Origin of the sequence: Methylobacterium sp. WCS2018Hpa-22 (assembly GCF_031843785.1) — a bacterium.
In the GTDB taxonomy this organism is placed as follows: Bacteria; Pseudomonadota; Alphaproteobacteria; order Rhizobiales; family Beijerinckiaceae; genus Methylobacterium.
In genome coordinates this window covers 113,592-224,538 of sequence record NZ_JAVTJA010000003.1, presented here as the reverse complement: position 1 = coordinate 224,538, position 110,947 = coordinate 113,592, and the positions used below count along the sequence as shown (strand labels likewise).

Sequence of the window (110,947 nt, the reverse complement as noted above, 5' to 3'; positions counted from 1 at the left end):
CGCTGCTCGCCCGCCTGCGGGCCCGCCATCCCGGCATCGTCGTCGGGCTGATTCTCGGCAACGCCGCCGATACCCGCGAGGCCCTGCTGTCGGAGCGGGCGAGCGTCGCCGTGCTCACCGAGGCCGAGGCGCATCCGGACCTCCACCTCGCGGAGATCGCGGTCTCGCGCATCTGCGCCGTGGTCCCGCGCGACCATCCCCTGGCGGGTCGCGCGGCGCTGGATCTGGCCGAACTCGACGGCGCCGCCATGGTGCTGCGCGAGCCCACCTCCGTGACCCGGCGAACCTTCGATCGTGCCTGCCGGCGCATCGGCATCACGCCCGCCGTGCTGATGGAACTCGACAGCCGTGAGGCGGTGATCGAGGCCGCCGCTGCTGGCATCGGCATCGGCATCGTCTCGTCCCTGGAATGCGGGGAGGACGCCCGGATCGCCGCGATCCCGATCGACGGGCCGGACCTCGTCAATCGCCACGCGATCGCCTGTCTGGCGCGACGCCGGAACCTGCGCCTGATCCGTGTCGTGTTCGAACTGGCGGTCGATGCGGCGGAGGCGACGCGATGAGCCGGAAGCCCTCCGCACCGGAGAGCCGGGCGCTGGCCGCCTCCCGCCACGACGCGATTCTGGCACGGCTCGGCCAGGACGGCAGCGTCAGCGTCGAGGCGATGGCGGACCGTTTCGGCGTCTCCCGCGAGACGATCCGGCGCGACCTGAAGGCCCTGGCCGAGCAGGGCCGGCTCGCCATCGTGCACGGAGGCGCGACCCGGCGCGCGGACGAGCCCGTCCTGGCCATCCGCGAGCGCGACAATCCGGCGGGCAAGGCTGCGATCGGACGGGTCGCAGCGGGGCTCGTCGAGGACGGCATGGTGGTGGTGCTCGATTCCGGCGCCACCACCCTGGCGGTGGCGAACGCGCTGGCCGGCCGCGACCCGCTCTTTTCCCGCCCCATACCCAAGGGGCTGACGATCTGCACAAACAGCCTGCCGGTGGGGCTCCTGCTCTGCCGTGTCGCCGGCGTGCGGGTCCATTTCCTCGGGGGCGAGATCGAGGGCGCAGACGAGGCGGCTTTCGGCACCGAGGCGCTCACCGCCCTGGCGCGCTTTCGCGCCGACCTCGCCTTCGTGGGTGCCGGCGGCATTTCACCAAGCGGCGAGATCACCGACTTCGCGCCGCTCCCCACCGAGTTGCGCACCCACATGCTGGCGGCGGCGGAGCAGGGCTATGTGGTGGCCGACAGCACCAAGTTCGGTCGCCTGACCCCGATCCGCCTCGCGCCGATCCCGGCGGCGACCGGTCTCATCGTCGATGTCGAGCCCCCGCCCCTTCTCCGGGACGCCCTGACCCGACGCGGCCTCTACCTGATCGTCGCGCCCTGATGTGGTTTTTTGTGGCTTTTTGATTTCTTTTGCAGCGGGCCTGCATTAGGAACGAACGACGTTTTCGGCCGCTCGTCGGCGTGACGCTGCCCTCACCGGACGCGAGATCTCATGATGGCCACCGGCATGAGCCTGCCCGTCTTCTGCGCGGTGCTTGCCGCCGCCTTCATGCATGCGGGCTGGAACGCGGTGGCGAAGCTGCGCCTCGAGCCGATTCTCACCATGGCGCTGATCTCGGCCTCGGCCGGGCTGTTCGCGCTTCCGGCCTCGATCTGGTTCGGATGGCCCCAAGCCGCCGCCTGGCCCTGGCTGGCGGGTTCGATCCTGCTGCATCTCGGCTACTACATCGCCCTGGCCGAGGCCTACCGGCACGGGGATATGGGGCAGGTCTACCCGATCGCGCGCGGCAGCGCCCCGCTGCTGACGGCCTGCGCCTCGCTCCTGGTGCTGCAGGAGGCGCTGGCCCCCCTCGCCGCCCTCGGGATCGGCATCCTCTGCGCCGGGGTCGCCCTGATGGCGTTCGCGAAAGCCGGCGGCCAGCGCCTGAGCCGGGCGGCCCTGGCACACGCGCTCCTCACCGGCGCCCTGATCTCCGGCTACACGCTGGTGGACGGGCTCGGCGCGCGGGCGGCGGGCGACCCCCACGCCTATGCCGCCGCACTTTTCGTGATCGACGCGATCCCGCTGCCGGTTTTCGTGCTCTGGACGCGGGGCCGCGACGTGCTGCGCTCCGTGCGGGGCCTCATGGTGCCGGGACTCGGGGGTGGAGCCCTGGCCCTCGGCTCCTATTGGATCGCGATCTGGGCGATGACGGTCGCGCCCATTCCCCTGGTCGCGGCGACGCGCGAGACCAGCGTCCTGTTCGCGATGCTGATCTCCGTCATCGTGCTGAAGGAGCCGCTTCTCCTGTCGCGAACGGCGGCGGTGGTCATCATCGTGGCGGGGGTCGTGGCCATGCGCCTGGCCTAGAGGCTCGATTTCGCGGCGCGCTCCGACGATCGAGCACCATGCCGCGAGGGATACGCGAAGCGCGGCAAAGCGGAGCTCCCGATGCGAGGGAATGGATCGTCGGAGCCGCCGGGCCGGGCGACCGTCTCTGACGACGAGCACTTGATTGCGTGCAGGCTGCGAATACCCACTCATGAAGCAAAGCCGGTCCCCGCGACGATGACGCGAAAGTACCGCTCCGGGCGTGTTCCTGCGCGTTTGCTTACGCCGGCAGGATGACCACCTTGGTTTTGACCGGTGTCCGCGAATACAGGTGGATCATGTCCTGGCTGAGCAGACCGACACAGCCGCTCGTGATGCCCGTGCCGATCGTGTCGGGCTCGCTGCTGGCATAGATCGTATAGAGCGTATAGGCGCCGTTCTGGTAGAGATGAAGGGTGCGGGCGCCGAGCGGATTGTCCAGGCCGCCCGGCATGCCGCGGGCATATTTGGCGGCCTCCGGCTGACGCCGGATCATCTCCTTCGGCGGTGTCCAGGTCGCCCATTCGGACTTGCGGCCGACATAGGCGTCGCCGCTCCAGAGGAAGCCATCGCGGCCGACATTCGCGCCGTAGCGGGTGGCGGAGCCGTCGCCCTCGATGCGGTAGACGTAGAAATTGCCGGGATCGACGACGATCGTGCCGGGAGCTTCCTTGGTGTCGTAGCGAACCGTCCGGCGATAATATTTCGGGTCGACCTTGCTGATATCGGCGGCCGGGATCGGGAATTTCTCGTCCGGCATCGGCCCGTAGATCTTCGCCGCCTCGGCGAGGATCAGGCCGTCGGATGTCGCGCAGCCGGCGAGCCCCAAGGCACTCAATCCAGCGGCCGAGCCGGCCAGGAAAGACCGGCGGGTGAGCGGCCGCGTTCCATGCCCGAGCGGATCGATAATCCCACCGTCCATGATCATGATCCCGGACCTTCCCTGCCCTGCGGACCGAAGAACGCGTGCTCCGGTCGCGCCTCAATGGCCAGCTAAGACTGGCAAGCTCGGCTTTTGCGTCGAGAGTATGGCGAAACTCTCTCGTTGCCGGGGATGGGGGGACGACAACGGCCTTTGAGCGTCTTCGGTGAGGACGATGACTTGCGATGCGAACGACCGGTGCCGCGCCGTCGCGCGAAGAGGCCTCGACGGATCAGGCTCAGCGACGCCCGATATCGGGTCGGCGCCAGCGAGGTGTCGCACCGGTCTTCGCCAAAGCTGGCCGTACGGGTTTCTTTACAGAATTCATCGATGACATGGAGCGATGTTGCAGGGGCTGTCGCCATGCTCCCGATCGATCTCAAGATCGGGAACGGCTCAGTCCGCCAGACGTGCGGGTGATGGGTCGATACAATGGCGACGGGCGTTCAGAATTCTCAGGTCCTCATCCCTCTCTACACCTCGGTCGGGAAGCTGGCCTACAGCCCGCTGGACTCTGCCGGCCTGCAGAGCGGCATGTACGCGCATGTCTCCGTGGTCGGCATCGCCGGGGCCGACGGAAAGCCCGTTCCCGCGTCGCTGAGCCAGACCCTGCCCGCGGCACATTCGACCCCCGGTGCGACCCCCGAGGCGAACCACGGGACGGGGGTCGACGTGTCGCCCGCCACCGGCATCTTCCAGGTGGATACCGGATCCTGGGCGACCGTCCTTCCGCAAGAGCTCGTCGAGGCCGCGGTCGGGCCGATCGATTGGACGCAGTATCCAGAATATCAAGAGGGGAGCCTGACATACAGCAGCGACGGCATCGTCGAAACCGGGCACTGGGTTCCGCTGATCCTCGCCTTCCCCGACGCGACCCTGCCGGATGGCAGCGTGCCGACGACCACGGTGACGGCTCTCGTCCGCGGCGAGGGCACCAAGACGCATATGCTCGGCGTCGGGTTCAACACCGGCTTCGCCACGGATGTGAAGGGGACCACGCTCACCTCCGCGAACAATGCCGTCCTGAACCTCGCCGAGATGAAGAGCGGGGAGATGGCCCATAGCTACATGATCGATCGCGAGGGCATGCATCTCGGCTGGTCCGGCGCCGACGAGGGGGCGGGCTGGACCGTGCAGAAGCTCGACGAGGCCCTTTCGGCGCCGTTGCCGGGCAGTCCGCAGGATTGGCTCTGGCCGACCGGCTCCGTCGTCATCGACGGCACGGTCCATAGTGGAATGGACCTGCTCTTCGACACCGGCACGCCGGAAGCCTTCGTCCATTACCCCGGCATCACGAAGCCGGGCCATTTGATGCCGGATGGCAGCGCATTCACCGTGACCGTTCCCGGCTCGAACGGTGCGGCGACCAGTTACGGCTTCGTCCTCGGCGACGAGAGAGGGGATACGCCCTCGAACGTCTGGGAGAGCCGCGCCACCCACGGCTCGGCCTCGTTCATGAATACGGGAGCCCATTTCTTCCGCGACCACACCTACGTCTACGATGCGGATAAAGGCCTGATCGGGTTCAAGACCAACGGCGCGCCGGTCTCTCCGACGATGGCCGAGGAGGTTTCGTTCATCAACGGGCTCTCGCCCGACGGAACGCTGACGGAGGCGAGCTTCGCCGGCTGGGAGGGTAGGACAGCGCATAAATGGGGGGCGCCCACCGCCGGAACCGGAGCGACCATCACCTATGCCTTCGATCCGGACTCGTCGTTCTCCGCGAACGAGCAGGCCACCGTCCTGCGGGCCTTCGCGACCTGGTCGGGCGTGGCGGATGTCCGTTTCGTGGCGGCTTCGTCGAGCACGGCCGCCGACGTCCTGATCCATCGCGGGAACGATGGCCGGGCCGACACGAGCAACACGAGTTCACGCGGCAGCGGAAGCACCCTGGGCACGCCTCAGAGTCAGGTCGTGGTCTCGATCGATACGAGCAAGCATGGGTTCGACCTGTCGGGCTCCCTCCACAAGGCCGCCGGATACGGGTTCGGGACCATCGTGCACGAGATCGGCCATGTGCTGGGTCTCGGACATGATGGCCGCTACAACGGCAAGGTCGATCCGGCGACCCAGCAATTCAGTGCCTATGACGACCGCGAATGGTCGGTCATGTCCTATATCGACTGGACCAAGGCGCATGACGCCAAGTACCGCGCGAGCGATCCGGTCGCCGGCACGGATTGGGGCCATGCCGATGGCGAAACCCGCAAATCCAGCCAATCGCTGATGCAGCTCGACATCCTTGCGATCCAGCAGCTCTATGGCGCCGCGTCGCCGGCCGGCACGCCGTTCTCGGGCGGGCAGACCTACGGCTTCAACAGCTCGATCACCGGTCCCCTGGAGAAGATCTACGATTTCGGCCTCAACACGCAGCCGGTTCTGACCCTCTTCAACGAAGGCCGCCACAATATCCTGGACCTGTCGGGTTTCGCGAAGGCCGCCTTCGTCGATCTCCGCGCGGGGGCCTTCAGCAGCGTCGCCGGCCTGACGAACAACATCGCCATCGCGCAGGGCACGGTGATCGAGACCGCCATCGGTGGAAGCGGGCGCGACACCATCGTCGGCAACGATACCGCCAACCTTCTCGACGGCGGCGGCCGGTCCGACTTCCTCTACGGCCTGAAGGGCGGCGACACCTACATCGTCGATAGCAAAGCCGATCGCGTCTACGAACTCGCGCATCAGGGCTACGACCGGGTTCTCACGGATGTCGGCTACGCCCTCGGCACCGGCCAGTCCGTCGAGTTTCTGGCCGCCAGGGACGCCGCCGCCACGGACGCCTTCAAGCTCGTGGGCAACGAGATCAACCAGGTGCTGCGCGGCAATGCCGGCGACAACGTCCTGAACGGCAAGGGCGGTACGGACAGCCTTTACGGCGGTGCCGGCAACGACACCTACATCGTCGACCGCCTCGCCGACCGTGTCTTCGAGACGGGCGACGAGGGCCGCGATACGGTCGTGGCGTCGACGAGCTATGCCCTGGCCGCCGGCCAGGAGATCGAGATACTGAAACTGGCGATCGCCACCGGAACGTCGCGTCTGCACCTCGTCGGAAACGAGTTCGACAACCTGTTGCGCGGCAACGAGGGCGCCAACACCCTCGATGGGGGATTGGGTTCCGATATCATGAGGGGACTCGCCGGACGCGACGTCTTCGCGTTCTCGACCACACTCGGGGCCAACAATATCGATCGCCTTACCGATTTTACCGTGGGCGAGGATCGCATCCGGCTCGACGACGCCATCTTCACGGCGCTGGCCCCCGGTCGCCTCGCCGCCGACGCGTTCAAGGATGTGAGCGTGGCCAGGACCGATGCCGACGATCGCATCCTCTACGATCACGACACCGGAAACCTGTTCTATGACGCGGATGGCAGCGGTGCGGGGCAGGCCATCCGGTTCGCCATCCTGAACGACGGGGTCGATCTCAGTCACCACGACCTCTTCGTGGTGTGAGACCGAGCCGCGCCGGCTCTGCCGGATGGGGTTCTGTCACGCGCGATCAGGGCGCCAGTGACCGTCCATACCTCAGCAAGGCGTCGATGAAGTTCTGGATTTCCGTCTGGCGCCGCTCGGGGTCGGTGACTTGATCGTCGAGTCCCAGCCGCCAGGCGAGGTCGCGCCGGTCCGGCTCGCGATGGAGGTTCTCGACCAGGGCGGCCTGCGCCTCGACCTCGGCGGGGGACAGGGCGAGCCCGCTCTCCACGAGATCGTCGGCCTGGCGGCGCAGGGCGCCCGCAACCTCATCGAGGCCGATTTCGGGGTGGTACTGCACGCCCCAGAAGACACCCCCGTCATGGCGGATCTCGGCGGCCTGGACCGTGGTACCCCGGTTGCTCGCCAGGAGGGACGCGCCCGCCGGCAGAGTCTCCACCTCGTCGGTATGAATGCTCGGAGCGTCATAGGCGGCGGGTCGGCCGGCCAGCATGGGATGGGCACGGCCACTCTCGGTGGCGGTGATGCGGCGGGCAAAGCCAGCCTCCGGGCCGTGAAGGTTGCGTCGCACGGTTCCGCCGGCTGCGACAGTGGCGAGTTGCAGGCCGGCGCAGGAGCCGAAGGCGGGGGTGCCCGATGCGAAAGTGGCCCGCATGAAGGCGACCGCGCGCCGAACTTCCGGTGTCTCCTCGTAGAGGGCGAGCGGCGAGCCGCTGAAGAAGACGGCATCGTAGCCGCCCGGCGTTTCACCCGGCGGCAGGGCGCTGTCCGCGTCGGCCGGCGTGACCCGGTGACAGGTCGCGCCGGGTGCGAGCCGAGCCAGGAGATCGAGATAGGTTTCTCCGGATGACCGCCCGACGCTTTTCCGGCGTTCGTCGCGCGCTTCGGGAGGCTCGCTTTCGGCGATCAGGAAGCGCAACCCGGCTGTGGTGACCTTCAAGGAAACGCGTGCTCCGGAGAGTTATTCTCCGGTACCCGAACCGGTGGCGGCGATCCGCGTTCCAGCCTCGGCGAACCTGCCGCAGGGGGCTCTACGGTCCGCGCCACCAGCGTCGCGCTCATGACGCGTGGGGGGATCTGCGCATCATGGCTACGGTTCCGAAGTCCAGTCCCGGATGTTCCGCCGAGACGGAGAGTCGGCTTCGTTTAAGATTTTCTCCGGGTCCGACACATCCAAAACGAAGGTCCGGGAGTTTTCAGGGCAAGCCGTCTTCGGGCGGCGTGTCTCGTGACTGAAGGAGAAGACGATGAGACTGCTCGCCTTGGGCGCACTCTCTGCGCTGACCCTGGGAGCTTGCTTGAGCGTCGGTTCGGTGACTGCACAGGCCGGCGATTACGGCTATGGCGGCTACGATGAGCCCGCGACCGTGGTCACTCGGCGCACGGTTGTCGAGCGCCAGGTCGTTCGCCCGCAACGGTTCGTGCGTGAGGAGATCATCGAGCGACCGCCGGTCTATGCGCCGCGCCGCGTCGTCCGCGAGGTGATCGAGGAAAGGCCGGCCGTCTATCGGCCGCGTCCGGTGGTTCGGGAGGTCATCGTGGACCGGGAGCGCGTCTACGACCATCGCCCTTATGGTCCTCGTCCGGTCGGGTTTCGGCACTCTGGGCCCGATTTCGAGCCTTACGATTGACAGTGGCCGACAGGGTGTAAGCCCGTGGGACAGTGCGAGGGGCCTGTGAGGCCCCTCGTCACGCTCAGACGGGGCCTCGCTGAGGCTGACACTATCGAGGCTGACTTGCCGAGACCTTGCCGCTTCAGGCCTTCCCACTTCAAGCCTTCCCACTTCAAGCTTTGCCGCCCTCGCCTTCCCTGACCGCCGCATCATATCCGGCGATCCATTCCGCATGCGCCTCGGTGCCCTCGGCATAGGGGCAATCCTCGCGCCTCAATCCCTTGCCGGGGGCGTAGTAGCCGAGGGCGCGGTGGTCGAGGTTGTCGTCTGGAGGCTGTGTCATTGCCGCAAGGTAGGGCGCCATGAGCCCGGTCCAAGAGGGCGAAGCCCGATGAAGGGCTGCGGCGGAAAGCTTGAGCGCAACAATCGCTGTATCAGGCTATTTGATCCGGGACCCCAAATATCGTGCGATGATTGATATTTGCTATAAACCTTCTATAATTGACGCGATGTCGCCATTTATTCTTGGAACATTGCTTGATCAGCATGGTTTTTGGCTGAGCACCTAAAGCTAAGCTACATCGGCGAGGTGCCCCCTCAAGCACTCGGAGCACTGCAATGCATCGTCGCGCCTTCGTACTTGGCATGCTCACGGCCACCGCTTCCCTTGCCGTCACCCGCACCGCGGCGGCCCAGCCTGTTCCCGGTGGTGGCATGCCCGCCCCGGTCTACCTCAACATGGCGACCAAGGGCGGCTTGTTTCTCGAGAACTCGGCGCGTGATGCGTTCGACAAGACGACGAACCCTCGGGTGAAGAAGTTCTCCCGCGCGGAGGTGGTCGAGCAGGTAAACCTGTCCCGCAAATTGGCTCCCTATTCGGAGGGGTTGGCCTCCGCGGCGGCAGGCGGCCCTCCCGGCCCCGGAGGTCTCATCGGGGGACTCGTCGCGGCGCCTCTGGCTGTCGCGGGTGGGGTGGCCGGCGCCGCTGTCGGTGTCGCCGGCGGTGCGCTGGGGGCCCCTCCGCCTGGCGGCATGACCACGGACGAGCAGAAGGCTCAGCTCCTCTCGCAGCTTGCCGCGACCCAGCCGGGCCCGCAATATGATGCGGCCTTCGTGAGCGCCTCGCTGCAAGGCCACCAGGAAGCCTATGCCATTCATGGCTCCTACGCCGAGAGCGGCGAAGATCCCCAGCTCCGCCGCATTGCCCAGGGCGCCATCCCGCTCATCCGGCTCCACATTTCCCAGCTGACCAAGATGCAGGCGATGATGGGCGGTCAACGCGGCTGACCGTCCCGGCGTTGCAGCGCGTGAAGGGCTCGGCGGGGTTCCGCCGGGCCCTCTCCGTTTCAGGAACGGCGGCGCCCTCGTCTGACCCACGCAACGAGCGCGGCGACGCCGACAAGGGCCGCGCCGGCGAGGACGGCCCGGGGCCATGGAGCGACGGAAGATGGGCCGCTCGGCCGGGACAGAAGTCGCCCGCTGCCGCTGTCGGGTCCCAGAAGCCATGAGAGCGAGCGGCGCAGTTTCGCGGCCGCGTCACGGTCGAACCATTCGCCGTGCGTGAAGATCACTCTCTCCGGCTCGAATCCCACCAGACGTTCGGCCGCTCGCGCGACCTCGCTACGGTTCGCGCGCAGAAGAAGCCTGAGATAGAGCGGCGCCTTTCCGTCGGGGGAGACGATCCCGAGCATGCGGGCCAGGGACCGCGGCACGGCGGACAGATCATCCGCCCGCAGGTTGATGATGAGGTCGGTGAGGAGAAGCGTGCCGCTCGGTCGGTGAAAGAGGCAGACCTCTTTGAACACGGGGCCGGCGACAAGCACCTGGTCGATCTCGTCGGCCCAGAGGCGGGGCGGTCTGTTCCCGAGCTCGGCGTCGATCCGGACACCGGAGCGGCGAACCTGGCCACGATCCTCGAGTCCCGGGACCGCCCAGGTGATCGCGTTCGGACAGGCCGCCTGCCAATCCCGGAGGAACATCCAATGGCCGACGCTCGGGGCCACGAGATGACCGATGCGGCCGAGTTCCTCCAAGCCGCGCTGAAGGCTTGGATTGTACGGGATGGGCGAGTGCAGGAGCAGTTCGCCGCCCGCCAACCGTAGAACCGTCATGCGGATCGGCAACGGTATCCCGCCCGCAGGGATGGGGGCCGCGTCCACGATCCAGACGCCATCGGCAACCTGTTTCAGGGTATTCAGAGGTGGATAGCCGGTTTCGTGCGCCACGCCATGGATCTCCGGGTTCGCTGTCCATTAGAGGGTGAAACGTAGGAACCGGGCGCGAGGGTCCCATCTTGGGCGTTACTCGACGCTCGAAGGCTCTGTCCTCGAACCTGCGGCACGAGATGCCTTCTGTAGCGTCGGGAGTACCGGCTATAGCCGGTGGCCGGGGAAGCGGGCCACTAAGTCGCACACGAAAAGCCCCCGAAACCCGTCGGGCGCCGGGGCTTTTCCGCGCATTGATGCGTTGGCCGCTGCCGAACAAGGAGACCCTCATGGCAGCGAATGACAAGGCCACGACCTACACCCTGAAACAGGCCCTCGCGGCGAAGGTTGGCGACCACGTCGAGATCGCAGTGGAAGCCGAGGACGGGACCAAGTTCAAGATCGTGGCGACCGCCGAGCAGCTGGACGCGCTCACCGGCGATCTGGAAAGCATCCTCGACGAGGACGACGCAAAGGTCGAGGCCGCGGAGTAACCGCGATCCGGCACGGTGATCATTGATTATTAACTATATTGCCCCCATCTAGGGGACATACCGATCGCGACCTCGTCGCTTCATCGGAGACGGCCACGATGCCGGGACAGGGTGACGCCGGATGTACGCGCACTTTGACCCGGCCTTCGTGGCTGTTGGCTTTGACAGGAGCCGGGAACTCTTCGCTGAGCTTCCAACGCTACGTTTCTTCTGTCCGACATCATGTCATCCATGGGCGGGAAAGCATGCGCCGCACGGTCGACCGACCCGTGAGCGAGGTGGAGTGACGGGCGGCCCATCCGCCCGCCTCGGTCTTTCCCATCGCTGATGTCTTCTCTTCGCGACTCTGTTCGAGACTGTTCGCGATGATGTGTTTCGTGAGATGTCGAATGAATGCAAAAGCTGCCGGCATCGTGTTGCCCGCGATCCACCCCCGTTCTAATCCATCGCTTTGAGAAGGATCGCGACTTGGATCGATCGACGGATGTTTCCGACGTCATACACGCCGAGCCGAACGATGCCGTCGAGACTGGGCCGGACGCTGTCCTGGAACCGTTGGCGGACTTCCCCCATATCGATCTCCGCACCGGGGTAGAGCCCTGGGAGAAGCGTCGGGCCGCCGGCAAGACCTTGCGGGGGAAAGTGCCTCACGCGGTCCATGCCTCTCTCGACATCGGCTCCGACCGTCCCGATCCGGTCTCGCTGATCGAGGGCGCTCATGATGGCAGGCAGGCCCATCTGATCCCGCTCAGGGTCGCCCGCATGGCGAGCTCCCCGTTCGCCTTCCTGCGCGGCGCAGCGCATGTGATGGCCTGGGACCTGGCGCAAGGACCGCACGGGACGATCGACGTCGTGATGAACGGCGACGCCCACATCTCGAATTTCGGATTGTTCGGGACACCGCAGGGCGAGGTGGTGTTCGATCTCAACGATTTCGACGAGGTGACGATCGGGCCCTGGGAATGGGACCTGAAACGGCTCTGCGCCAGCATCGAGGTGGCGGCGCGCGACGATGGCGTACGGGCCGTGGAGCGGCGAGCGGCCGTGCTCGCGGCCGTTGCCGGGTATCAGCATACCATGGACGATCTGGCGCCCCGTGGTTCCCTCGACGTGTGGCAGCGGGCGGCGCGGGCCGACCAGCTCGAATTTTCCGGTATCGAGATCGACGCGCAATCCCAGACGGTGGTGCGCAAGGCCGTCGAGAAGGCGCGCCGCAAGAACAACAAGAGCCTGCTCGACCGGGTCGGCGAGCGACGCACGGATGGCAGTTGGCGCTTCAGCGAGGAGCCGCCGATCCTCATGCGCGTCGACGACGAGACGCGCCAGAAGGTGACCTCGGGCCTCGAACGCTATGCCGAGACCTTGCCGCGCGAGCGCCGCTTCATGCTCAACCGCTATCACGTGGTCGATGTGGCCCACCGGGTGGTCGGTGTCGGAAGTGTCGGAACCCGCGCCTACGTCGCCCTGCTCTGCGGCAATTCCGATCAGGACGCGCTCTTCCTTCAGGTCAAGGAGGCCGTTCGCCCGGCCCATGCGCCCTATCTGACCGGCATGCCCGAACCCTATGCGAGCCACGAGGGCGAGCGCGTCATCTACGGGCAGAAGCTCCTGCAGGCGGTGGGAGACCCCCTGCTCGGTTGGACGTCGATCGACGACCGGCCGTTCTATGTCCGCCAGATGAAGAACATGAAGGGGGAGATTCCCATCGCCAGGATGGCAGGGCAGCCCTTGCTGTACTTCTCCCACGCCTACGGCGCCCTCCTCGCTCGGGCGCATGCCCGTACGGGTGATGCGGCCGCCATCGCCGGCTATTGCGGTCATGACGGGCGGGCGGATCTGCGCGAGGCCTTCGCGGACTGGGCGCACGCCTACGGAGATCAGAACGAGGCGGATTACCGGGCGTTCCTGTCCGCGATTTCTGATGGCAGGCTCGAGGCCGCGCCGGATTCCTGCCTCTGATCGGGGAGGCGGGAGGGATGGGCGCCTCGGCCCATTGCCCTATCTCGCCATGGTCGCCGAGCAGGGAACCGATCATGAGTACCGAACGCGCCGAGGGCTACCACGAGGCATTGTCGAGCGTCAGAACCACGATCCAGCGACGCGTGAAGGCCGCCGACATATCGCATGAGGGGAAGCTGGAACTCCTCGACCTCCTGTCGATGCTGGACGATATGCTGAATTCGGGCAAGCGGGACGAGGATGCCGACCGGTCCCCACCCGTGCCCCTGAGCGGCAGCTTCTGACCACCCGTCGTCACCGCGGGGAGGTTTGATAGCGAACGCGGTCCGATCCTCCGGACGGTGCCGAGCAGGCATCGTCGAGACGGCATCGATTCCCTGCTAAGGGTGCCCATCCTTCTTCTCGGGGAGCGAAAGGGGGACGGCGTCCCCCTGCAGGGTCCGGCTGGTGAGGGGCATCGCCATACGGTAGCGTAAGCCGTCGGGCGTGAAGGTGAAGCTCGCCTCGGCCTTCAGGTTGTGCGCTAGCATCTCGCCCAGAACCACCGTGCCAAAGCCCTTGCGGCGGGGCTCGCGCTCGTCCAGCGGCACGCCACGCTCCACCCAGTCGAACACGAGGTAGGGGCCGCCATCCCGCTCCTCGATTTTCCGCTCCTCGATCCGCCATGTCACGGCCAGGCCGCCCCCTGGCGTAGACAGGGCCCCGAACTTGAGGGCGTTCGTCGAAAGCTCATGCAGCGCGAGCGCGAGGGGTTCGGCCGCGCGCAGATGCAGCCGCAGGTCCGGTCCGTCGACCTGCGTGCGTCCATCCTGGTAGGCGAGCGCGCTGGTGAGTTCGTCAGTGACGAGGCGGTCGAGATCGACCCCGGCCAAGGGGTTCTGGATGATGACGTTCTGCACCCGGGCCATGGCGGCCAACCGCCCGTCGAGATGCGCGGTGTAATCCTCCAGGCTCTCGCTGAATTCGGCCGAACGCCGCGCGATCATGCGCATCGTCGCCAGCGTGTTGCGCACTCGGTGCTGCAATTCGGCCAGCAGCACCACCTGCTCTTCTGTGTCCCTCGGGTTGGATCCCATCGTCATCGCAGCTCCACGGCATGCTTGAGGCAGAACCGGTTCAGGATCACATCGATCCGTTGGCATCGAAATGATGGCCTTCGTGGTCGAGGTGAAGATAACTCGGATTGAACAAGGATGCCCTCTGCAGGGCAAGAAAGTCGGGAATGGTCAGGCGCCCACCCTTCAGCACGATCAGGCCGGCGCGTCGCAATTCCTGCAGCGTGCGGTTGATGTGCACGTTCGAGAGCCCGAGCGCATCCGCCAGTTCCACCTGCGTCAGCGGCAGGTCACAGGTGGTGCCCTCCGTCAGGCCGACGCTCTGCAAGCGCAGGAAGAGTTCGCAGAGGAGATGACCGACGCGCTCGAAGGCCGTGCGCTGGCCGAGATTGACCGTCCATTCGCGCTGGACCGCGACCGTCACCAGGGTGTCCCACCAGAGTGCCTTGGTGAGCCGCACATTGTCGTTGGCGATCTGTTCCAGCGCGGCGCGCGAGATCTCCGCCAGTTTGACGGGGGTGAGGGCAACGATGGAATGGTCCATCTCGCGCAGGAGATAGACGTGGCTGTCGCAGAGATCGCCGGGCACGAAGAAGGAGATGATCTGACGCCGGCCATCGTCGAGCTGCTTGTAGCGACAGGCCCACCCTTCCAAGATCAGGTTGACGTGATGAGGATCGTCACCTTCGCTGATGATATCGGAGTGTTTTGCAAAAATCCGCTGCTTGCTGGCCGCGATTTCCAAGGCCTGCCGGTCGTCATGCGAGAGCTTGGTGAAGTGCTCAAGCTTGCGAAGGAGATGTTGCGGCATGCTTTCCTCGTCGTGCGCAGAGCACGAATAGAGAATTGCCCACACACAATAATTTACTTGTGTTAAGTTTTCGGGGAGCTTCTCATTGACCCCCCTGGAAATGAAAGCAAGACCTTGCACGGGTGCCGCCGTCAAGCCTTGAGGAGCGTCCCGATCGCGGCAAGCACCGTTTCGGGCTCGACCGGCTTTTCCAGGCGGAGAACATGGGCGTAGGCGTCCGGGATGACGCCTTGGTCGTAGCCCGTCGTGAAGACGAACGGCACGGATCGGGCGATCAGAACGTCCGCGAGCGGGTAGACGCACTCGCCCCCGAGATTCACGTCCAGACTTGCTGCATCCGGCTTCGTACGTGCCTCCAGGATCTGGAGGCCGCTCCGCACGGAGGCGACCGGGCCCAGCATTTCAGCTCCGGCATCCTGCAATTCGCGCCGCAACTCGTCCGCCAGAAAATACTCATCCTCCGCGACGAGGATGCGTCGGCCTTGGAATATGCTGTGCGGCATCGGTGTCCTTCTGGCGGATCGTGCGTTCCGATACGGGAAGTGCAATGGTGCAGTGAATGCCGTCGGCTTCCATCACGTAGGTTGTTCTGGCCCCGAGTTGGTAGGGCAATGCCCGTTCGATTAGTTCGCGGCCGGAGCCGCCTCCCTGCGGCTGATCATCCCGCGATGGCATCCGCACGCCGTGCTCACGCCAGTCCACATGCAGCCATGGGCCATCTTCCGGTCTGGGATACTCCACGTGCCAGCGAATTTCGAGGCGTGCCTGCCGCTGCGCGAGCGCCCCGTATTTCAGCGCATTCGTCGCCAGTTCGTGCAGGGCCAGGGCGAAGATCTGGACCGTCGAGGAGCGCAGCGCGATCGCCGCCGGCCCGATCATGCTGACGCGGGAGGCCCCGCCGTCGAGCGCGGCCACTTCGCTCCGGATCAACTCGTCGAAACTGACTCTCTCACCCTCGGCGAGGCGGGACAGTAATCCCTGCACACGGGCGAGGGCCGCCAGGCGCGGGCCGTAGCGCGCCCGGAAATCGGCGAGATCCGTGCTGTTGCGCAGGGTCTTGTCGACGGTGGCGCGCACCACGCCCATGAGATTGCGGGTGCGGTGCTGCAACTCCGCCACGAGCACGCTCATATGCTCGGCCGTCTCCTTCTCCTCGGTGATGTCCCGGCCGACGCCGCCGATCCAGCACACGGCACCGGCCGCGTCGCGCATGGGAAAATCGGTGTCCCGCAGCCAGCGGATGCCGCCGTCACTGGGCCGCCTGACGCGATACTCGAAGGTGACGCTCTCGCCCGTCCGGACCCGTTGCAGGCTCTCGACCGCACGCTCGCGGTCTTCCGGCACGATCAGCTCGACCCAGCTGGTCATGTGGTCGCCGGCGACTGCCGTCGCACGGTCGAGACCGTAGATCGTCTCGAAGGCAGGCGTGAGATAGACCCACTGGAAGGTCGAGGCGTCGCGCATCCAGAGCACGTTGGAAGAGGCTTCGCCGAATTGGCTGAGGCGCTCCTCGCTCTCGCGCAACGCCGTCTCGGCTTTCCTGCGCGCCGTCACATCGCTGGCCGTTCCCAGCCATTCCTTGATCTCGCCCCACTCCGTGAGCGTCGGCACGGCACGGGACAGGCTCCAGCCGAGCGACCCGTCGCTGCGGATCACCGCATGTTCCAGCTCGAAGATTGATCGCGTCGCGATTGCCCGGTCGATGGCGGCGCGGACCTCCGCTTGGTCGCCGAGGCGGATGTAGCGGTCGAGCCAGGTCTTGTTCGGCTGGTCCGTGGCGCTCCGGAAGGCGCGTCCCTCCAGCCGTTGCAACTCGGACCAGTCCGGGCTCATCCGGTAGACGACGTCCGAACTGGCGGTGACGAAGGCACGGAAGCGCTCCTCGCTCTCCCGCAGGGCCGCCTCGGTGCGCTTGCGAGGTTGGATGTCCTTGAACAGGATGGCGACCCGCTGCTGTTCGGTGGTGCCGACGCGAAAGGCATAGACGTCGTACCAGCGCCCGATGGCGCTCGACCGGCGTTCGAACCGTTCCGCCACGCCGTTCAGGGCGATCCGGCCGAACGTCTCGAACCAGTTCGCCTCGAGCCCGGGGAGCAACTCCCGCATCGTCCGGCCGACGGCGTCGCCGAGCCCGGTCTGGTGACCGAATGCAGGATTGACGGAGAGGAACCGGTAATCGACCGGACGCTGCCGGTCGTCGAAGATCATCTCGACGATGCAGAAGCCCTCGTCGATGGAGTTGAACAGATGGCGGTACATCGCCTCGCTCTCCTCCAGTTTCGTTTGCGCGACCTCGTCTTGCAGCCGCAGGATCTCCTCCTGAGCCGCCTTCCAGGCGGTGATCTCCTTGGCGGTGGTCGCCACGCCGTCGCCGAGTTTCACCACCGATTGGTAGAGCCAGCCGTCTCCCCGCTCGTGTGCGTAGCGGCGTTCGGCGACCGAGGACCGGCCTGTCTGCACGACCTGCCGAAAAGCCTCGAAGGTCCCTTCCTGAACCACGCCCGGACTGCGTTCGAGGAGGCTTTGTCCCCTCACCTCGCCGAGGTGCCGTTCCGACGTGTGGTTGTTCAACCGCCAGCGGAAATCGACGATCTCGCCCGAAGCGTCCCGGACAGCCTCGAAGACCTGGATCATGTCCATGGAACTGTCCAGCGTAGCCTGCAGCAGGTCACGGCTCAGCTTCAGCTCGGCCGTGTGCTCCCTCACCTCCCGTTCCAGTTCGGCACGATGCCACGCTTCGGTTTTGCGGAGTGCGTCATGGGCTTCCGTCAGGGCGCGGGTACGGTCCATGACCCGCTGCTCCAGTTCGCTCCTGCCGGCCCGTGCCTCATCGAGGGCGCCGGTCATGGCGTAAGCGGCGGAGGCGAAGTGCGTCAGCCGAGTGAGGAGCCTGAGATCCTCGCCGTCGAAGCCGCGATCGGGGTCATGGATACCGGCCCAGAGCGTACCGACCGGCTCATCGCCGGCACGGAACGGCACCAGCAGGAGTTCCCGGATCAGCGGCTCGACACGGGCGGCCGGGAAGCGGGTATGGGGGCGGGAAAGCAGCAGGGGAATATTGCGGCTCACCACGAGTCCGCAGGGGCTCTCGTCGAAGGAGATCGAGCCGCCCATATGGGCGGCCCATGGTCCTGCGATTGCCGGCCAGTGGAAGGTTTTCGTCGGCTCTCCCGACCCGAGAATGCTGATGCCGGCCGACTCGGCCATGCCCATCTCGACGACGAGATCCGCCAGGCGCTGCAGGACCGTGTCCGGCCGGACGGCCAGCGCCTGGGCCAGTTCGGCCAGCGCATGGGCTTCCGCCTCGTAGTCGGGAGGCCGTACGGGACGCCTCAGCAACGCGTCGGTGATCAGGACCTCTTCGAGGCCGGCCAACGCATCCGGTGACTCCGTGAGGGTCATCTCTCTTGGGTGCTCGTCGTTCGTTCGAGGTCGAAGCAGCCAGGAACACCGACAGCGTACTCAATTTCGCTCGCCAGCGCGAATGTCATCAATCTTTCCGCGACAGGGCTCGCTGAATCAATTTATACTTGTGTCGAACGCCGAATACGCATCGTTCCGATCTCCAGGGCACCGCTTTCTCTCGAGACGGACCGATCGACGTCGAGGGGACGAGCCGGCGGTGCGCGGCCTATCCGTCCGCGTCCGGCCGGGATGCCCGGTCGCCGAGGATGAGGTCGAGCTCCCGAAAGACCGCCGCATTGCTCACCGGTTTCTCCAGCCGCCGGGCGGATGCGTATCGGTTCGGGATCGTCGCCAGATCGTAGCCGGTGGTGAACAGGAACGGTACGTCGAGGGCACGGAGGGCGTCGGCCACCGGGTAAACCTCGTCACCCCCGAGATTCACGTCCAGGATGGCGGCGTCGGGCGGCATCGGGCCTTTGAGGAGGGCGAGGGCGCCCTCGAGGGTGGCGATGGGACCGAGCACCTCGGCGCCGGCATCGGACAAACCGCGCGACAGTTCGTCGGCCAGGAAGTACTCGTCCTCCACCACCAGGATACGCCGGCTGCAGAGCGTCCGCTTCGGCATCATGTCTACTCCCTTCCCCCGTTGTGAAACGGATGGAACCATGATGCCGTCAACGTCATCTTCTTCCATCACGTAGATTGCTTATGCGTCGAACCAGTCGGGCGGGGGGCGATTACTCAGCCCACCGGCCGGATCATCCCGTTTATAACGATGCGCTCCTGCGTGGGAGCGGACCCTGCGGGCGGACGAAACACGTCATGCGTCTTGAAACCGGTTCGGTTCGATGGCTCGCCGGCAAAGGCCGGATCCTCGTCGCCGGTTGACCCGAGGGCTGAAAATCGCGAGGAACAAAGGCCGAACGCGTTGCCTGCCTGCTGCCCCGTGCACCGATGTGACAGCCCGATCCGATGTCGAGCCCTGCCGACACTGCCCCCGTCCGCAAGATCATCCATATCGACATGGATGCGTTCTACGCATCCGTCGAGCAGCGCGACGATCCGGCTCTGCGAGGGCGGCCCCTGGCGGTCGGCGGGTCGCGCGAGCGCGGCGTGGTGGCGGCTGCCAGCTATGAGGCGCGAGCCTTCGGTGTGCGCTCGGCCATGCCCTCCGTCACGGCCCGGCGCCTGTGCCCCGACCTCGTCTTCGTCAAGCCGCGCTTCGAGGTCTATCGGGCGATCTCCGAAGAGATCCGCGCGGTCTTTGCCCAGCATACCGCGATCATCGAACCGGTGGCCCTCGACGAGGCCTATCTCGACGTCACCGAGAACCTGCAGGGGCTGGCCACCGCCACCGAGGTGGCGCGGGTGATCCGGGCGGAGATCCTCGCGCGGACCGGTCTCGTGGCATCGGCCGGCGTCTCCTACAACAAGTTCCTCGCGAAGGTCGCCTCGGACTTCCGCAAACCCGACGCGCTGTTCGTGATCACGCCCGTGATGGGCCCTAGCTTCGTCGAGGATCTGGCCATCGGCCGGTTCCACGGCGTCGGCCCCGTCACCGAGGCGAAGATGAAGCGCCTCGGCATCCTCACCGGCCGCGACCTGAAGGCCCGCTCCCTGGAAGAGCTGCAGGCGGCCTTCGGCAGCTCGGCGGCCTATTATCATTCGGTGGCGCGCGGCATCGACGAGCGGCAGGTGCGTGCCCATCGGATTCGGAAGTCGGTGGGGGCGGAGACCACCTTCTCGGAGGACCTCACCGAGTTCGATGCCATGGAGGCGCGACTGGCGCCGCTCATCGACAAGGTCTGGGCGTCCTGTAGCGCCAAGGGCGTCGCCGGCCGCACCGTCACGCTGAAGGTGAAATTCTCGGATTTCGTCCAGATCACTCGGGCGCAGTCCTTCGAGGCCCCGGTCGCCGGCCGCGATACGATGATGCACACGGCGCTGGGATTGCTGCGCACGGTGTTCCCGCTCCGCCGCAGCGTTCGCCTGCTCGGCGTCTCCCTGTCGGGCCTGCAGCAGGGCAAGACGGAGGGACCGCGCCAGCTCGGGCTCGCGATCTGATCCCGGCAGCGGGCAACGGCGGATGACGATTGCCGCGCGACACCGGCGCACTATCTGAATTGTGCAGCTCATGGATCGATCGGGTCCGGACCAGGACGTGCGGATAAGAGGGAATGCATGAGCAGCCGGAATGACAAGGGACTCCTGCTCCTCCTCGGCGACGCCATCGGCGAAACCCAGATCCTGGTCTCCAAGCAACTCGCCCTGTTCCAGGCCGAGATCGGGTCGGCGGTCAATCAGGTGGCGCGTCCGCTTGCCCTGTTCCTGATGGCGGCACTCTTCGTCCTGATCGGATTGTTCGTGCTCCTGGTCGCCTTCGTCAAAGGGCTGGCGCTCCTGATCGGTTCGGAGGCGATCGCGTCGCTGATCGTCGGCGGTGCCTTTGCCGCCGTGACGCTCGGTCTCTTCGCCTTCGGGTATCGGTTGATGTCCCTCTCGAACCTGGAGCCGATGCGGACGCGGCGCCAACTCGCACGGGACCGGGACGCCCTGAGAGCCCGCTGACGCCGAGCCAGCAGCCGCCTTCCGGTCTCCTCGCCGATCGACCTCCGGGCTCAGGCGGGGATTTCCTGTTTGTCGACCACCCTGCCCCGCTCGTCGAAGCGGTAGGCCAGCATCTGGGCCGTGGCGAGATGCACGTCGGCCACCTCGGCGGCGCTGATCCCGTCGAGATGCATGATCAGCGCCCGCAGCGAATTGCCATGCGCCACGAGAAGAACCCGCCTGCCCTCCCGGACCCGGGATTCGATCTCGTCCCGGTAATACGGCAGCATCCGGTCGGCGGTCATCGCCAGGCTCTCGCCGCCCGGCGGTATCGCATCGAAGGACTTGCGCCAGGCACGGACCTGCTCCACGCCCCAGCGTTCCTGGGATTCGCGCTTGTTCAACCCGGCGAGCTCGCCGTAATCGCGCTCGTTCAGCGCGGCGCTCCGGTGGACAGTGAGGTCGGGTTGCCCGAGGCCTGCCAGGATGAGAGCCATCGTGCGCCGGGCCCGCGTCAACTCGCTAATGAAGGCGAGATCGACGGCGAATCCGAGCTCTTTCAGCCGGCGCCCGGCGCTCTGCGCCTCGCTGACGCCGCGTTCCGTCAGATCGGGATCTCGGATGCCGGAGAAGAGGTCACGCTCGTTGTCGTGGCTCTGCCCGTGGCGGACGATGACGAGGGTTCGTTCGGGAAGGAGCATTCGGGGAGGGGCGTCCGCAGGAGGTCGGGCGAAGTCGGGGTGTGCGAAGTCAGGCGGCGGGTCAACGCCTGCGGCTGCCGGTCAACGCCTACGGCTGCCGCGCGGGCCGGTGACCACCGGGGTGTTGGCCCGGTTCTCGTCGAGGAGCTTGCGCCACCGGGTCAGACGTTCGGGATCGAGCGTGCCCTCCGCGACGGCGGCCTGCACGGCGCAGCCCGGCTCGTGGGCATGGGTGCAGTCCCGGAAGCGGCAGGAGGGGGCCAGCTCGACGATCTCGGCGAACAGCGTATCGATGCCCTCCGCGGCGTCGCTCACATGCAGCGTGCGCATCCCCGGCGTATCGATGACCCAGCCGCCGCCCGCGATGGCATGGAGGGAACGCGACGTGGTGGTGTGGCGCCCCTTGGCGTCGTGTTCGCGGATCCCGCCGGTCTCCTGGGGGAGGTCCTGGTCCGGGCCGGCGAGCGTGTTGACCAGGGTCGATTTCCCCACCCCCGATGAGCCGACGACCGCTACGGTCAGACCTTCGCCGCACCAGGGGGCGAGGAGCGTCACGGCGTCCGGAAGGCGCGGATTGACCGTGACGACGGCGAGGTCGCGCTGCAGGCCGGCGGCCTGCCGCCGGTAGCTCTCGGCATCGGGCGCCATATCGGCCTTGGTGAGGACGATCACCGGGTTCGTCCCGCCCTGATTGGCGAGCGCCAGGTAGCGCTCCAGCCGGGCGATGTTGAAATCGGCGTTGCACGACGTGACGACGAAGAGGGTATCGACATTGGCCGCCGCCAGCTGCAGCGGGCCTCCGCCTTCGTTGCGCCTTTGCAGCACGCTCCTGCGTGACAGACGGCGCTGCATCGTCCCGGTCTCGGGCTCGACCAGCACCCAATCGCCCACGGCGAAATCGCCGGTCTGGGTATGGACCGGAAGCACGAGCCCCACCGGCCCCGTGAGGGATAGGGCGGTCAGCCGGGAGCGGTGGACCGTCGCGATCCGCATGGGCACGAGACCGGCCTCGGCCGGTTCACGTTGCTCCTCGAAGAAGTCGGACCATCCGAGACGGGAGGGCCGCAGGGGATGGGAGTTGCTGAGATCATCGGTCACCGGTCAGCCATGACAGGGCCTTGGCGGATTGACCAGCGCCCCACCCGTCTTCCGGCGCCCTCCCCTTGCTCCGCGGCGGCAAGGTGACCGATCATCGAGGCAACGGATTCGGGAGAATGGATTCCAGGGATGGGTCAGACGATGTCGAAGCTCGAGGAGAAGCGCGAGGAGATCGCGGCCCTGATCGCATCGGAACTCGGTCTCGGCGATCTGACCGGATTGAGCGAGGCCGACCGCGCGGCCGTCGATCGCCAGACCTCGGAGGTGATCGAGGGCTGCGCCCTCGACACGGATGAGCCGGCCGATTGCGAGGAGGCGGGCACGCAGCTTCAGCAGCGGCTGCGAGAGTACCGCGCCCTGCTGGAGTTGCGGACGGACGAGGCGGATGCCCGGCTGGCCGAAGAGGGCGAGGTGTTCGGCCGCGAAGATGATGCGTGAATCCGGCCCCGCCGGCCCCGGCGGAATCGGAAGACTGCCCTTCGCCTATGTCCTTGAGGGAAGTCCGTTCGCGACGGCCCCGCCCGACGTGTCGAGCTTGGCCCGACACCCGACCGCGTAGACATTGGGCGGCCGGCTGCTGACCTCACGCTGCCAGCGGCAGGTTTGCGTGAGCCTCACATAGACATCCAGAACCGAGGCGTGATCGCCGAATTGCTGGCGGAGGCGGGCGACCCGGTAGACGCCCCGGCGCTCGCAGGGGCCGCAGGCGATGACAAGGTGCGAGGCCCTCACGTCGCAGAGGCGCTCCATGTCAGGCCACCGAACCGGGAGATAAGCCCCGGATCCTGCTCTGCGCCGGTGCGACGTTGCTGGTAGCTGCCTCCCCGCCGGCCATGTTCGTCGCTTCGGACGTAGCTAGGGCCGCAAGCCGCAGCAAAGGATCGGCCAGCATGGTGGACACTCCGCGCATAAGAACATATAGAGAACATAGAGTTCAAGCGCGGAGGTCAAGATGCGGACGGCCGACCTGTGGATATCGGGAAATCTCTCTCCCGCCGGCCTGCCCTCGGGCATGGCGAAGCGTGCGAATGCCGGTTCGGCGGCACGCGTGCCGTCACCCCGCACGAGCGGAGACCGGGCCATGCATTTCGACGTGCTGGAGGAGCGGGTCGGGCGCTGGGGCTGGTCACTGCGTGACGTTTACGGCCAGGAGGTCGCCCATTCTCCGATGCCGTATCCGAGCCGTGTCCAGGCCTCGGCGGCGGCCTTGGCCTTTTCCCAGCTCGTGGCTTACGCCGGCAAGCAGATGCGCCGGCCCTGAGGCCGGACGGCGAGTGTCTGCCGGGTGTGGATTCCCTCGCGCCTCGTGCGAGCGAATGACGGATCGACCCGTTCCCCTAACGGATACTGCCGCAGGGGAGCGAACCGATCCTGCCGGGGATCTCGAAAATCGTCCCGGATTGTAGTCCGGGACGACGTGTTACGAATTTATCAGTATATTGGCGGAGCCCACGATGGTCGCGGCCAGCATCACCGATGCAACGCCGACCATGATGTAGGAAAAGACTTTCAGCATCGATGCCAATGAACTGTCCTGACTGGGTTAGCAGCGGCTTCCGCCGGACGTCTGGCCGTATTGCATGACGTCGCGGGTCTGCTGGTTTGCGTTGCCCTCCGCGGCCGAACTCATCGGACAACCGAAGGACGCGGTGGCTCGACGATCGGCTCGGATCGCGTTGGTGGTCTCGACGTCGTAGGGAGCGAACGCCGTGTAACGCGAGGGACGCTCCATCGCCATCGTAGGCGAGATCGATGTCAGTCCCACGACGAGAGCAGTCGAGAGGGCGGCGATGTAAGACTTCATATGGGCAACGGCTTTCTTTTCTTGTGAAGCCTCCGTATCCCGGCTGCTTCTTCTGTGTGAAGCCAATATGAAGTAATAATTTCCTTTGTGGCGTGTCGGCACGCACGTGGTGCAGCGGATTAAAGATCCTGATCAAGCCTATGTGATCGATGTATGTGGCATTCCAGCATCGAATTATTTGATGGGACAATCAAATACAAAAGTGTTGGTTATATAATCCCTGAATAGTTTGGGAATGAGTGTCGCAGGGCCTGCGATGGCGGAAGTGGCTGTGACCAGGGCCTGATTTCGAGAATGGCCGTTCCGGTCTCGTCCATGCGAGTGCCATTCGGACGAGTTGTGCCGACGGCGTGTGGGCGGCTCTCTTCCCCCTCACGCCATCGTCCGCATCGGTTCGCGCGCCGGATCATCCCCGGTCGATCATCGGCGAAGAGCATCGCCTCGCTCGTCGATGATCCTCTGCCGGCCTGTGTCAGGTCGAGGGTGCGATACGGTCGAGCGCCGCCATCGTGTTGTCGGACAGGTCGAGTTCCACCGCGGCCATGTTCTCGCGCAGGTGCTCGACCGACGACGTGCCGGGGATCAGCAGGATGTTGGGAGAGCGGCGCAGGAGCCAGGCCAGCGCGACCTGCATGGGCGTCGCGCCGAGCCCCTCGGCAATCTCGTTCAGGGCCGCCGACTGGATCGGGCTGAAGCCGCCGAGCGGGAAGAACGGGACATAGGCGGTGCCGGATGCGGCGAGATCGTCGATCAGTGCGTCATCGGCTCGATGGACCAGATTGTACTGGTTCTGGACGCAGACGATCGTCGCGAGGGATCGGCTCTCCGCCACCTGCCGCGCCGTTACGTTGCTCAGCCCAATCCGGCGGACGAGGCCCTGTCGTTGGAGATCGGCGAGGATGGAGAGCGGCGCCTCGATGGAGCCTTCGGCCGGTCCATGCACGTCGAGCATGATGCGCAGGTTGACCACGTCGAGGGCGTCGACGCCGAGGTTGCGCAGGTTGTCATGGACGGCGCTCGTGAGCTCCGCTGCGGAGAAAGCGGGATTCCAGGAGGCGTCCGCACCGCGCCTGGCTCCGATCTTGGTGACGATCATGAGGTCGTCCGGATAGGGGTGGAGCGCTTCGCGGATGATCTGGTTGGTGACGTGCGGTCCGTAGAAATCGCTGGTGTCGATGTGGTTGACGCCGCGCTCGACCGCTTCGCGCAGCACTGCGATGGCGGCGGCCCGGTCCTTCGGAGGACCGAAAACGCCCGGCCCCGCCAATTGCATCGCGCCGTAGCCCAGGCGCTTCACGGTGCGGTCTCCGAGGGCGTAGGTCCCAGCCTGTCCGATCTTGGTCATGCGACTCTCCTGTAGGATGACCAGGACTGTAATGCCTCATGGATTGCGTGATAATGCGCCCTTATCCGCACGGGATGTGCGAAAAGGCGAACAATGGCGACCGATCTCGGGGATTTGGCGGCGTTCGTCGCCGTTGCGGAAGCCGGCGGGTTTCGCGACGGCGCACGGGCGAGCGGCGCGAGCGCATCCGGCTTGAGCGAGGCGGTCCGCCGGCTGGAAGCCAGGCTGGGCGTCCGGCTCCTCAACCGGACGACCCGCAGCGTCGCGCCGACCGAAGCGGGCGCACGCCTCCTCGAACGATTGATGCCGGCCTTAAACGAGTTGGATGCCGCGCTGGACGTCGTCAACGGCTTTCGCGATCGTCCGGCCGGCACGCTCAGGCTCAACGTGCCGGTCAGCGCCGCGCGGCTCGTGTTGCCGCGGATCGTGCCGCCCTTCCTGGCGGCCTATCCCGATATCAGGCTCGACATCGTGGCCGAGGACGGTTTCGTGGATGTGCTGGCCGCTGGATGTGACGCCGGGATCCGCTACGACGAGCGGCTCGAACAGGACATGATCGCGGTTCCGATCGGGCCGCGCCGGCAGCGCTTCGCCACGGCCGCCTCCCCGTCCTATCTCGATCGTCACGGGCGTCCCGCCCATCCGAGAGACCTGCTGAGTCACGCCTGCCTCGGCGGCCGTTTCGCGAGTGGCGCGACGACGGCGTGGGAATTCGAGCGTGAGGGTGAGGTCGTTCGCATCGACCCCAGCGGTCCCCTCATCGTCCGGGTCGGGGCCGCCACCGACCTCGCGGTGGATGCCGCCATTGCGGGGACCGGGATCATTACCCTGTTCGAGGATTGGCTACGCCCGCATCTCGAGAGCGGGGTTCTGGAGCCCGTGCTGGAGCCATGGTGGCAATCGTTCTCCGGCCCGTTCCTGTATTATCCGGGCCGGCGCTACCTTCCCGCGCCGCTGAGGGCCTTCGTCGACTTCATCGGCGCGCATCGCGATCCTCGCTGATCTCGCCGCGCGACCGAGCGCCTCGTCGTCTGCTCAGAGGCCGAAGTTTCGGCTCAGGACGATCATCAGTTCCGTCTGGCTCGCCGTATCCGTCTTGACGAAGATCTTCTTCAGATGGGTCCGGGTGGTATGGATCGACATGCCGAGCCTGTCCGCGCATTCGCCGGTGCTGTGGCCGGCCAGCAGGCTGTGGCAGAGCTCGGCTTCCCGTGGCGTCAGCCCGTACAACGTTTTCAGGATGTCACCGGCGAGTTCCCGGCTGTCATCGAGGTCCGTGATCGTCAGAATGGCGCGGCAGCCGTCGAAATACTCCAGCCCCGCCTTGCGCAGGGGCTGAACCCGGAGAGTGAGAGGCCGCTTGGCCTCCCGGTGGATGACGATCGGCGCGGAGGCGAGTGAGACAGCTTGCGGATCGGACCAGATGGCGGCGGTGATATGCGCGCGAAGCCGGGCCGTGGCCTGAGCATCGGAGGGAACGACGAGTTCCCCGAGCCGCACAGCCAGATCGGGGCCGAACAGGCGTTCCGCGCCGCTGCTCACCCGCAGAACCCGTCCCGTCCTGTCGAGGAGCACGCTAGGATTGCGGACCGTTTCCAGGGCGTCGGCGATGCCCGTGAGACGCGCCTCGCCGAGGCTGTGGGCCAGTTGGGCGGCCCGGTTGAGGGGGGCAATGAGGCGCCGCAAGGCGATCTGCTCATCCAAGGTGTAGGGCCCCTGTTGGATGGTCCGCTGCATCATCATCACCCAAGCATCATCGCCCGCCTGGACCATCAGTCCGGCGGACCATTGAAAGCCGTGGCTGCGCAAGTAGTCGGCGTAGAACGCTTCGGATCGCATTGCCTCCGGCGTCGCGTAGTCCTGATCGACGAACATGCCTGTCTTGAGAAGCTTGGGGACGCCTCTCACGCGGTAATCGTTCTTCGACCAGCCGTCGCGAAAATAGCCGTCGGCCACCGCTTCGAGACTGGCGCTCATCGGCAGGCCGGGTACGCGTCCCTTCAACGGGATGGCGACGACCCCTCTCGCGCCCGTGGAAGTCGCGATTTTGGCGACTGCTTTGTCCCAGTCATGAGACTGAAGCGCGGATGTGACGAGCGAGTTTTCGATGTCCTGCAAAGTCTCGTCGTCGAGGAACATCTTGATCCTTCAGCGGCGTCGAACGCTCCCGCGTAAAGCGATGCACTCTCGGCTGAGGAAAAATAACTCGGCTGAACTAAATTGAAAAGACCTTGATATGTTTTTGTTGGATGAGGTGCCTATTTTATAAATAAGCCTTACTGTGATTGCGCTTTCTAGAAATATTATAATATTTTCTAATATTTATAAATATATAGAGCGTTTGCAGAGCTATCGGTTGGTCACAGATTCTGTCCTGCATAGAACAATCGGCGGTCAATAGTTGCAAGCACGCTGCAAGGCGGGGGAGCTGGATCCCTTCGATCATCGCCACGCCGCTCGCTTCGCCGCGCCTGGGCTTGCCGCTCCATCGCCGGCATCAGGCCGGCTCGTAGGCAGGCGCCGACAATCGAGTGCTGTCCGAAGCCGTTTCCTGTGAAAGCGCACCCAGAGGGCCGGCATGAAGCCGGGTGATCAGCCGTGCCATGTCCTCAGGCAGGTCGGCAGCGCTTTCGAGGCCGAAGGCGAGATCGAGGCCGGGTATCATGCTGCGTAGGAAGGCCTGGGACGTCTCCGCGCCGGGGCGGGGAAGCTCCGCCCCCCTGGGCGGGATGTGCAGGACGGGCGTGCCGAGGGTCGTTGTGGGGAGAGCGAGCATGGCTTCCACGGGGTGCGCGACGCGCCTTGCGCAATCCCGCCGCCACCGGACCGGGGCGGCCTATCTCGTAAGGCTGCCCAAGCTAGACCATACTGGTTGAACCGTAGCTGAAGGGAGCCGGTGGCCTTGCCGCTCCATCGTGGTTCTGCCGTCCAACGAGGGCGAGCGGCTGAGATGAGGGGATGCCATTCCGGAATTCCGGGAACAGGACGACGGATTCCGCGAAGCTGCCGCCGATCCGGGATCAGGATCAGATGTAGTGGCGGAAGACGACCTGGCTCTGAGAGTCCTTCGCCTTGCCGCGTTCACATCCGTCGACCGGAGGCCGAGCCTGGATCAGCGATGCCGGCAGGACCAGCGTGACGAGCGCGAGCAGCCAGCGGAAGGGACGTGCAACTGTCATGTCGGATTCCTGGGACTGGGTCGCGGTCGGATCGTCACCTTGAGATCATGCGCCTGTGGCGGCTGAATGGTTCATGGCTGGCCGCGATCCGTTTCGCTGTGCCGGCGCGCACATCGGCTTGGCCGTTCTAAGACAGAAACGGCTTCAGCAGCGGTGCGGTCGCCGCGCCCAAGGCGCCGAGCGCGATGAAGAGCCGCCAGACGTGAAGATCCGTGATCATGGAAGCCTCGATCTTGCCGCCGTTCGGCGCGTGAATGCCACATCATGGCGGCGATACGTTGCGGCGTGGTTTCGAGACAGGGTGAACGATGTCTTCTACCCTTCCGAGGCCATGGCGCCTCGGTCCCCGCCTCCCCGGGGAGCCCAGGGCGATCCCCAGACCGGGCGGTTTCATGCCGCCGGGTGTCGGCGCGTGACTTTTATGAAATCGGGCTCCCGCCCCGTTCCGCGTGATCCTGATCGTCAGCGGGAGGCCCGTCAGGTGTCCTAGACCACGAGGATATCTTGGAATGTCAGGACTGGACGCGAGGTGAGGAGGGCGAACTGGAGGGCGTCGGCCGATCCGCTGCCGTCCGCGTCGTAGGAGACGGCGCCCGTCCGCGAATCGTAGAGGATCCGGTCGTCCGCATCGAGGATGGCACCGGCCGCGCCGAGATCCTTGAAGGCACCCGCCGCCAGGGTTCCGGTCTTGGTCAGTGCCGTGAAGATTCCGTTCTCGAGTCGGAGCGTGTCGTCGATGGTGGCGAAGTCGACGATGCTGTCGACATTGCCCGAGCCGAGCGCCGTTTTGAAGAAGAAGATGTCGGCACCGGCTCCGCCCTTCAGGATGTCGTCGCCCAGACCGCCATTGAGCATGTTGGCACCGCTATTGCTGGTGAGCGTGTTGGCGAGGGCGTTGCCGTTGCCGTTGATGTCCGCGCTGCCGGTGAGGAGAAGGTTCTCGAGCTCGTTGCCGAGGCTGAACGCCACCGAACTCCGCACGAGATCGATGCCGCCCCCCGCCACCTCGAAGATCTTGTCGCCACCATCGGTGATGTAGGTGTCGTTGCCCAATCCACCGGTGAGCCTGTCGGTACCGGTCCCGCCATTGAGGACGTTGGCGGCATCGTTGCCCAGGAGCACGTTGTCGAGGGCGTTGCCCGTCGCCTTGATCGCCCCCGTTCCGGTGAGGGTGAGGTTCTCCAGATTTCCGCCAAGGGTCAGGGTCGCCGAACTCCGGACGAGGTCGGTTCCGGCGCCGAGCGCCTCGACGATCGTGTCGCCGCCATCGGTGACGTAGGTGTCGTTGCCGAGGCCGCCGATGAGGGTGTCGTTCCTGGCCGATCCGATGATGGTGACACCAGCGGTCAGGCCGGCATTGGAAACCAGCACCGAATCCGTGCCGGTGACGCGGCTGGTGAAGTCGATCGTACCGCCCGCACCCCGTAGGGAGATTTCGAGCCGTGTGGTGGTCGCCGTGCTGTCGATGAGGCTGGCGAAGGACGAAAGCTGGGCTGTCGTGGCGAAGACTGACGTGGTGTCCAGTGTCTCGACCCCTGTGAAGCTGGCATCTCCCAGGTCGAAGGCGTCTGTCACAATGTCCGTTCCGATGCCTCCTTCAACGGTCACGCCGCCGCCATAACCGGTCATGAGCCGGAACGTGTCGTTACCGGCTCCGCCATCGAGTCTGTCCACGCTGCCGTTATCATAAAGTGTGATCGTATCGTCACCCTTACCGCCGGAGACGATATCATTGCCCTCGCCGCCGTCGAGGATGTCGTTGCCGGCTCCGCCACTGAGGGTGTCGTCGCCCGAACCGCCGGTGAGAGTGTTGGCGCCGGTATTGCCGATGAGGATCTCGTTACCTGCAGTCCCTGAAATCGAGATCGGCGATGCGCCGAGGGCGGTGATCTTCGTGGTCACCCCGTCTGCGAGGAGGGTGATGCCGGTAACGCTGGAGGGGGAGCTGAAACGAAGGTCGTCGACCGTCACGGTAGCCGTCTCATTCCCGCCATATGCAGCGGAGGCCGCGATCGTATCTCCGGGATCCGAAGCCGCGATGGCATCGGCGATCGTTGCGTAGGTGCCCGGAACGTTGCGCGTCGCCGTGATGGTCATCTTCCCCTGGAAAGGCGTCGTGACCGTCTCGAATCTCGAACATCACGGCGGTCATTCGTTTGCCCGGCGCGGTTAGAGCACCTGATTGCATGCCGCACATCCCCCAAACGGAGTATGTCGAGTCAACGATTCGCTTGTGGACTGTGCTGGTGGGCTCAAGCCATGATAAGCCATGCCTTAAAATCAAGCATTTCGGCATTCATGCGGAGTCCGCCGCGGCCGGCCCATCGATGCGGACTACATAATGATGTCGATCTTCGTCATAACGTGTGCTGGATCTGGTTTAGACGATGCCAATGACCGTCAGTTCCGAAGTCCTGATCGACCATATCTACGAAGCCGCCGTCATTCCGGAGATGTGGCCCAGTGTACTGGCCGAACTGGTGCGGGTCGGTGAGGGGCAAGGCGCGCTTTTGTTCACGACGGTGGGCAGCGAGTTCCGCTACGTCACGTCCCCGGGCTTCGAGGCGGGGATCGCCGAATATGTCGCCGGGGGCTGGCCGGCGCGGACCGACAGGCCGGCGCGGTTGTTCGCCAGGGAACATGCCGGCTTCCTCACCGACTTCGACGTCTACACCGCCGCCGAGATGGAGGCGGAGCCGGTCTTCCGGGACTTTCTGCGGCCGAGGGGCCTGGGTTGGGGCGTCGCCAGCGCCATCGCGGTGCCGAGCGGGGATCGGCTCATCTTCAACGTAGAGCGGGAATTCGCGCGCGGTCCCGTCCCCGGCGAGATCGTCGCCCGCCTCGATGCCCTGCGCCCTCACCTCGCCCGGGCCGCCACCATGTCGGCGCGGCTGCGGCTGCAGACCGTCAGGGTGGCGGCGCAGGTGCTCGATGTCGTCGACATTCCCGCCGCGATCCTCGGCAGGCACTCCCAGATCCTGGCCATCAATGCCGGCTGCGCGGCGTTCCTCGGAAGCACCATCCGGGAGGCGCATCGCCTGACCCTGTCCAACCCGGAGGCGGACCGCCTGCTGGAGCGGGCCCTCGAAGGACTGGCAACGGAGCGGCGGACCTCGATCCGGTCCATCCCGATCCCGGCCACGGACGAGCGCGGCCCGGTGATCCTGCATCTCCTGCCGATCCGACGGGCGGCGGCGGACCTGTTCAACGCCGCCTCCGCCATCGCGATCTTCACGCCCGTGGCGCAAGGCGCCGCGCCCGACCTCACTGTTTTGTCCGGCCTGTTCGACCTGACCGTGGCCGAAGCGCGGGTGGCGCGCGAGATCGCCCTATGCAGGACGGTGGAGGACATCGCCCTGCGGACCGGCGTCGCCACCAGCACGGTCCGGACGCAGCTGCGATCCGTCCTGTCCAAGACCGGAACCAACCGCCAAGCCGAACTCGTCGGGCTCCTCGCGGGAACGACCCCGCGGGACTGGCGGACATCGTAAGACGATCGGACGAGCCGATCCGTGTCCTGTTGTCCCGTGGAGTTGCCTGTATGAAAAGCGCCGCCCGCTCGGGTTCGTCGGATCGCCATGACCAATCCTGACCCGCTGCGTCTCGTCGATGCCTGCTACGCGGCCGCCCTCGATGCCTCGCTTTGGCCGGGAGTTCTCGAGCAGGTAAGCGCCTGTCTCGGAGCGCGGGGGACGGTGATCGTCTCCTACGATCCTCGCCGGACGGCGGACACACTCCATTCGGACAGCCTGCGGGAGGTGCACGACGCGTATAGCGGCGGGTGGTGGGAGCATGACAGCCGTATAGCCCGCGCGCGGGGGCTCGGGATGCGGCCCGGCCTCGTGGTGGCGGATGCGATGCTGTTCACGCCGGAGGACAAGCGCAAGGATCCCTTCTTTCAGGATTTCTGCGCCAAGCACGGGCTCGACGAACTCGTGGCCTTCTTCGCCCCCGATCCCGGCGGCGGACTGATGACGGTGAGCGCCCTGCGCGAGGCCGGCAAAGGCTACTTCGAAGCCGGGGAGATCGGCCTGCTCACGCTGTTGGGGCCGCATGTCGCGCGGGCCTTCGACCTCACGGCGCGGCTCGGCGTCGCCCACCGGCAGGCGGCCGATCTCGGCTCGGCCCTGGCGCGGGCGGAGATCGGCGTCGTCCTGCTCGATCGGGGTGGCGCCGTGCGGTTCGTCAATCCCGGCTCCGAGAGGATGGTTGCCGGTTGCCTGAAGATCGCCCTGGGCCAGCCCGTGAGGACCGTTGTGGCGGCCGATGGCCCGCGACTCGACCGTCTCGTCGCCTCCGCCCTGGCCGAGGGCAGGTTCTGCGCCGCCGAGCCCATCATCCTGCGTTCGTCGGACGGGTCCCCCTGGCTGCTGGCGGAGGCGATGCCCCTGCGCACCGGTGAACCCGGTCTCGAATTGATCAGCTCGGCCAAGGGCGGGGTCCTGCTCCTGCTCCATCCCGTCACGCCGCCAGTGTTGGTTTCCGTCGCCCCGCAGCTCGAGCAACTGGGCCTGACGCGGATGCAGGCTCTTGTGGCGATGGAGATCGGCCGGGGAAGCTCGCCCCGGGAGGCGGCGGAATTGCTCGCGGTCCGGGAGGGCACGGTGCGGGTTCACCTGAAAGCGATCTTCGGCAAGCTCGGCGTCAGGCGTCAGAGCGAACTCGCCATCATCGTCGCGCGCCTCGATGCCATCCTGAGCCGACGGCGCGAGCGCGAAGCCGATACCAAACCCTGAACGGTGCAGGCGTCACCCAGTATCATGAACGCAAAAAGCCGCCCGAAGGCGGCTTCTCGCGGAGACCTTGGTCTCGCTCTATCGGTGGGAAGCGTAGACGCTTCCGGCCGACTTAGTTGAAGGTGTCGATCTCAGCCGACTCGTAGCTGGTGACTTCCATGCCGACACACACTTCCTGAACGACGGGGGCAGTCCAAGCCATGATATTTCTCCTGCGTTGCAAGTCTTCTTTAGAAGACATCTCAGATGCGCGGCACGACCGCGCTTGAGCAATACCTATTGTCCGCCCTGCCCCATAGCAAGCAGAAAGACGGAAATATTCTGCAGGATTCCCTTAGTTTTCTCTCATGGAAAAGAGGGGGAAGCCGCATGCGGACGGACCGCTTCCGTCATGTCCGGGCGAAGGCCGCGGCCTCTTTCACCTGATTCTCGTCGGGAGTTCGGCCCGTATAGAGAACGAACTGCTCGAGAGCCTGCAGTACCACCACGTCGTGGCCGGTGATGACGCGCTTTCCCATGCTTTCGGCCGCCCGTAGGAAGGGCGTCGCCGAAGGCAGCGCCACCACGTCGAAGGCGACGATGCAGGCAGCGATCTGAGGGGGCGGAAAGGCGAGGGTTTCGGCCTCCGGCCCTTCCATACCGAGGGGTGTGACGTTGATGAGGAGCGGGGCCTGCGCCTCGCCGATCTCGGGGCGCCAGCCATAGCCATGGCTTTCCGCCAGGGCGCGCCCGGCCGGTTCATTACGGGCGACGACCGTACCATCCACGAAGCCCGCATCGCGCAGGGCTGAGACGACGGCCTTGGCCATCCCGCCGGACCCGCGCAGGAGGAACGGTGTCTGCGGATCGATGCCGTGCTTCTCGATGAGCAGGCGGACCGCGATGTAATCGGTATTGTAGCCGGTGAGGCAGCCGGCCTCGTTCACCACCGTGTTGACGCTGTCGATGGCCGCGGCCGAAGCTTCGAGGCGATCGAGAAGCGGGATCACGGTCTCCTTGAACGGCATCGAGACGGCGCAGCCACGAATGCCCAGAGCCCGTATGCCGCCGATCGCAGCCGGCAGGTCGGTCGTGGTGAAGGCCTTGTAGACGTAGTCGAGCCCCATGAGCTCGTAGAGCCGGTTGTGGAAACGCGACCCGAAATGACCCGGCCGTCCCGACAGGGACATGCAGAGCGTGGTCTCGCGTCCGATCGGGGGCTTCATCGCGGTCTCCGGTCGCTCGGAGACGCGGCATGCCCCGCACTCCGGCACCGGAGCGATATCACGTCCCGCGATACGTCGCGCCCGTCAGGCCTTGCGGTTGCGCCCGTCGTCCAGGATCGCCTCGGCGTGGTACCAGCCGTCGCAGAAATCCATCCTCGGCAGTTCCATGGGGCGCGAGATGCGTGAAGCGAGGTCCACCACGGCGTTGCTGCCCATGCGTGTGCCTGTCGAATGGGCACGCGCCGATGCTGCAACCTTCCTGGGCACGAAAGCAAAGATTTCGGCTGAATTCCGAGGTGAGCTCAAAGTCATGATCCAACGTCTCCAAAAGCTGCTGGGCCTTCATGCCCCCGACGTCTCGTTATGATATGAGCGGTATCTGATATTTGCACTGGCTAAACGTGAGAAAGGCACGCTATGCCGGTAATTCGAGCATGCCTGAATTTGTTTCATGCGTGAATGTATGGTGCGCTGCCGCCGCCGGACTCCTCTTTCGCTCCTGCTCATGCCGATGACGGACGGCTTTGTGGCGATTGTGCTTCGTCATCGGCGCGCTGCCCTCGAGCAGCCGAGCGTATCGTCTTGCTCCCATGTGAGGGCGGATCAAATCCAGACCTCCCGCGCATCAGGTCGTTCGGAACCATGACGGCGTAAATATCTTGATCAAGCCTAGCAAGCGCACGCCGATATCATCGCTTAACTTGGGTCAAGCTTTGCCGTGTGCGCATGGATGCGGGAGAACGATCCGGTCCATATTGTGTCCGCCGGATCGATCCCGTTTGGCCTGTCACGACGTCATTCAAACAAGGAGGAACGAGCCATGGGTCTTTTCAGCAAGGACATCCAGACTCTCGACGATCTGTTCGTCCATACCCTGCAGGACATTTATTACGCCGAGAACCAGATCACCAAGGCGCTGCCGAAGATGATCGCCAAGGCGACCGATCCCGAACTCAAGAGTGGGTTCGAGAAGCACCTTTCGGAAACTGAGGGTCAGATCAAGCGGCTGGAGCAGGTGTTTCAGATGCATGGTCATACGCCGAAGGCAGTGACTTGCCCGGCCATCGACGGGATTATCAAGGAGACCAACGAGGTCTCCGGAGAGATCGGCGACAAGCAGGTCCTCGATGCCGCCCTCATCGCCTCCGCACAGGCGGTGGAGCATTACGAGATCACGCGCTACGGCACCCTCGTCGCCTGGGCCAAGCAGCTCGGCCGGGACGATTGCGCCAGCGTGCTGCAGCAGACCCTGAACGAGGAGCGCGCCACCGACGAACGCCTGACGCGGATGGCCGAGAGCCAGGTCAACCGCCGCGCCGCCTGACCCGAGAACGCCGCCCTCCCCGGTCGGAGGGCGGCCCGTCCGTCAGGTTGGGAAGAATTGGTTGGCTGGGCGCGGCAGGCCGAGATGGTCGCGCAGGGTCGTGCCTTCGTATTCGGTGCGGAACAGGCCCCGGCGCTGGAGTTCGGGCACCAGGGTATCGACCACGTCGTCAAGGCCTTCCGGCACGAAGGGGAACATGACGTTGAACCCGTCGCAGGCCCGCGTCACGAGCCATTCCTCCATCTGGTCGGCCACCTCGGCCGGCGTCCCCACCATGGTGAGCCCGCCATAGCCGCCGACACGCTGGGCGAGTTCGCGCACCGTGGCCCCGGTCTTCCGGGCATAGCCGACGATCTGGGCTTGGGCGCTCTTGCTGGCATTGGTCTCCGGGAGATCGGGCAGGGGCGCGTCGAGGTCGAACTCCGAAGCATCGACGCCGAGGCGCACCGAGAGGTTGGCGATGCCGCTGTCCGTGGGCACGAGCGCATCGAGCTGGGCCTTCTTGGCCTCGGCTTCGTCGCGCGTCTCGCCGAGGACGATGAAGGCGCCGGGCAGGATCTTGAGATGGTCGGGATCGCGGCCGGCGGCGGGCATCCTGCCTTTCACGTCGGCGTAGAATTCCTGGGCGGCGGCGAGTTTCGAACCGGCGCCGAACACCATTTCGGCGGTCTCGGCGGCGATCTGGCGGCCGGCTTCCGATGCCCCCGCTTGCACGATCACCGGCCAGCCCTGGACGGGGCGGGCGATGTTGAGCGGCCCCTTCACTTTCAGGAACTCGCCGGCATGGTCGAGGACATGGAGCTTGTCGGGATCGAAATAGACCCCCTCCTCCACGTCGCGGATGAAGGCGTCGTCGGCCCAGGAATCCCACAGGCCGGTGACCACATCGAAGAATTCCCGCGCGCGGGCATACCGGACCGCGTGGTCGAGATGGGCGTCCCGGCCGAAATTCAGGGCCTCGTCCGGGTTGCCGGAGGTGACGAGGTTCCAGCCGGCGCGGCCATTCGAGATATGGTCGAGGGAGGCGAACTTCCGGGCCACATGGTACGGCTCGTTATAGGTCGTGGAGGCCGTGGCGATGAGCCCGATCCGCTCGGTGACGGCAGCGAGCGCCGGCAGCAGGGTCATCGGGTCGAAGGACGTCACGGTGGCGCTGCGCTTCAGCGCGGCCATGGGCATGTTCATCACCGCCAGATGGTCGGCCATGAAGAACGCATCGAACTTGGCTGCCTCCAGGCGCTGGGCGAAGCGCTTGAGATGGGGAAAGCTGAAATTCGCGTCCGGATATCCACCGGGATAGCGCCACCAGGCGGTGTGGATGCCGATCGGCCGCATGAAGGCGCCGAGATGGAGGCGACGAGGCTGGGTCATCCGAGGCTATCTCCGTCCGGTGCGTGAAAGCACGACTTCGGAATAGAGCAGCGGAGAGAGAAAAGGCTCCCGGATTTCGAGGGAAATGGCCGGGAAAATCTCAGCGCCGGTTCGCCGTCACGGGCGTCGTTCCCGCCACAGGATGGCGGCCCGGCGGGCGACGTCCCGCATCCGCCGGTCGAGGGCGGGATAGCGGCGGAGGGTCGAGACCAGCCGTGCCCGCGCCGCGCTCTTCAGGCCACGCCAGCCGAGGGAAACGGTGAAATCGACCAGCGGCAGGGGCTCGACGTTGAAACGGCGCTTGTAATCGTAATCGCCGATGCTGAAGTCGAACGAGCGGCAACCCTCTTGATGGAGCGCTTCCATGGTCTTGTCGATGACGAGGCGCCCGGGCGAGCAATGGGACCATTCCCCCCCGGCATTGCTGATGCGGATCATGACGTAGGTGTCGGCATTGCGGATGCCGAGCAACGCCGCGACGACCTCGTCGCCCGATGTCAAGGCGCTGACGACGGCGTAGCCGTAGCCGAGGCCCCGTCCGACGAGGCGACGGTAGAAGGCGTCGAACTCGGCCTCGTCGAGGCGGTAATCGGCGCCGATGCTGCGCATGCGCGCCTCCTGCTGGCGCGCCATCACCTCGAGAACCCGCTGGGCCTCGCCCTGGTCGGTGACGATGCGGAAGGCCGTCTCGGGCTCGCGGGAAAACACCCTCCAGCTTCGCTCCAGCTCCTTGCGTACGGTCTTGGCGAGGCTGCGATGATAGGCCTCCCAATCCTCGCCCGTCCTGACCTCGTTGCCGTTGAGCGGGCACGGGAACACACCCCTGAGGAGGGACAGCGGATTGGGCCCGTCGGCGAAGGTCGCCGGCATCTTGCGGAGGGAGAGAAGGTCGGCGCGGGGCAGCGCAGAGCGGATCGCCTGCCATAGCTCCAGGGCGCCGGCATGGTCCCTCGGAGCCGCTGGGCCGAGGAGCGGCGCGTTGTAATCGGTGAGGCCGAGATCGGCGAAGGCGATGATGCGGCGGGGCCCCGTCTCGTCGATCACGAGGGGAAGATGCAGCGCGAGCGCGCCCGTCGCCCTGTCCCGCGCCGTCACCAGGAGGGGCGTCAGCCCCGCGCGGGCTTGGAGCGATTCATACCAGGTCTCGATCCAGACCGGATCCTGAAACGGCGTTGGCGCACCCGTCCATCCAGACACGCACTCCGTCCAGTCGGATGCGATCGCCACATCATAGCTCCGCGCTCCGGAGGCGCCGGTTCCCGATGGCGCGATGCTCCGGCGATGGGCCGGCAGCGCCGTCCCGCTCACGCCGGAGCGGAGAGTTCGAGGATCTGGCCCGGTCGGGCCGCATCGAGGCGGAAATCGACGGCACGGCGGGCCGCGCGCTCCTTCTTCACCCAATCACTGTTGCGCAGCAGCTTCTGCATCACCGCCTTGGACCAGTAGCCCGGCCCGGTGATGGCGTGGCTCGCCGGCTCGCGGCCGAAGCGATGGCGCAGCATGCCGTTGGCGAGGTTGACGATCTGCTTGCGGCGGATCGGCTCGTCCACGAAGGAGACCGTCATCGACACGTTGAGGCAGTCGAGATTCTCGACCCGGTGCGGGGCATTGAGCGGCCAGCTCAGCATCTGGCCGGGCGACAGCTCCATCACCTGGGCATGAGAATCGTACCAGGGCGCATAGGGCATATCGACCTCCACATCGAAGAGGGCGATGTCCTCAAGATGCTTCGGCGTCACGAAGGGCGGGGTCGAGGGATAGACGTAGACTCGCTTGGCGCCGATGATCTGCCACAGGTGCTGCCCCGGCAGGTCGGCATGATAATAGACCTGGGCGTTGGGCGACGAGATCAGGATGCCGCAGGTGGATTTCGCCGGAGAGAAGCCGGATACTCGCTGGGCCAACTCCTCGAACATGGCGTCGAGCGTGTCGCGGTAGCGCCGGTCCACGGTCTCGACATTGCGCAGGTTGAGCCACATCCGCCCCTGGGCGATGGACTCGATCACCTGCGCGCCGGGAAGTCCCCCGGTCTCGCCCTCACGCCAGAACTTGCGCTGTCCGGCGGCTCCCATATGGACGAGGCTGTACTGGCCGCTTGGATAGGTGTCGATCAGATCGGCCAAGGCCTCCCGCGAGAACAGGGGAGACTGGTGCAGCCGATGCTCGAGCCGCAGCGGCTGATGCCCCCAAAGGGCGCTGTGGGGCTCGTCCCAGGAGGTGAAGATCGGGTCGTTCATGGCTACGGTCAATCCGTATCGTGTCCCGCTGTTCTTCAGATGAGGTGGGTCGGTCCCCCTGCGGGACAGGGCCGATCCATTTCCGGACATCATATCCGACGTTGATGAAATCTTTGCATTCTCGGTGCCGACGGAAAAAGATTCCTGCGTGGGCCGCGTGAATACGGTGTCATGCTCTTCGTAGAAGGGCCGTCGGCGGGTGGATCGAACGTTTCAAACTGCTCGGCCGAAAGTCTTTCGCAAGCGACGGCCTGCTAGGACAGGCCGGTCACGTCCTTCTCCGGAACCTCACCGCATGACGCAACGCCCTGGACCGGGAGAGACGAAGGCGCCCTCCCCCTGGCTGCATCTCGTCGGTACGGGGCATCCGCCCTGCGGGGTCGGCGATTTCGCCGGACAGTTGATCGAGGCCCTCAGGCGTCAGGGTCAGCCACAGGAGACCCTCCCCTTGGAGCCGGGCCGCGTGCCGCTCGGCGAAATCTGGCGCGCCGTGGGGAATGCCCGCGCCGTCATCGCCAATCTGCCGCTGGTGCCCTGGAAGCGGGCGCTGATCGGCCCCCCTTCGGCCTTCGCCATCGCGTTCCTGCGGCGTCGGCGACGGGTCGCGATCCTGCATGAATGGGGTAGCATGCACCGCCTGCGCCGGCTCGTCCTCCGGCCGCTTCTCCTCTTCGCGGACACGATCGTCCTCCTGTCGCCCCAGGTCCGGGACGAGCTCGCCGCCGATCCTGTGATCGGCCGTCTCGCGCGGCGGGCGGTGATGATGCCCCTGCCCCCGAACATCACGCGGCCCGAAACCACCGTGCCGAGCGCCCTGTCCGCGCGGATGCGCGCCGCCCGGGAGGGAGGGCGTCTGGTGGTCGGTCATTTCGGCTCGATCTATCCGGGCAAGCAGCCGGAGGCGATCCTCGACATTGCCGCCACCCTGAAGGCGCGCGGCGCCGACCCGCTCGTCGTCTTCATCGGTTCGTTCATCCGCGCCTCCGACGGGATCGAAGAGATATTCCGGGCCAAGGTCGCGGCGCTCGACCTCTCCGAGACGGTGGTGGTCTCCGGCTATGTCGCCTCGCCGGAGGAGCTGTTCGGCCTGTTCCACGAAGTGGACGCCTTCGTCTACGTCCTCCCCGAGGGGCTCACCGCGCGCCGCGCCAGCATCCTGGCCTGCGTCCAGGCCGGCCGGCCGGTCATCGTTACCGAGCCGGTGCGCGCGGACGAATTCGATCACCATCCGCGCTTCCAGGCGCTCCTGTCCGGTGGGGCCATCGTCCTCGCCCCGGGCGGAGCCGGACCCGAGGCCTATGTCGACCTCGCCCTTGCAGCGTCGACACGGCCGACGCTGCCCCCCGCCATCGATCGCCAAGTCTGGTTCGCCGATGCCGCCGGCAGCCTGAGGGACGCCCTCGGCCGAGGCGCGACCAAGCTTGGGAGGTGTGAATCTTGGGAGGTGTGAACTTTGCCCTCTCCCTGGGATCGACGGGCTGAAGAGGCATGCCATGACCCAATCTGATCCAGGCACCGTGCCGTATGAGAACAAGACCGGCTGGTCCGCGCATTGGGCGGTCGGAGGGCTGGTCGTCGGCTGCGTCGCGACCCTGCTCTGGTTCGGCGCGCTGATGACTCTCGGCGGCTGGGCCGTCGGCATCATCGAGTTCTGAGACTGCCGGACAGGGCGTCCCACTTTCGGGATGAGACGCCCCCGGGCGTTTCACGCGCTGCGGAAACGGGCGAGGTAGCGCAGACCGAAGACGGAGATCAGGAAGGTGACCCAGACCGGGTCTCCTCCATCGAAGAAGAAGCTCTCCATGCAGGAGAGCAGCAGGCCGAAGAGCCAGACCTGCACGAACATCGTCACCAGCGGGTCGGCCCGGCCGTTCGCCTCGATCCTCATCACGTCCCGCAGGGGGGCGGCGACGAAGATCGCGAGTACCAGGACCAGCCCGGGCAGGCCAAGGGTGACGGCGGTGTCGAGGTAGCTGTTGTGGCTGTGCGAGGCGTATCCGGCCCAGCTCGACCCGTCATCGGACGCGGCGCGCACGGTGACGTTGTTCCAGAATGCCGAGAAGCCGTAGCCGGTGAGCGGACGTGCCGTGAGGGCCTCGATGGCGAACTGCCACACATCGGTCCGGCCGGTGAAGGTGGAATCCACGGGCAGAGCCCGCACGATGGCGGCCAGGGGCTCGCTCACCACCGTGCCGACGCTGAATAGGTTGATCGTGAAGAGCGGAACCAGCGTGAGGAGGATTCGGCCCGCGAGCGAACGGATGACGCCGAACAGGCCCGTGATCGCCAGCGAAGCCACCAGGAGCGCCGTCGCGCTCTTGCCTTCCGAGCCGAGGAGGAACAGCCCCGACAGGGCGACGATGACGAGGCCCACCGTCACGAGCCCCGAACGCGCCACGGCGATGCCGATGAAGACCAGCATGGCCATGACCGCCGCCGCACTGTTCTTATGGCCGAACACGCCGCGCCAATTGCCCGCGAGCATGGGCTCGCCCACGTCCTTCGCCTGATGGATGGCAAGGTCCGGCGCGAGCAGCATGCCGAGATAGCAGGCGCCCAGCAGCAGCAGGGAGGCGATGGCGAGGAGGTTGCGCAGATCGTTCCGCGACCGCGCCAGCAAGGGCAGGCAGGCGGCCGCCAGCATCACGGAGCCCGCCAGGGTCAGGCGCTTGACCGACGTCATGGGATCCTGTGACAGAACGACATTGACGGCGAGCCAAGCTCCGAGCGCCAGGAACCAGGGCGAGGCGAAGCCGCGCAAGGCTTTGGCGTGAGCCGGGAGAGTCAGGGCGAGGCACAGCAGCGCGAAAAGGCCGAAGCTCGCATAGGTGAGCCCCTCCCGCCCCGTGGCGAGTTCCAGAACGTCCGGATTGCTGAGATCCTGGAACGGTTTGAGAGAGATCCAGCTGAGGAGCAGGACAGCGAGGAAGACGACCTTCCGCGCGATGAGGATGGCGGGCGTGTCAGCGAGTACCGCCTGCAGGCGGCGCCATCCCCCGGGCGCTGCCTCCGATGCCGGCACTCCGATCGCCCCCGTCTTCATCGACGCGCCTCCTTCATCTCCCGCGAGTCCGCAGGCGCGGGGTGCTGGCGCGGTAGGGCTGCGGTTCGATGCCCAGGGCCGCGAAGCAGCGCCCGAGGGCCACGAGGATCGGGTGCAGGGCGATGGTGGGTTCCCGTGTCCGGACCAGATTGAGGATGGCGCGTCCGAACGAGACCCCGAGGATGGCGAAGGATTTGCCGGCCAGGGTCACGAGACCAAGACTGCCCTGCGCATGCTTGCGCTCGATCCGGTAATTGACGGCCCCGATCCGCAGGCCGCGTGCGGCGAGCCATCCCGTCCGCGTGCGGGCGAGAGGCACCGTCTCGGTGATGACCGCATCCGCCTCCCAGTAGAAGGTCACACCGGAGCGGCGGGCACGGGTGAAGAAGTCGGTGTCGCCGCCGCCGAGGAAATTGTAGCTCGTGTCGAAGGGTGGAGCTCCCATCAGCGCGAAGGTGCGCCGCGTAATCAGGCAATTGCCGCTGCCGTAGATCACCGGAACCGGCCCGCTTTTGTCATAGGCGGGGGCGAAGGCGGGGTGGTTGTCGAGGCCGGGCCGTGTTCCCGGTTCGAAGCGCGGGATCACCGGGCCGCCGACGATGCCGACCCCCGTGCGCTGCGCCGTGGCCACCATGCGCTCCAGCCAGTCGGGCTGTGCCAGCTCGTCGTCGTCGATCATCAGGAAATAACGGGTGTCGGGATAGGCCGCGAGGGCAGTGGTGAAGGCCCGATTGATCGCCGAGCAATTGCCCTGGCGCTGCTCGACCACGCATTGGCCCTGGAGCGGTCCCTTCGCGAACACCGCCTCGGCGGCCACCAAGCCGGCCTGCGACGCGCTGTCGTTGTCCACCACCACGACGGCGAAGCGGAGGCCGGTCCGCTGGCGCGCCAGGGAGGCGAGGGTCTGGACGAGGTGCTCCGGCCGTTTGAAGGTCGGGACGCAGACCACCGCGTCGAAAGGATTGGCGCGCGCTTTCACGACGCGCTTCCGGTGAAGCGCTCAATCACGGTCATCAGCGGCTTGGGCCTCAGGTCGGAATCCAGGGGGAGCGGCCGGTTCGCCGTGCCGTCGGGTCGGGTGAAGTATATCGGTACCCAGGTATAACGATCCGTAATACCCCAGGTAAGGACCGCGCTCGGCGGCGTCACCTCGTCCACCGCGTGGAGGAAATCGGCCGCCTTGCGCGCGATCATCGCATCTCGGGTGGCGGCGTCGGTCGGCAGTCCCACGTCGATCACATCGAGTTCGGTGACCAGAACGTCGAGCTTCAGCGCCTTGATCTCCCGCAGGAAAGCCTGGAGGCCGTCGCGGTCGATCTCCCGATCCGCGAACAGATGGGCCTGCAATCCGATGGCATGAATCGGGATACCTCGATCGACGAGGGAGCGTGCGATGGCGAGGATGCCGGCTCGGCGCATGGCGAAGCGCGGTCCGACGAATTCGATGTCGTATTCGTTGAGGACGAGCTGGGCGGCCGGATCGGCGGCATGAGCCGCCTTGAAGGCGATGGGGATGTACTCGGCGCCGAGGGTTTTCGTCCAAACGAAGGAGCGCAAGTCCCGTGGCGAGACCGGATTTTCGGGCATCGGCTCGTTCACCACATCCCAGGATCCGATGAAGCCGCGATAGCGGGAGACCACCGCTTCGATATGGCTGGTCAGAACCCATTCGGCCTCGACGGGGCTCGTGATCGCCTCCGCCCAGGCGGGCATGCCGCCGTACCAGGCCAGGGTGTGACCCCGCAGGCCGAGTCCGTTGCTACGGGCGAAGGCGGCGATCGTGTCGGCATCCCCGAAATCGAACGTTTCCCGGTTGGGCCGCAGGACCGGCCATTTCAGGCTGCCCTCCGGGACCAGCAAGCGGCACCTCTCCGCCAGGGCGGCGCGATAGCTCGCATCCGCCGCGAGAGCGTCCCCGCGAACCGCCGCCCCGAATGGGATCTTGCGCGGAGAGGCGACGGCGGCGCGATGGGCGAGCGCGCCTTCCAGCCCAAGGATGCTGCCCAGCGCTCCCTTGAGGACGGACCGGCGATGGGGAGGGCCCTGTTTCATGCCGAGATCCTGGGAAGAGTGAGAAGTCGCCCAAAACGGCACATCCCGCCGGGAGATGGTGGGGAGTTCTGCAAGTTCAGGTCCGTACACAGGTTCTGAGCCGAACAGGGAATGGTATCCGTCACGGATGACCCTGCGATGCATCCATCCTTGTGGGATGCCACCCGTGATCGGACAGCCGAGACCTATGGGTCCATCAGGACGTCGTGTTCACCAGGACTTGTGCCCTCGGCAGGAATACGCCGATCACCAGGGCATGACGGCGCCCCGTTCTCGAGGATAGGACATCGCTCCGACCCGACCGCTCCGGACGGAGCCTGCCCTTCTCTTTCCCGCGCCATGGCACGGGCCCTGCGGAAGCCTCGGCCATGACCGCCCAACTGTCCCGAAATCCGACGCCCGTCGCGCCGGCGCTCCCTGCCGGGCGACCCGGTGTGGGACGTCGCATCGGAGAGTTGCATCGCACGCCCATGCGTCTCGTCGCCGGGGCGTGGGCGACCCACCGCACCGTGCTGATCGGTTACGGCCAGCTTCTGGCCGGGGCGGGTGGGCGCCTCGTGCTTCAGATGGTCTATTTCCTGGTTCTCGCCAACACCTTGAGCCTCGCCGAAATGGGGGTCTTCGCCTCCGTCTCGGCGGCGGGCGTGATGATCGGCTGTCTGGCGGGGTTCGGCTTCCAATCCTTCGTGATGCGGTCGGCGGCCGGAAGGCGTTCGTCGATGGGGGGATATCTCGCCGTCTACTATGCCTGTTTCGGACTCGCCCTGCCGATCATGTTCGGCCTCTCGCTGGCTCTCTACGCGTTTCTGTTCCGGGACGTGATCGCCCTGCCCGGCTACCTGGCGATCATCGTGGTCGAGGTGGCGCTCTGGCGCCAGATCGAGCTCCTGGTCCAGGTCAATAACGGGCTCGGCCGCTACGCCGCGGCGGCGACGGTGATGTCGCTTCCCATCGGCTTCCGCGCCGCCGCCGCCTTGGCGTTCTGGGCTGCGGGCGGCGGCAACGCCGAAACCTGGGCCATCTACTATCTCGTCGGTAACGCGGTCTCGGTCGTCGTCCTCGCCATCCGCTTCCATCCGCGCACGCGGATGCGGTTCCGCGCGGCGCTGCTCAAGGGCCGGCTGCGCGACGGACTGCTCTTTGCCGCCTCCTATTTCATGTTCCTCGCTCAGGGCGAGATCGACAAACTCATCGTCCTGACGCTGGCCGGCGAGCGCATGGCGGGTATCTACGCGATCTCGATGCGGCTCATCGATTTCACCGGTGTGCCATTGCGGCCGATGTTCATGATGTATTCGCGTAAGCTCATCCAGGCCGGCCGCGCTACCCGGGCGAGCCTGCGCGAATCTCTGAAGGTGGAAGCGATGGTGGCGGTCGTCTCGACCGGCGCCCTCGTCTTCATGGTCGCGGTCCTGCACATCCGCCCCGACCTTCTCGGTCCTAACGTATCGGCGGCCTACGGCATGCTCGCCGTCATCGTCGCCGTGCCGGCGGTGCGCAATCTTCTGGAATTTCATGGCGAGTTGTTCTTCGCCTTCGGTCGGATGGGGTTGCGCGCGGGCGTCACCGCGACCCTCATCGCCCTCAAGGCCCTGGGCTTCGCCCTGCTTCTCACGGCACTTCCCGATCCGGCGCAGTGGAGCCTGTGGCTGAACGCGATCTATGTCGCGATCTACGCGTTCTCCTTCTTTACCCTCTACGGTCTTTTGTGGCGGAACACGGCACCGTGATCGCGACATCGCATGACAGGCGCGGTCCGATGACGGAAGCCTTCACCCTTCCCGGCGCAGGGTCCCCCCGATGAAGGGCGGCGGATCGGAGGAGGTGCGCATGAAGGCCGAGACCGGAGATCGTGCCTTCGCAGCCGCGGAGCAGGGCCGGGCCGAGCAGGACCGAGCCGAGACGGTGGGCCTGATCACCCTCAGCCACCGGGGCGATCTGGAACGATGCGCCCTGCTGTTCGAGAGCATCGATCGGCACGCGGCGTCGCGCGGCTGCCATTACGTCCTCGTCGACGACAGGGACGTGGCGCTGTTTGCGCACTTTGCCCGTCCCGACCGGCGGATACTGCCGCAGTCGCAGTTCCTGCCCTGGTGGATCAGGCCGATCCCGTTCCTGCGTCGGCGCCGGCTCCGCTACTGGCTCACGCCGTTCGGCAAGCCGGTCAGCGGCTGGCACATCCAGCAGTTCGTCAAGATCGAGGCCACGCGCAGGCTGCCGGAGGCACGCTACTGCCTGATCGATTCCGACGTCTGCTTCTTCCGGGACTTCGACCTCGCCGCCTTGGCCGAGCCCAATCCGACGCCGTTCCACGTCCATCCCGGCGGTGTCGTAGCCAACCGGCCACGCCACATCCAATGGCTCGGCACCGCGAGCCGGCTTCTCGCCACCAAGCCGCAAAGCGTACCCGCCGACGATTACATCGACCAGATCATCATCTGGGACCAGGCAACGACACGGGCGATGACCGACCGGATCGAGGCGGTGACCGGCCGTGGCTGGGTCGCCGCCCTGTGCCGGGACCGCCACTTTTCAGAATACATGATCTACGGCACCTTCGTCACCAACACGCCCTCGGTCATGGCGCGGCATGCGGTGACGACGCAGAGCTTCTGCCGGACCCATTGGGACGACGACGCCCTGAGCGAGGCCGATATCCTGGCGATGCTGGACGTCGCCACGCCGACGGAGCGAGCCTTCTGCATCCAGTCCTTCGGATCGACGCCGCTCTCCACCATCCGCGCCAGTATCGACGCGTTCCGTGCCGAGGGTGGAGAAGAGCGTTCCAAGCTGCGGACGGAAGCGGCCTGAGGCCTCATTCCGCCTGCGCCTCGACTTGCTGAGGCATATCGCACGCCGAGGCAAATCCCTCGCGGGTGATGAATGATGAAAGGGACCGACAGGCGCGCGAACACGTTTCCCCGCGCCCGGTACTTGGAAAAGTAAGATTTGCCGTGTCATGTGCGAGAGCACGGTCGACGCACTTTCCGGAAGGCGGATTCTCTCCCATGCCCTCGCAGAAGTCTTCGCTTCCGTCTCGCCCCATCACGACGGAATAGAGACGGAGCATGAAGGCCACGGCAGAGGACGACACCGCCTCCATGGCGGGGCAGGTCGGGCGGGAGGACCTCCACCAGGACACGGAGATGCCGGCGGGCGAGGCCGGGTTCAGCCTCGCGAAGGTCCACGAAATTCTCGAGGAACTGCTTCCGGCGGGCGAGGTCTCGGTCTACGAGGCCGGCGGCGGAGCATCCTCCTATCTTCCGGTCTCGGTGCTGCGCCGCTCCCGCGTGACCGTGGTCGATATCGACCCGACCCAGGTGAGCAACAACGGCTATGCCGATACGGTGATCTGCGGCGACGTCCAGACCCACCGTTTCACGCCCCTGACCTTCGACCTCGTGACGAGCTACAACGTCATCGAGCATCTGCCCGATGTCGGCGCGGCGATGGAGCGCTTCGCCGAATGCCTGAAGCCCGGCGGTCTCCTGCTGATCGGCGCACCGCATCCGCGGTCGCTCTCCGGCCTCGTGACGAAATATTCGCCGCATTGGTTCCACGTCTGGTTTTATCGCCATATCCGCGGCCACGAGCGGGCGGGCGAGCCGGGCGAACCTCCATTTCCAGTCCATTATCACCCGCTCGTCCTGCCGGCCCGGCTGAAGCCGTTCCTCGATCGCCTCGGGCTCGAGCCGATCTACGAACATATCTACGAGAGCCCGCGCTATGCGGAGATGCGGATATGCCGTCCGCGCCTCGCCGCCTTCACCGACGGCGTGACCGATGTGGTGAACAGGGTGACGGGGCGGCGCTTCAACCTGCAGCGCGGTGATTATCACCTGGTGCTGCGCAAGCGGTCCGGGCATCCGACACCGCAATGACCCCCGACGCCATCCTCGATCGCGACGTGACCGAACTCAAGGCGCAGCTCTCCTTCCGGGCGCGGCTCTCGCATCGTCTGTCGCGGCATATCCCGTCCGCGCCCTTACTTCCCCGCCTGTTTGGCCCGATGGTAAGCGTCACGTTCGACGATGTGCCGGACAGTGCCTGCGAGACGGGCGCTGCCCTCCTCGACGCGCATGGCGTGAAAGGCACGTTCTACGTCTCCCGCACCCTCCTCGGCACCGCCACCGAGCATTGGCGGGTCGCAGGCGTCGAGGCCTTGGCGGAGATCCATCGCCGCGGGCACGAGATCGGCTGCCATACCCATGATCACCGCCTCGTGCCCACCCTCGACGCAAAGCGATTCGCCGCGGATCTCCAGCGTAACCGGGATGCGCTCGCTTCCCTCGTGCCGGGACTGGTGCTGGAGAATTTCGCCTTTCCCTACGGCTATGCGTCACTGGCCGCAAAGCGCGTGCTGAGTCGGACCTATGGATCCGGCCGCAGCATCATGCCGGGCCTGAATGCCGGACGCATCGACCACTATTTCCTGCGCGCCAACCCGCTCTTCGACCGCTGCCTCGACGCCGTTCTCCTCGCGCGTCTGATGGACGAGGCGGTGGCCCGTAACGGCTGGGTGATCTTTTTCGGCCATGACGTGACCGAGGGGGCAAGCCCCTACGGCTGCTCCCCCGCCTTGCTCGAGGCCACTCTCCTGGCCGCGAACCGGCGCGGCATCCCGGTGGTCTCGATGGCGGAGGGGATGGCGCGGGCCCTTGGCGTCGCTGGGGAACGGCGCCCCGTGGAAGAGGCATCCCGCCTTTCGGGCTAGACCTCGATGCAGCTCTCGAAGAACGGCCCACGCGACGCGTGAGCCCGCCCGCATCCGAGGCTTCTTGTCCTGTCCGGTGCCATGACGAAGGCGTGTCTTCAGGCGTCCCATCCAATTCCGGCGGGAGGTGTAAAGACGTGATTCATCATCGTTCCGCGTTGTTGCGCATTCGTTGAGGGCCGCCTGAGAATTTAATCTAATTTGGACTCGCAGTTGCTATTCCCTCGTGCATTCGGCCGCGCGCTCTACGGACTGTGCCGGCTCGGGACACGAACGGACCGAAGCGGGATCGTCACACCAGCAATCCCGGGGCGCGCCGGGGCTCGTGTCTTCTCGGAACTCCGTGATGGTGGGAGGCGATTGATGTTGGTCTACGACGATCCCCCTGCATCCGGCAGGCCCGGCCCGGCCGAGCCGGTACGCGACGGCTATCGCCTCTCCGTCGGGGGTGCCTTCTCGGCCTTGCGCCGACGCATCGTCTGGATCTTCGCCTGCGCGCTCGTCCTGGCCGGGATCGGCCTCGTCGTGGGAAAGCTGCTGAGCCCGCGCTACACCGCCGAGGCGCAGATCTATATCGACCCGCGCGACCTGAACCTCGTCTCCCGCGAACTGACCACCGGCGGCCAGGATTCCAACGCCTATCAGAGCGTGGTGGAGAGCCAGACCCGTCTCATCACCTCGAGCAGCGTGCTGCGCCGGGTCGTCGATGCCACCGGCCTCACCAGGGACGACGAATTCACGGCCGCGTCGGGCGGGATGGTCTCGAAGGTCGTCGCTGCCCTGGGGTTCGGAAGTCAGGATGCGCCTTCGGATGACGAGGGCGACGCGAATGCGGCGGTCGGGCTCCTGCAGCAGCGCATCTCCGTGCGCCGAACCGGGCGAACCTACGTGATCGACGTCTCGGTCTGGGCGCGGGATGCGGCGAAGGCTGCGCGCCTCGCCAACGCGGTGGTGGCCGCCTATCTCGCCGAGGATGCCGCCGCCCGGACGGAGGCCGCCAACCGCGCCAATTCCGGACTCACGGCGCGGCTCGGCGAATTGCGCACCGCGCTCAACGCCGCGGAGAATCGGGTTCAGGCCTATCGTGCCGAGACCGGGCTCGTCGGCACCCGCGACGCCCTCGTGAGCGATCAGCAGCTGACGCAGATCAACGCGCAACTCGCCGCCGCCCGCGCTCGGGTGGTCGAGGCGCAGGCCCGCGTCGAACAGAGCCAGCGCATTGCCCGCGCCGGGCTGGATGCCGGGGCGACGGACGATATCCTCTCCTCGCAGACCGTGGCTGCCCTGCGCAGCCAATACGCGGACCTCACCCGGCGTCAGGCCGAGCTCACCAACGAGCTCGGGCCGCGCCATCCTTCCGTCTCCTCCATGGTCAAGCAGGTCGCCCAGGCACGCCGCTCCATCGATCAGGAGGTCTCCCGTTTCGCGCAGGCGGCGCAGACCGACCTGGCCAAGGCGCGCGCCACCGCATCGGCCCTGGAGAAGAACTTCGATCAGGCCAAGGGCCGAACGGTCGGTCTCGCCCAGGCGTCGATCCGCCTGCGTGAACTCGAACGGGAGGCCGAGGCCAGCCGCTCGGTCTACGAAGCCTTCCTCACCCGCTCGCGCGAGACCGGCCAGCAGGCCTATCTCGACATGGGCAATGCCCGGGTCGTCTCCCCGGCGACGAAGCCGATCATGCGCAGCTTCCCGCCCCCGGCGCGGACGCTGATGGCGATGGGACTCCTGGCGGGGCTCGGCCTCGGCATTCTCCTCGCCCTGCTCGACGATTGGGCCCGGTTCGGCCGGTCGGACCCTGTCCGTGGGCCCAGGGTCGCTGAGTCCCCCATGGCGGTGAAGGCCGCCACTCCGGCACGAGAGCCGGAGCCGTCTCCCAAGATGGCCCAGGCTTTCAAGCGGGCTCCCGTGTCGGAGCCGGTCCAAGCCTTCAATCCGGCGCAGGTTGCGGGGCCAGCCCCCGCTCCCATTCCCGCCCGGCCGCCCGAGCCGCGCCGCGAAACCGAGCCGCGCCGCGAATCCAAGCCGGTCGAGATGCCCCGTTCGGCCGAGGCACCGGTTCCGGCGGGTATTCCGAAGGATAGACGCATCCCGGTGAGCCCGCCCGCCTTCCGCGCGCCCGATCTGCCAGATCCGCGGCGGTCGGCGATGGCTTTCATCCGTGGCAACGCCAAGGACCCGGAGACCAGGCCGGCCATCGAGCCCCCCGTCCGAGTGGAGCCAAGGCGTCCGTCGGAGCCGGTACACGTGCCTAGAGCCGTCTCCCGTCCCGAGCCCGAGCAGGCCCCGAAGAAGCCTTTCGACAAACCCGATCCGGGACAGCGTTCATCGGTCAAGCGTGCCTCTGCCGCATCGTTCAGCGTGTCCGGCGCTGCCGCGCTGATCGGAGGGGCACGATGACGACACCGTCTCCGGTTCTGCCCGAACCGGTTCCCCTGACCTCTCTCGGCGGCGTATCGATCGCGGCTCTGGGAATGCGGGAGACCGTGAATCTGATGACCGAGGCCGTGCGCCGTCATCCGCGCCCCGGAACGCCCCTCTACTTCACCTCGGCCAATGGCGAGGTGATGTCACGGCACGCACGCGACATTGAGTTCGCCCGGCTGATGGACATGGCGGATGTCATCAGCGCCGACGGACAGCCGATGGTGACCATGTCCCGCTTCGTCGGGGACCGGGCCCTGCCCGAACGGGTCGCCACCACCGACCTCTATCACGAGGTCGCCCGCAAGGCCCTGGCGGAAGGCGTGACCTTCTATCTCTATGGCGCCACCGAGAACGAGAACCGCGCGGCGGTGGCGACGACACAGCGCCTGTATCCAGGGCTGCGCATCGTCGGTCACCACCATGGCTACCTCGTGGGCGACGCATTGGCCGCAAAGGTCGCCGAAATCGACGCCCTGGCGCCGGACATTCTCTGGATCGCCCTGGGGGTGCCGCGCGAGCAGGCCTTCGTGCGCGATCACGGTCCGCTCCTGCGGAACGTCGCCCTCATCAAGACGTCGGGCGGCCTGTTCAACTTTCTCTCCGGAAGCCGCAGCCGGGCGCCGGCCTGGGTCCAGCGGATCGGTTTCGAATGGCTCTGGCGGCTGCTGCAGGAGCCCCGGCGCCTGTTCTGGCGCTACTTCCTCACCAATCCGCACTCGCTCTACCTCATGCTCACACGCAGCGGCGACCGCTGGCGGACGCGTCGAGACAAGGCACGAGACAGCCGGGCGAGTGATGGCCAAGTCGATCACGGCCAGACGATCGTCCGGACTGCGACCGATGACGGCGATCGTGTCGCGACACGGGTGAAGGGGTCCTGACCCCCTTCGAGGTTCACTGCTGGGCGAAGCCCGCGGCCATGTTCACCGCCAGAGCCAGGACGCTGGTGTTGAACAGGTAGGCGTAAATCGTCTGCGCCGTCACGATCCGGCGGAATGCCTTGCTGGTGATGTCGGTATCGGAGGTCTGTGAGGTCGCCCCGATGGTGACGGAGAAGTAGAGGAAGTCCCAGAAATCCGGCTCCTCTCCGCCGGGAAAGTCGATTCCGCCACGGTTCCGACCCTCGTCGACCTCACCGTAATAGAGATGGGCGTAATGCACGGTGAAGATCACCTGCACGAAGACCCAGGCGCAGAGCATCGTCATGATCGCCAGGGCAAGGTGGGCAAGGCGCGGAGCGTCTGGCTCCCGTCCTCCGATCACCAGCATCGCCACGGCGCCGCAACTCGCGAGCCCTGCCAGGATGGCGAAGAGCGAGATCACCGGTGCGCTGTCGTCGAGCCGCGACGCTTCCCGGCGCAGGGCGTCCCGCGACAGGGACGAGGTCCGCCAGATGACGAGGGCGGTGTAGACGACGACGCCGACGCACCAACCGACGAGGAGGCGCGTCCAGAGCGACGCGAAGGGCAGGGCCACCGACAGCACCACTGCGAACACGATCGCCCCGAGAAGCCGCGGGCGCAGCAGGAAGGCCTGGAAGGGGTTCTGCATCGATGGGACTCGCGCTCCGGCACCCGGCTATAACGCCGGATCGCGCCAAGCGGTCATCGCATCCCCGTGAAGAGAGTTGCGCTCACCGAGGCCCGGCGGACGGCCGGGTATCACGCCTTGGGTGGGCGGCAGGCGGTGTCGCAGGAGGTCCCCGAGAACCGGGAGAACAGCTTGGCGAGACGAGGGCGCAGGGGCAGGAACCCGCGATAGGCGGCCTCGGCCAGGATCGGCATGCCGGGCAGACTCGCGAAGGCTGCGAGCCAGCCCCAGCCGGGCAACTCGCGCCAGAGCCGGATGAAGCCCGACGCCCCGGAGGCGAGACGCCCCTGATCGTCCCGGACGTGGAAACGTGCTTGCGCGGCTTCGCGGCTGAGATCGGGGCCGAGCGTGGCGGGGGCGTCGTCGCCGCTGACATCGACGAAGGCGAGGCGTTCGGCCCCGCGACTACGCCGGTAGGTCCGGATCTCGGCGGAACAGAGCGGACAGGCCCCGTCGTAATAGACGGTCAGTGCGGCGGGTGGGGTCATGGTGGGCGGTTATGTCCCTCTTCATCGGCTCCGGAGAGGGAGGCCGTGTCCGGGGACAACGCCGATACAAGCGAAACGGCCACACCCTCGATGGAAGCGGAGGTGTGGCCGTCTTTCAATGTGAGGACGGAGGAGCACCCGTGTTGCGGGACGCCCCCTGCGCGTCAGCGGGCGGCGAAGGCCTTGAGGGCGGCCTTGCCGGCGTAGCGGCCCTGAGCGCCGAGGCCTTCCTCGATGCGGATGAGCTGGTTGTACTTGGCCAATCTGTCCGAGCGGGCGAGCGAGCCGGTCTTGATCTGCCCGCAATTGGTGGCGACGGCGAGATCCGCGATGGTGGAATCCTCGGTCTCGCCTGAACGATGCGACATCACGGCGGTGTAGCCGGCGCGTTGCGCCATATCGACGGCGGCCAGCGTCTCGGTGAGGGTGCCGATCTGGTTGACCTTCACGAGGATCGAGTTGGCGGTGTTCTCGGCGATGCCGCGCGACAGGCGGGTGACGTTGGTGACGAAGAGATCGTCGCCGACGAGCTGGCAGCGGTTGCCGACCTTCTCGGTCAGAAGCTTCCAGCCGGCCCAGTCGTCCTCCGACATCCCGTCCTCGATGGAGAGGATCGGATAGGAATCCACGAGCTTGGCGAGGTAATCGACCTGGGCCTCGATCGAGCGGGTCTGGCCCTCGCCCTCGTAATGGTAGGCGCCGTCCTTGAAGAACTCCGTGGCGGCGCAGTCCAGGGCGAGCACGATGTCGGTGCCGGGCTTGAAGCCCGCCGCGGCGATCGATTCCATCACGAAGTCGAGCCCGGCCTCGGCCGAGGGGAGGTTGGGGGCAAAACCGCCCTCGTCGCCGACATTGGTGTTGTGACCGGCCTTCTTCAGGGCGCTCTTGAGGGTATGGAACACTTCGGCGCCCATGCGCACCGCCTCGGCCAGCGAGGACGCACCCACCGGCATGATCATGAATTCCTGGAAGTCGATCGGGTTGTCGGCATGCGCGCCGCCGTTGATGATGTTCATCATCGGCACCGGCAGCACCCGCCCCTGGGTTCCGCCGACATAGCGGTAGAGCGGCAGGCCGGCGGTCTCGGCCGCTGCCTTGGCGACCGCCAGGGATACGCCGAGGATGGCGTTGGCACCCAGCCGCGCCTTGTTGGGGGTACCGTCGAGCTCGATCATCGCCTCGTCGACGGCGATCTGATCCTCGGCATCCATGCCGCCGATGGCGTCGAGGATATCGCCACGGACCGCGGCCACCGCCTTGCGCACGCCCTTGCCGCTGTAGCGACCCTTGTCACCGTCACGCAGCTCCACCGCCTCGTGGGCACCGGTGGAGGCGCCGGACGGCACGGCGGCTCTGCCGAAGGAGCCGTCTTCGAGGAGGACGTCCACTTCGACGGTCGGGTTGCCCCGGCTATCGAGGATCTCGCGGGCGGCGATGTTGGTGATCGCGGTCATGCGTGCCCCTGCTCTCAAGATGTTGCGGCCGGTATCCGGCCATGTCGTCATCGTCCCGCGGGCGTGCGCCGTCGGCGAGCGCGCCCTATGGACCGGTCTGATACAGGGCAGGCTTATCCGTCAACGTGCCGCATCCGGCAAGCGCCCCTCGCCGATGAAGCTCGCCGGTCGGTCAGAAATCTTTGCTTAGGTTACGAGACGTTCCGCTTCACGGGTTGTGGTCCCCCACCCCGCTTCTCTCGCCGAGATCGGGGCGGACCCTGCAGCCAGGAGACTAGGCCGTTGATTTCATGAAGCATTCCGGGGTGGAGGTTTCCCTGGCACGCAGCCTGCGCTATAGCGGCGGACATGACCAACCCACCCTCCTCCGACGAATCTCTTCAGCTCGGCCAGCCGACCCCCCTGCCCGCCTCCCCCGAGACGGCGCGCCTGGACCGGGTGCCGAACCCTCATCCGGGAACGGATTATCTGGCACGGTTCACCGCCCCCGAATTCACCTCGATCTGTCCCGTGACCGGCCAGCCCGATTTCGGCATCCTGATGATCGACTACGTGCCGGATCTTTGGCTCGTGGAATCCAAATCTCTGAAGCTCTATCTCGGCTCGTTTCGCAATCACGGCGCATTCCATGAGGATTGCACGGTCGGGATCGGCATGACGCTCGTCGATCTCCTCAAGCCCCGGTATTTCCGCATCGGTGGCTATTGGAATGCGCGGGGCGGTATCCCCATCGACGTGTTCTGGCAGACCGGCGAGCCGCCGAAATCGCTTTGGCTTCCGGACCAGGGGATCGCGCCCTATCGCGGGCGCGGCTGATCAGCCCGTGCCCGTTTCGACGATCTTCCGGCTCTAGCTTGAGCATCGAGGCAGCTTCTCACGCTGGCGTGGCATCGTAGCGGCCAAGAAAAAAGGCGGCCGGTCAAAACCGGCCGCCCTTCGAGAACGCGTGACTTAGCTCGGTTCAGTAGCCGTAGCCGTAAGCGGGTCGCCCATAGGCCGGACGGCCATAGCCATTGTTGTAGTAGGAATCGCGGGCGGCGCCGGCTGCGATGGCGCCAGCCGCCAAGCCAGCGATGCCAAGGCCGACGGCAGCGCCGGTCCCGATGCCACGGCGATGCCCGCCACCGTAGGCGTAGCCGCGATTGCCGTATCCACGGTTTCCGTATCCACGATGACCGTAGCCGCCGTGGGCATAACCGCCATGGCCGCCGCGACCGTAGCCGTGACCATGTCCGGGGCGGGCTTCCGCTGCCGTCCCGGCAGCCATGGCGCCGAGGGAAAGGGTGACGGCTGTGATCAGTGCGAACTTGCGCATGGAGCTCCTCAAATCGTCGCTGTGCTTAAGCCAAAACAACGAAGTGTGGGCGGGTCGGTTCCATTGTCACGTCTGGTCGAACGATTCCGAGGGGCGTGCCTCGGTCAGCCGCTCGACTTTGCCAAGCGATCGAAAGCCTGCAGGGTTTCCAGTAATGCCGGCATCGCCCGGAGAGGGACCATGTTGGGACCGTCCGACGGGGCATGGTCCGGATCGGGATGGGTCTCGATGAACAGGCCGGCGACCCCCACCGCCACGGCGGCACGGGCCAGCACCGCCACGAACTCGCGCTGCCCACCGGAGGTGGCGCCCTGCCCGCCCGGCTGCTGCACCGAATGGGTCGCGTCGAACACCACCGGCGCACCGTGCGTCACCTGGGCCATGATCGGCAGGCTGCGCATGTCGGAAACGAGGGTGTTGTAGCCGAACGAGGCTCCCCGTTCGGTGACCAGCACGTTGGGATTACCGGCATTCGTGACCTTGGCGGCGACATGAGCCATGTCCCAGGGGGCGAGGAACTGGCCCTTCTTCACGTTCACCACGCGGCCGGTGGCGGCGGCCGCCAGGAGCAGGTCGGTCTGCCGGCACAGGAAGGCCGGGATCTGGAGGACGTCGATGATCTCCGCAGCCGGTGCGCATTGCGACGCTTCGTGGACGTCGGTGAGGACCGGGAGACCGAACCTTTCCTTGATGTCGGCGAAGATCGGCAATGCCCCGGCAAGGCCAAGGCCGCGCGCGGTGGAGCCGGAGGTCCGGTTGGCCTTGTCGAACGAGCCCTTGAAGACGAGGCCGATCCCGAGACGGTCGGTCATGCCCTTGAGCGCGTCGGCAATTTCGATGGCGTGGTCGCGGCTCTCGAGCTGGCATGGGCCGGCAATGAGCGCGAAGGGCAGGTGGTTGGCGAAGGCGGTGGACCCCGCCATCACGACGGGACCGGCGGGTGAGCGAGCAGGTTCGGACATGGCGACCGGTCTAGCCCAACTGAGCCCCGTCGAAAAGGCCTGCGCGACGGCGAAGGATCGTCCGACGATGCCGGGTGAGCATGCAGCGCGTGAGGTCGGGCGCCGGGCCGCCCAGGCCGAGGGTATCGGCGAGCCCCTGTCCGCTCGTCTCACATCGCAGGGCCGCATTCCCCGCCTGTCCCGCCTGCGGCACCCCCGTGAGGCGGGCGTCCCGATGGAGGGTGCGGGCCAGGGCCTCGACCTTGCCGGCCTTCGTACCCACCAGCCCTTCCGCCGCCAGGCCGATCAGGACGAAAAAGGCTCCGGCCGGCGCCTGATCCCGTGCCCCGAACGCCATCCGCGTCGGCGCCCTGCAATCGAGGCTCATGCGATCGGCATCCTCGGCGCGGAACACGGTGAGAGACGCCTCGCGCCCGGCCAGAGACGCGCCGGTGGCCCGGATCATCCGCGCGGCGAGTCGATCGCAGGAATCGCCCGCTGTCGCCGGATCCGGTGTCGAGGACAAGGCGATGGCGGTCAGGAGGCAGGCGATGGATGGGAAGGATCGGGCTTTCATGGGCCCGATCCTAAAGCAGGCCGCCGCTCGAGCCCAACGATCTCAGCGTGGCGTTCCGATCGATCCCGTGACATCGGCGGGACAGGGCTCGTGGGCGTGCGAGCGAAGGACCCGGCGCAGACGCAACGGATAGGCGCCGGTCTCGTCTTCCACCGTGCCCACCAGCGCATCCGTTGCCAGGGTTCCGTGGAAGGCGACATGGCCTCGTTCGCCACCGACCAGGAACGACAAGCCCTTGGTGTCGTCATCGAGGGTGAGGCTTTCGGCCTGCGCCGATTGGAATGGGGTTTCGTAAACCAGCACGTTGCCGGTGGGAGAACGCTTGAGCGTGATCCGCCGCCCTGCCCGCTCGCCACTTTCGGGCGTCGTGCAGAGATCCGCAAAAACGAAGGTGCCCGTGGCCCAGACCGGCTTCGCCGCCACCGACTTGGCATGGGCAGGCCCTGTCGGAGCGATCGTCGAGGAGAGAGCGACGAGGGGCAGGCCAGCCACCAGGATCCGCTTCAGAACAGGCATCGGATTCTCCCCCCTTCCATGTTTGCAACAGCAGACCCGTAGCTTCGCTTCGTCATGTCTCTGGATTGCGACAGGATCCGGCATCGGCGTGCGCGAAGGCACCTTCGTGACCGAGGCAAGATTCGGTCCTGTCGGCTGAGGGGACAGTCACGCGAAGAGCCGGCCCGAAGGAACGGGCCGGCTCTGGTCGAGACCTCGTCTGCGAAGAGGCCGGGGGCTCATCGCGCCCCCGGCTGGGTGTTCAGCCGGCCTTGTTGAGGGCCACGGCGACGAACCGGGTCACGCCCTTGGTGCTCTTGACCCGCATCAGCACCGCCTTGCGGCCACTAGCCTCGGCCGCCTTGATGCGCTCGGCGATCTCCGAGGGCTTCGAGACGCTGGAGCCGGCCACATCGAGGATGATGTCTCCCTGCTCGATGCCCTTGGCGGCGGCCGGACCATCGGGATCGACATCCATCACCGCGACGCCCTCATCACCGGCACCGACCTGCGAGGCCGGGGCGAGGCTGAGGCCGAGGCGCGGCTGGCCGTCGCTCGTCGAGCTGCTGCGGTTGTCGTTGCCTGCCTTCGGGTCGTTCGGCAGGGCGCCGAGCTCCACCGTGGCGGTGTCGGACTTGCCGCCGCGCAGATAGGCGAGCTCCACCTTGGCGCCGGGCTTCAGGCCGGCGATGCGGCGGGACAATTCGCGGGCATCGTTCACCGGCGCGCCATTGACCGATTCGATCACGTCGCCGGATTTGAGGCCGGCCTTGGCAGCCGGGGTGCCGGGTTCGGCGTGGTCGACGAGGGCGCCCTTGGCCTTGTCGAGGCCGAGGCCGTCGGCGATGTCCTTCGTCACCGGCTGGACCTGCACGCCAAGATAGCCGCGGGCCACCTTGCCGTCCGCCCGGAGCTGGTCGACCACCGCCTGCACGGTCTCGGCCGGGATAGCGAAGGCCAGGCCCACGCTGCCGCCCGAGGGGGAGGCGATGGCGGTGTTCACGCCCACCACTTCGCCGCCGACATTGAAGGTCGGGCCGCCGGAATTGCCCTTGTTGATGGGCGCATCGATCTGCAGGAAGTCGTCATAGGGGCCGGCGCCGATATCGCGGCCACGGGCCGAGACGATGCCGGCCGTCACCGTGCCGCCGAGGCCGAACGGGTTGCCGATGGCCACCACCCAATCGCCGACACGGGGTGCGGTCTTGCCCAGCGAGACGTAGGGGAAAGTGCCGCCTTCGGTGATTTTGAGCAGCGCCAGATCGGTCTTGGGGTCCTTGCCGATGACCTTGGCGTCGAGGGTGCGGTTGTCGTCGAGCGTGACCTGCACGGTCTTGGCCTTGTCGACCACGTGATTGTTGGTGACGACGTAGCCATCGGCCGAGATGATGAAGCCCGAACCCATGGCGCCACGCTGGCCCTGGCGCTTGGGCGACGGGCCGCCGAAGCCCTGGCCCTGCCCCGGGCCGCCCTGGCCGAAGCGCTTGAAGAACTCGCGCAGCTGCGGCGGAACCTGCTGGCCCTGGCCCTGCCCGGGGCCGTCATCGTCGTCCATGCCGGCGCTGTCGTCGAGCTTCACCTTCACGGCGACCACGCCGGGCTTCACCTTGTCGACCACGCTGGCGAAGGAGCCGGGCGGATGGTCCGGCACGTCGATGGGGTTCTTGGACAAGGCCTGGGCATAGGCCGGGGTGGAGGGCTGAGTCAGGCTGATGCCCGCGGCTCCCGTCGCAGCGATGGCGATGGCGGCGACGGAGGCGAGGGCGTTGCGGCGCAGGCGAGAGGTGGACGACGTCATGGACAGGTCTCTCCGGAAAGGTCGTGTCCCCGCTGAGCGGGGCCATGACCCTCCATGTAGAGACCTCAGCCTGACCCGGCCGTGTCGCCGAGATTACGGTTTGGACAGGTTGGGAGCCGGGAGCGCCCTCACCCCCGCCCGCCATCTCAGATCCAGCAGCAATCCCGCCGGGTGCGTGTCGAGGACGGGCGTGATCGGCAGGCCGGCGGCGTGGAGGAGGCGGGCGGCCCAGTGGTTGCAGACGTTGGCGGCGCTGAAGCGGCCCTGCCCTTCGTAGAACAGGCTCGGCCCGTAGAGGCCGGGACCGCCCTCGATGGGGACGTTGTCGGCGAGGCGGAAGCTCGCGTCGAGGCGGGCGAGCAGACGGGCGAGGCCGGCCTTCGAGACCCGGATGGGGACGATGTCCGAATGCGGGAAGCTCGTCCGGGTATCGTCTTCGAGGCCCACCACCTGGACGACGCCGTCGCGGCCGCCGGGGGTGAACAGGGCTTCGAGGGCGAGGCGCAGGTCGAACTGAGCCAGTGTCGGCGTCGCCCGGTAGAAGCGGGCCTCGCCCCAGCCGAACTCGATCCCCGGATAGGCCCGAAAGCGCGTGGCGATGCTCCGCAAAGCCGTGCCGGCGCCCTCCCCGGTGAGGGCCTCGCGTGGGATCACCAGCCCCGAATGCCAGCCGTGGCTGACGAGTTCGATGTTTTGTGAGTCGTCGTCCGGAGCGGGGTAGAGCGCCGGGTCGCCGGACCTCGCCGTGACGATCGCGGCGAGGACGAGGAGGGCCAACAGGCCGGCGAGGCCCTGGCCCAGCCGGCGCAGGATCACGCGTCGGACAACCGCGCCAGGGCTTCCCGGATCTTCTCCAGACGTGCCGCTTCCGCGTCGCGGCGCTCGCGCTGCTCGTCCACCACCTCGTCGGGCGCGCGGGCGAGGAAGTCGGCATTGCCGAGCTTGGCCTCGATCTTTCCGATCTCGGAGGCCGCCTTCACCGCCTCCTTGTTCAGGCGGGCGACCTCGGCCTTGAGGTCGACGATGCCCTCCAGGGGCAGCGCCGCCACCGAGCCGCGCACCAGCAGCTGGACCGCGTTCTTCGGCGCGGTCTCGGCGAAGGAAATCTCCGACAGGCGGGCGAGGCGCAGGAGCGTGTCCTGCCACTGCGCTGCCCGCGCCAGCAGGGCCTCGTCGGCGCCGACGATGACCAGGGGAATCTGGGCACCGGCCGGCACGTTGGTCTCCGAACGGGCGGAGCGGATCTCGGAGACGAGGTCCACCACCCAGCCGATCTCGGCTTCGGCCCGAGCATCCGCCAGCCCCGACAGGTCGGGCCACGGCGCCAGCGCCAGGAGCCCACGCTCGGCGATGCCCTCGCCCTTGATCGCCCAGAGTTCCTCGGTGAGGAACGGCATGAACGGGTGCAGCAGCTTGGCGATCTGGTCGATCAGGAACGCCACCGTGGCCTGCGTCTCGGCCTTGAGGCCGGCATCGACGCTCTCGCCCTGAAGCACCGGCTTGGCGAGTTCGAGATACCAATCACAAAAAATATTCCAGACGAAGCGGTAGGCGGCCGCCGCCGCGTCGTTGAAGCGGTAGGCGTCGAGCGCCGTCGACACCTCGGCCACGGCGCGCGCGGCCTCGCCCAGCGCCCAGCGGTTCAGGGTCTCGGTGGCGGCTTCCGGGCGGTAATCGGCGCGGAGCACGCAGCCGTTCATCTCGGCGAAGCGCGAGGCGTTCCAGAGCTTGGTCGCGAAGTTGCGGTAGCCTTCGACGCGGTTCACCGCGAGCTTGATGTCCCTGCCCTGCGCGGCCATGGCGGCCAGGGTGAAGCGGAGGGCATCGGCGCCGTACTGGTCGATGAGGCCGAGCGGATCGACGACATTGCCCTTCGACTTCGACATCTTGGCGCCCGAGGCGTCGCGCACCAGGGTGTGGAGATAGACCGTATCGAACGGCACCCTGTCGGTGACGTGGAGGCCGAGCATCATCATCCGAGCGACCCAGAAGAAGATGATGTCCTTGCCGGTGACCAGGGTGTTGGTCGGATAGTAGCGGTCGAGCTCCGGCGTCGCGTCGGGCCAGCCGAGCGTCGAGAACGGCCACAGGGCTGAGGAGAACCACGTGTCGAGGACATCCTCGTCGCGACGCAGGGCCACGGCGCGGCCCTGCTTGGCCGTCGCCTGCTCCAGGGCTTCCGTCTCGCTGGAGGCCACGAAGATGCCGCCCTCGTCATCGTACCAGACCGGGATCTGGTGGCCCCACCAGAGCTGGCGCGAGATGCACCAGGGCTCGATATTCTCAAGCCACTGGAAGAAGGTCCGCTCGTAATTCTCCGGAACGAAACGGGTTTTCCCATCGCGCACGGCCTGTAGCGCACGCTCGGCCAGAGGCTTCACGTTCACGTACCATTGGTCGGTGAGGTAGGGCTCGATGACCACGTTCGAACGGTCGCCATGCGGGACCGCATGGGTGTTGGGCTCGGTGAGCCGCAGGCGCTCGCGCGCCTCCATCAGGGCGACGACGCGCTTCCGCGCCTCGAACCGGTCGAGGCCGTGCAGAGCCAAAGCCTCGGGCTCAGGGTTCGAGTCCTTCAGGAAAGCCGCGTTTCCGTCGAGGGTTATGCGCGCTTCCGGATCCAGGATGTTAATCGGCGTGCAGCCGGCTCGCTTGCCCACCTCGAAATCGTTGAAGTCGTGCGCCGGGGTAATCTTGACGGCGCCGGTGCCCTTCTCCGGGTCCGAATAGGTATCGGCGACGATGGGGATCAGACGGCCGACCAGCGGCAGGCGCACATGCTTGCCGACCAGATGCGTATAGCGCTCGTCGTCGGGATGAACCGCGACCGCCGTGTCGCCGAGCATGGTCTCGGGGCGGGTGGTGGCCACGGTGATGACCTCGCCGGTCTCGGCGCCTGCCTCATCGACGATGGGATAATCGAAGTGCCAGAGATGGCCCTTCACCTCGACCTGCAGGACTTCGAGATCCGAGATCGCGGTCTGGAACTTCGGATCCCAGTTCACGAGGCGCTTGTCGCGGTAGATCAGCCCCTGAGCGTGGAGATCGACGAAGGTCTTGGTGACGGCGCGGACCATCTGGTCGTCGGGCTGGCCGGACAGGCCCATGGTGAAGCGCTCGCGCGACCAGTCGCAGGAGGCGCCCAGCCGCTTCAGCTGGTTGACGATGGCCCCGCCGGACTCGGCCTTCCAGGCCCAGACCTTCTCGACGAAGGCCTCGCGGCCGAGCTCCCGCCGGCCCGGCTGCTTCGCCTCGGCGAGGCGGCGCTCCACCACCATCTGGGTCGCGATGCCGGCATGGTCCGTGCCCGGCTGCCACAGCACGTCGCGCCCGCGCATGCGTTCGAAGCGGCAGAGGATGTCCTGCAGAGTGTTGTTGAGGGCGTGACCCATATGCAGGCTGCCGGTGACGTTCGGCGGCGGGATCACCATGGTGAAGGGCTTGGCGCCCGCGCGCTCCGGCCGTCCGGCCTTGAATGCGTCACCCGCCTCCCAGGCGGACGCGATGCGCGCCTCGACGGCGGCGGGATCGAAGGTCTTGTCCATCATGGGCTTGCGTCGGGCCAGTTCGTGCGAGGCGGCCGTCAGACCGCGTATTGGCCCGCTTTCACCCCGTCACGTCCTCCGCGTCAACATCGGAGGGCGGTCAGCGGCCCCGCGCCACGCGCTCGATCTCGGCGCGGACGAGGCGTTCGACCATGCCCGGCAGGTTGTCGTCGAGCCAGGATTGCAGCATCGGCCGGAGCATGTCCTGCACCATGTCCTCGATGGTCCGGGCATTCTGGCTCACCCTCGTGCCGGCAAGAAGCTGGAACGCATGGCCGACGCTGGCATCGGTCAGGTCGGAAACGAGGCGCTGCTTCAGGCTCTCGCGCGGGGCCTCCACCGGTTCCTGGCGGGGGGCGGCGCGGGGCGGCTCGGGCTGACGCACCACCGGTGGCGGCAGGGGCTCCGGTTCGGGCTCGTCGTCGTCGAAGGAAATCGAGTCGAAGTCGATCTGCCCGCTCTCGGCGAAGTCGATCTCCGGCTCCTCCATGGGGGCGGGCTGGGGCTTGCGGGGCTGCGCGACCTCGGCGAGGTCGAGCACGTCGTCGTTCTCCGGCAGCGGCGGAGTGGAGCGAACCGGCGAGACCACCTCCGCCTTGGCGTTCTGGTCGTCGGCGATGATCCGGCGAATGGACGCCAGGATCTCCTCCATGGAGGGTTCCTGGCCCTTTTCCGGCGTCTTGGGGCTCGCTGCACTCATCCGGACGACGCTCGGGTCACATGGTTAAAGAAGTATTTCGATCACTCTGAGTATTTCACCACGGGCGCCGGAAACAAGGACCGGCAGGGCGCAAGGCACAGGATAACACCGGCGCCCTGCGAGTTCCTCGCGACCCTCAGCGTCCGTCAGGCGTACGCACGCCGTACCAGAGATCCTTGATCTGGTCGAAATGCTCCTTCGGGCTGTAAGCCACCACCGGGATCGACGTGAAGCGCACGGTGAGGCGGCCTACCGCCTGGACCACGCCGTAGGAATTCACCACGCGGTCGCGCTGGGCGAGAATGAGGTTCACACGCGAGTTCAGCAGTTCCTGCTGAGCGTTCAGCACGTCGAGCGTGGTGCGCTGGCCGACACGGGCCTCCTCGCGCACGCCGTTCAGCGCCACTTCGTTGGCCTGCACCTGCGCCTGCGATGCGATGACCTGGGCCTTCGCTGCTTCGAGACGACCCCAGGCCGTGACGATGGCCGACCGGACCTGGTCGCGGATATCCTCGACGTTGATCCTGGCCTGACCCACCAGTTCCTTGGCCTGGCGGATCTGCGAATAGGTCTGGCCGCCCTCGTAGAGCGGGACCGAGATGCGGCCGACGATGGAGGCGGTCACGCCGTTATCGCCCGGGAACTGCGTATCGTAACGCTGCTGGACGCTGCCCTGCAGGGCGGCAGTCGGATAGAGCGCACCTTCGAAAATCTTCACCTGCGCTTCGGCCACATCCACCGCGTGAAGCGAGGACATGATCTGCGGATGCTCTTTCAGGCCGATGGAGATGGCGTTGTCGAGGTTCGGCGGCACGAACCGGTCGAGGGGACGTCCCGGCGCCAGCTGCCGCGGCTCGACGCCGATGATGCGCCGGTACGTGCCGATGCTGGCGCGCAGGTTCGCCTCCGCGCCGCTGACGTCGGAGCGCGCACCGGCGAGACGGGCTTCGGCCTGGGCGACGTCGGTCCGGGTGACCTCGCCGACATTGAAGCGGTCGCGGGTCTGGCGCAGCTGCTCCTCGAGCACCTCGACGTTGTTGCGGCGCAGTTCCAGGGTCGCCGTGTCGCTGAGGACCGACATGTAGATCTGGGCGGCGTTGAACAGGGTCGTCATCTCGGTGGCGCGCAGCGATTCGCGCGTGCCGAGCACGTCCGACTGGGCCCGACGGGTCTGGTTGTCGGTCTGAAAGCCGTTGAACAGGGTCTGGTTGATCGTCAGCCCGGCGCCGCCGGGCTTCGTCACCTGATTGAGAGAGATGCCGCTCACACGGCCCTGACTCTGGGTCAGGCCGATATCGGCGTCGAGACTCACGGTGGGGCGGTAGCCGGACTTGGCCTGCGCGACGTTCTCATCGGTAGCGCGCAATCCCGCACGCGAGGCGTTCAGCGCCGGGTTGGCGCCATAGGCACGGGCCAGCGCGCTATCCAGCGTCTCGGCCACGGCCGGAGAGGCGGCGGCGAGCGTCAGCGCGGCGAAGCCACCCAGCCGTAGCCGGAAGCTTTTCGCAAGTTTGCGTTGTCTCACGTCCATCTGCCCTTGCGGTTTCTCGATGAACCGGTCGGCTGTTCGTCACAGCCATAGCGCCTAGGGTGCCATCCGGATTGCCCGCCTCACAGGTCAGCTTAGCGGAGGTTGTGCTTCAGGGCATCGGCGGAGAGGGATTAGGCGCGAGATTGATGGCGCAGTGCCGCATAAAAGCGACACCTGCTCCCGCGGCTAGAACGAAAAATGGGAATCCGCGCTGAACGCTGAGAGGGCCGGAAGCGAGGCGTCGAAGAGCGGCCGCGCTCCGAAAGCATCCCCGGTCCTGATGAACAGGGTGGCCTTCGCGGCCCTGTCGCGACCCATCACGCAGACGAGGCGTCCGCCATCCTTCAACTGATCGAGGAGGGATTGAGGCCTCGTCTCGACGCGGCCGTTCACGAGGATCGCGTCGAACGGCCCCGCCTTCGCCGCCCCCTCCTGCAAAGGCCCGTGAACGATCTCGATACCGTCCGTGCCCGACAGGCGGCTCTCGGCCTCGGCGGCGAGGGTCTCGTCGGATTCGAGGGCGACGACCCGCACTCCGAGCTGCCGCATGATGGCGGCGGCGTAACCGTAGCCGGCGGCGACATCGAGGGCGACCTGGCCCGGCGCGAGCTGCAGCGCCTGGATCATGCGGGCCAGAATCATCGGGGCCGGGACGGCGCGATCCGATGTCGCCGGATCCTGTCCGGTGATGCGGAGGGATTGGTCGATATAGGCGAAGTCCTCACGGCCCTGCGGCACGAAGCGCTCGCGCGGCACGGCTTCGAAAGCGTCGAGGACGGGGATGTCGTTGACATCGAAAGTCCGCAACTGACAATCCACCATGAGGCGTCGCGCCTGCGCGTAATCGAGCATGGGTTTCGTCTTCCCTCGCCGCATCGACCGTAGGCGCCCCTCCGCCTCATCCGGATATTCGGAAGGGGCCGGACGCCAGCGCCGAAGCTTGCCGGGTTGTCGTGGATCGGCCCTCAAAACGCAAGGTTCGAGGCGTGGTCGGGTCGACGGAAGACGGCTCCGCTTCCGGCCTGATGGAATGGGCGGAGGTTTCAGCAGCCGGTGGCGTCGAGCAGCGTCTCGACCATGGAGCGGTAACCCGATCCGAACAGGCGCAGATGCACCAGCGCCGGCCACAACTGATAGATCGCCCGACGCTCGGGCATGCCCGATTCGGCCGCACCATACGCCTCCCGGAAGGCGGGACCGGGCGCACCGAACAGCGACAGCATCGCGAGGTCCACTTCGGCATGGCCGTAGTAGCAGGCGGGGTCGATGAGCCCGGAGATGCGGTCGCCGTCGATCAGGACGTTGCCCCTCCACGGGTCGCCATGCAGCAGGGACGGACGCGGACGGGCCGGAAGACGCTCGGGGAGCGCCCTCGCCAGAGCCTCGATCCTTCGCCTGAGCGTGGGGGCGAGATGAAGAGCGTGGCAGAGCAGCCGGTGCTCGCTCCAGAAGTCGGGCCAATTCTCGCTCCGGCGATTGTCGATCCGCACCGTCCCGAAGGCGTAATCACGGGTCCAGCCGTAATTGTCGCCGGTCACGGCATGGAGGAGCGCCACCACGTGGCCGAGATCCGCATCCGCGTTGCCGCCGCGGGCCGGCAGGGGCTCGATCACGAGGGTCCGGGCATCGGCCGCGAACACCTCCGGCGCAGGAATTCCGGCGGCGCGGATCGCGCGGAGCATCCCGGCTTCCGCCAGTGGATCGGGTCCATCCTTGACGATCGCCGCGCTGCCGTCGTCGAGCAGGATCCGCACGAGGCCGGAGAGGTTGCCGCCGCTCATGGGCTCGACCCGCACGAGACGGCGCCCGAGCAGCGCCGCTCCACGCTCTGCCAGAGGCGTCATGCCATGAGCGCGCGCACGAGGTGACGGGCGCCGAGGGTCACGTCGGCCCAGGTGGCGTCGAACCCCGTATCGGCGCCGTAATAGGGGTCGGCGACCGCCTCTCCCCTGCGCCCGGGTACATGGTCGAGGAGAAGCGACAATGCGGCGCCCTCTTTCGGTCGAAGCCGACGCAGCACGGCGAGATTGTCGCCATCGAGGGCGACGATGTGGCTGAAGCGGGCAAAATCCGCCGGCTCGACCTGACGGGCGCGGTAGCCGGAGATGTCGACGCCGTTGCGCCGGGCGACGGCCAGGGCACGCGGGTCGGGCGGTTCGCCCGCATGCCAGCCGCCGGTGCCGGCCGAATCGACCTCCACGTCGAGACCCGCCCGCTCGGCCTCGACGCGGAACGCCGCCTCCGCCAGGGGCGAACGACAGATGTTGCCCAGGCACACGAACAGGACGGCTGGCTTGCCTGCGGACATAACGGCTCCTCGAATGTCGGTGTCAGCGGTCGCGCGACGGCCCGGTCGTCCGATCCTTGCCGGAGCCTTCCGCTTCTTCCATCGCGACCCGCCTCGCCTCCTGCCGACGGCCGAGCCAGAGGCTGTTCAGGAGCCAGGCGACCGAGAGCGGAACCGCTGCGATGGCCACGGCCGTCGAACCGAGGCCCAGCGCTCCGATTCCCTGGAAGGACCAAGCGCCAATCTGGTCGCCGGTGCGGTAGACCACGGTGTCGATGAAGTTCTTCGCCTTGTAGCGGTCCTCGCGCGGCACGACCGTGAACAGCACCTCGCGGATCGGCCGGGCGATGGCGAAGTTGCCGGCCCGCCGGAAAACCTGGAACGCCACGATGGCCGTGATCGTGGGAGAGAGGGCGAGCGCCGCGAATCCCAGGATGCTGGCCGCCGGCAGAAGCGCGAGGGCGGGGCCGACCCCGATGCGCCGCACGATCCGGCCGGTGAGGAAGAATTGCACGCCGAGGGTAAGCAGGTTCACCAGCAGATCGACGCTGGCGAAGAAGGCCGTCTGCGAGCCGCGATCGGGGAAGCTGCGCTTGGCGATGCCCGCCTGCTCGAAATACAGGAAGGTCGAGGTCACCGAGAACAGCAGCAGGAACAGCCCGATATTGAGCAGGTAGGGCGACTGGAACGTGCGGGTGATGCCCGCGAAGGCACTGCCGCCGATGGCCTCCGACGGGGCGGCGTCGCCCGTGGCGGGAGCCCGGTTCAGGCGGTCGGACAGGCGCGCGAGGCCGCGCATGCTGAACACCGCCACCTCGAGGAGCAGGGCCGCGCCGATGAGGAGCACCCAGGTCGGCACGTCGCGGGCGAGGATCGCCGTCGTCGCCGATCCGGCGATCGCCCCGAGAGTCGCGCCGGCGGCGATGAAGCCGAACAGGCGCTTGCCCTGCTCGGTGGAGAACACATCGACGATGGTGGCCCAGAACACCGAGACCACGAACAGGTTGAAGATCGAGAGCCAGACGAAGAAGGCCCGGCCGATCCAGACGTCGCCCTCCGGCCCGGCGAAATAGAGCGCCCCGGCGAAGAGCAGGATGTTGGCGGCGAAGAACCGATAGGTCAGCGGCACGAACCGGGCGCGCGGCAACGTCTTCACCAGCCAGGCGAAGGGGACGTTGAGGGCCAGCATGCCCACGAGGGTGCCGGTGAACAACCAGGGCAGGTTCTCGATCCCGCCGGCGACACCCATCTGGTCGCGGATCGGCCGGAGGACGTAATAGGCCGCCAGGATCGAGAAGATGTAGGCCCAGGACCATGCAAGGGCCGGCACCTCCTCCGCCCGCACGTCGATGAGCCGCCGCAGCCAGGGCGGGACGGAGCCGCCGCTACCGGCGGTCAGCGGCTTTGCCAGCCCTGGCCCGTCGCTCAACGGGTGACCCCGAAGCGCGCCCGCGATTCCTCCGCATTCAGGTCGAGGCCGAAGCCGGGGGAGCCCATGGCGAAGCTGTCCGCCTTGGCCAGCGGCCCGACCTCCACCGGATCGAAGCCCGCATCCTTGACGAGTTGGGAAGCGATCGCGAGCGCCGCGGGATCGTCGCCGGCGATGGGGATCGCCATGCGTCCGCCTTGGCGATGGGCGTTCTTGGCGAAGATCTTGTAATTGGCCGCGTTGAAGGCCCGGACGATCTTCGCCCCGTTCAGATATTTGGCCGAGACCGCCGCGATGCCGTTGGCCTGGACCTCGCCATAGACCTCGCCGTCACGGGCCTGGGTCGCGTTGCCGGCATCGATCACCACCTTGCCCTTGAGCGCTGCGGCATGGTCCTGCGCCAGCTGCGGATAAGCCTTGTAGGGCACCGCGATGAGGATGACGTCGCCGAAGGCGATGGCCTCGGCCGGGCTGCCCGCCCTCGCCTTCGGTCCGAGCGCCTCGACGAGACCCTTCAGCTCCTCGGGGTGGCGCGACGACAGCATCACCTCGTGGCCGGCTTTCGCCCAGAGGCCACCGATCGTGCCGCCGATATTGCCGGCCCCGACAATGCCGATGCGGTCCGGCTGCGGTGCAGCCTGGGCCGAGGCGGGACAGGGTGATGCCAGCAGGCCCGAAGCGGCGATGAGCCCACCGGCCAGCATGATGACGGCACGGCGGTTGAAGAAATCAGAGCGCGTCGACATAGGCCTCCATTCGGGTTCGCTGGGCGGCATCGGGCAACCGGCCGCGTGCCGCGCCGAGATTGTCCTCGACATAGGCCGTCTTGGCCATGCCGGGGATCGGGCAGGTGACGGCCTCGTGGGCGAGAACGTATTTCAGGAAGAATTGCGGCCAGCTCGCGCAGTCGAACTCCGCCGTCCAGGGCGGCAGGTCGCGTCCCTGCACGGCCTTGAACAGGCGGTCGCGCCCGAAGGGCACGTTCACCATCACCGCCATGCCGCGCTCTTTCGCCAGCGGCAGGATGCGCTCGGCGGCGCGGCGGTCGTCGAGGGCGTAATTGACCTGGATGAAATCCATCGTCTCGCGCCGCATCACCGCCTCGAGATCGGCGAACTGGCTGTCTCGCCAGACCGTGACGCCGATGTAGCGGATCTTCTTTTCGGCCTTGAGCTCACGCAACGAGGCGAGGTTCGTTGCCGTATCGCTGAGGTTGTGGACCGCCACGAGGTCGATCCTGTCGGTCGCCATGCGGCGGAAGGAGCGTGCGATCTCGGCCGCGCCGGCCTCGCGGCCCGGTGTCCCGACCTTGCTGCAGAGGAACACCTTCTCGCGCAGACCGTCCTGGGACAGGATCTTGCCGAGGACGTCCTCGGCCGTGCCGTAGCTCGGCGCCGTGTCGATGACCGATCCGCCGAGCGCCACGAACCGCTGCACCGCCTCACGCAGGGGCGCGATCTTTTCGGGGACCGGCTCGACCTCGTAGCGGCGCGAGGTGCCGATCCCCATGGCGGGGAGCGTTTCGCCGGAGGACGGGATGGCGCGGCGGATGAGACCGCCCTCCTCCGCATGGGCCGGGGACGTGGCGCGCTGCAGCAGCGGCACGATCAGGGGAGCCAGGCCGGCACCGGCCAGGAACGCACGTCGGGATGGATGCATGCGGGCTCGGTCCTCATCCGGGGAACGGGGAGGGTCAACTCCGCTGCGCCGCCAAGGTGCCAACGGATCAGGAAACAGCCGTCAGCTTGTCGGCCATGGACTGTTCCTTGTCCCGCCGCGACGAGAAGGCCATGGTAAAGAAGACCCGCTGAACGCCGAGCTGGCTCAGCTTCTCTTCGCAGAGTTCGATGAGCCGGCAGATGTCGGCGAGCTCGCCCTCGATATTCGTGCCGTTGGCATGCATCTCGGCGTTGAGGTGGCTGGTCTCGAGGATGGTCTTGATCTCCTTCACGTAGGAGGAGACCGAGGGTCCGACCCCCATGGGGACGATGCACAGATCCGCGACGACTTTCATGACGGTTCTCCTTGGCAATGCGGGCAAACGGGATGGCCGATCCCAATGGTCCTAGAGGCGTCTCGACGGCCTGCGTCGCCAGCGCCCAGGGGGCGATGGGAACGGCCGGGCGCCCGGTCCGTTGATGGGCATACCTCACAACAGGATGTTTCGAATGCGCAAGCTCGCACTCCTCTCGGCCGCGGCCGTCAGCCTCGGTGCCCTCCTCGCGGCGGCACCTGCGGAAGCCCGTGGCTGGGGCCATGGCGGCGGATACGGTCATGGTGGCTTCGGCGGCCACGGTGGATACGGTCATCGCGGCGGTTATGGCCGTTACAGCGGTGGTTACGGTCGCTACGGCGGCGGCTACGGTCGTGGTTACGGATATGGCCGTCGCGGCATCGGTCCTGGTGCCGCCATCGGCCTCGGCGTCGCTGGCTTGGCTGCCGGAGCCATCGCAGCCGGAGCCTATAATGGTGGTTACGGCTACGACGGTTACGGTTATGGCCGCCCCGTCGGCTATTACGGCGGTTACGCTCCCGCGCCGGCCTATGGCTACGGATACGGTGGTTACTACGGCTACTGAGCCGAAACCGTATGAGGAAACGAAGGGGTCGCCGCGAGGCGGCCCTTTTTGCATGCGCTTATCGCTGTCGCCTGTTCCGAGCCATTCCGGCTCATGAAACAGCGACGGATCTGAAGCACACCGTCTCCGCCCCGATGCGGCGCGATCAGGGTGGTGCGAAGATCGTGATGTTGCTGTTGATCTGGTAGGCCGCCGTCGGCGGCGTATTGACGAAGCGCAGGCGGATGGGGCTTTCGCCCAGGATGGCTCCGAAGGACGGCGTCACCGTCATGGGAAAACAACGGTTCACGGCATCCCTCGCTGCCTCCTCGAACCGTTTTCTGGCGTCCTGATCGCCCTGGAGGCGGCGCGCCGTGACGAGAGGTGCACCACGTAGCTCACCCGTCTTGCTGATGCCGAACAGGAACGCGATCAGCGATCCCCTGGTATCCGGCGGGACCGACCAGCAGGACGCAAGCGTCGCGCGAAGGTCCGCCCAGTTGTTTACCGCAACTGCCGGTGACGGAGACTAAGCGAAGACGGTGGTCGTCATCGTCATGGACAATCCGCCGAGCATCGCCGCGCCGAAACGGCACGCGATGACAAACCGGCGGATCGGTTCATGTTTCATGGTGGTCAGTCTAACCGCCACTTCGGCCCGGAGCAAAACGGCGCCCATCTGCCCGCTTTGCGACTACCGGGCTCGCCCTTTCGTTGGCGCGTTCGGCCTCGGCTTCACCGCCTCTTCGAGACGTGGAAGATGGCAAAGCCCGCCAGTGCCGCGAGGCCCAGCGCGAGCGGCCGGTTGTCGTGGAAGGCGCCGAGCGCACGTGAGCCCGCATCGCGAAGATCGCCGACCACGGGGTTGCCCTGAAGGATGTTCTGAGCGCGCTCCAGATTCTCAGTCCTCGTGCTGATGGACACTTCGAATTCGTCGCCGTGGCGTTCGATATCCACGCTGTTGCGGGCGAACCCGGCACGTGCCAACCGCTCCCTTGCCGAGCGAGCCGCCCGGAGAGACGGGACGATAACCGAAGCTAAAGCGCTGTCAGACATTCATTTCCTCCAATTTGGATGGACGAACATCTTTGAAGGCTCATCGGTTCCTTGACGAAGACCGCATTCGTTTTGCGCTCCCGGCGTACGACGTCAGTGCACTGCTTGACCCGAGGGCAAGTTCAGGCTGCGTCCGTCGTGCCGGCACAGATTCCGAGGCCGTGGGCGAAGCCGGACACAGGGGCCCGGCTCGCTGTGGACGGCGTCAGGCCATAGTCCAAGTGAGGAGCATGATCCCACTGAGAAAGATTCCGTAGGTGATCGCGATGGCGGCGATCTCGCGGTGTTCGTTGACGATGTTGCGGGAAGCGAGGATCATGGCAATGACCGGCAAGGGTTGGATGCCGGCTCTATAGTCGAAGGATTTCTAACGTGTGGTCGTCATGAATGGTTAATATGATTTTAACCATTCGGTGTCGCCCGCCGGACACACCCTTCGATGTGCCGGTTCGCATCGATGACTTAGATCGGCCATGCAGGACGCATCGCCCCGGTTACGACGGGATCGACGGCTTCACCGGAGCCAGCCGGAGCAGAGCCTCCTTGTCGACCAGAAGGGCGGCGGCGATTTCATCGAGAGCGATGTGCTCGACGTCGCTGATCCCCTCGTGATCGGCGGCATCGGCCGCGATCAGGAACACCCCGTTTCGTTGATCGATGGACCTGTCGGCGATGGCGGCCACGCGGCTCAGATTGTCCGCCCGCCCGACGCGGGTCCGGGCCCGCGCGATCCCGTCGAACAGTTCCGCCTCCAGCATCAGCGTATCGTATCCCTTCTCGATGATGGGATTCGCCCGCATGGCCGCGAGTGCGACCTCGACCTCCGCCTCGTCCACCTCACTGTCGGCCACGATGACGTTCGAGGCTGCGGATACGGCCGCATACATCAGCGTCTTGTCGCCGACATAGGCGGTGACGCGTTCGAGCAGGTTCTGAAAAATGCCCATCAGGGACTCCTTGGGGCGGTCCGGCCGAGGGCCGCGAACGGGCAACGCTCGAACCTGCCATTCGGAATCGTATGCAAAGTTCGCACGCCGAACGCACGAGCTTTCTTAGGCCGGCAGGCGGTGACGTCACCGCATGGCAGAGCCTGTGTCATCGGTGCCGCCACTCATCGTCGGTGTCGTGGCACGGCAATGCGAGCGGTCGAGGGAATTCGCGACGCCGGTCGGTCTCGCCGAACCGGGCCCTCAGCCTCGACACGCCATGTCGGGCGATCCACGGCGTCGCCCGCTGCTGAGGTTTAGGCGAGGTTCGATCGACGGATGGGGATGATGCGGAACCGGAACTAACCTCCATCCGACCTCCGAACCGGCGGAGGCCATCCCCTTCGGTGAACGGCGCTCTACATTCCGCATCGCCGGCTCGGAACGCGCGGGAAGGCAAGGGCGGGACTCCGGGCATTTGGCCCTGGGCACCACGGCTTCGATATGTGCTCGCAGAACCGTCGAAGAAACGGATGGAGAAGAGATGAGTTTACAAGGCCAAGCGATCGCTGATCTCTGGGATCAGACCTTCAATAAGGGCGACACCGCCGCATTGGGAAAGCTCTACAGCGACGAGGGAAAGGTGATCCCGGCGGGGGGCTCGCCCGTCCAGGGAGCGGACAAGATTTCCGCTTTCTTCGCCGACCTGCAGGCGAAGGGATTCAAGGACCATAAGATCACGGTCCAGGACACCACGCAGAGGGGCGAGACCGTCATCCTCACCGGGCTCTGGCAGCTGACCGGACCGGGAGAGGGAGGTCAGTCCCAGAGCTATGGGGGCAATTGGGTGAACGTTCTGGAGCCTCATGGCGATGGTTGGCGTACTCTGCTCCACACTTGGAACTGAGTGACACCTGGAACTGAGCGACATCTGGAACTGAACCATCCTCGGTTCGCCGGGCCAGCATCCCGGCCCGGCCCACATCCCGTTTCGAGGGATGAGCCTATCCGGACCCGCCGGGTCATAACCGGTCCCATCGCCTCTATCGGGGCAAAACGGAGGAACACGTCATGGACGAGGATCGCTTCAACATCGAACTGCGCAAGTTCCTGAAGGAAGTCGGAGTGACGTCGCAGCGTGAGATTGAGCGTGTGGCCCGTGAGGGTCAGGTGCCGGGCGGGTCTTTGAAGCTTCGCATGACTCTCACGGCCGAGAACGCGCCGCTGGAGCACGTGGTCGAGCGCACGATCTCACTGGGCGAAGATCCGGGCACGACACGCTGACCTGTCACGATCAGCGGCCTGCCTCCTTCGACACCTCCATGAACAGGCGGGTCGCGAGGTAGAGCCGCGGCGTGATGCTGGCGAGGACCGCGAACTCGTCCGTGCTGTGATAGCGGCCCCCGACGATGCCGAGGGATTCGAGGATAGCGGGTTTCGCCGGGCTGTCCGGCTGGAAGGCGTAGCCCGCATCCGTCCCCCCGCCGATCTCCGCCAGCATGAGCTCGGCACCCATTTCGGCATAGATGGCGCGCGCGCGTTCCCCGAGGGCCTTCGTCCCCGGATTGCTCGGCAGCGGCGGGCGGCCTTTGGCGAGATCGAAGGTCACCTGCGTATCGGGAACGCGATGCGATTCGGCGATCTTCCGTCCCTCGGACAGGACGCGGTCGTACTCGCTCGGCACGAAGTAGCGCATGTCGCCCTCCGCCTTGGCGTCATCGGGAATGATGTTCGGCTTGGTGCCGCCGTGGACCACGGTCCAGTGCAGGCTCGTCCCCTTGGCTGGGTCTCCGAGATCCTGAAGCTGGAGGATCTGGTGGGAGAGTTCGACCACCGCGTTGCGTCCGGCTTCCGGCGCGCCGCCGGCATGGGAGGCACGGCCTTTCACGGTGAGGCTCGCGTAGTTGATGCCCTTCGTCGCCACGGTGACGGCATCGACGCCGGCTTCGGCGAAGGAGGGTTCGAACGACAGGACCACGTCCTGATCGCGGGCGATCCTGGCGATCTCGTCGCGCGACCCACGCGAGCCGCGCTCCTCATCGGGATTGAAGACCACCGTGAGGGTACCATAACCGTCGAACCGCAAGGTCTCCAAGATGGAAAGGAGGTGCAGGATCATCGCGATGCCGCCCTTCGCATCGGCGACACCCGGTCCATAAGCGCGGCCTTCGCGCTCGGTATAGGGGCGCTTGGCAGCGTCGCCCGTGCCGAACACGGTGTCGTAATGCACCAGCAGCATGATCTTGCGCGTGCCGCTGCCCGATCGCGTACCGATCACCGTGTTTCCGCCGAAGACGGGGGCGTTGCGGGTGCTGACTGCGAGTCCCGAGGCTTCGAGGCGAGCCTTCAGGAGCGCCTCGACCTTGGACAGGCCGGACACGTCGCCGGTGCCGCTATCGAGATCGACCAACCCCTTCAGCGTCTCGCGATACGGGCCGTCCTGCGCCTTCACCGCTGCGAGCACGGTGTCGTCCGGAGCGGACCGGGCGGCGAGCGGCGCCAGCGCCATGAGGACGGCGAGGGCCAGAGACGCGGTCGTACGCATGGAAATCCTTCTCGTCGTAGGCCGACGCAGCGAGCCACGATCTATCCGGCTCGTAGGCTGCCCGTCCCGGAGTTTCTCGCATCGATCGTCACAGAACCGTAGAGACCGCTCCGACGCAAGGATCGCGCGGCTTGCGGGCGAACCGGCCGGGTTTGGGCCGGGTCGCCAGGCGTGCCCCTTGTTCGGACCGTCGTCGCGCTCCGGCTGATATGGCCTATGCGGGCGGCACGTGAGCGATGCGGACGTTGTTCGTCGTACCCGCCACCGCGAAAGGGATGCCGGCGGTGATGACGACGAGATCCGCGGGCTTGGCGAAGCCTTCTTTCACGGCTTGGTCGATGGCGCCCGCCACCATCTCCTCGTAGGTGGTGACCTCCGCGGCTTGGACGCTGTGCGAGCCCCAGAGCAGGCAGAGCCGGCGCGAGGTCTCGAGGTCCGGCGTGAGCGCCAGGATCGGCACCTCCGGGCGCCGGCGTGCGATGCGCGCGGCGGTGGTTCCGCTGAGCGTGTAGGCCACGATGGCGGCGGCGTTCACCGCATCGGCGAGGCTGGCCGTCGCGGAGGCGATGGCGTGCGGTGGCGTTTCCTCCTCGTCGGGGTCCGAGGCGGTGATGAGCGAGCGGTAGAGCTTGTGCGTCTCGGTGCGATGGATGATCCGGGCCATCATTTCCACGGTCTCCACGGGAAATTTTCCCGTAGCGGATTCCGCCGAGAGCATCACCGCATCCGCCCCGTCATAGATCGCGGTGGCGACGTCCGAGGCTTCGGCCCGGGTCGGTGTCGGGGCCGAGACCATCGAATCGAGCATCTGGGTCGCCACCACCACGGGCTTCACCGCGAGGCGGCAGGCGCGGATCAGCTCCTTCTGGCGCCCCGGAACGTCCTCCTGCGGGATCTCCACGCCGAGGTCGCCGCGCGCCACCATCACGGCGTCCGAGAGGCGGATGATGTCGTCGATGCGCTCCAGGGCCTGGGGCTTCTCCACCTTGGTCATGATGCCGGCCCGGTCGCCGATCAGCCCGCGCGCTTCGATCACGTCGGAGGGCTTCTGCACGAAGGAGAGCGCGACCCAGTCGACGCCGAGCTCCAGCCCGAAGGCGAGGTCGGCCCGGTCCTTGGCGGTGAGCGGCGAGACGTCCAGCAACGTGCCGGGGAGGTTGACGCCCTTGCGGTTCGAGAGGGTGCCGCCGATCACCACCTCGGCGATGATGCTGTCGCGGGTGAGGCCGGTGACACGCACCCGCACGCGACCGTCGTCGATGAGCAGGTCCTGCCCCGGCGCGACGGCGGCGAAGATCTCCGGGTGCGGAAGGGGGATGGCGTCGCGCCCGCCTTCGGCGCCATCGAGGACGAAGCGGAGGCTCTCACCCGGGACCACGTCGAGGCGGCCGCCGGCGAGTGTTCCCAGACGGATCTTGGGGCCCTGGAGATCCTGCAGAATGCCGATGGGCCGGCCCACCTCGTGCTCGAGCGCGCGGATCGCGGCATGGACCACCGCGTGGTCGGCCTGCGTGCCGTGGCTGAAATTGAGGCGGAAGGTGTCGACGCCCGCCAGGAACAGCCGGCGCAGCATCTCGGGCGACGCGCTGGCGGGGCCGACGGTGGCGACGATCTTGGCGTGACGGAAGCGGCGCATGAACGATTCGGCCGCGAGCGACCGCCTTCTCGGAACGGGGTTCGGACGCTCAGGATCGCATGGAAACCGCCTGGGTCGAGAGTGGGGCCGGGCCATTGCCTCGGCGGACGGTGGACCTCATGCGGCCAGCCCCATGAAGGCGCGCATCGGCGAGGGGGCGCGGCGAAGGTCGTCCGCCGATCCTTCATAGACGACGTGTCCGTTGTTGAAGCCGTAGACCCGCTGGGCGAAGCTGAGCACCGCGGCCACGTTCTGCTCCACCACGACGATCGTCCGGCCCTCCTGGGCGAGGCGGCGCGTGAGGGCGATCAGGTCCTGCACGATCAGCGGCGCGAGGCCCTCGAACGGTTCGTCGAGGAGGATGATCCGGGGGTCGCGGATGAGTGCTCGGGCGATCGACAGCATCTGCTGCTCGCCGCCCGACAAGGTCCGGCCCCGCGACGTCCGGCGCTCCTTCAGGCGCGGGAAGACTTCCCAGACCCGGTCGAGGGACCAGCCCTTCGGTGCGGTGAGGCGGGCGACGCGCAGGTTCTCCTCCACCGTGAGGGTGCCGAAGATGGCGCGTTCTTCGGGCACGAGCTGCATGCCGACCCGCGCGATCTTCTCGGGTGGTAATCCCTGGATCTGTTTGCCATTGAGGCGGATCGTGCCGCTACGTGGGGAGAGGGCGCCCATCAGGGTCCGGAGCGTCGTGGTCTTGCCGGCCCCGTTGCGGCCGAGCAGGGCCACGACCTCGTTCTCCTCGACCCGGAGCGAGACGTCGAAGAGGACGTGCGAATCCCCATAGAGGGTGTTGATGCCCTCGACCTCAAGCAGGCTCATGCGTGGCTCCCAGGATCGTGGTCCCCTCGCCGGAGGCTTCATCCGGGGCAGCACCCAGATAGGCCTTCTGCACCGCCGGGTCGCGGCGCACGGTCTCGGCGGGCCCGTCCGCGAGAAGGCGCCCTTCGCTCAGGACGGTGATTCGCTCGGCGAGATCGAAGACGGCATCGAGGTCGTGCTCGACGAGGAGGATCGTGCAGGAACGACCGATCCGCCTGATGAGTGCGCAGGTCGCGACGCGTTCCGAGGGGCTCATGCCGGCCAGTGGCTCGTCGAGGAGGAGAACGTTGGGGCTGGTGGCCAAGGCCATGCCGATCTCGAGCCGGCGCTTCTCGCCATAGGCGAGGATGCCGACGCGCGTCTCGGCCCGCATCCCGAGATCGAGGATGCCCAGCATGGTCTCGACCTGCGCCTCCACCTCCGCCCGGCCCGTGGCTGGGGCGATAAGGTCGAGACGGAATCGCCCGCGAGCCCTGGCGAGGGCCGCCACCCGCAGGTTCTCCCGTACGGAGAGGTTGAGAAAGAGCTGGTTAAGCTGGTTGCTCTTGGCGACGCCGCGCTGCGTCGCCTCCGTCACGCCCGCCCCCGTGAGCCGCTCGCCGAACAGCAGGACCGATCCCGCGCTTGGGGTCACCTCGTCGGAGAGCATCTTGAAGAGCGTGCTCTTGCCGGCGCCGTTCGGGCCGATCACCGCATGGATCGAGCCGCGCCGGACCTGGAAACTCACGCCGTCCACGGCCTTGAGGCCCCCGTAATGGCGGGCGAGCCCTCGAGCTTCCAATGCGATCTCCGCATGGGCGGTGCGACCGTTCACTGCCGGTCGTGGCATGGGCAGCGCGACCTCGGCCGGGATTTCCGGCGCGACGATACCTCCCGAAGCGATGGCGTCCTCGATCGCCTCCGTGCGTGCCTTCGCGGCGCGGAGGCGGATCGCCTCGCCGCGCTGTTGCCAGCGATGCAGGATCTCTCCGCAGATGCCGCGCCGCAGGCCCATCACCAAGCCGATGAAGGCTACGCCCAGGATCAGCTTCCAGAGGGAGCCGAAGCCCGGAATGAGCTGGAGGTTGTCGCGCAGCCACAGCCAGAGCACGGCGCCCACGAGGGGCCCCACGAGCGTTCCGACCCCGCCCACGATGGTCTGCACCACCAGCTGGCCCGAGGTCTCCAGCGCGAAGGCGTCCGGCGGCATGTAGCTCTGGAAGGAACCCAGCATCGCGCCGGCAAGGCCCGCATAGAGGGCCGCGATGGTGAAGGCCGCGAGCTTGTAGGCCGGCACGTCGTGGCCGAGCATGGCCACGCGCGGGGTGTTCTCCTTGATCGCTTTCAGGATGAGCCCGACCGGCGAGTGCACGATGCGCCGGGCCAGAATGAAGCCGAGGAAGAAGGTCGCTGCGAGGAGCGCGTACATGGGGAGGCCGGCGGTGATCCTGACGGCCCACGTCCCGAAGCCGATCACCGGCACCGGAACCCCCGCGATGCCGTTCTCGCCGCCGGTATAGTCGGAGAGCGGCGAGTTCTGGATGAAATAGGCCATCTGCCCGAAGGCCAGGGTGATCATGGCAAAGTAGATGCCGATGCGTCGCACGGCGAGCCAGCCGACCGCGAGGCCGAACAGGCCGGCCGCCAGCGTGCCGATCAGGAAGGCGAGCCAGACACTCTGGATCAGACCCGAGACCAGCAGATAGGCGGCGACGAACCCGCCTGCCCCGTAGAAGGCCGCCTGGCCGAAGGAGAGCAGGCCGGCGAGCCCGAACAGGATGTCGAGGCCAAGGCCGAACAGCGCCCAGTTGAGCGCCCGCGACAGCAGGTCGTGCGAGAAGCCGAGCGGCGGCAGGAGGATCGGCGCGGTGAGGAGGACGACGAGGAGGGCGAGTTCGGGCCAGGCTCTGCGCAGCGGACGGGCGCCCATCAGACCCGGCCCTCCGTGCCGAACAGCCCTTGCGGCCGCGCCACCAGGACGAGGGCCATCAGGCCGTAGAGCATCACCTCCGAATAGGCGGAGTTGAAGGCACTGGTCAGGCTGATGATTTCGCCGGCGATCAGGCCGCCGACGATGGCGCCGGGGAAGGAGCCGAGGCCCCCCAGCACGATCACCACGAAGGACTGAACCATGAAGCTCGCGCCCATGTCGGGCGTGACCGCGACGACGGGGGCGTAGAGCATGCCGGCGAGGCCGACGGCGACGATGCCCACCGCGAAGACGAACAGGAAGGTGCGTCGCACGTCGATGCCGAGGATGCCGACCATGCCGGCATTCTCGATGCCGGCCCGCACGACCAGTCCCACCGAGGTTCGGTACAGGACGAGGTAGAGGCCCACCAGCAGCGCCGCGATGATGCCGATCAGCTGGAGACGGTAGGTCGGGTAGACCAGAAAGCCGAGCTTCGTCGCGCCGGTACCCCAGGAGGGGACCGGCACCCGCTGGCTGTTGCCGCCGAACCAGGTCCGCAAGGCTTCCACCAGCACCATGCCGATCCCGTAGGTGACGAGAATCTGGTCCTCGTCCGGCCGGGCATAGAAATGGCGGATGATGAGCCGCTCCATGGCAAAGCCGATGATGAGCATCACGGCGCAGCCGCCGAGCAGGGCGAGCACGAAGGAGTGCGTCGCCTGCATCATCACGAAGGCGGTGTAGGCGCCCACCGCGAACAATGCGCCATGGGCGAAGTTGAGCACGCCCAGCGTGCCCAGGATGATGGTGAGCCCGCTGGAGACCAGCGCCAGCAGGCTGCCGAGGGCGAGGCCGTTGAAGGCCTGGGAAAGGAGGACGGCGGTGCTCGGCATGGTCGTGTGCCTCAGGTGTAGGGGCCGAGCTTGCACCCGAACAGGTCGGGCGGGTTCATCACCGTCTCGCCGTCGACGAGATCGACGACTTCGTAGAAATCTTCCGGGCCCTTCATGGCCGAAGGCGCCTTGCCGCGCAGGATCGGGATCGGCCGGACCATCTGGTGGTCCTCTGCCCTGTAATAGACGCGGCCGATCGTGGTCTCGTAGGGCTGGGACTTCGAGCCCTCCATCACCTTGATGATGTCGACAGGATTGAACCCCCCTGCCCGCTCCACCGAGAGCGCCCAGAGGTAGGTCTGCATGTAGGCGATGTGGGCGCCCCAGCGCGGACGGTACTTGTTTCGGGCAAAGAACGCCTCGACGAAGGTCTTGGCCAGGGGATAGCGGTCCTCCAGCGTCCACCAGAAGTCGCAGGAACCGTAGACGCCCTGCATCAGCTCGGGCCCCACCTCCTTGTCCTGGAAGGAGGAGAGGTTGGGCACCACGAGCTTCATGCTGGAGAGGACGCCGAACTGTTCGGCCTGCTTCGTGGAGGCCACCGCGTCGGACCCGAAGCAGATGTTGACGAAGACATCGGCGCCGCTGTTGGCGATGTTGAGAAGCGCCGAGCTGTAATCGGCCGTGCCCAGGGGCACCGTCTCCTTCAGCACCTGTGTCCAGCCCTGCTCCTTCGAGAATTTTGAGAAGGAATCGTAGACCGTCTGGCCATAGGTATAGTCGGGGACGAGGAAGGCGGCCTTGAGGTTCTTGCCCAATGCCTTCGCGACGACGGGCGCGAGGGCCTTGGCGGCCATGTAGGCGTTCTGCTGCGAGCGGAAGCCGTAGCGTTGGCAGTTCTTGCCGGTGACGTCGTTCGAGCCGGCGATGCCGACCATGTAGAGGACCTTGTCGCGGCTCGCGAGCTCTTCCAGGGCGATGGCCTCGGCGCTGCTGACGGAGCCCTGAAACATGATGGCTTTGTCGCGCTGGATGAACTGGGTCGCGGCCTGGACCGCGACGTTGGGCTTGCCCTCGGTGTCGGCGATCTTGTGGCGGATCTGGCGCCCGAGGACGCCCTTGCCCTTGAGGCCCCAGGCAGCGGGGATCTCGCCGCCCGCGTTGATCTGCGCGATGGCCAGCTCATAGCCGAGCTTGAGGTCGCTGCCGTCGCCGGAGAACACCCCGGTCAACGGCATGTTGAGGCCCACGAACACCGAATCCGTGCCCACCCCCTCCGGAAAGGTGCCGATCTGTGCGGGGCTCTGGGCGCGGGCACCGCGCAGGTCCGGCAGCATCAGGCCGGCGGCACCGGCGAGGAGGAGCGTGCGACGATCGAGCATCAGGGGTCTCTCCGGTCTGGCTTCGAGGGGTCTGTTCGGGTGCTCTAAGGTTTCTGTGCTTGGGACTCGGTCGGGATCAGGAATGCAGGGGCGTGTCGGCTTGGCGTCAGCAAGTCACGCGCCGGTCGCCACAGGCGGCAGCGGCTCGGGCGCAAGCGCCGGACCGTCCCGGAACTGTGCGGGCGCGAGCCGCTGGCGGTTCACGGCGAGGTCGAAGACGTCGAAGCGGTTGTAGTAGCCCACCACGTCGTGGAACTGCTTGGGCTCGACGCAGGCGTTGAGGTCGATCTCAGCGTAGAGAATCCCCTCCTCCTGCAGCGCCTCGCCGATCTGCGTGCCGGTCGGATCGACGAAGAACGAGGCGGCGCGCGGCGTTCCGTCGAGCACCTCGGCGGCGCCCGGATCGCGCGCCGCCAGGAAGTCGTAGGCGTCCCGGTCCAGCACGCCGGCCGTGACCAGTCCGAAGGCCTTGGCCTCGAAGCAATGGGCACTGGCGCGCAGGCGGTTGGCGGCGAGGTTGTCGTAATTGCCGCCGCCCTGCGGCCGACGTGTCGGCCAGACCGGAGGCCAGGACGAGATGTGGAACTGCTCGCCCTGCGCCATCAGGGCATAGCGGGCGAGCGGGTTGGTGTTTTCGCCGCAGATGAGCTGGCCGATGCGGCCGATCCCCGTCTCCACCACTTTAAGCCCGGCCCCGTCGCCCGAGGCCCAGATGAGCTTCTCGTAATAGGTCGGCATCAGCTTGCGGTGGTGGTTGAGGATCGTGCCATCCTCCCCGATGAAAAGGTTGGCGTTCCAAAGGCAGCCCACGCTGGCGGGCGAGCGCTCGCTGATGCCGATCGATACGAAGATGCCCGCTGCCCGCGCCGCCTGCCGGATCCGCGCGATCTCCGGTCCGTCGACGAGGACTGATTGCTCCGCCATGCGGGCGAACAGATCGTGGTTGTCGATGGGAGCCGAGAGGGCGGCCCAGACCGGAAAGGCCGGGATGAAGGTCTCGGGAAAGGCGACCAGCGCGGCGCCGGCCCGGGCCGCTTCTTCGATCAGGGCGACCGCCTTGGCGGTGGTCGCGGCGGCATCGAGGAAGACGGGTGCTGCGTGAATTGCTGCGGCCTTGAACCGTGGAAGCATCGGGGTTTCCCTTTCCACGCCGAAGTTACGTGGTGGAATCGGCTTGCGAAGCGGGCAATTCTGCAAGGCGCCTTGCAGGATGTCTCCGGGATGATGTCCGGGCCGGCGCACAGGGGCGACTGGCGCACATCTTGCGCCCGCTTCGACCATGCAGACCTTCGATCTCCTGGACTGGAACGACATCAAGGTCTTCCTGGGAGCCGCCCGTGGCGGGAGTCTCGCCGCCGCGGCCAAGCGCCTGAAGGTCGACCAATCCACTGTGAGCCGGAGGCTGGCGAACCTGGAGAGTGTCCTCGGCCTCGCACTCTTCGAGCGCGTGCCGTCGGGGCTCCGTCTCAGCGATATGGGGCAGCGCATGCTCCAGCATGCCGAGCAGGTCGAGAGCGCGGTCATCTCCCTCCGGCACGAGGATCATTCCGGCGATGGCCGTATCGGGGGGCGCGTACGGCTCGCCACGATGGAAGGCATTGCCTCCCTGTACCTCGCCGAGCGCCTCTCGAGCTTGAGAGACCGCCACCCCGACTTGATGATCGACCTCGTGACCTCGGCTCAGACCGTCTACGTCAACCGTCGCGAGGCCGACCTCTTCCTCAGCTTCTTCAAGCCACCGGGGAGAGGGTTGGTCTCGGAGCAGATCGGAGCGTTCCGGCTTGGCCTGTATGCGGCGCCGAGCTACCTCGCGCGGCATGGATGCCCCGTCGATCTATGGGCGCTGAAGGAGCACCGCTTCGTCTCTTACGTCGAGGATCTCATACAGGTCGATTGCGTCCGCTGGCTGGACGACGTGCTCGACGAGCCCCGGACGGTGTTCCGCTCCACCAGCATGATCGCGCAGAAGAGCGCGGCACTCGGAGGGCTCGGCCTCGTTCTGCTGCCGAGCTTTGCGGTGACGGCCCGTGACGACCTCGTTCCGGTTCTGCACGGGAGCGCCTTCACGACCCGGGAACTCTGGCTGAACGTTCACGCAGATCTTCAATTCGTGCCCCGCATCCGGGCCGTCATGGCCTTCCTGAAGAGCACGATTACAGCGGATGCGCAGTTTCGGGTGTCGGCGGACGATGCCGCTCCACCGGCGGTTCGCCATGTCGGGGAACCGCCGCGGAAGCGCGTTCCAAGTGTTCAACCGCGATGCGAGACAGTGCATTCTGCATGATCGTCGGGCGGTCACCCGCCTGCGCGCTGGAGGCCTGCGGGCGCTTCTCTGCGGGGCCGCTCAATTCACGAGCCCGTCCGCGTCGCGCCGCTGCTGATGGGCGGCGGTGATCTTCTTCATGAGCCGGATCAGTGTCGCCTGCTCCTCTTCCGAAAGGGGTTCGAGCGTCGCGTCATGGGCCTGACGCGCGGCCGTCTCCATCTGCCCCAGCAGGGCACGGCCTGCCTGGGTCAGGCGACAGCGTTGAGAACGCCGATCGGTCGGCGAAGCAGAGCGTTCGACGTATCCGCGTAGCTCCAGGCGTTTGAGGGCGCCGGTCGTCGTCGTTCTGTCCAAGGCGACCGCGTTGGCCAAGGTTGTCTGGTCGGCTTCCTCACGTTCTGCCAGTAGAGAGAGCAGGCTGTACTGCAGGGGAGTGACGCGGAAAGCGCCACAACGCTCTGAAAATAGGCTGACATGGATCTGATGCAGCCGCCGCATCAGAAAGCCCGGCCGTTCCGGCAGGAGCCAGGGCGTTCCGAGGGCCTGAAGAGCCTCCGGTGAGGGCGCCGCATCCGCTTCAGCCAGCCCGCTTTCGTTCATCTGCGTCCCGTCTCCCGCTCCCGATCCGAAGCCCGGACGGTTCCTGGCACGTAACATGCCTAGGCAAATATACGAAGCATACTTCGCATTTCCCTGGTCACGTCCGTGCGAGGCAAGGCGAAGGCCGACGCGCGACGATGGAGGAGACGGAATGGACGCTGGTCGCTACGACATGCTGCTGCGCGGCGGACGGGTCATCTGCCCGGCCTCTGGCATCGATGGCATCAAGGACGTCGCCATCCGCGACGGGCGGATCGCCGCCGTCGAGGACAGCATCATACCGTCTGCCGCCACCGAGGTGGTGAACGTCTCTGGCAAGCTCGTCCTGCCGGGGATGATCGACACCCACGGGCACGTCTACCAATACGTCACCGGACGGTTCGGACTGCCGCCGGACATGGTCGGCGTGCGCTCGGGCGTGACCACGGTGATCGACCAGGGCGGCGCGTCCTGCATGACCCTGCCGGGCTTCCGCCACTTCATCGCGGAGAAGGCCGAAACCCGGATCTACGCGTTCCTTTCCGCCTATCTGGTCGGGGGCCTCGAAGGTCACTTCTACCCGAACCTCTACAGCCCGGACGGGGTCGACATCGACGCCACGGTGAAGTCGGCCGTGGAGAACCGCGACCTCGTGCGCGGCATCAAGGGGCACGCCGAGATCGGGGGCTTCGCCCGCTGGGGCATCAAGGTGATGGAGATGGCGGCCGAGATCAGCCGCCGGGCCGACCTGCCGCTCTACGTGCATTTCGGCCAGCTCTGGGGCCTGCCCGAGAACGGCGCCAATGGCGAGGACGCCAACACCATCATGGAGCGGGTGATCCCGCTGCTGCGTCCCGGGGATTTCCTCGCCCACCCGTTCACCCGGCATCCCGGCGGCTTCATCAATGAGGAGGGCGTCGTCCACCCGATCATCCGGGCGGCGATGGATGCGGGCCTCCGGGTCGATGTCGGGCATGGCAGCCACTTCTCCTATCGGGTTGCCCGCGCCTCCCTGCCGGCAGGCGTCGTGCCCTACACGCTGGGCGCCGACATGCACGGCTACAACACCGAGGTGCCGCGGCCGGCGGGCACGCCCGACGAGCACCACGACGACGAGAACCACCCCTTCCTGGGCCAAGCCCGCTTCAGCCTGACCCAGGCGATGAGTTCGATGATGGCTTTGGGCCTCAGCCTCGAACAGGTCGTCCCCATGGTGACGAAGCATCCGGCCGAGATGCTGGGCCTGTCCGACCGGATCGGTGCCCTGACGCCGGGCTTCGCCGCCGACGTCTCGGTGCTGCACGACCATCGCGGCCGTTTCCTGCTGCGCGACAACGAGGACACCCAGGTCATCGCCCAGCGCCTGCTGCAGCCGGCCTTCTGCCTGCGCGCCGGCCGCCGCTTCGACGCCGACTCGCCGATCCTGCCCAGCGCCATCGCGGCCTGACCCTGGCACCCAAGGAGACGACCGCATGAGGGCCGATCCGTCCCCGCTGCCGCCCGACCCCCGGCACGATTGGTCCTGCCTCGACCGGGCAGCGCGCGATGCCGCCTACGACAACAACGCGGCGGTGCCCGATGCCGCCGCCCAGGCCGCGGCGCGCAACGCGGCCTCAGCCGCCTACCGCGCTGCGCATCCGGGCGCCCTCGACATCCCCTATGCGCCCGCCCCGCGCACGGCCCTCGACCTCTACCCGGCCGCCGACCCGGCGGCGCCCTGCCTCGTCTTCATCCATGGCGGCTATTGGCAGCGCAATTCTCGTGAACTGTTCGCCTGCTTCGCCGAAGGCCCCGCCGCCGCCGGCTGGTCCGTGGCGATGCCCGGCCACACCCTCGCCCCCGAGGCGAGCCTGACGCAAATCGTCGAGGAGATCGGCCTGGCCCTCGACTGGCTGGCCGAGCACGGGCCGGCGCACGGCCTCAGTGGTCCGCTGGTCCTCGCCGGCTGGTCGGCGGGGGCGCATCTCGCGGCGATGCAGCTCCATCACCCGGCCGTGGTGGCGGGGCTCGCGATCTCGGGCGTCTACGAACTCGGGCCCATCCGCGACACCGGGCTGAACCAGGCCCTCTCCCTCACCGACGCGGAGGTCGCGGCCTTGTCGCCCCTGCGCCTGCCGGTGGTGGGGAAACCCCTGGCCATCGCCTACGGCACGGCCGAGCGCCCGGCCCTCGTCCACGACGCCCGCGACTTCCACGCCCTGCGCAGCGCCCACCACGCGCCGGGGCCGCTCGTCCCCGTGGCGGGGGCCGAGCACTTCTCGATCTTGAACGAACTGCGTCGTCCCGGCGGCATGCTGGTGCGCGCCGCCATCGATCTCATCGAGGGGAGACACGCATGAGCGACGCGATCCTGCTCACCGAGGGCGTCGGCGCGCGTCTGCCCCGCAAGGAAGACGACCGCCTGATGCGCGGGCGTGGGCACTATGTCGGCGACCTGCGCCTACCCGGCCTGCAGGACGTCGCCTTCGTCCGCAGCCCCCTGGCGCATGCCCGTATCCGGGCGATCCACGTACCGGAGGCGTTTCGCCACCACGTGTTCACGGCGGCCGACCTCGCGGACGTGCAGCCGATCCGGGCCGTTTCGGGGCTCGCCGGTTTCAAGGTCTCCGAGCAGCCGGTCCTTGCCAAGGACAAGGTCCGGCAGGTCGGTGAATTGCTGGCGATCTGCCTCGCGCCGACGCGAGCGCAAGCCGAGGACATCGCCGCCGCCATCGTCCTCGACCTCGAAGAGCTTCCAGCCGTGCACGACATGCTCGCCGCCCGCGAGCCCGGCTCCGCCCTGGTCCACGAGCATTGGGGCGACAACGTCTTCCTGGAGACCCTGGTCGACGTGAACTTCGCCGCGGCGCTCGATGCCCCGATCAAGGTCTCGCGGACCATCTCCACCGGACGCCAGTGCATGGCGCCCATCGAGGGGCGGGGCACGGTGGTGCATCTCGACCACCGAATGGACCAGCTCGTGGTCCACACGGCGAGCCAGATGCCGCATATCGTGCGCAACGGCCTCTCCGAATGTCTCGGGATCGAGCAGGGGCGCCTGCGCATCGTTTCGCCCGATGTCGGCGGCGGCTTCGGCTACAAGGCGATCCTGCTCGCCGAGGATGTCTGCCTCGCCTGGCTGGCGCTCCGCGTCGGCCACCCCGTGCGCTGGCTGGAGGACCGGCGCGAACACCTCACCGCAAACGCCAATTGCCGCGAGCACCATTACCGCATCACCGCCTATGCGGAGCGGGACGGCACCCTCCGGGGCATCGATTGCGAGGCCACCGTCGATTCCGGGGCCTATTCGGCCTACCCGTTCTCCGCCTGCCTTGAGGCCGCGCAGGTGGCGAGCATTCTGCCCGGCCCTTACGACTTCCCGGCCTATCGCTGCCGGACCTGGTCGGTCGCCACCAACAAGTGCCCGATCCTGCCCTATCGCGGGGTCGCCCGGACCGGCGTGTGTTTCGCCATGGAGCTCATCCTCGACGCGGTGGCGGCCGAGGCCGGCCTCGAGCCCTGGACGGTGCGCGAGAAGAACCTCGTGCGGGCCGAGCAGATGCCCTTCGACAACATCACCGCCAAGCATTTCGACAGCGGCGACTATCCGCAGGCGCTGAGACGCGCCCTGAAAGCCATCGATGTCGACGCCGTACGGGCGCGCCAGCGGATTCCCGAGCCCGACGGGCGCCGCATCGGCCTTGGGCTCTCGATCTATTGCGAGCAGGCGGCGCACGGCACCTCGGTCTATTCCGGCTGGGGCATCCCCATGGTGCCGGGCCACGAGCAGGCGGGTGCGCGCCTCACCCCCGATGGCGGGCTCGAACTCCGGATCGGCGCGCATTCGCACGGGCAGGGATTGGAGACGACCCTGGCGCAGGTGGCGCACGAGATCCTCGGCGTTCCGGTGGCCCGCACGCGCCTTGTCCATGGCGACACCGCGATGACGCCGTATTCCACCGGCTCCTGGGGCTCGCGCGTGATGGTGATGGCGGGCGGCGCCGTGGCGGCGGCCTGCCGCGAACTCAGCTTGCGGGCGCTCCGCATCGGGGCGCACCTGCTCCAGGCCGACCCGGCGGACTGCCGTTTCGAGGCGGGCCGCGTCGTCGGTCCCTCGGGCGATGTCGGCCTCGCGCAGATCGCCCACACCTGGTACCGGCGCCCGCAGGATTTGAGCCTGGACGTGAATCCGGGCGGCCTCGAAGTCACCGCCGGTTACAAGCCGCAACGCGATTCCGGCACCTTCTCGTACGCGGCCCATGCGGCCCTCGTCGCCGTGGACCCCGATCTCGGGGCGGTGGAAATCCTCGACTACGTCATCATCGAGGATGGCGGCACCCTGGTGAACCCGCTGGTGGTGGACGGCCAGATCTATGGCGGCCTCGCGCAGGGGATCGGTACGGCCCTCTACGAGGAGATGCGCTTCGATTCCCGGGGCCAGCCGCTGGCCTCCACCTTCGCCGACTACCTCCTGCCGGGGCCGGCGGAGGTGCCCGAACCCCGCATCGACCACATGGAGACCCCCTCCCCCTACACGCAGTTCGGCGTGAAGGGGATCGGCGAGGGCGGGGCCATCGCGCCCCCGGCTGCGCTCGCCAACGCCATCAACGACGCCCTGCGTCCCCTCGGTGTGGCGATGCTGCATGCGCCGGTGAGCCAGCACCGCATCGTCGAGGCCGTGCTGGAGGCTCGCGACGCGGCCTCTGCCCGCAGCCGGGAGGCCGCATGAAACCCGCCCGCTTCGCCTATGAGCGCCCCGGCGATCTGTCCGCCCTGCTCGCCCGGCTCGCCACCGCCGAGGGCAGCGTGAAGCTGATGGCCGGGGGGCAATCCCTCGGACCGATGCTGAACCTGCGCCTCGTCGAACCCGACCTCGTCCTCGACATCACGGGCATCCCCGAGCTGCGTCGGGCCTCGGTCGAAGGCGAGACCCTGGTGCTCGGCGCCTGCATCACCCATGCGGATATCGAGGACGGGCGCGTCCCCGACCTCACGGGCGGCGTCATGGCGCGGGTGGCGATGGCCATCGCCTACCGGCCGGTGCGCAATCGCGGCACCATTGGCGGCTCCCTCGTCCATGCCGATCCGGCCGCCGACTGGGTCACGTCGCTGATCGCGCTCGGCGCCGAAGTCGAGCTGGCCTCGACATCCGGTCGCCGCCGGCTGGCCCTGGAGGACTTCGTCACCGGCGCCCTCGACGTGGCCCTGGCGCCCGGCGAGATGCTGGTCGCCGTGCGGATTTCCGCCCTCCCTCCCGGCACTGCCTGGGGCTACGTCAAGCATTGCTCCAAGATCGGCGAGTTCGCCCACGCCATCGGGGCCGTACGGATCGAGCCCCATGCCGGGCGCGGCCGTGTGGTGATCGGCGCCATCGAGCGTGCGCCCCTCGTGATCCCGGACGCATCCGACCTGTTCGGCGGCCGGATCGGTCCCGACTTCGCCGAACGCTTCGATGCCCGGGCCGCCGATGCGCGCCTGCGCGAGGCCGGGATGACCGACGCCGTCGACCGTTACGTCCACGTCACCGTGCTGGGCCGCGCCATTGCCCAGGCGGCCGCCGCGCCGCCCTCCCTCACACCTACTGTCAGCGAGGCCGCATGAGCACCGCCGCGTCAGCCCTTCGCGACGACCGCCTGCCGCTAAACTTCACCGTAAACGGTCGTGCGCGCAGCCTGCGGGCCGAGCCGCGCACGCATCTCGGCGACGTCCTGCGCGACACCCTCGACCTGACCGGGACCCATCTCGGCTGCGAGCACGGAATCTGCGGGGCCTGCACGGTGCTGCTCGACGGCGAGCCGGCCCGCGCCTGCCTGACCGTTTCGGGGGCCTGCGCGGGGGCCGACATCACCACCATCGAAGGCCTCGACGACGACCCGGTCGCCGGTGAATTGCGCGCCGCCTTCAACCGTGAGCACGCCCTCCAGTGCGGCTACTGCACGCCCGGCATGCTCATCGCCGCCCGTGATCTCGTCCTGCGCCTGCCGGACGCCGACGAGCGCCGCATCCGCGCCGGCCTCTCGGGCAACCTGTGCCGCTGCACCGGTTATGTCGGCATCGTCCGGGCGGTCCGTAGCGTCATCGCCGAGCGCCGCGCCCGCGGTATCGGGCCGACGACCGGCGGACAGCGCGGCCTCGGCCCCGTCGGCGCGCGCCTCGGCACGTCGTCCGGCACTGCATCGGATGCGGCCCGCACGCCCCTGCGCCCCGTCGCACAGGCCGAGACCGCGCCGTCGATCGCCGATCTCGACGGCGATTTCGTGCCGGCCCACCGGTTCGACCAGTCCTTCACCGTGGCGCACCCGCCCGACACCGTCTTCGCTCTGTTCGGCGACGTCGAGGCCGTGGCCGCCTGCCTGCCCGGCGCCATGCTGACGGGCCAGCCGAACCCGGACGCGGTCGAGGGCGCGCTTCAGGTGCGGATCGGGCCGATCGCCGCGCGCTTTCGCGGCCGCGCCCGGATCTTTCGCGATGAGGCGGCCCGCACGGGACGCATCCTCGGTGCCGGCAGCGACGCGGGCGGACGCTCCGCCACCCAGGGCGAGATCCGCTACCGCGTCGGACCGGGCGAGACCCCCGGTACCGCCCGGATCGATCTCGCCGTCGGCTACACCCTCAAGGGGCCGCTGGCGCAGTTCGGGCGGCCGGGGCTCGTGCGCGACCTCGCCGGACGCCTCGGGGCCGACTTCGCCGCGAACCTCGAAGCCCGCCTCTCCGGTGCGCCGGCCCCGGCTGCCACGGGCCTCAACCCCCTGCGCCTGCTCCTCACGATGCTGACGACCTCCCTGCGCCGGCGTCTCGCCGCATGGGGCCGCCGTCCCTGACCGTCGCCTCCCCCCGCGATCCTGCTCAAGACCGGAGACCACCATGACGCGCAGCCACACGATTCCCGCCTTGACCCTCGCCTTCGTCCTGTCGGCGGGGGTAGCCCACGCGCAGGCGATCCGGATCGGCGTCAACGAGCCCCTCACCGGGCCGTTCGCGGCGTCGGGCACCTACGTGGTCAACGGCGCCCGGATCGCCGCCGACGAAATCAACGCCAAGGGCGGTGTCTTGGGAAAGAAGCTCGAACTCGTCGTCGAGGACAACAAGAGCAACCCCACCGAGGCAGCGGCGGTGGCTGAAAAACTCATCACCAGCGACAAGACCCCGGTGCTCATGGGGGCCTGGGGTTCGAGCCTGACGCTCGCGGTGATGCCCAAGCTCGCCGATTACGAGACCGCGATGCTGGTGGAGACGTCGTCGTCGGGCAAGATCACCACCTCGGGCAATCCGTACGTCTTCCGCATCTCGCCGCCCTCGGCCCTGGAAGCCGAGGCCTTCGCGCCGATGGTGGAGAAGCTCGGGCTGAAGAAGGTCGATTTCCTCGCCATCAACAACGACTGGGGCCGGGGGGCGGCGGCCGATTTCGGCAAGATGCTCAAGGGCAAGGGCGTCACGGTCGGCCTTGTGGAGACCATGGACCAGGGCGCGCAGGACATGAGCGCTCAGCTCTCCAAGTTGAAGGGCTCGGATGCCGACACGATCATGATCACGGCTGCCGTCGATCAGCTGACGCTCCTGTTCAAGCAGATGGCGGCGCTCGGCCTCAAGAAGCGGATCATCACCACCGGCGGCTCCCAGAACCCCGACCAGATCATCGCCCAGGCGGGCAACCCCGCCGAGGGAACGATGCATCTCACCACCTTCCTGCCCTGGTACCCGGAGAAGACCCCGAACCCGGCGGCTACCGCCTATTTCATCGGCGAGTGGAAGAAGCGCGGCTTCGAGTTCGCCGGCGTCACCGAGAGCTTCCGGGGCTACGACGGCATCCGCGCCATCGCGGCGGCCATCGAAAAGGGCGGCGCCGCCGATGCGGCCTCGATCAAGAAGGGGTTCTGGTCGGTCGATTTCACCGGCCTCAACGGACAGATCCGCTTCGCCAAGGCCGGCCCCGCCGGGTCCGAGAGCGGCCAGAGCAAGCCCGACGTCTACCTCGTCAAGATCGACGGCGGGAAGGTCGTGGTGCCCGAACTCTAGCCGCGCGCAAGCCTCCCGGCTCGCACCCCTCGGGTAACACATGCGGAACAGGCTCTTCTCCTTAGGGCTACTGGATTCCCCCATCTGTTTTTGCAGGCAGAGCGCGTCCCTCTCCCCCTTGTGGGGAGAGGTTAGGAGTGGGGGTGGCTCCGCTAGCCCCCGCAAGCTGAGGGTCGCTCAATCACCCCCACCTCCAACTCCTCCCCACAAGGGGGAGGAGGGCCGCCCATCCCGCGCAATTGCCGTCACGCTGACGGACAGGGACCCGCGCCAAGCTCGCTGACTCTGCACTGACGCTCAGCCGACGACCGTATCACCTGCTTACAGGCGAGGCCTCGATGACCGAATTCCTGCAGCACCTCCTCAACACCCTGGTCCTGGGGGGAACCTATGCCCTGCTCGGCATCGGGTTGACCCTGATCTTCGGCATCATGAACGTGGTGAACTTCACCCACGGCGCCCTCTACACGGTGGGCGCCTACGTCATGTACCTCGCCGTCACCGCCCTCGGGCTCGGCTTCTTCGCCGCTCTGCCGACCGCGATCCTCGGCGGCCTCCTGCTCGGCGCAATCCTCGACCTCGTGCTGCTGCGGCCCTTACGCAGCGCCGACATGGACACGACCATGCTGGTGATGATCGGCGCCGGCATCGTCCTGCAATCGGGCACGCTCTGGCTGTTCGGCGGCGTCGCGAAATCGATCCCGACGCCGTTCCCGGATGCGCCCCTCCAGCTCGGACCCGTCTCGGTGTCGTGGCTGCGGCTGTTCGTACTGGGCGCGGCTCTCGCGCTGATCGGGCTGACCTACTGGCTCATCAACCGGACCCGCCTCGGGCTGGCCATGCGGGCGACCTTCCAGGACCATGACACGGCCTCGCTGATGGGAGTCAACGTGCGGCTCATCTACACGGCGACCTTCGCCGTCGGCTCCAGCCTCGCGGCAGCGGCCGGCGCGCTCCTCGGGCCGGTCTACGTGGTCTTCCCGCAGATGGGCGGCATGGCCGAGCTGAAGGCTTTCGCCATCGTGATTCTCGGCGGGCTCGGCAACGTCACCGGGGCGGCCATCGGCGGCTTCATCCTGGCGCTGGCCGAGGAACTGGGCGCCGGCTACATCTCGTCTGGCTATCGGGACGCCATGGGCTTCCTGATCATCATCGCGGTGCTGATCTTCAAGCCGACCGGCCTCTTCGCCAAGGCGGAGCGTATCGGATGACCCGGCACCTCCCCGCTCTCGCCCTCCTGGCGGCGCTGGCCGCCCTGCCCTTCGCGCTGGGCCACAACCCCTACCTGCTGAACGCGCTGATCACGACGGGCATCGTCACCATCGCGGCCATGAGCCTGAACCTGCTGCTCGGCTTCACCGGGCAGCTCAGCCTCGGGCACATCGCCTTCTTCGGCATCGGCGCCTATGTCAGCGCCCTTACGAGCCTCGGCTTCGACGTGGAGCTGCTCTGGGGCCTTCGCATCGTACACGAGCCGTGGCCGCCTGTGGTGGGCTTCGGCCTCGCCGTGCTGGCGACGGCCGCCTGCGGCTACCTCGTCGGCCGCCTCTCCTTCCGGGTGCGGGGTGCCTATTTCGTCATCGTGACGATCTCCTTCGCCGAGGTGGTGCGGCTCGTCGCCCTCAACTGGGTGGAGCTGACGCAGGGCCCCCTGGCGCTGACGGGCATCCCACCCTTCAGCCTCGGCCTGCCCGGCCTCGGCTCCGTCACCCTGCGCACGAAGCTGCAGAACTACTACCTCGTCCTCGTGGTTGGCACGCTCTGCTACGCCCTCATCGCCCGCCTCGTGCGTTCGCGCTTCGGACGGGCCATGCGGGGCCTGAAGGAGAACGAGTCCCTGGCCCTCTCGGTCGGCATCAACGCCACCCGGACCCTGACCCTCGCGGCGGTGATCTCGGCGGCGATGGCGGGGGCGGCCGGCAGCCTCTACGCCCATTACCTGCGCATCATCGATCCCGACGTGTTCCTGTTCTCCACCACGGTGACCATGGTCATCATGGTGGTGGGCGGCGGCAAGGGCACGCTGCTCGGCCCCGTCGTCGGCGGCCTGATCTTCGGCCTGCTTCCCGTCGCCCTGCGGCCGGTCATGGTGCCCGAGGCGCAATGGATGGTGTTCGGTCTCGTGCTGATCGTGATCCAGTTCGTGATGCCCCGCGGCATCGTGCCGGGCCTCGCCCGTCTCGCCACGCGCCGTCACGCGCCCGGTGGTGCACCCGCCCGGATGCCCGTGGAGGCCAGGCCATGAGCGAGATCCGCGCTCCCATCCTCTCGGTGGACCATGTCGGCGTGCGCTTCGGCGGCCTCGTCGCCATCGCCGACCTGCATTTCGACGTCCATCCCGGCGAGATCGTCAGCCTGATCGGCCCGAACGGGGCCGGCAAGACGACGGCCTTCAACGTGATGACGGGCTTCCTGAAGCCCAGCCAGGGTCAGGTCCGGTTCCGCGGCACCAGCCTCCAGGGGTTGCAGCCACATGAGATCGTCCGTCTCGGCCTGAGCCGGACGTTCCAGCGCACCAGCGTGTTCCCCGACGACACCGTGTTCGACAACGTGATGATCGGCCTGCATCGGCGGGGCCGCGCGCGGCTGGTCGACACGCTGCTCGGGCGGGACCGCACCGGCGAGGCGGCTCTGCGAGACCGAGCCCGTGAACTCCTCGACTGGGTCGGGCTCTCCGGGCGGGCCCAGGAGAAAGCCGGGTCCCTGGCCTATGGCGAACAGCGCCTCGTCGGGGTCGCGCTGGCGCTGGCCACCGAGCCTGCCATGCTGCTGCTCGACGAGCCGGTCTCCGGCATGAACGCCTCCGAGACCCAGGTCTTCGTGCGCCTGATCCGCTCGATCCGCGAGCGCGGCGTCACCATCCTCCTCGTCGAGCACGACATGCCGATGGTCATGGAAGTGTCCGACCGGATCGTGGTGCTGAATTACGGCCGCCTCATCGCCGAGGGGCCGCCGGCGGCGATCCGGTCCGATCCGGCCGTGATCGAAGCCTATCTCGGCCAGGGCAGTGCCGCGCGCGAAGCCGCACAGGCCGCCAGGGAGACGATCGATGCTTGAGATCCGCGATCTCGTCTGCGGCTATGGCACGGTGACGGCCCTGAAGGGGCTCTCGCTCAAGGTCGAGGAGGGACAGCTCGTGGCGTTGGTCGGCGCCAACGGCGCCGGCAAGTCGACGACGCTTCGGGCCGTCTCGGGACTCATCCCGGCGCGCTCGGGTAGCATCCACTTCGCCGGCCGGGACATCACCGGCACCGACCCGCGCAAGGTGCTGGCCCAGGGCATCGCCCATTGCCCGGAGGGGCGGCGGGTGTTCCCGCAGATGAGCGTCGCGGAGAACCTCGCCATGGGCGCCTACCTGCGACGCGATCCGGTCGGAGCCTCCGCAGATCTCGCGCGCATCTATGGCGAGTTCCCGCGCCTCGCCGAGCGCAAGCACCAGGCTGCCGGCACCCTTTCGGGGGGCGAGCAGCAGATGCTGGCCATCGGCCGTGCGCTGATGTCCCGCCCCCGGCTCGTCCTGTTCGACGAGCCTTCGCTGGGGCTCGCCCCTAATATCGTCGAGCGCATGTTCGCCGTCATCCGGGCGATCTGCGACGCCGGCACCACGGTCCTCCTCGTGGAGCAGAACGCCTTCGCGGCCCTCGAACTCTGCGACTACGCCTACCTGCTGGAGACCGGCCGCATCGTACTGGCGGGGCCGGGCTCTACGCTGATCGCGGACCCGCATGTGCGCCAAGCCTATCTCGGCGGTTGAAGGCGGGGCCTGGATCCATGCCTGCCGGATCGGGGCCCTGGACGGCCGGGCCATTCTCCCCGTCTTCGTCGCCGGGCGCCATCTCGTGCTCGTACGGGACGGTGACGGCATCTTTGCGGCGGAACGGGCCTGCCCGCATGAAGGGGCGGATCTCGCCCTTGGCCATTGCTCCGGGGGACGCCTGTTCTGCCCAAGGCACGCGGCATGGTTCGCGCTGACGGACGGTGCCGTCTCGCCGGGATGGTTCTTTCGCGACCTCCGCACCTACCCGACCCGCAGGAAGGGGGGCGATATCCAGGTACGGATCGAATCCGACGGATGAGGACGCGGGCCGGCCATCGTGACCGGGATCCGCGAGAGGGTGCATGGCATTGCCGGGTTCGCTCGCCGAGACGATCGTCTCGGCGCCGCGGCGATGAAGCCCAGTGATCAGAGCGCCTTCAGAAAGATCGGCCAGCGCGGATCGTTCATGATCGAGCGGGCCCGCATGTGTTTCCAGATTCCGTATTTGTAGAAGTCGAAATCGAGGGTGGAAATGGTGTTCTGCACCATCGCCCAGGTCGACCATTTCACGTCGGCAAGTGCTTTGTGCACCATCAGGCGGGCGAACGATGCCTCGTCGTAGCGCCCGAAATACGCCTCGATCAGCTCGCGATCGACGCTCTCGGGGAAGAACATCTCTCCGCTCCAGATCGCGAGGTCGTAGAGGCGATCGTTGTTGGAAGCGTATTCGAAGTCGATCAGCAGGATGGAGCCATCCTCGCCAATGAGGAAGTTGCCCGGCATCGGGTCGTTGAAACAGGGTACGAGATCGAGACCGGAGGCTTCGAGCGCCGACTGCGCCAAGCGCGTCTGGCGCGTCAGCCACACATGGTCGGGCGGCATCGGCGCCTGCAGTTCGGCCACCTGCCGGTCATGTTCGGCGATCATGTCGAACACGGTCTTGGTGAGGGGCAGCAGCGGCGCTGCGTGGAATCGGCGATAGACGCCCATCGCCTCGGCCCGCAGGGCGGGGTCGGCGAAGTCGCGGTGGGTCGAGGGACGTCGGCCATCGACGAACTCGGCGATCTCGATGTCCTGTGCGTCGAGATGATCGAAGGTACGGGGCCCGAGTCCGATCGCTTCGGCCTGCCGGCTGGCGGCGCGGGCGGCGGCGCGATCGATGAACATTTCCGTTCCGCGACCGGGCATCTTCACGAAATAGGCGTGCGGTTCGCCATCGATCTCGACGCGCCAATTCATGTTGCTGATGCCGCCCAGGACCGGGCGATAGCGCATGGGGCGTCCCTGCCATGGCGCGACCGAGCGGAGAATGGCCTCGAAGGCGCGTTCGGTATCGGTGGTGCCGCCGCCCAGGGATATCATGCTCGCCTCGTCACAGGGATCTCAGGCTTTCCTCGAAACCCGGTCCACCGACCCGCATCCGGCACCGCAGGAAGCGCCAGGCCGCATATTTGCGGAATTCCAGGGCGCGGCGGGGTGACAGGCGGTCCATAGCCAGGGCCCGGAGGCCCCAATGGAGATCGTCGGCGGCGGCATAGGCCCGGCAACGGTGGAAGATGGCGTCGCGGTAAGCCCCTTCCGCCATCTCGATCGCAGGCTTCATCTGGGCGTCGAACTGGCAGGCTTCGCTGAGAAAGGCGCCGAGCTGGTAATGGGGGTCGGTGTCACAGGCCATGTCGAAATCCACGAGCTGGAGCGCGCCGTCCGGGGAGAACAGCAGGTTCGAGGCATGGGGGTCGGCATGGGCCGGACGGATCTCGGTTCCGGCGGCTGTCAGCGCCGCCTCGATGGCGTCGACCCAATCGAACAGGAACCAGGAATCCTGCGGCAGGGTGTCGGCCTCCTCGCCGAGGAATGCGCGAAGCCCGCGGATCGCCTCGAAGACGCTCCAGCGACGTTCGAACGGTTCGCCGGCACCGATGCGCCGGAAGGCCTCGAAGACCGTGATCATGCGCTCGGGCCGGCGCAACGCGTCGAGGGTAGCGGGACGCCATTCGGGGCCGAGAGACTCGAACAGGATCGCGCCCTCCGCCTCGGCCAAGTGGAGGGGGCGAGGCGCAAGACCCAGGGAGGCGATCCGTTGCGCTGCCCGGAAGGCAGCGGAGGGATCGAGCAAGGCCGCGGCCGCTCGCTCCCCCACCTTCAGGAAGTAGCGAGGTGCCGCATCCACGGCCTCGCCGACGAGGTACGAGGTCGATTCGACGCCGTGATAGGACGGCGAGGCGACCCCCGGCACGGCCTCCCGATAATGGACCGCCCTCCCCGCCAGCATCGGCGCGGCGGCAAGGGCCGCTTCGGCAAGGCGTTCCTGCGTATCCGCCGGCATGCCGAGCGCTTTCACCGACGCTCCTTCTCCACTTCGAGGACCGACAGGCCCTCGTTGGCCAGGATAAGGAGCATATCCGCCAGGACTTGCGTGCCGAAGGCATGATCCTCCGGCGTGGTGAACTCGGTCGGGTGGTGGATCACGCCGCCGACACTGGGGACGGCCAGCACGATGGAGGGACACACCGCCGCGAGGCTGATCGCATCATGGCCGCCGATCGTGTCGAGGGATCGGGCCGGGGCGCCGTTGGCGTCGCTCGCGCGCTCGGCGAGGTGGACGAGACCGGGCGACATCCGTCCGGCCGCGCGGCGGTCGATGGAGCGGATCTCATGCCCGACTTCGGCCCGTGCGGCTGCCGCCTCGATGCTCGCCAGCAGCCGCGTCTCCGCTTCGGCCAGGATCGCCTGCGATCCGGAACGGAGCTCGATGAACAGCACGGCCTCGCTCGGAACGGTATTGGGCGAGTTCGGATACACCTCCATCCGGCCGACGGAGGTGTGCAGGTCGAGCCCGAATTCCCCGGCCAGCGCCTTGAGGTCGGTGATGACATAGGCCCCGGCCAGGAGAGCGTCGTGGCGCGCCGCCATCGGGGTCGGCCCGGTATGGGCCTGCCGCCCAAGGAAGGCGAGGCGATACTTCACGGCTCCCCAGAACCGCGTGAAGGCACCGAACCGCAGCCCTTCCCGCTCGAGGACCGACTCGCCTTCGATGTGCAACTCGAGATAGGCGTCTGGAATCGGAACGGTGTCGGTCCCGGCATAGCCGATGCTCTCCAAAGCTTCGCCGACCGAGATCCCCGCCCCGTCCCGCCGGTCGAGGGCCCAGGCCAGGTCCGCCGCTCCCGTGAAGACGCTGCTGCCGAGGAGACTCGGCTGGAAGCGAGCCCCTTCCTCGTTGGTCCAGTTGGCGACCACGAAGTCGCAGGCGGACCGGCCGCCGCTCTTTTCCAGACTCTCGCGGACCGCCAGGATGGCCTCGCAGGCGGAGATCACACCGAGTGCGCCGTCGAAACGGCCGCCATTGGGCTGGCTGTCGATATGGGAGCCGACCATCACCACGGGGGCGTTGGCGCCGGCCAGATCGAGGCGACCGAACTGATTGCCGATAGGATCGACCTTCCTCGTGAAGCCGTTCTCGCGGAACCACGTGGCGAGCCAGTCGCGCGCCTGTCCGTCTTCGGGCGAGAGGGTCAGGCGGGTCATGGAGCCGTCCGCTCCGCCGCCGAAAACGGAGACAGCCTCCATCATGGCCTGGAGGCGCGCGGGGTCGATCCGTACGGAAGAGGGTGAGGTCGTCTCAGGCATGGATCACATCCACTCGTGTGCGCTGAAAGGCCCGCGCGATATCGCGCGTGAGAGGGGCGTTGGTGACGAGGGTGTCGACGGCGTCGAGGCCGAAGGTGCGGATCGTGCCGAGCCGGCCGAACTTGGAGGAATCGGCCAGGATGACGGAGTGGCGCGTGCGCTCCACGGCGAAACGGCGCAGGACCGCCTCGTCCTCGCCCAGATCCATGAACCCATGCGCGTGATGCACGGTGACGATGCCCATGATCGCCACGTCGTAGATGTGCTCGCGCAGGACGGCGTGCGTGCGATGGCCGAACAGGGCCCTGTAGTCCGGCTTCATGTCTCCGCCCAGCACGGTGACCTGCGCCTGGGGATCGCCCGCCAGAAGCGCTGCGATGTCGATGGAGTTGGTGTGGACCCGGATGCGCCGGCCCAGCAACTTGCGGGCGAAGGCCAGTGTCGTGGTGCCCGCATCGATGAAGACGGTCATGCCGTCCTCGACGAGTGGCAGGGCGGCCTCTGCGATCCGCGCCTTCTCCCGGGCGGCGACCCGGACACGTTCATCGAAGGGCCTGTCGCTCTCTCTCCGGTCGAGGACGGCCCCGCCATAGACCCGCCGCGCATGGCCACGCAGTTCGAGGTCGCGCAGGTCGCGCCGCACGGTCTCGGTGCTGATGGCGAGCCGGGTCGCGAGGTCTTTCACGGTCACCCGCCCGTCGCGTTCGAGCGCATCGAGGACGAGATCGAGGCGACGCCCGGTGATCCCCATCGCATGCATTCCCTCCTTTGCCGCCGATCCGGGGCCATGTGCCCCGGTCCCGACGCCGACCGGGAGATGGACCCGCCGAAGGAACAAGCCGTGCATCAGACGAGTCCGGCGACACGGTTCGGGGCGGGATCCGTCTCGAGATGGCAGGCGGCGAGATCGCGCGATCCGCGCACGCCGAGGTGCGGGCTCAGGGTGACGCAGGTCTCGAATGCCTGCGGGCAGCGTGACCGGAACGAGCAGCCGGTCGGCAGGTCGATCGGGCTCGGGGGCTCGCCCTCGAGGAGGCAATCCTCCGGCCGGTAGCGCCGCTCCTCCAGGGTCGGCATCGCCGACAGCAGGGTCCGCGTATAGGGATGGCCGGGATCGAAGAAGAGGCGCTCGTTATCGGCGAGTTCCACGACCTCGCCGAGATACATCACGGCGATACGGTTGCAGGCTTTGCGCACCATGGCGAGGTCGTGGCTGATGTAGATGTAGGTGAGGCCGTGCGCGCGCTGGAGCGTGTCGAACAAGGCCAGCAATTTGAACTGTTCCGTCTGGTCGAGGGCCGAGAGGGTCTCGTCCATGAGCAGGATCTCCGGGTCGAGCACCATGGCGCGGGCGACGTTGATGCGCTGGCGCTGCCCGGCGGAAAGCCCGAGCGGCAACTGGTCGTAGAGCGAGACGGGCAACCCCACATCGTTCATGACGTCCCGTACCTTGTCGCGGATACGCCGGCCGTCGCGCCAGCCATGAGTGCGCAGGGGCGCTTCGAGCATCGCACCGATGCCCGTGCGCGGAGGCAGCGAGTCGAACGGATCCTGGAGCACGAGCTGAAGCTTGCGCCGGAAGGAGAGAAGCTCGGACCCGGAAAGCCCTGCAATGTCCCTCCCCTCACACAGGACCTCGCCGCTGCTGGGCCGCTCCAGGCGGCTGAGCAGGCGCATCAGGGTGGACTTGCCGCAGCCGGATTCGCCGACCACCGCGAAGCTGTCGCCCTTGTGGATGTCGAAGGTGACGTGGCGAACCGCGCGCAGCGCGCTCGTCCCGGCAAAGCTGCCGCGCTTCTTCACCCGGTAGGTCTGCGACACGTCCCGCAGGCTGACGATGGCGGAGCCCGGCATTACGGCCTTCCGCGGGATGGCCGGCACCGTCGGCCGCGCGCTCCAGATCGCAGGGATCTGCGCCACGAGTTCGCGGGTATAGGGATGGCGGGGCGCGGCGATCAGCGCTTCGGTCGGCTGCTCCTCCACCAGCCTGCCCTCATCGATGACGAGGATACGGCTCGCCGCCTCGCGGGCGACGGGGAGCGAGGACGAGACGAACAGGATCGCGGTGTCGAACCCCTCGGTCAGCTCGCGCATCAGGCGGATCACCTGGGCGGCGACGGTGACGTCGAGGGGCTGGGTCACGTTGTCGGCGACCAGAAGCGCCGGGTTCGAGATCATGGCGTCGACGATCAGGGCCCGCTGCATCATTCCGCCGGAGAATTGCGACGGGTAATCGTGAAAGCGCGCGCTCGCCGAGGGAATGCGCACCGCGTCGAGCATCGCGATCACGCGGTCCTGTGCTTCGGCCGCATTCACCTCCGGCGCCACTGCCCGGATCTTCTCCACGATCTGGCGCCCGACCGGGAGGGTCGGATCGAGGGCACCCATGGGATTGGCGCCGACATAGGCGATGTCGCGGCGTAGCCGCCGCATCTCGCGCGGGGGCAGCGTGAGAAGGTTGCGGTCGCGGAACCGAACCTCGCCGCCGCCGATGACCAGGGGCGGGGCGATCCAGTTGACCACCGCCCGGGACAGCACCGTCTTGCCGGCGCCGGAAGCGCCGACCACGCCGACGATCTCACGTGGCGCGACGTCGAACGAGATGCCGTCGAGGATTCGGCGCTCGCGCCCCGGAAGGTTCAGGTCGATCCGCAGGTCGCGGACGGAGAGGACGGGGCCCATCAGGCGCCTCCGTGAATCGTGTTGCGCGCGCGCTCGAAGGCAGCGCCGATCAGGTTGATGCTGGTCAGCGTCAGGCACAGGAAGACTCCCGGCATGGTGGCGATCCACCAGGCATTGAGGAGGTACTTGCGGCCATCGGCGATGATGTTGCCGAAGGTCGGTGTCGGCGGTTGCACGCCGAGACCGAGGAATCCGAGCGTCGACTCGAAGATCATCATCCGGGCGACGTCGAGCACCGAGGTGAAGAGCAGCGGCGGCACCAGTAGGGGCACCAGCAGGGTGAGGATGATGCGCGGGTGCGTCGCCCCGGAGACCTGCGCGGCCCGCACGTATTCACGGCCCCGCTCGGCCATGACCATCGACCGCATCACCCGGGCATAGACTGGCCAGTTCGACAGGCCGAGTACCAGGATGATTGCCGGGATCGTCGGACGCGAGACGCCGAGCACCGCGATGGCCAGGATGATCATCGGGATCGAGAGTTGCGCGTCGGTGATGCGCATCACCACCGTATCCGTGCGACCGCCGAAATAACCCGCGATCGTGCCGAGGGCACAACCGATCAGGAGAGTGACGGCGACCGAGGCAACGCCGATCAGGAAGGAGTAGCGCAGGCCGACGAGGCTGCGCACCAGCATGTCGCGGCCGATCTGGTCGGTGCCGAGCGGGTGGGCCCAGCTCCAGGTCTCACCGACGAACAGCGGCGGCAGCAGGCGCGCGCGCACGTTCATCTTCAAGGGATCGATGCCGCTGAGCTCGGGGTAGAAGGCAGCGGCGAGGGCGAGGAGCGTGAACAGCGCGAAGCCGATGCGGAACTCGGTGGAGCGGCCGGCATGCGAGAGGATGCGCCGGCCGATCGAGCGGGAGGCGGCGACGTCGACCCGCAATGGCTGGGCGACCAGGGTGGCGTCGAGGGCGCTCATCAGTATTCGAGCCTCGGATCGATGGAGGTGGCGGCGAGATCGACGAGGATATTGATGAGGACGAAGATCGCGCTGGTGACGATCGCGATGCCCTGGATCAGCGGGAAGTCGCGCTGCAGCACCGCATTGATGGTGAGTAGCCCCAGACCGGGATAATCGAAGATGTATTCGACGATGATCACGCCGCCGAGCAGGCTGGAGAACTGCACCCCGAGCAGGTTGAGCAACGGGACGGAGGCGTTGCGCAGGGCATGGGCGGCGACGATCCGGCTCGGCGACAATCCGCGGACATGGCCGACGGCGACGTAGGATTCGCTCATCTGTGCGGCGACGGCCCCCGACAGGGTCCGGATCAGCACCGGCGACAGTTCCACCGCGAGCACCAGGGCCGGCAGCACGGTGTAGGAGAAGCCGCCATAGCCGATCGCCGGCAGCCAGCCGAGCTTCACCGACAGCAGCAGCGCCAGGACGATGCCGAGCCAGAAATTCGGCAGCGAGACGAAGACCGACGAGACGGTGAAAGCCAGCTTATCGGCGATGCCGCCCGGGTGCAGGCCCGCCGCGATCCCGAGAAGGCTGGAGAAAACGAGGGCGAAGAGCAGGGCCAATGCCGCCAGTTGCAGGGTCATCGGCAGGGCATCGAAAATGAGGTCCAGGACCTTCGCACGCTCGCCGCGGGTGGTGTCGTTGAAGGTCGCGCCGCCGGTCGACGCGCCGTTGGCCGGCCGCACGAAACTCTGGCCGAGATCGCCCTGGACGACGCGCACCATGTAGCGTCCGAACTGGACCGGGATGGGATCGCGCAGACCCATCTGGGTGGCGATCTGCTCGATCAGGGCTTCGGGCGCCATGCCGCCGGCCATGAGCCGCACGGGATCGCCCGGCACGACCCGAAGCAGCGTGAAGATCAGCAGCGAGACCAGGAAGATGATGACCGCACCCTGCGCGAGGCGCCGGGCGAGGAAACTGAGAACGAACATCGGGTGCGGGTCCGGTGACGGGTTCGGCAGGGCGCGACACGGCTCCCGCCGGAGCGGACCGTGTCGCGCGCCCGACGCGCATGGGATCGGGCTGGTTGCTCAGACCGTCTTGGAGGCGTCGATGGAGCCGTCGGGGTAGACATAGAGACCCTGCAGCTCCTTCTGCATCGCGTGGATCATCACGGAGGTGAACAGCGACAAAGCCGGCACTTTCGCCGCGAGGAGCGGCATGGTCTCGTCCTGAAGGATCGCCTTGCGTGCTTCCAGCGTGGGCGCGGCCCGCTCCTTGTCGAGGCTCGCGTCGATCGCGGCGTCCTCGATGCCGGTGATCCGGTGCGAGGACGAGTGGAAATGGGTGCGCAGCACCAGATCCGGCTCCGGCGAGCCCGTGGACCAGCCGCAATCGACCATGTGGCCCGGGCCGCCGCCGGGGCGATGGTAGAGTCGCTCGTTCCATGCCGCCGGTTCCAGGACGGTGAGGCTCACCGGGAACCCCTGCTCGTTGAGCATCGCGGTGATGACCTCGCCGTATTCCTTGGTCTTCGGGTAGAAACCCACCGACGTGATGTATTCGAGCGGCGGCAGCCCCTTCCCCTTCGGGAAGCCGGCCTCGGCCAGCAGCGCCTGCGCCTTGGCGGGGTCGTAGGCCGGATAGTTCTTAAGATCGACGTAGCCGAATTTCACGGGCGAGACGTAGTTCGCGGATGCGTGGCCGGCCGCACCCAGAAGCTCGACGATCATCGCCCGGTCGATGGAGTGGCAGGCCGCCATCCGGACGCGCACGTCGTTGAAGGGCGGTTTGGAGCAGCGGAACCAGAGATACTTGTTCTCGACGGAGACGACCTGATTGATCGCGATCTTCGGGTTGGCCTTCACGGTCTCGACCTGCTCGGGCTCGAGCCGTTCGACGATCGAGGCCTGCCCGTTCATCAGCGAGAGCATCCGGGTGGTCGAGTCGCCGGTGAAGGTGAAGTCGATGCCCGGGATCGCCGGCTTACCCTTGAAGTAGCCGTCGAAGGCGGCGAGGACGGTGCTGTTGCCGCGCTGTTCGACGAAGCGGAACGGACCCGTACCGTTGAGCCGGCGGGTCAGGGCGCCGCCCGGCCCTTCCGCGATGTCCTTGGCCGACATGATCGGCAGGAACGACGCCAGGAAGATGAAGAGATGGGCGGGATAGCCGCCCTTCGACGTGTCGACGATGACGGTCTCGTCGTCGGGCGTCGTGATGGTCAGCGTGTCGGTCGGGCCGGGATACCATTGCGCCGGCCGGTCCTTGCCCGAGCCGTATTCCAAGGTGGCCTTGACGTCCTCGGCCTTGAACGGCTTGCCGTCATGGAAGTGGATGCCCTTGCGCAGCTTGATCTGCAGGCGGGTGGGCTCTAGGAGCTGGATATCGGTGGCGAGCTCGTAGACCACCTTGCTCGGGTCATCGAGCGTCATCGGCGTGCGGGTGAGGAAGCCCATCACGAATCCCTCGATGTTCTTCTGCGAGAGCGTGGTGTGAGCGGTCGGATCCCAGTTGCCGGTGATGTTCTCGGCGGACAGGAACACCAGCGGCTTTCCCCCTTGCGCGAAAGCGGAGGAGATCAGGAAGTCCGGATTGATCTGGCTGACACCGGCCAGTGCCGCACTGCCTTGCAGAAAACGCCTGCGATCCATCCCGTCGGCCATCCCGAAACTCCCAAAGCCACGTATCCGTCAAAGTGGTCAAAAACCACAAAGCACGGCGCGTGCCAGAGCGCTCGAACCGGTCAAAACGGTCATGGAGCGGATGGTGGCAGGGTCGGGGCGAAAGGAAGACTCCCGATCGACGATCCACTTCTCTCGTGCCGTCGATGGGCGGGGATCAGCGAAGGGTCGAGCGTCGCGACGAAGGGGCGATGTGAGCAGGGCTCTGGCCCGGTTACGGGCCTGCGCTGCATCGGCGCGTCGGTGGAGGACAACGCCAGCCTCTCTCATCTGCCGGGTCGACGAGGCTCCAAGAGTTCGACGAGGCTCCAAGAGTTCGACGAGGCGCCATGAGGCAGCCTCGCTGCATATCGTCACCGCGTCGCGGCAACCGGTCAGGTCGATGCTCCGTTCGGGGAATTCCTGCATCGGGCCGCCGCGCTACAAGCGCGAGGTTGCGCCGTGACGGCCGGCGGGAGGGAGCCTGCCACGCGGCACCCTTATCGATCACGCGGCCTCGGAAAGGCTCCGCTCGGCGACCACGAGGGCACGGCCCAGCTTGATCGCTCCGTGGTGGCGGCGGTCCGCGATCGCGTCGTGAATCGCGAGCAGGTGGGGGGCGAGCGACGGGCTCGTCCGCATGATCTCGGTGGCCTGGCGGGCGAAGAGGTCCTCGGCCTCGGCCGGGTCGTCGGCGAGGTAGAGGATCTGCAAGGTGACGCAGAGCATCTTCGCGGGCGTATCGGCCTCGCTCTCCTTGATGACCTCGGATTCGCGCAGGAACTTGCAGTGGGTCTCGATGAGGAAGTCGGAGCGCCGCGATCCGTTGCGGATGAGCGCGCCGTTGATGAGGAAACCCTCGTAAGGCTTGAGGTCGAGGCGCAGGGCCATGGCGGTGAATCCCTTCTGGAAACGGGCCTGGATCGATCGTCGGATGGGGCGGGGACCGGCGCTGACCGCCGGTCCCCGTAAGTGCGCGCGTTTAGCGGAGGAGCTGGAGGATGCCCTGCTGGGCCGTGTTGGCCAGCGAGAGCGCCGAGGTGGCGATGGAGTTGCGGGTCGACAGCGCCTGTGAGTTGGCGGCTTCCTCGTTGAGGTCCGCGTTCACGAGGTTGGCGGCGCCGGTGTCGAGGATGTTGATCAGGTTCTTCGAAAAGTCCTGACGGTTCTGCACGATCGACAGGTTGGCGCCGAAGGTCGAGGACTGGGTCCGCAGCTGGGTCGTGGCTTCGGACAGCTGCTCGATGGCGGCGTTGATATCGGTGTCCGACTGGAACCCGCCCTCGACGGCATCGAGGCCGAGGCCGGCGGCATCGAACTTCACGCCCTGGATGTCCAGCGCCGAGGTGTTCTTCTCGTTGAAGGCGATGTGCAGGGTGTTGTCGGCGGCGCTGTTGCTGTTGCGGAACAGCAGGTTGACGCCGTTATAGCCGGAATCCTGGGCCTGCTGGGTGATCTTCTCGAGGATCAGGTTGAACTGCTGCGCCAGGGCCGAGCGCACCGAACTGGTGCCCTTGCTGCCGCCCACATCCGTGCCCGACGCCGTCTGGGAGGTGGCGCCGGATCCAGAGACGCCGAAACCGATATCGACACCTGCGGTTCCGCCCGTCGTGACTTGGGCGGCCTGGATGGTCAGCTTCTGGTCGGAGCCGGAGGACTTCGTCGAGATGACGAGCTTGCTGTTGACGTAGCTCGCCTCGACCTTACCGGCGAGACCGGTATCGGCGTTGATCTGGTCGTTGATCGCCTTGGCGATGGCGGTCTGGCTGGTGGCGGCCGAAGTGCCGAGGTTCGTGTTGTTGAGCGTGATCAGCTTGAGCGGGCCGGTGCCGAGCTTCAGGGTGAAGGACGCGTCCTTCGTGCCGCTGAAATCCTTGGTCACGGTCTGCTCGGTGCCGACGATGGAGGCCTTGGACGAGCCGTCCGTCGCCTCGGTGCCGGAGGCGGTGACGCCAGCGGCGGCGGTGCCTCCGCCCGCGGCGGGGGTGCTGCTGGCGGTGGTGGTGGTGCCGAGGCCGAGGCCGGCGGTGTCGCTGGTCGCGGTCAGGGTCGGAGCGGCGGCGCCGGTGCCGACGGCGTTCGATTTCACCTGGAGCTTGTCGTCCACGAAGGAGACGGTGGCCTTGATGCCGCCGGTGTCGAGCTGGACCTGGATGGCTTCGGCGACCTTGTCCTGCGTCGCCGCCTCGCCGATGGCATTACCATCCTTGTCGAGGCTGGTGGACGAGACCGTAACGGCCTTGGTGCTGGTGCCGTCACCGATGGTGAAGGCGCTCGACTTGCCGCCCGACAGGTCGATGGAACCGGCTGGGATGCCGGTCGCGGTCACGGGCTCCTCGCCGGCAACCGCCGAGCCGATGCCGAGCCCCGCAGCGCCCGTGCCGTCGACACCGCGCGTCAGCGTGACGGTGCCGCTGGTGCCGACCCCCTTCGAGGTGAATTCCAGTTTGTTGGCATTGAAGGCGGCGGTGACGTTGACGCCGGCTTCGTCGAGCTGTGCCTGGATCGCGGCCTTGATCTCGTCCTGAGTCGGGTCTTCGCCGAGTGTGCTACTGCCGGAGGGGGTGTCAGAAGCGATCGAGATGTTGGCCGTCTTGGTGCCGTCGCTGATCGAGAACGTGTTCGCGGTGGTGGTCAGGGCAAAGA

At 67.0% G+C, this 110,947-nt stretch carries 108 protein-coding genes (2 of these 108 only partly in view); 41 read left to right on the top strand and 67 right to left on the bottom strand.

The features are described 5' to 3' along the window. The 3 genes from RQI43_RS05550 to RQI43_RS05540 all read left to right on the top strand — a co-directional run. Positions 1-563 carry the 3' portion of a LysR substrate-binding domain-containing protein gene (locus tag RQI43_RS05550; protein ID WP_056434171.1) on the top strand. Its footprint begins 313 nt before the window's first position, so 563 of the gene's 876 nt are visible here — the last part of the coding sequence; its start codon lies off the left edge, out of view; the stop codon is at positions 561-563. Then, positions 560-1,375 (top strand): DeoR/GlpR family DNA-binding transcription regulator, encoded by an 816-nt coding sequence (locus RQI43_RS05545; protein WP_311274499.1) that lies wholly within the window; start codon positions 560-562, stop codon positions 1,373-1,375. Before RQI43_RS05550 ends, RQI43_RS05545 begins: the two co-directional genes overlap by 4 nt. 126 nt (positions 1,376-1,501) lie before the next feature. Then, positions 1,502-2,344 (top strand): EamA family transporter, encoded by an 843-nt coding sequence (locus tag RQI43_RS05540; protein ID WP_056434284.1) that lies wholly within the window; start codon positions 1,502-1,504, stop codon positions 2,342-2,344. Between the two features lie 241 nt (positions 2,345-2,585). Here the strand turns inward: RQI43_RS05540 and RQI43_RS05535 are convergent, their stop codons facing one another. Next, positions 2,586-3,266: a L,D-transpeptidase gene (locus tag RQI43_RS05535; protein ID WP_056434279.1), complete on the bottom strand. Its 681-nt coding sequence runs from the start codon at positions 3,264-3,266 to the stop codon at positions 2,586-2,588. Between the two features lie 432 nt (positions 3,267-3,698). On the opposite strand from RQI43_RS05535, the gene RQI43_RS05530 reads away from it, so the two are divergent. Beyond that, complete coding sequence (locus RQI43_RS05530) at positions 3,699-6,722, top strand: M10 family metallopeptidase (protein WP_311274498.1); 3,024 nt, start codon at positions 3,699-3,701, stop codon at positions 6,720-6,722. 46 nt (positions 6,723-6,768) lie between these two features. On the opposite strand, the gene RQI43_RS05525 is transcribed toward RQI43_RS05530, so the two are convergent. Beyond that, a complete protein-coding gene (locus tag RQI43_RS05525; RefSeq protein ID WP_311274497.1) occupies positions 6,769-7,641 on the bottom strand; it encodes a type 1 glutamine amidotransferase in 873 nt (290 codons plus the stop codon). Between the two features lie 307 nt (positions 7,642-7,948). Between RQI43_RS05525 and RQI43_RS05520 the strand changes: the two genes are divergently transcribed. After that, a complete protein-coding gene (locus RQI43_RS05520) occupies positions 7,949-8,332 on the top strand; it encodes a hypothetical protein (protein WP_311274496.1) in 384 nt (127 codons plus the stop codon). A 154-nt stretch (positions 8,333-8,486) separates the two neighbouring features. On the opposite strand, the gene RQI43_RS05515 is transcribed toward RQI43_RS05520, so the two are convergent. Continuing rightward, complete coding sequence (locus tag RQI43_RS05515) at positions 8,487-8,678, bottom strand: Rmf/CrpP family protein (RefSeq protein WP_244477943.1); 192 nt, start codon at positions 8,676-8,678, stop codon at positions 8,487-8,489. Positions 8,679-8,932: 254 nt separating this feature from the next. Here RQI43_RS05515 and RQI43_RS05510 point away from each other — a divergent pair, with 254 nt between their 5' ends. Next, complete coding sequence (locus tag RQI43_RS05510; RefSeq protein WP_311274495.1) at positions 8,933-9,601, top strand: DUF4142 domain-containing protein; 669 nt, start codon at positions 8,933-8,935, stop codon at positions 9,599-9,601. Between the two features lie 59 nt (positions 9,602-9,660). Here RQI43_RS05510 and RQI43_RS05505 read toward each other — a convergent pair whose 3' ends face one another. Then, positions 9,661-10,539, bottom strand: coding sequence for a DUF4336 domain-containing protein (locus RQI43_RS05505; RefSeq protein ID WP_311274494.1), 879 nt, complete (start codon positions 10,537-10,539; stop codon positions 9,661-9,663). Positions 10,540-10,808: 269 nt separating this feature from the next. Between RQI43_RS05505 and RQI43_RS05500 the strand changes: the two genes are divergently transcribed. The 3 genes from RQI43_RS05500 to RQI43_RS05490 all read left to right on the top strand — a co-directional run bounded on the left by RQI43_RS05500 (position 10,809) and on the right by RQI43_RS05490 (position 13,255). After that, the gene (locus RQI43_RS05500) at positions 10,809-11,012 is read left to right on the top strand and encodes a hypothetical protein (protein ID WP_056434273.1); all 204 of its coding nucleotides are present in this window, start codon (positions 10,809-10,811) and stop codon (positions 11,010-11,012) included. A gap of 498 nt (positions 11,013-11,510) precedes the next feature. Further along, a complete protein-coding gene (locus RQI43_RS05495) occupies positions 11,511-12,971 on the top strand; it encodes a DUF2252 domain-containing protein (RefSeq protein WP_311274606.1) in 1,461 nt (486 codons plus the stop codon). Positions 12,972-13,045: 74 nt separating this feature from the next. After that, on the top strand, positions 13,046-13,255 hold the full coding sequence (locus RQI43_RS05490) for a hypothetical protein (RefSeq protein WP_056434160.1): 210 nt from the start codon (positions 13,046-13,048) through the stop codon (positions 13,253-13,255). 96 nt (positions 13,256-13,351) lie between these two features. On the opposite strand, the gene RQI43_RS05485 is transcribed toward RQI43_RS05490, so the two are convergent. The 5 genes from RQI43_RS05485 to RQI43_RS05465 form a co-directional block, all read right to left on the bottom strand. Next, the gene (locus RQI43_RS05485; RefSeq protein ID WP_311274493.1) at positions 13,352-14,053 is read right to left on the bottom strand and encodes a sensor histidine kinase; all 702 of its coding nucleotides are present in this window, start codon (positions 14,051-14,053) and stop codon (positions 13,352-13,354) included. A gap of 40 nt (positions 14,054-14,093) precedes the next feature. Next, positions 14,094-14,837, bottom strand: a complete 744-nt coding sequence (locus RQI43_RS05480; protein WP_207411347.1) for a Crp/Fnr family transcriptional regulator — start codon at positions 14,835-14,837, stop codon at positions 14,094-14,096. 131 nt (positions 14,838-14,968) lie between these two features. Beyond that, positions 14,969-15,340 (bottom strand): response regulator, encoded by a 372-nt coding sequence (locus RQI43_RS05475; protein WP_311274492.1) that lies wholly within the window; start codon positions 15,338-15,340, stop codon positions 14,969-14,971. Then, a complete protein-coding gene (locus tag RQI43_RS05470) occupies positions 15,291-18,239 on the bottom strand; it encodes a PAS domain S-box protein (protein ID WP_311274491.1) in 2,949 nt (982 codons plus the stop codon). The genes RQI43_RS05475 and RQI43_RS05470 overlap by 50 nt, the downstream gene beginning before the upstream one ends. Before the next feature lie 229 nt (positions 18,240-18,468). Further along, positions 18,469-18,870 (bottom strand): response regulator, encoded by a 402-nt coding sequence (locus RQI43_RS05465; protein ID WP_311274490.1) that lies wholly within the window; start codon positions 18,868-18,870, stop codon positions 18,469-18,471. A gap of 344 nt (positions 18,871-19,214) precedes the next feature. Between RQI43_RS05465 and dinB the strand changes: the two genes are divergently transcribed. Then, the gene (dinB, locus tag RQI43_RS05460; RefSeq protein ID WP_311274489.1) at positions 19,215-20,306 is read left to right on the top strand and encodes a DNA polymerase IV; all 1,092 of its coding nucleotides are present in this window, start codon (positions 19,215-19,217) and stop codon (positions 20,304-20,306) included. 117 nt (positions 20,307-20,423) lie between these two features. After that, positions 20,424-20,810, top strand: a complete 387-nt coding sequence (locus RQI43_RS05455; protein ID WP_311274488.1) for a phage holin family protein — start codon at positions 20,424-20,426, stop codon at positions 20,808-20,810. Positions 20,811-20,860: 50 nt separating this feature from the next. Here RQI43_RS05455 and RQI43_RS05450 read toward each other — a convergent pair whose 3' ends face one another. Further along, positions 20,861-21,490 (bottom strand): 2,3-bisphosphoglycerate-dependent phosphoglycerate mutase, encoded by a 630-nt coding sequence (locus tag RQI43_RS05450; protein WP_311274487.1) that lies wholly within the window; start codon positions 21,488-21,490, stop codon positions 20,861-20,863. Between the two features lie 81 nt (positions 21,491-21,571). Beyond that, positions 21,572-22,588 carry a ribosome small subunit-dependent GTPase A gene (rsgA, locus tag RQI43_RS05445; protein ID WP_311274486.1) on the bottom strand — a complete coding sequence of 339 codons (1,017 nt, stop codon included), beginning with the start codon at positions 22,586-22,588 and terminating at the stop codon, positions 21,572-21,574. A gap of 141 nt (positions 22,589-22,729) precedes the next feature. Between rsgA and RQI43_RS05440 the strand changes: the two genes are divergently transcribed. Then, entirely contained in the window at positions 22,730-23,026 is a 297-nt protein-coding gene (locus RQI43_RS05440) for a hypothetical protein (RefSeq protein ID WP_244477941.1), read from the top strand. 45 nt (positions 23,027-23,071) lie between these two features. Here RQI43_RS05440 and RQI43_RS05435 read toward each other — a convergent pair whose 3' ends face one another. Next, positions 23,072-23,338, bottom strand: coding sequence for a hypothetical protein (locus tag RQI43_RS05435; RefSeq protein WP_311274485.1), 267 nt, complete (start codon positions 23,336-23,338; stop codon positions 23,072-23,074). Between the two features lie 202 nt (positions 23,339-23,540). Between RQI43_RS05435 and RQI43_RS05430 the strand changes: the two genes are divergently transcribed. Then, positions 23,541-23,849 carry a hypothetical protein gene (locus tag RQI43_RS05430; RefSeq protein ID WP_311274484.1) on the top strand — a complete coding sequence of 103 codons (309 nt, stop codon included), beginning with the start codon at positions 23,541-23,543 and terminating at the stop codon, positions 23,847-23,849. Between the two features lie 282 nt (positions 23,850-24,131). Here RQI43_RS05430 and RQI43_RS05425 read toward each other — a convergent pair whose 3' ends face one another. Together RQI43_RS05425 and RQI43_RS05420 are read right to left on the bottom strand one after the other, a co-directional pair. Next, on the bottom strand, positions 24,132-24,392 hold the full coding sequence (locus tag RQI43_RS05425; RefSeq protein WP_311274483.1) for a hypothetical protein: 261 nt from the start codon (positions 24,390-24,392) through the stop codon (positions 24,132-24,134). Between the two features lie 472 nt (positions 24,393-24,864). Next, entirely contained in the window at positions 24,865-25,737 is an 873-nt protein-coding gene (locus RQI43_RS05420; protein ID WP_056434135.1) for an aldo/keto reductase family oxidoreductase, read from the bottom strand. Between the two features lie 93 nt (positions 25,738-25,830). On the opposite strand from RQI43_RS05420, the gene RQI43_RS05415 reads away from it, so the two are divergent. Next, positions 25,831-26,739, top strand: coding sequence for a LysR family transcriptional regulator (locus tag RQI43_RS05415; RefSeq protein WP_311274482.1), 909 nt, complete (start codon positions 25,831-25,833; stop codon positions 26,737-26,739). 33 nt (positions 26,740-26,772) lie between these two features. On the opposite strand, the gene RQI43_RS05410 is transcribed toward RQI43_RS05415, so the two are convergent. The 4 genes from RQI43_RS05410 to RQI43_RS05395 all read right to left on the bottom strand — a co-directional run bounded on the left by RQI43_RS05410 (position 26,773) and on the right by RQI43_RS05395 (position 31,013). Further along, complete coding sequence (locus RQI43_RS05410; protein ID WP_311274481.1) at positions 26,773-27,876, bottom strand: helix-turn-helix transcriptional regulator; 1,104 nt, start codon at positions 27,874-27,876, stop codon at positions 26,773-26,775. Between the two features lie 358 nt (positions 27,877-28,234). Further along, on the bottom strand, positions 28,235-28,513 hold the full coding sequence (locus tag RQI43_RS05405) for a hypothetical protein (protein ID WP_311274480.1): 279 nt from the start codon (positions 28,511-28,513) through the stop codon (positions 28,235-28,237). Between the two features lie 250 nt (positions 28,514-28,763). Further along, positions 28,764-28,916, bottom strand: coding sequence for a hypothetical protein (locus RQI43_RS05400; protein WP_311274479.1), 153 nt, complete (start codon positions 28,914-28,916; stop codon positions 28,764-28,766). Between the two features lie 486 nt (positions 28,917-29,402). After that, positions 29,403-31,013, bottom strand: coding sequence for a calcium-binding protein (locus RQI43_RS05395; RefSeq protein ID WP_311274478.1), 1,611 nt, complete (start codon positions 31,011-31,013; stop codon positions 29,403-29,405). Between the two features lie 296 nt (positions 31,014-31,309). Here RQI43_RS05395 and RQI43_RS05390 point away from each other — a divergent pair, with 296 nt between their 5' ends. Together RQI43_RS05390 and RQI43_RS05385 are read left to right on the top strand one after the other, a co-directional pair. Further along, the gene (locus RQI43_RS05390; protein WP_311274477.1) at positions 31,310-32,407 is read left to right on the top strand and encodes a helix-turn-helix transcriptional regulator; all 1,098 of its coding nucleotides are present in this window, start codon (positions 31,310-31,312) and stop codon (positions 32,405-32,407) included. Positions 32,408-32,494: 87 nt separating this feature from the next. Further along, positions 32,495-33,652, top strand: coding sequence for a LuxR C-terminal-related transcriptional regulator (locus RQI43_RS05385; protein ID WP_311274476.1), 1,158 nt, complete (start codon positions 32,495-32,497; stop codon positions 33,650-33,652). Between the two features lie 112 nt (positions 33,653-33,764). Here RQI43_RS05385 and pqqA read toward each other — a convergent pair whose 3' ends face one another. The 3 genes from pqqA to RQI43_RS05370 form a co-directional block, all read right to left on the bottom strand. Further along, positions 33,765-33,854, bottom strand: a complete 90-nt coding sequence (gene pqqA, locus RQI43_RS05380) for a pyrroloquinoline quinone precursor peptide PqqA (protein WP_018043773.1) — start codon at positions 33,852-33,854, stop codon at positions 33,765-33,767. Between the two features lie 187 nt (positions 33,855-34,041). Next, positions 34,042-34,857: a shikimate 5-dehydrogenase gene (locus RQI43_RS05375; RefSeq protein WP_311274475.1), complete on the bottom strand. Its 816-nt coding sequence runs from the start codon at positions 34,855-34,857 to the stop codon at positions 34,042-34,044. An 84-nt stretch (positions 34,858-34,941) separates the two neighbouring features. Continuing rightward, the gene (locus RQI43_RS05370; protein ID WP_244477938.1) at positions 34,942-35,073 is read right to left on the bottom strand and encodes a DUF2735 domain-containing protein; all 132 of its coding nucleotides are present in this window, start codon (positions 35,071-35,073) and stop codon (positions 34,942-34,944) included. 604 nt (positions 35,074-35,677) lie between these two features. Between RQI43_RS05370 and RQI43_RS05365 the strand changes: the two genes are divergently transcribed. Further along, entirely contained in the window at positions 35,678-36,181 is a 504-nt protein-coding gene (locus RQI43_RS05365; RefSeq protein WP_056434120.1) for a ferritin-like domain-containing protein, read from the top strand. 42 nt (positions 36,182-36,223) lie between these two features. Here RQI43_RS05365 and RQI43_RS05360 read toward each other — a convergent pair whose 3' ends face one another. The 3 genes from RQI43_RS05360 to RQI43_RS05350 form a co-directional block, all read right to left on the bottom strand. Beyond that, entirely contained in the window at positions 36,224-37,552 is a 1,329-nt protein-coding gene (locus RQI43_RS05360; RefSeq protein ID WP_311274474.1) for an LLM class flavin-dependent oxidoreductase, read from the bottom strand. A 117-nt stretch (positions 37,553-37,669) separates the two neighbouring features. Beyond that, positions 37,670-38,779, bottom strand: a complete 1,110-nt coding sequence (locus RQI43_RS05355; protein ID WP_311274473.1) for a GNAT family N-acetyltransferase — start codon at positions 38,777-38,779, stop codon at positions 37,670-37,672. Between the two features lie 77 nt (positions 38,780-38,856). After that, the gene (locus tag RQI43_RS05350; RefSeq protein ID WP_311274472.1) at positions 38,857-39,789 is read right to left on the bottom strand and encodes a hypothetical protein; all 933 of its coding nucleotides are present in this window, start codon (positions 39,787-39,789) and stop codon (positions 38,857-38,859) included. Positions 39,790-40,084: 295 nt separating this feature from the next. Here RQI43_RS05350 and RQI43_RS05345 point away from each other — a divergent pair, with 295 nt between their 5' ends. Beyond that, positions 40,085-41,239 carry a hypothetical protein gene (locus RQI43_RS05345; RefSeq protein ID WP_311274471.1) on the top strand — a complete coding sequence of 385 codons (1,155 nt, stop codon included), beginning with the start codon at positions 40,085-40,087 and terminating at the stop codon, positions 41,237-41,239. Positions 41,240-41,282: 43 nt separating this feature from the next. Next, a complete protein-coding gene (locus RQI43_RS05340; RefSeq protein WP_207411328.1) occupies positions 41,283-41,444 on the top strand; it encodes a hypothetical protein in 162 nt (53 codons plus the stop codon). A gap of 50 nt (positions 41,445-41,494) precedes the next feature. Here RQI43_RS05340 and RQI43_RS05335 read toward each other — a convergent pair whose 3' ends face one another. Genes RQI43_RS05335 through RQI43_RS05325 form a run of 3 tightly spaced genes read right to left on the bottom strand, consistent with a single transcriptional unit; the run spans position 41,495 to position 44,884 of the window. Beyond that, positions 41,495-42,832, bottom strand: a complete 1,338-nt coding sequence (locus RQI43_RS05335) for an O-antigen ligase (RefSeq protein WP_207411329.1) — start codon at positions 42,830-42,832, stop codon at positions 41,495-41,497. A 13-nt stretch (positions 42,833-42,845) separates the two neighbouring features. Then, positions 42,846-43,811, bottom strand: coding sequence for a glycosyltransferase (locus RQI43_RS05330; protein ID WP_311274470.1), 966 nt, complete (start codon positions 43,809-43,811; stop codon positions 42,846-42,848). Beyond that, complete coding sequence (locus RQI43_RS05325) at positions 43,808-44,884, bottom strand: endo-1,4-beta-xylanase (RefSeq protein WP_311274469.1); 1,077 nt, start codon at positions 44,882-44,884, stop codon at positions 43,808-43,810. The genes RQI43_RS05330 and RQI43_RS05325 overlap by 4 nt, the downstream gene beginning before the upstream one ends. Before the next feature lie 368 nt (positions 44,885-45,252). Between RQI43_RS05325 and RQI43_RS05320 the strand changes: the two genes are divergently transcribed. The 6 genes from RQI43_RS05320 (at position 45,253) to RQI43_RS05295 (ending at position 52,903) form a co-directional block, all read left to right on the top strand. Then, positions 45,253-46,614 (top strand): hypothetical protein, encoded by a 1,362-nt coding sequence (locus RQI43_RS05320; RefSeq protein WP_311274468.1) that lies wholly within the window; start codon positions 45,253-45,255, stop codon positions 46,612-46,614. Between the two features lie 100 nt (positions 46,615-46,714). Further along, positions 46,715-47,695 carry a DUF6492 family protein gene (locus RQI43_RS05315; protein ID WP_311274467.1) on the top strand — a complete coding sequence of 327 codons (981 nt, stop codon included), beginning with the start codon at positions 46,715-46,717 and terminating at the stop codon, positions 47,693-47,695. Between the two features lie 257 nt (positions 47,696-47,952). After that, on the top strand, positions 47,953-48,765 hold the full coding sequence (locus tag RQI43_RS05310) for a class I SAM-dependent methyltransferase (RefSeq protein WP_311274466.1): 813 nt from the start codon (positions 47,953-47,955) through the stop codon (positions 48,763-48,765). Further along, positions 48,762-49,598 (top strand): polysaccharide deacetylase family protein, encoded by an 837-nt coding sequence (locus RQI43_RS05305; RefSeq protein ID WP_311274465.1) that lies wholly within the window; start codon positions 48,762-48,764, stop codon positions 49,596-49,598. The genes RQI43_RS05310 and RQI43_RS05305 overlap by 4 nt, the downstream gene beginning before the upstream one ends. 363 nt (positions 49,599-49,961) lie before the next feature. Further along, a complete protein-coding gene (locus RQI43_RS05300; RefSeq protein WP_311274464.1) occupies positions 49,962-51,995 on the top strand; it encodes a Wzz/FepE/Etk N-terminal domain-containing protein in 2,034 nt (677 codons plus the stop codon). Next, on the top strand, positions 51,992-52,903 hold the full coding sequence (locus tag RQI43_RS05295) for a WecB/TagA/CpsF family glycosyltransferase (protein ID WP_311274463.1): 912 nt from the start codon (positions 51,992-51,994) through the stop codon (positions 52,901-52,903). The genes RQI43_RS05300 and RQI43_RS05295 overlap by 4 nt, the downstream gene beginning before the upstream one ends. 13 nt (positions 52,904-52,916) lie before the next feature. Here the strand turns inward: RQI43_RS05295 and RQI43_RS05290 are convergent, their stop codons facing one another. The 3 genes from RQI43_RS05290 to eno form a co-directional block, all read right to left on the bottom strand. After that, the gene (locus tag RQI43_RS05290; RefSeq protein WP_311274462.1) at positions 52,917-53,573 is read right to left on the bottom strand and encodes a DUF1345 domain-containing protein; all 657 of its coding nucleotides are present in this window, start codon (positions 53,571-53,573) and stop codon (positions 52,917-52,919) included. 110 nt (positions 53,574-53,683) lie between these two features. Beyond that, positions 53,684-54,100 carry a DUF393 domain-containing protein gene (locus RQI43_RS05285; RefSeq protein WP_311274461.1) on the bottom strand — a complete coding sequence of 139 codons (417 nt, stop codon included), beginning with the start codon at positions 54,098-54,100 and terminating at the stop codon, positions 53,684-53,686. A gap of 164 nt (positions 54,101-54,264) precedes the next feature. Beyond that, positions 54,265-55,554 (bottom strand): phosphopyruvate hydratase, encoded by a 1,290-nt coding sequence (gene eno, locus RQI43_RS05280; protein ID WP_311274460.1) that lies wholly within the window; start codon positions 55,552-55,554, stop codon positions 54,265-54,267. 348 nt (positions 55,555-55,902) lie between these two features. Between eno and queF the strand changes: the two genes are divergently transcribed. Beyond that, a complete protein-coding gene (queF, locus tag RQI43_RS05275; RefSeq protein ID WP_311274459.1) occupies positions 55,903-56,370 on the top strand; it encodes a preQ(1) synthase in 468 nt (155 codons plus the stop codon). Between the two features lie 145 nt (positions 56,371-56,515). On the opposite strand, the gene RQI43_RS05270 is transcribed toward queF, so the two are convergent. The 16 genes from RQI43_RS05270 to RQI43_RS05195 all read right to left on the bottom strand — a co-directional run bounded on the left by RQI43_RS05270 (position 56,516) and on the right by RQI43_RS05195 (position 72,186). Next, positions 56,516-56,869, bottom strand: coding sequence for a hypothetical protein (locus RQI43_RS05270; RefSeq protein WP_056434083.1), 354 nt, complete (start codon positions 56,867-56,869; stop codon positions 56,516-56,518). A 104-nt stretch (positions 56,870-56,973) separates the two neighbouring features. Further along, positions 56,974-57,831, bottom strand: a complete 858-nt coding sequence (gene kdsA, locus RQI43_RS05265) for a 3-deoxy-8-phosphooctulonate synthase (protein WP_311274458.1) — start codon at positions 57,829-57,831, stop codon at positions 56,974-56,976. A gap of 10 nt (positions 57,832-57,841) precedes the next feature. Continuing rightward, a complete protein-coding gene (locus tag RQI43_RS05260) occupies positions 57,842-58,387 on the bottom strand; it encodes a hypothetical protein (RefSeq protein ID WP_311274457.1) in 546 nt (181 codons plus the stop codon). A gap of 42 nt (positions 58,388-58,429) precedes the next feature. Beyond that, the gene (locus RQI43_RS05255; protein WP_311274456.1) at positions 58,430-58,903 is read right to left on the bottom strand and encodes a hypothetical protein; all 474 of its coding nucleotides are present in this window, start codon (positions 58,901-58,903) and stop codon (positions 58,430-58,432) included. Between the two features lie 241 nt (positions 58,904-59,144). Beyond that, entirely contained in the window at positions 59,145-60,680 is a 1,536-nt protein-coding gene (locus tag RQI43_RS05250) for a Do family serine endopeptidase (protein ID WP_311274455.1), read from the bottom strand. A gap of 93 nt (positions 60,681-60,773) precedes the next feature. Further along, on the bottom strand, positions 60,774-61,496 hold the full coding sequence (locus RQI43_RS05245) for a DUF2459 domain-containing protein (RefSeq protein ID WP_056434073.1): 723 nt from the start codon (positions 61,494-61,496) through the stop codon (positions 60,774-60,776). Then, the gene (locus RQI43_RS05240) at positions 61,493-64,228 is read right to left on the bottom strand and encodes a valine--tRNA ligase (RefSeq protein ID WP_311274454.1); all 2,736 of its coding nucleotides are present in this window, start codon (positions 64,226-64,228) and stop codon (positions 61,493-61,495) included. The genes RQI43_RS05245 and RQI43_RS05240 overlap by 4 nt, the downstream gene beginning before the upstream one ends. Positions 64,229-64,325: 97 nt before the next feature. After that, positions 64,326-64,715, bottom strand: a complete 390-nt coding sequence (locus tag RQI43_RS05235; RefSeq protein WP_244477951.1) for a PopZ family protein — start codon at positions 64,713-64,715, stop codon at positions 64,326-64,328. Positions 64,716-65,061: 346 nt separating this feature from the next. Further along, complete coding sequence (locus tag RQI43_RS05230) at positions 65,062-66,456, bottom strand: TolC family outer membrane protein (RefSeq protein WP_056434067.1); 1,395 nt, start codon at positions 66,454-66,456, stop codon at positions 65,062-65,064. 186 nt (positions 66,457-66,642) lie between these two features. Beyond that, the gene (locus tag RQI43_RS05225) at positions 66,643-67,308 is read right to left on the bottom strand and encodes a protein-L-isoaspartate O-methyltransferase (RefSeq protein ID WP_311274453.1); all 666 of its coding nucleotides are present in this window, start codon (positions 67,306-67,308) and stop codon (positions 66,643-66,645) included. Between the two features lie 191 nt (positions 67,309-67,499). Continuing rightward, the gene (locus RQI43_RS05220) at positions 67,500-68,300 is read right to left on the bottom strand and encodes a fructosamine kinase family protein (RefSeq protein WP_311274452.1); all 801 of its coding nucleotides are present in this window, start codon (positions 68,298-68,300) and stop codon (positions 67,500-67,502) included. Then, positions 68,297-68,764, bottom strand: a complete 468-nt coding sequence (locus RQI43_RS05215) for a low molecular weight protein-tyrosine-phosphatase (RefSeq protein ID WP_311274451.1) — start codon at positions 68,762-68,764, stop codon at positions 68,297-68,299. Before RQI43_RS05215 ends, RQI43_RS05220 begins: the two co-directional genes overlap by 4 nt. A gap of 22 nt (positions 68,765-68,786) precedes the next feature. After that, positions 68,787-70,172, bottom strand: coding sequence for an NTP/NDP exchange transporter (locus tag RQI43_RS05210; RefSeq protein WP_405030556.1), 1,386 nt, complete (start codon positions 70,170-70,172; stop codon positions 68,787-68,789). Next, complete coding sequence (locus RQI43_RS05205) at positions 70,169-70,918, bottom strand: NADPH-dependent F420 reductase (protein ID WP_311274450.1); 750 nt, start codon at positions 70,916-70,918, stop codon at positions 70,169-70,171. Before RQI43_RS05205 ends, RQI43_RS05210 begins: the two co-directional genes overlap by 4 nt. Continuing rightward, the gene (locus tag RQI43_RS05200) at positions 70,902-71,831 is read right to left on the bottom strand and encodes an aldo/keto reductase (RefSeq protein WP_311274449.1); all 930 of its coding nucleotides are present in this window, start codon (positions 71,829-71,831) and stop codon (positions 70,902-70,904) included. Before RQI43_RS05200 ends, RQI43_RS05205 begins: the two co-directional genes overlap by 17 nt. Before the next feature lie 67 nt (positions 71,832-71,898). Beyond that, positions 71,899-72,186, bottom strand: a complete 288-nt coding sequence (locus RQI43_RS05195; RefSeq protein ID WP_056434053.1) for an MTH1187 family thiamine-binding protein — start codon at positions 72,184-72,186, stop codon at positions 71,899-71,901. 154 nt (positions 72,187-72,340) lie between these two features. On the opposite strand from RQI43_RS05195, the gene RQI43_RS05190 reads away from it, so the two are divergent. Beyond that, positions 72,341-72,751, top strand: coding sequence for a hypothetical protein (locus RQI43_RS05190; protein WP_056434050.1), 411 nt, complete (start codon positions 72,341-72,343; stop codon positions 72,749-72,751). A 145-nt stretch (positions 72,752-72,896) separates the two neighbouring features. On the opposite strand, the gene RQI43_RS05185 is transcribed toward RQI43_RS05190, so the two are convergent. The 3 genes from RQI43_RS05185 to RQI43_RS05175 all read right to left on the bottom strand — a co-directional run bounded on the left by RQI43_RS05185 (position 72,897) and on the right by RQI43_RS05175 (position 74,733). Continuing rightward, the gene (locus RQI43_RS05185; protein ID WP_311274448.1) at positions 72,897-73,040 is read right to left on the bottom strand and encodes a hypothetical protein; all 144 of its coding nucleotides are present in this window, start codon (positions 73,038-73,040) and stop codon (positions 72,897-72,899) included. A gap of 425 nt (positions 73,041-73,465) precedes the next feature. Beyond that, positions 73,466-73,717: a hypothetical protein gene (locus RQI43_RS05180; RefSeq protein WP_244477934.1), complete on the bottom strand. Its 252-nt coding sequence runs from the start codon at positions 73,715-73,717 to the stop codon at positions 73,466-73,468. A gap of 563 nt (positions 73,718-74,280) precedes the next feature. Further along, positions 74,281-74,733 (bottom strand): hypothetical protein, encoded by a 453-nt coding sequence (locus tag RQI43_RS05175; protein WP_056434039.1) that lies wholly within the window; start codon positions 74,731-74,733, stop codon positions 74,281-74,283. Positions 74,734-75,256: 523 nt separating this feature from the next. On the opposite strand from RQI43_RS05175, the gene RQI43_RS05170 reads away from it, so the two are divergent. Together RQI43_RS05170 and RQI43_RS05165 are read left to right on the top strand one after the other, a co-directional pair. Further along, positions 75,257-75,619, top strand: coding sequence for a DUF4440 domain-containing protein (locus RQI43_RS05170; RefSeq protein ID WP_311274447.1), 363 nt, complete (start codon positions 75,257-75,259; stop codon positions 75,617-75,619). Positions 75,620-75,783: 164 nt separating this feature from the next. Further along, the gene (locus tag RQI43_RS05165) at positions 75,784-75,996 is read left to right on the top strand and encodes a DUF6494 family protein (RefSeq protein WP_056434031.1); all 213 of its coding nucleotides are present in this window, start codon (positions 75,784-75,786) and stop codon (positions 75,994-75,996) included. A 10-nt stretch (positions 75,997-76,006) separates the two neighbouring features. Here the strand turns inward: RQI43_RS05165 and RQI43_RS05160 are convergent, their stop codons facing one another. The 7 genes from RQI43_RS05160 to RQI43_RS05130 form a co-directional block, all read right to left on the bottom strand. After that, a complete protein-coding gene (locus RQI43_RS05160) occupies positions 76,007-77,257 on the bottom strand; it encodes a glutamate carboxypeptidase (protein ID WP_311274446.1) in 1,251 nt (416 codons plus the stop codon). A 214-nt stretch (positions 77,258-77,471) separates the two neighbouring features. Further along, positions 77,472-78,893 (bottom strand): pyruvate kinase, encoded by a 1,422-nt coding sequence (pyk, locus tag RQI43_RS05155; protein ID WP_311274445.1) that lies wholly within the window; start codon positions 78,891-78,893, stop codon positions 77,472-77,474. A 117-nt stretch (positions 78,894-79,010) separates the two neighbouring features. Continuing rightward, positions 79,011-79,715, bottom strand: coding sequence for an ABC transporter ATP-binding protein (locus RQI43_RS05150; protein WP_311274444.1), 705 nt, complete (start codon positions 79,713-79,715; stop codon positions 79,011-79,013). Further along, positions 79,702-81,624, bottom strand: coding sequence for a branched-chain amino acid ABC transporter ATP-binding protein/permease (locus RQI43_RS05145; protein WP_311274443.1), 1,923 nt, complete (start codon positions 81,622-81,624; stop codon positions 79,702-79,704). The genes RQI43_RS05150 and RQI43_RS05145 overlap by 14 nt, the downstream gene beginning before the upstream one ends. Next, a complete protein-coding gene (locus RQI43_RS05140) occupies positions 81,624-82,499 on the bottom strand; it encodes a branched-chain amino acid ABC transporter permease (RefSeq protein ID WP_056434011.1) in 876 nt (291 codons plus the stop codon). The genes RQI43_RS05145 and RQI43_RS05140 overlap by 1 nt, the downstream gene beginning before the upstream one ends. An 11-nt stretch (positions 82,500-82,510) precedes the next feature. Then, the gene (locus RQI43_RS05135; protein ID WP_156467937.1) at positions 82,511-83,824 is read right to left on the bottom strand and encodes a substrate-binding protein; all 1,314 of its coding nucleotides are present in this window, start codon (positions 83,822-83,824) and stop codon (positions 82,511-82,513) included. 111 nt (positions 83,825-83,935) lie between these two features. Continuing rightward, a complete protein-coding gene (locus RQI43_RS05130; RefSeq protein ID WP_311274441.1) occupies positions 83,936-84,952 on the bottom strand; it encodes a carbon-nitrogen hydrolase family protein in 1,017 nt (338 codons plus the stop codon). A 148-nt stretch (positions 84,953-85,100) separates the two neighbouring features. Here RQI43_RS05130 and RQI43_RS05125 point away from each other — a divergent pair, with 148 nt between their 5' ends. Next, positions 85,101-86,105 (top strand): LysR family transcriptional regulator, encoded by a 1,005-nt coding sequence (locus tag RQI43_RS05125; RefSeq protein ID WP_082470081.1) that lies wholly within the window; start codon positions 85,101-85,103, stop codon positions 86,103-86,105. Positions 86,106-86,165: 60 nt separating this feature from the next. Here the strand turns inward: RQI43_RS05125 and RQI43_RS05120 are convergent, their stop codons facing one another. Continuing rightward, entirely contained in the window at positions 86,166-86,687 is a 522-nt protein-coding gene (locus tag RQI43_RS05120) for a MarR family winged helix-turn-helix transcriptional regulator (protein WP_082470079.1), read from the bottom strand. A 151-nt stretch (positions 86,688-86,838) separates the two neighbouring features. Between RQI43_RS05120 and RQI43_RS05115 the strand changes: the two genes are divergently transcribed. The 11 genes from RQI43_RS05115 to RQI43_RS05065 all read left to right on the top strand — a co-directional run bounded on the left by RQI43_RS05115 (position 86,839) and on the right by RQI43_RS05065 (position 98,737). After that, the gene (locus tag RQI43_RS05115; protein WP_056433999.1) at positions 86,839-88,113 is read left to right on the top strand and encodes an amidohydrolase/deacetylase family metallohydrolase; all 1,275 of its coding nucleotides are present in this window, start codon (positions 86,839-86,841) and stop codon (positions 88,111-88,113) included. A gap of 25 nt (positions 88,114-88,138) precedes the next feature. After that, positions 88,139-89,005 carry an alpha/beta hydrolase gene (locus RQI43_RS05110; RefSeq protein WP_311274440.1) on the top strand — a complete coding sequence of 289 codons (867 nt, stop codon included), beginning with the start codon at positions 88,139-88,141 and terminating at the stop codon, positions 89,003-89,005. Further along, entirely contained in the window at positions 89,002-91,374 is a 2,373-nt protein-coding gene (locus tag RQI43_RS05105; RefSeq protein ID WP_056433995.1) for a xanthine dehydrogenase family protein molybdopterin-binding subunit, read from the top strand. The genes RQI43_RS05110 and RQI43_RS05105 overlap by 4 nt, the downstream gene beginning before the upstream one ends. Then, the gene (locus tag RQI43_RS05100; RefSeq protein ID WP_056433992.1) at positions 91,371-92,246 is read left to right on the top strand and encodes a xanthine dehydrogenase family protein subunit M; all 876 of its coding nucleotides are present in this window, start codon (positions 91,371-91,373) and stop codon (positions 92,244-92,246) included. The genes RQI43_RS05105 and RQI43_RS05100 overlap by 4 nt, the downstream gene beginning before the upstream one ends. After that, positions 92,243-93,466: a 2Fe-2S iron-sulfur cluster-binding protein gene (locus RQI43_RS05095; protein WP_056433989.1), complete on the top strand. Its 1,224-nt coding sequence runs from the start codon at positions 92,243-92,245 to the stop codon at positions 93,464-93,466. Before RQI43_RS05100 ends, RQI43_RS05095 begins: the two co-directional genes overlap by 4 nt. 43 nt (positions 93,467-93,509) lie before the next feature. Continuing rightward, positions 93,510-94,661, top strand: a complete 1,152-nt coding sequence (locus RQI43_RS05090) for an ABC transporter substrate-binding protein (protein ID WP_311274439.1) — start codon at positions 93,510-93,512, stop codon at positions 94,659-94,661. 338 nt (positions 94,662-94,999) lie between these two features. Further along, positions 95,000-95,872: a branched-chain amino acid ABC transporter permease gene (locus RQI43_RS05085; protein WP_311274438.1), complete on the top strand. Its 873-nt coding sequence runs from the start codon at positions 95,000-95,002 to the stop codon at positions 95,870-95,872. After that, on the top strand, positions 95,869-96,906 hold the full coding sequence (locus tag RQI43_RS05080) for a branched-chain amino acid ABC transporter permease (RefSeq protein ID WP_311274437.1): 1,038 nt from the start codon (positions 95,869-95,871) through the stop codon (positions 96,904-96,906). Before RQI43_RS05085 ends, RQI43_RS05080 begins: the two co-directional genes overlap by 4 nt. Beyond that, a complete protein-coding gene (locus tag RQI43_RS05075; protein WP_200919231.1) occupies positions 96,903-97,718 on the top strand; it encodes an ABC transporter ATP-binding protein in 816 nt (271 codons plus the stop codon). Before RQI43_RS05080 ends, RQI43_RS05075 begins: the two co-directional genes overlap by 4 nt. Then, on the top strand, positions 97,711-98,415 hold the full coding sequence (locus tag RQI43_RS05070; protein WP_311274436.1) for an ABC transporter ATP-binding protein: 705 nt from the start codon (positions 97,711-97,713) through the stop codon (positions 98,413-98,415). Before RQI43_RS05075 ends, RQI43_RS05070 begins: the two co-directional genes overlap by 8 nt. After that, positions 98,387-98,737 carry a Rieske (2Fe-2S) protein gene (locus RQI43_RS05065; protein WP_156467936.1) on the top strand — a complete coding sequence of 117 codons (351 nt, stop codon included), beginning with the start codon at positions 98,387-98,389 and terminating at the stop codon, positions 98,735-98,737. Before RQI43_RS05070 ends, RQI43_RS05065 begins: the two co-directional genes overlap by 29 nt. 107 nt (positions 98,738-98,844) lie before the next feature. Here RQI43_RS05065 and RQI43_RS05060 read toward each other — a convergent pair whose 3' ends face one another. The 10 genes from RQI43_RS05060 to RQI43_RS05015 all read right to left on the bottom strand — a co-directional run. Continuing rightward, positions 98,845-99,780, bottom strand: coding sequence for a phosphotransferase (locus RQI43_RS05060; RefSeq protein ID WP_311274435.1), 936 nt, complete (start codon positions 99,778-99,780; stop codon positions 98,845-98,847). A gap of 10 nt (positions 99,781-99,790) precedes the next feature. After that, the gene (locus RQI43_RS05055) at positions 99,791-100,759 is read right to left on the bottom strand and encodes a phosphotransferase (RefSeq protein ID WP_311274434.1); all 969 of its coding nucleotides are present in this window, start codon (positions 100,757-100,759) and stop codon (positions 99,791-99,793) included. Further along, the gene (locus RQI43_RS05050; RefSeq protein WP_311274433.1) at positions 100,756-102,048 is read right to left on the bottom strand and encodes a Zn-dependent hydrolase; all 1,293 of its coding nucleotides are present in this window, start codon (positions 102,046-102,048) and stop codon (positions 100,756-100,758) included. Before RQI43_RS05050 ends, RQI43_RS05055 begins: the two co-directional genes overlap by 4 nt. Beyond that, entirely contained in the window at positions 102,041-102,895 is an 855-nt protein-coding gene (locus tag RQI43_RS05045; protein ID WP_311274432.1) for a DeoR/GlpR family DNA-binding transcription regulator, read from the bottom strand. The genes RQI43_RS05050 and RQI43_RS05045 overlap by 8 nt, the downstream gene beginning before the upstream one ends. Next, the gene (locus RQI43_RS05040; protein ID WP_311274431.1) at positions 102,895-104,730 is read right to left on the bottom strand and encodes an ABC transporter ATP-binding protein; all 1,836 of its coding nucleotides are present in this window, start codon (positions 104,728-104,730) and stop codon (positions 102,895-102,897) included. Before RQI43_RS05040 ends, RQI43_RS05045 begins: the two co-directional genes overlap by 1 nt. Beyond that, complete coding sequence (locus RQI43_RS05035) at positions 104,730-105,653, bottom strand: ABC transporter permease (RefSeq protein ID WP_056433956.1); 924 nt, start codon at positions 105,651-105,653, stop codon at positions 104,730-104,732. Before RQI43_RS05035 ends, RQI43_RS05040 begins: the two co-directional genes overlap by 1 nt. Then, positions 105,653-106,633 (bottom strand): ABC transporter permease, encoded by a 981-nt coding sequence (locus RQI43_RS05030; RefSeq protein WP_207412484.1) that lies wholly within the window; start codon positions 106,631-106,633, stop codon positions 105,653-105,655. Before RQI43_RS05030 ends, RQI43_RS05035 begins: the two co-directional genes overlap by 1 nt. A 99-nt stretch (positions 106,634-106,732) precedes the next feature. Beyond that, entirely contained in the window at positions 106,733-108,304 is a 1,572-nt protein-coding gene (locus RQI43_RS05025) for an ABC transporter substrate-binding protein (protein WP_311274430.1), read from the bottom strand. 504 nt (positions 108,305-108,808) lie between these two features. After that, a complete protein-coding gene (locus tag RQI43_RS05020; RefSeq protein ID WP_056433946.1) occupies positions 108,809-109,192 on the bottom strand; it encodes a flagellar biosynthesis repressor FlbT in 384 nt (127 codons plus the stop codon). 91 nt (positions 109,193-109,283) lie between these two features. Next, on the bottom strand, positions 109,284-110,947 hold the end of the coding sequence (locus RQI43_RS05015) for a flagellin (protein ID WP_311274429.1). The gene runs 1,987 nt beyond the window's last position; 1,664 of the gene's 3,651 nt are visible here — the last part of the coding sequence; its start codon lies beyond the right edge, outside the window; it ends in the stop codon at positions 109,284-109,286.

Excerpts from the sequence above, each read along its gene's own strand:
- pyk (WP_311274445.1), bottom strand. The coding sequence starts at position 78,893 with ATGCGCCGCTTCCGTCACGCCAAGATCGTCGCCACCGTCGGCCCCGCC.
- RQI43_RS05240 (WP_311274454.1), bottom strand. The coding sequence starts at position 64,228 with ATGATGGACAAGACCTTCGATCCCGCCGCCGTCGAGGCGCGCATCGCG.
- RQI43_RS05545 (WP_311274499.1), top strand. The coding sequence starts at position 560 with ATGAGCCGGAAGCCCTCCGCACCGGAGAGCCGGGCGCTGGCCGCCTCC.
- RQI43_RS05150 (WP_311274444.1), bottom strand. The coding sequence starts at position 79,715 with ATGAGCCTGCTTGAGGTCGAGGGCATCAACACCCTCTATGGGGATTCG.
- RQI43_RS05325 (WP_311274469.1), bottom strand. The coding sequence starts at position 44,884 with ATGAAACAGGGCCCTCCCCATCGCCGGTCCGTCCTCAAGGGAGCGCTG.
- RQI43_RS05145 (WP_311274443.1), bottom strand. The coding sequence starts at position 81,624 with ATGGGCGCCCGTCCGCTGCGCAGAGCCTGGCCCGAACTCGCCCTCCTC.
- RQI43_RS05215 (WP_311274451.1), bottom strand. The coding sequence starts at position 68,764 with ATGTCCGCAGGCAAGCCAGCCGTCCTGTTCGTGTGCCTGGGCAACATC.
- RQI43_RS05405 (WP_311274480.1), bottom strand. The coding sequence starts at position 28,513 with ATGCTCGCTCTCCCCACAACGACCCTCGGCACGCCCGTCCTGCACATC.
- RQI43_RS05425 (WP_311274483.1), bottom strand. The coding sequence starts at position 24,392 with ATGAAGTCTTACATCGCCGCCCTCTCGACTGCTCTCGTCGTGGGACTG.
- RQI43_RS05190 (WP_056434050.1), top strand. The coding sequence starts at position 72,341 with ATGCGCAAGCTCGCACTCCTCTCGGCCGCGGCCGTCAGCCTCGGTGCC.
- RQI43_RS05510 (WP_311274495.1), top strand. The coding sequence starts at position 8,933 with ATGCATCGTCGCGCCTTCGTACTTGGCATGCTCACGGCCACCGCTTCC.
- RQI43_RS05090 (WP_311274439.1), top strand. The coding sequence starts at position 93,510 with ATGACGCGCAGCCACACGATTCCCGCCTTGACCCTCGCCTTCGTCCTG.
- RQI43_RS05040 (WP_311274431.1), bottom strand. The coding sequence starts at position 104,730 with ATGGGCCCCGTCCTCTCCGTCCGCGACCTGCGGATCGACCTGAACCTT.
- RQI43_RS05420 (WP_056434135.1), bottom strand. The coding sequence starts at position 25,737 with ATGACCAAGATCGGACAGGCTGGGACCTACGCCCTCGGAGACCGCACC.
- RQI43_RS05100 (WP_056433992.1), top strand. The coding sequence starts at position 91,371 with ATGAAACCCGCCCGCTTCGCCTATGAGCGCCCCGGCGATCTGTCCGCC.
- RQI43_RS05255 (WP_311274456.1), bottom strand. The coding sequence starts at position 58,903 with ATGCCTGTTCTGAAGCGGATCCTGGTGGCTGGCCTGCCCCTCGTCGCT.
- RQI43_RS05465 (WP_311274490.1), bottom strand. The coding sequence starts at position 18,870 with ATGATGCCGAAGCGGACGCTCTGCAGCCGGCGTATCCTGGTGGTGGAG.
- RQI43_RS05235 (WP_244477951.1), bottom strand. The coding sequence starts at position 64,715 with ATGGAGGAGCCGGAGATCGACTTCGCCGAGAGCGGGCAGATCGACTTC.
- eno (WP_311274460.1), bottom strand. The coding sequence starts at position 55,554 with ATGACCGCGATCACCAACATCGCCGCCCGCGAGATCCTCGATAGCCGG.
- RQI43_RS05360 (WP_311274474.1), bottom strand. The coding sequence starts at position 37,552 with ATGACCCAGCCTCGTCGCCTCCATCTCGGCGCCTTCATGCGGCCGATC.
- RQI43_RS05045 (WP_311274432.1), bottom strand. The coding sequence starts at position 102,895 with ATGCACGGCTTGTTCCTTCGGCGGGTCCATCTCCCGGTCGGCGTCGGG.
- RQI43_RS05315 (WP_311274467.1), top strand. The coding sequence starts at position 46,715 with ATGAAGGCCGAGACCGGAGATCGTGCCTTCGCAGCCGCGGAGCAGGGC.
- RQI43_RS05020 (WP_056433946.1), bottom strand. The coding sequence starts at position 109,192 with ATGGCCCTGCGCCTCGACCTCAAGCCTTACGAGGGTTTCCTCATCAAC.
- RQI43_RS05050 (WP_311274433.1), bottom strand. The coding sequence starts at position 102,048 with ATGCCTGAGACGACCTCACCCTCTTCCGTACGGATCGACCCCGCGCGC.
- RQI43_RS05085 (WP_311274438.1), top strand. The coding sequence starts at position 95,000 with ATGACCGAATTCCTGCAGCACCTCCTCAACACCCTGGTCCTGGGGGGA.
- RQI43_RS05490 (WP_056434160.1), top strand. The coding sequence starts at position 13,046 with ATGAGTACCGAACGCGCCGAGGGCTACCACGAGGCATTGTCGAGCGTC.
- RQI43_RS05080 (WP_311274437.1), top strand. The coding sequence starts at position 95,869 with ATGACCCGGCACCTCCCCGCTCTCGCCCTCCTGGCGGCGCTGGCCGCC.
- RQI43_RS05205 (WP_311274450.1), bottom strand. The coding sequence starts at position 70,918 with ATGTCGACGCGCTCTGATTTCTTCAACCGCCGTGCCGTCATCATGCTG.
- RQI43_RS05300 (WP_311274464.1), top strand. The coding sequence starts at position 49,962 with ATGTTGGTCTACGACGATCCCCCTGCATCCGGCAGGCCCGGCCCGGCC.
- RQI43_RS05415 (WP_311274482.1), top strand. The coding sequence starts at position 25,831 with ATGGCGACCGATCTCGGGGATTTGGCGGCGTTCGTCGCCGTTGCGGAA.
- RQI43_RS05440 (WP_244477941.1), top strand. The coding sequence starts at position 22,730 with ATGTCGAAGCTCGAGGAGAAGCGCGAGGAGATCGCGGCCCTGATCGCA.
- RQI43_RS05160 (WP_311274446.1), bottom strand. The coding sequence starts at position 77,257 with ATGCGTACGACCGCGTCTCTGGCCCTCGCCGTCCTCATGGCGCTGGCG.
- RQI43_RS05285 (WP_311274461.1), bottom strand. The coding sequence starts at position 54,100 with ATGACCCCACCCGCCGCACTGACCGTCTATTACGACGGGGCCTGTCCG.
- RQI43_RS05220 (WP_311274452.1), bottom strand. The coding sequence starts at position 68,300 with ATGACGCCTCTGGCAGAGCGTGGAGCGGCGCTGCTCGGGCGCCGTCTC.
- RQI43_RS05470 (WP_311274491.1), bottom strand. The coding sequence starts at position 18,239 with ATGACCCTCACGGAGTCACCGGATGCGTTGGCCGGCCTCGAAGAGGTC.
- RQI43_RS05230 (WP_056434067.1), bottom strand. The coding sequence starts at position 66,456 with ATGGACGTGAGACAACGCAAACTTGCGAAAAGCTTCCGGCTACGGCTG.
- RQI43_RS05335 (WP_207411329.1), bottom strand. The coding sequence starts at position 42,832 with ATGAAGACGGGGGCGATCGGAGTGCCGGCATCGGAGGCAGCGCCCGGG.
- RQI43_RS05385 (WP_311274476.1), top strand. The coding sequence starts at position 32,495 with ATGACCAATCCTGACCCGCTGCGTCTCGTCGATGCCTGCTACGCGGCC.
- RQI43_RS05130 (WP_311274441.1), bottom strand. The coding sequence starts at position 84,952 with ATGCTTCCACGGTTCAAGGCCGCAGCAATTCACGCAGCACCCGTCTTC.
- RQI43_RS05500 (WP_056434273.1), top strand. The coding sequence starts at position 10,809 with ATGGCAGCGAATGACAAGGCCACGACCTACACCCTGAAACAGGCCCTC.
- RQI43_RS05365 (WP_056434120.1), top strand. The coding sequence starts at position 35,678 with ATGGGTCTTTTCAGCAAGGACATCCAGACTCTCGACGATCTGTTCGTC.
- RQI43_RS05170 (WP_311274447.1), top strand. The coding sequence starts at position 75,257 with ATGAGTTTACAAGGCCAAGCGATCGCTGATCTCTGGGATCAGACCTTC.
- pqqA (WP_018043773.1), bottom strand. The coding sequence starts at position 33,854 with ATGGCTTGGACTGCCCCCGTCGTTCAGGAAGTGTGTGTCGGCATGGAA.
- RQI43_RS05395 (WP_311274478.1), bottom strand. The coding sequence starts at position 31,013 with ATGACCATCACGGCGACGCGCAACGTTCCGGGCACCTACGCAACGATC.
- RQI43_RS05390 (WP_311274477.1), top strand. The coding sequence starts at position 31,310 with ATGACCGTCAGTTCCGAAGTCCTGATCGACCATATCTACGAAGCCGCC.
- RQI43_RS05250 (WP_311274455.1), bottom strand. The coding sequence starts at position 60,680 with ATGACGTCGTCCACCTCTCGCCTGCGCCGCAACGCCCTCGCCTCCGTC.
- RQI43_RS05140 (WP_056434011.1), bottom strand. The coding sequence starts at position 82,499 with ATGCCGAGCACCGCCGTCCTCCTTTCCCAGGCCTTCAACGGCCTCGCC.
- RQI43_RS05175 (WP_056434039.1), bottom strand. The coding sequence starts at position 74,733 with ATGGGCATTTTTCAGAACCTGCTCGAACGCGTCACCGCCTATGTCGGC.
- RQI43_RS05430 (WP_311274484.1), top strand. The coding sequence starts at position 23,541 with ATGCGGACGGCCGACCTGTGGATATCGGGAAATCTCTCTCCCGCCGGC.
- queF (WP_311274459.1), top strand. The coding sequence starts at position 55,903 with ATGACCAACCCACCCTCCTCCGACGAATCTCTTCAGCTCGGCCAGCCG.
- RQI43_RS05400 (WP_311274479.1), bottom strand. The coding sequence starts at position 28,916 with ATGACAGTTGCACGTCCCTTCCGCTGGCTGCTCGCGCTCGTCACGCTG.
- RQI43_RS05115 (WP_056433999.1), top strand. The coding sequence starts at position 86,839 with ATGGACGCTGGTCGCTACGACATGCTGCTGCGCGGCGGACGGGTCATC.
- RQI43_RS05480 (WP_207411347.1), bottom strand. The coding sequence starts at position 14,837 with ATGCCGCAACATCTCCTTCGCAAGCTTGAGCACTTCACCAAGCTCTCG.
- RQI43_RS05165 (WP_056434031.1), top strand. The coding sequence starts at position 75,784 with ATGGACGAGGATCGCTTCAACATCGAACTGCGCAAGTTCCTGAAGGAA.
- RQI43_RS05200 (WP_311274449.1), bottom strand. The coding sequence starts at position 71,831 with ATGCATCCATCCCGACGTGCGTTCCTGGCCGGTGCCGGCCTGGCTCCC.
- RQI43_RS05125 (WP_082470081.1), top strand. The coding sequence starts at position 85,101 with ATGCAGACCTTCGATCTCCTGGACTGGAACGACATCAAGGTCTTCCTG.
- RQI43_RS05340 (WP_207411328.1), top strand. The coding sequence starts at position 41,283 with ATGACCCAATCTGATCCAGGCACCGTGCCGTATGAGAACAAGACCGGC.
- RQI43_RS05520 (WP_311274496.1), top strand. The coding sequence starts at position 7,949 with ATGAGACTGCTCGCCTTGGGCGCACTCTCTGCGCTGACCCTGGGAGCT.
- RQI43_RS05225 (WP_311274453.1), bottom strand. The coding sequence starts at position 67,308 with ATGCTCGATTACGCGCAGGCGCGACGCCTCATGGTGGATTGTCAGTTG.
- RQI43_RS05260 (WP_311274457.1), bottom strand. The coding sequence starts at position 58,387 with ATGAAAGCCCGATCCTTCCCATCCATCGCCTGCCTCCTGACCGCCATC.
- RQI43_RS05305 (WP_311274465.1), top strand. The coding sequence starts at position 48,762 with ATGACCCCCGACGCCATCCTCGATCGCGACGTGACCGAACTCAAGGCG.
- RQI43_RS05320 (WP_311274468.1), top strand. The coding sequence starts at position 45,253 with ATGACCGCCCAACTGTCCCGAAATCCGACGCCCGTCGCGCCGGCGCTC.
- RQI43_RS05515 (WP_244477943.1), bottom strand. The coding sequence starts at position 8,678 with ATGGCGCCCTACCTTGCGGCAATGACACAGCCTCCAGACGACAACCTC.
- RQI43_RS05345 (WP_311274471.1), top strand. The coding sequence starts at position 40,085 with ATGACGCAACGCCCTGGACCGGGAGAGACGAAGGCGCCCTCCCCCTGG.
- RQI43_RS05310 (WP_311274466.1), top strand. The coding sequence starts at position 47,953 with ATGAAGGCCACGGCAGAGGACGACACCGCCTCCATGGCGGGGCAGGTC.
- kdsA (WP_311274458.1), bottom strand. The coding sequence starts at position 57,831 with ATGTCCGAACCTGCTCGCTCACCCGCCGGTCCCGTCGTGATGGCGGGG.
- RQI43_RS05475 (WP_311274492.1), bottom strand. The coding sequence starts at position 15,340 with ATGCCGCACAGCATATTCCAAGGCCGACGCATCCTCGTCGCGGAGGAT.
- RQI43_RS05370 (WP_244477938.1), bottom strand. The coding sequence starts at position 35,073 with ATGGGCAGCAACGCCGTGGTGGACCTCGCTTCACGCATCTCGCGCCCC.
- RQI43_RS05295 (WP_311274463.1), top strand. The coding sequence starts at position 51,992 with ATGACGACACCGTCTCCGGTTCTGCCCGAACCGGTTCCCCTGACCTCT.
- RQI43_RS05450 (WP_311274487.1), bottom strand. The coding sequence starts at position 21,490 with ATGCTCCTTCCCGAACGAACCCTCGTCATCGTCCGCCACGGGCAGAGC.
- RQI43_RS05095 (WP_056433989.1), top strand. The coding sequence starts at position 92,243 with ATGAGCACCGCCGCGTCAGCCCTTCGCGACGACCGCCTGCCGCTAAAC.
- RQI43_RS05530 (WP_311274498.1), top strand. The coding sequence starts at position 3,699 with ATGGCGACGGGCGTTCAGAATTCTCAGGTCCTCATCCCTCTCTACACC.
- RQI43_RS05435 (WP_311274485.1), bottom strand. The coding sequence starts at position 23,338 with ATGGAGCGCCTCTGCGACGTGAGGGCCTCGCACCTTGTCATCGCCTGC.
- RQI43_RS05290 (WP_311274462.1), bottom strand. The coding sequence starts at position 53,573 with ATGCAGAACCCCTTCCAGGCCTTCCTGCTGCGCCCGCGGCTTCTCGGG.
- RQI43_RS05030 (WP_207412484.1), bottom strand. The coding sequence starts at position 106,633 with ATGTTCGTTCTCAGTTTCCTCGCCCGGCGCCTCGCGCAGGGTGCGGTC.
- RQI43_RS05035 (WP_056433956.1), bottom strand. The coding sequence starts at position 105,653 with ATGAGCGCCCTCGACGCCACCCTGGTCGCCCAGCCATTGCGGGTCGAC.
- RQI43_RS05105 (WP_056433995.1), top strand. The coding sequence starts at position 89,002 with ATGAGCGACGCGATCCTGCTCACCGAGGGCGTCGGCGCGCGTCTGCCC.
- RQI43_RS05070 (WP_311274436.1), top strand. The coding sequence starts at position 97,711 with ATGCTTGAGATCCGCGATCTCGTCTGCGGCTATGGCACGGTGACGGCC.
- RQI43_RS05060 (WP_311274435.1), bottom strand. The coding sequence starts at position 99,780 with ATGATATCCCTGGGCGGCGGCACCACCGATACCGAACGCGCCTTCGAG.
- RQI43_RS05410 (WP_311274481.1), bottom strand. The coding sequence starts at position 27,876 with ATGTTCCTCGACGACGAGACTTTGCAGGACATCGAAAACTCGCTCGTC.
- RQI43_RS05065 (WP_156467936.1), top strand. The coding sequence starts at position 98,387 with ATGTGCGCCAAGCCTATCTCGGCGGTTGAAGGCGGGGCCTGGATCCAT.
- RQI43_RS05485 (WP_311274493.1), bottom strand. The coding sequence starts at position 14,053 with ATGACGATGGGATCCAACCCGAGGGACACAGAAGAGCAGGTGGTGCTG.
- RQI43_RS05195 (WP_056434053.1), bottom strand. The coding sequence starts at position 72,186 with ATGAAAGTCGTCGCGGATCTGTGCATCGTCCCCATGGGGGTCGGACCC.
- RQI43_RS05535 (WP_056434279.1), bottom strand. The coding sequence starts at position 3,266 with ATGGACGGTGGGATTATCGATCCGCTCGGGCATGGAACGCGGCCGCTC.
- RQI43_RS05540 (WP_056434284.1), top strand. The coding sequence starts at position 1,502 with ATGAGCCTGCCCGTCTTCTGCGCGGTGCTTGCCGCCGCCTTCATGCAT.
- RQI43_RS05110 (WP_311274440.1), top strand. The coding sequence starts at position 88,139 with ATGAGGGCCGATCCGTCCCCGCTGCCGCCCGACCCCCGGCACGATTGG.
- RQI43_RS05455 (WP_311274488.1), top strand. The coding sequence starts at position 20,424 with ATGAGCAGCCGGAATGACAAGGGACTCCTGCTCCTCCTCGGCGACGCC.
- RQI43_RS05270 (WP_056434083.1), bottom strand. The coding sequence starts at position 56,869 with ATGCGCAAGTTCGCACTGATCACAGCCGTCACCCTTTCCCTCGGCGCC.
- RQI43_RS05375 (WP_311274475.1), bottom strand. The coding sequence starts at position 34,857 with ATGAAGCCCCCGATCGGACGCGAGACCACGCTCTGCATGTCCCTGTCG.
- RQI43_RS05075 (WP_200919231.1), top strand. The coding sequence starts at position 96,903 with ATGAGCGAGATCCGCGCTCCCATCCTCTCGGTGGACCATGTCGGCGTG.
- RQI43_RS05025 (WP_311274430.1), bottom strand. The coding sequence starts at position 108,304 with ATGGCCGACGGGATGGATCGCAGGCGTTTTCTGCAAGGCAGTGCGGCA.
- dinB (WP_311274489.1), top strand. The coding sequence starts at position 19,215 with ATGTCGAGCCCTGCCGACACTGCCCCCGTCCGCAAGATCATCCATATC.
- RQI43_RS05120 (WP_082470079.1), bottom strand. The coding sequence starts at position 86,687 with ATGAACGAAAGCGGGCTGGCTGAAGCGGATGCGGCGCCCTCACCGGAG.
- RQI43_RS05350 (WP_311274472.1), bottom strand. The coding sequence starts at position 39,789 with ATGAACGACCCGATCTTCACCTCCTGGGACGAGCCCCACAGCGCCCTT.